Origin of the sequence: Sphingobacterium sp. N143, from assembly GCF_030325625.1 — a bacterium.
Classification (GTDB): Bacteria; Bacteroidota; Bacteroidia; order Sphingobacteriales; family Sphingobacteriaceae; genus Sphingobacterium.
In genome coordinates this window covers 57,672-173,014 of sequence record NZ_JACAIS010000004.1, presented here as the reverse complement: position 1 = coordinate 173,014, position 115,343 = coordinate 57,672, and the positions used below count along the sequence as shown (strand labels likewise).

Below are 115,343 nucleotides of genomic sequence, written 5' to 3'. Positions count from 1 at the left end.
AATCATGAAATTTAAAATTGCCTACATCGTATTGGCGCTTTCATTGGCGAATACATCGTGCAAAGATATGCTGGAAACGGATCCCACTACATCAGTACCTGAGGAAGAGATCTACAAAAATACGGATAATGTTGCTACTGTTATCAATGGAACATGGGGGTATCTAAATGATACATATTTTACCTATGCCAACCCAGGATATACAGCCATTATGCGTACAAGTGACGCGATGGGAAATGATGTTGCTGTGACAACAAAATATGGTTACCGTGATGCTTATGCTTTCACTGAGCTGACCAATAATCGCTCCAATCGGGTGAATTCTTTTTGGATCATGTTGTATAAAGTGATCGATAATGCCAATAATGTGATCACAAAGGTTGATGGTGCTGCCGGATCGGATGAAGATAAAAATGTACTGAAAGGGCGGGCAAAAGTTCTCCGTGCATTTGCTTATTTGAATTTAGCGTCTTTTTATCAGTTTAGTTATTTAAAAGACAAAAATGCAAAAGTGGCCCCGATTTATACTGAACCAAGTACATTACAGACAGAAGGGAAGCCAAAGGCAACTCAGGCGGAGGTGTATGAGCTGATATTGAAAGATCTAAAAGATAGTGAGGTGTTGTTGGTCAATGCATCCAGAATGGAGAAATATGAGATCAATATCCATGTGGTATATGGGTTGCTTGCACGGACCTATCTGCAGGTTGGTGAGTGGAGATTGGCGGCTGAATATGCGGAAAAAGCTGGGAACGAATATGAGCTGATGAGCGCGTCTGATTATCAAAATGGATTTAATGACCTTGGAAACTCGGAGTGGATATGGGGACATAAGCAAACCAATGAGCAAAATGTTGCCAGTTATACGTTTCACTATTTGGATGTGTCGTCTGCAGGCTCATATTATTATAGTTTTATGGCCGATCCATACTTTAAAAACTTATTTGATAGCAGTGATGTTCGTTATTCTTTATTTGAATGGGACAATCTTCCGGGTCGGGAAGGATTTTTACGTTATAAAAAGTTTAAGTTCAAACAGAATTTGATTGGTGATATTGTCTATATGCGGGCTTCAGAGATGATTTTGATTGAAGCTGAAGGCTATGCGCGTGCTGGTGACAGGGAAAAGGCCATAACGGCACTCAATAAATTGCGTACCGCCAGAAAAGCAAAGTTATTTGTGGGCGCTGATACGAATAAGTTAATTGATGAGATTCTGATAGAAAGACGCAAAGAGCTGTGGGGGGAAGGGTTCGCCTTGTCTGATATTATACGTACTCAGGGAAAAGTTGCCAGAAAATCTTTTGTAGATGACAATGGAAAGCCTATTCAGGTACAAATCACTGGGGCGGATGGAAAAACGAAAGTAGTGGATGGTCAGGGACATCGTGTGGTGAAATTTCCGGATGGATCTGTTTTTACGGCAAATAGTCCATATTACTTGTTTTCCATTCCTTATGAGGAAACCGTTCGCAACCCAAATCTTTAAAATGACTATTTGTGTTGTGCTGTTCAGATAAAAGCCTGTATACTTCGGTATACAGGCTTTTTTTTGCATCCTGGTTCTTGTCGGGACACTTTTGTATACGGATAGCGGTTTTACTATTTTTTGGTTTTAGGAGAGATAAACAGTTGAGAAATATATTAAAAATACTTTTTATGAGCATTGGTGTTTTTTTAGGGGGAAACGTTATTTGACCGATAGGTTTTGGTTTATGGGGTGGAGGATTTGAATGTTGTTAAGTTTTTGCTGGTAGTTTACTAATTGAACAGGTAATGATTATTTTGCGTGGGTCGGTAGGGAGCAAGTACCTGTAGAGTTATCCACATAATGTTGGTAACTGTGTTGATAAACTGTTTGGAACTAATTTGATGTTATTAACAGCACTTATTAACATTTTGTGGATAATTTCTTCTTCTTTTTCTTTCTGCTTTTGTTGAGCCAGATCATATAGCCTGTTATGGGTAATGAAGCACAAAAAAGGCTAAAGATGAAGGCGATTACTTTCGTGATAAGCCCGCCAATAGATCCTGTATGGAGATCAAAATTCAATGTGGCAAGTTTATCTCCCAATGGTAATTGATCACCAGATTTGACATGTGTCAGATGAGCAGTCTTTGGATCAAAATATAGCCAATGGAATACTCCTGTTCGTTTTTCATACCGTCTGACTTGAATATCGATTTCTTGGTCACTTTCTTTTTTTAATCGAATGGAAAGCATCTCAGCTCTTGGATATTGTGCCATCGCATATACTAACGCATTATCCTGAACGTGGTCATAGCGTAACGGTAGTGGGGCGTTGTGGACTGCTTTAGCGGTGTTTTCAGTCTTTGAAAATGCATTAAATGCGTTAATATATATGTTTTTAAAAGTAGGAAAGGTGAATAAAAGGCCTGTAATGGCAAAGATCAGACCGACGAGCAGGCTATAAAACCCGATCACATTGTGGAGATCGTGATTTAAACGTTTCCATTTCACTTTTGTATCTAACCAGAGGCTTCTACGCAGGGTCTTACCTTTCCATTTCTTTGGCCACCACAGGATAATACCACTTAAAAGGATAAGGACAAAAAGAGTCGTGGACCAACCCACAATAGGATGTCCATATTTTTTACCTAATAAAAGATTGAGATGAAGCTGAAGCATTAATTGAAAAAACTCAGTCTTTGAATTTTCAATATGTTGTACCTTGCCCGTATATGGATTTATAAATACCCTTTTGAAATAACTGTAATAATTCCAATGCCCAAAGGCTGTTTCATCTGTTTTCAGGGCCCGAAAAATCCAGGTCCGGTTCTTTGCGGGGTAAAGGTCTATACGTGTAATTTTTTGATCTTTTCCCAGGCTGTTTTGCGCATTGGATAAAAGAGTACTTAAGGGTAATGGCGCTACTGTGACACTGGTGTCGGAGATCATGTATTTTTCTGGATATGCCCATAATTTAAGTTCATCCTGAAAAGTATATATGCAGCCTGTAGTACCTAAAATGAATACCACGATACCTGTGATAATGCCGCACCATTTATGTAACCAAAGGATGATTTTTTTCAGCATTTAGAACTTATACTTAACGTTAAATGATGCCAACATTCCCTGTCCTTTTACATATTCTTCGTTTAAGGCACGATACTGACTTACTACAGGGTAGTAATTTTTATTGAATAGATTTTCTATCCCCATACCCAATGACCATTGTTTGTTGATCTGATAATTTCCGTTAAGGTTAAAGAGATCTATTGTAGTAACCGGTCCTTCACTGTTTTTATAGGCGCCTTTGTCATTAGGGAGGAAGCGGTCACGTGAACCGGTGTGCACCCAGAATAACTGGAAGCTCAAAGGTTTAATTGGGGTATAGTAGAGATAGCCTGTTGCTTTAATGGGAGATATCCGGGAGCCATTGAGATATGACTTTGTTCCGTCTTCTTTTTTTGATTTTCCTTCTACATAAGCAAAAGTACCTCCTATGGTGATTTGAGGGCAAATGTCGGCATTTAAAGCAATTTCATAACCGTAGACATCTTCAGGCAGGCGCTGTGGCATTAAATATCCACCAATATCCACTAGTTCGACCCCCATTTTGGAAGTACTGTAATAATAAGAAGCGGACAGTTGGAAAATACTATAATTGCTTGAAAACCCTACTTCATAATTATTGGTAATGATAGGATCTGTTTTTAGGCTATCCAGGTCATTATCTGTTGCTCTACGTACAATACGGCCAAGTTCGTTGATGGCAAAACCCTGTGAGAAACTGATGAATGGGTTAAAAAGAGCGTATTTATTGTAGCGTAAGCCCGCATTGAAAGTTGCCCCTTTATAGGGTATTTTACCTCCTTTTACAGCAATGCTTCCTTCATTATTGGGCCCTGTAGCAATCGTGTTGAAATCTTTGATCTTGACAGTTGCATTTTCATATCGGACTCCTCCTTTGAAAATCAGGTTTTCCAAAAAGTCAATTTTCAGTTGAGCATATGGTGCGACATTGAGCATGTTCATATACGGAATATAAACTCTGCCATCGGTAAGGTTTTGGTCTGTAACGTCATTTAATAGATCCAGCCCATACGTGATATCCGCTGGGGATCCTATGATGTGGAATGGTGTATTGAGATTGATGCGCAGTCCTTTTTTCTCTGAATTGATCTGTGTCTGCCCAGGGCCATACCATGCAGAAGCTTTTTCAACATAGCGGTTCATTGACCGAAATGTATTATAATAAGCGGATGCTACCAAGGATGTTGAGGAGAAAAGGCTACTTTTGGTATAGGTAAGCATCGCATTGTGATTATAGGGCGTTCCTGCTGGTTGGCCAGGATCATCTCCTTTTATTCCTATGGTTGGTTTTTGGCCATATATACCGGTTTGGCTAATATATCTATTGTGCTGATTGCTCCGATAGAAATTATAGACAGCCGTTAAGTCAGAACTCTTGTCAATACTATAACCGACCTTTAAAAAAGCATTGTATTGATAGGTATTGGAAAGTGCATCTGTTTGACCTAATGGAACTCCATCGCCATCACGTTGTAGGCCAATGTAATCTGCTGAGCCACTGACTGTATAGTTCCATCTGTCTTTCTTACCATATAATGTCTGTGCAGCTCGATAGCCCATGGTTCCAGCGGAATGGATGGGGTTGAATGTTGTCCTTAAACTTGTTATCCCCTGGATAGGAGAGGATTCTTTTGATGGGGTACGTGTGATGTAATTGATAATCCCTCCAGCAGAACCATTTCCATAAATCGAAGTAGCCCCTTTAATGACCTCGACGCGTTCAATCACGCTGGGGTCAATGGTGCGTAGATCCCGTTGTCCATTCATTAAGGGGGTGGATTGGGGAATACCGTCTATTAAAACCAAGACCGAACGTCCACGCAGGGTCTGCCCAGCATTTGTGGCTTTATTGGTTGAAGTACCCAATCCAGGAATGGTGTTTCCCAAAATTGTGGATAGGTTGGTACTGATTTGACTTTGGGCTTCGATCTCTTTTGTTGTCAGAATAGACACAGAAGAGGGGACCGTTGAGATGCTCTCAGGTCTACGACCTGCTGTGACAATAATCTCATCTAATGTCTGTGTGGTATTTAACTGGAACTGGATCGGTCCCTTAAGGGTATCCAAACTGATCCTCTTTTCAACTGGGGAAAAACCCGTGTATGAAACATGAAATAGTAGGGGATTATTAGCCGGTATTTTATGGAGTTTAAATTGGCCCATTTGATCAGAATAACCTACACTTTTTCCGTTGAGCTTGATATTGGCCTGGTGTAATGGCTTATTATCTTTGTCTTTTACGATAAGCGATACTTCTTGTGCCTTGGATAATGAGCTTAAAAGTATGAGAATTCCACTGGTGAACATCGAATAGCGTGTTCTGTTTTTCATGGTAGTTTATTTAGATCAAATATAAATTGATGCAAATATAAAATATTTTATTTTTTATAGCTTATATAAATGAAGTTTTTTAATGGAAATATTTGAACTGTTATGTATCGGGTGACAAGGGCCGATGGCAGATCATAGCGAATGGTTATGACACTTGAGGTCTAATCCATGCGTATGGATACGAAGGTTGATCCGGGGGAGGTGTGGCGGGACATTTTAGCCCCTGAACAAGATAAAAAATGCTTTTTAATCCAAATCAATTGTATTGCTCAGAAATGTAAAATACTTTGGGGACTCATCTTCAAAGATATCTTTTCCTTCCATCATATAGGCACGAAGAAGATATTCTTGTGCGGCTTCTGTATTGATGGATTCGAGATAACATTGTCCCAGGCGGAGCATGATAAATGGATTTTCGTATGCATTTTCTATGATATTGTTTTTCGCATTTTCAAAATGGGAGAGTGCATTTTCGAAGTCATCCTGCAGAAAATAGGCATCCCCTATGGAGGCTTCCAGCCATAGGCTTTCTACATGCACATGCTGTGGTTTGGGGATTAAGGCCAAGGCTTCACTCCATACCCGAATGGCTTGGTCGTAGTTTTCTTCATCGCAATAGGCATTGCCTTCTTCACTAAGTTGGTCGATTCTGTCTAATGTTTGATCATCCATAACAATAAATCTTTAGCGTACCATACTAAGATAAGAATTCTATCAATAAAAAAACGGAGAAATTATTTTCTCCGTTTTTTTATCTAGGACTTTGTATTTACTCTACATCAAACCACAGTTTAGTAAGCAAGGTATTGTTGCCCTGGCGAGCGATGGCCGCCTGGTAATTGGTCCCATTCAAGGATTGCTCTGTGCCTGGGTATAAAAAGCGCAGTGGGATTTTCCCTCCTAATGCTCCTGCTTTGGCAGGTGTTAATTGTGGGTAATCTAAACGACGCCATTCCGCAAAAGCTTCTAGCCCCTGCCCATATAGGGCGATCCATTTCTGCTCACCGATGGATTTTTTGTAGACCTTTGGATCGAATTTTACTGCTGATTGGTTGAGGTAATCAACAATTAAATTATTCTCAATGTTATACTGTTCCAAAGACGCACGGATCGCCTGTTGATAGAGATTTGTAGCATTACCTGTGATAAATCCTCTACTAACCGCCTCAGACAAACCAAAAAGTACTTCAGCATAGCTTAATATGACAGCTGGAGATTTTGGCTCGCGGAAATAAATACCTGGTCTTGATGTACGGGCAAACCCCAGGTTGCTGGCATCGCTTGACGTTAGGCCATTTGGGACACCGATGTATTTTTCAGGAGTGGATGTTGTTGTGGTGTCAGCATAAATTCCAAGACGAGGATCATTCAGACCGCGTAGTTTATCCACCATTGTTTTGCTTATCCGATAGTCTTCCCTTGCTTCAAACGATGCACTGACTGGATTGCGGTAAGGGGCGTCACGATAGATAAGCTTCGCATTGTCGGTATTCGAGTTTAGATATCCACTTCCTTCTGCAGCGATCTCCTGTAAGGTAGTTTTGGCAAGGTCTGGTAGCCGGTCAGCAATGCGTAATGCCACGCGTAATCGAAGTGCATTGGCAAACCGTTTCCATTGTGCTATATTGCCACTATATAGAATATCCCCTTCTATACCTTTACCGTCAACGTTTAATAAAGTTTGAGCATTTTTGAGATCGTTTAAGAGTCCTTTATACACCGTTTCCTGTGTATCGTAATGTGGTGTTAAAAACTCATCAATATTTCCTGCTTCTGTATAGGGGATTTCACCATAGGCATCTGTCAGCAAGGAAAAGATCCAGGACTGCAATACAAGTGCAACGCCTTTATAGTTGTCATTTTCTGTGGTCGAAGATAACCTTTGAATAATTTTCAGTTGGCTGATGCTTTTAGAATACCAGGTTGACCATCCTTCGTTGAAGTCATTGTTCGTAAAAATGTAACGGTCTGGATCTGTATATTGTATCCTGGCCCAATGCTGTACAAACAATAGACTCGAAGCGAGGTTGTTGCTAACTCCCCAGTAACTATCGGCTGTCGTTTTAATTGTACTGGTCAGGAGATAGGCTGGCTGGGGCGTTTCGGCCTCATTTTGGTTTTGGTTTACTTTTGCTAACTCATCTTTACAAGATATTGTTAAGCCTAGTAATAGGAAGAGTCCTGCGATTTGTCTGAAATCTATTTTCATTCTTGAATAGTTATTTATATATGTTGATAATCCAAGCTAATCCACTTGTCAGATATAATTGTTTTGTTGATCAATTATTTGAAATCAAATACATCTATTTTATATTTGATCAGTAGTACTGACTGTCATGATTGGCAAATGAATTCAATACAATCAGTTTGTTTTAATGAATGACAGTCTCCTATGCTTAGAATTTGAAATTTAAGTTAAAGCCAAAGCTTCTTGTCGTAGGTAACTGCAGGCTTTCTAAGCCTTGGGCATTGCCTGTATTGAATGCTGTTTCAGGGTCAATATTAGGTGCATTTTTATGAATGATCCACAGGTTTCGAGCGACTAAAGCAAAGGAGGCCCCTTGAAAACCAATTTTGGTGATCCAATGATTTGGCAATTGATAACCCAATTTTACCTCACGTAATTTAATATAAGAAGCGTCAAACACATTTGCTTCGTTGACTCTATAAAGTGTTTTGTAGTATTGCTGTGCTGAAACAATTTTTGTGTTTTCGCTACCATCAGCATTTACTCCATCTACAAGTATGCCATCATCATAAGTGGTGCTGTTTACAGTGTAACTCAATCCACCATGCGCTGCATCTCTTCCCGGAAGAGTGGATGCAAGCACGCCTGTGCCTCTACCCGTAGCATTCGTGCCCGAGTAAAGTTTTCCGCCATGCTTAATGTCGATCAAGAAGCTTAAGTCGAAGTCTTTGTAGCGAAACTGATTGGTGATGCCTCCCAACCAATCCGGAGTAAATTTGCCAAAATAATGGTTAACGGGATCTGTGGCAGGGGTGCCATCGGCGTTAACAATAAGACGTCCATCTTCGTTCCGTAAGAAACCTGTACCATAGAGCGTTCCATAAGGTTTCCCGACTGCTGCCAGAACTTGTACTGAACCAGATGAACCAATGGTATAGCTTTGTAATAGACCGGCCTCATCCAATTCGACTACTTTACTTTTATTTGATGCAAAGTTGACATTGATATCCCATTGGAAATCCGGTTTTTTTAAGGCTGTCACACCTAATTGAATTTCAAGTCCTTTATTGTTAATTTTTCCGGCATTGACAAGCTGTTTTTTATAGCCTGTGGAAGGACTCACATCCACAGCCAAAATCTGGTTGATACTATTGATGTTGTATAAACTCAAATCTAAATGTACCCGATTTTTGAAAAAAGCCAATTCAGTACCCAGTTCGGTAGATGAAGTAGTTTCGGGCTTTAGGTCTGGATTTTTCTTGATGTCATTGACCGAAAGCTGCGGACTGTCTCCATAAGGAGCACTGAACAGATAAGAATCGATTAAACTAAAGGGATCTGTATCCTTGCCGACTTTTGACCATCCGCCACGCAGTTTCCAAAAGGACAACAGGTTGCTCTGGATGGAAAATGCATCTGTTAGGACTACACTTGCATTTGCAGAAGGATAAAAATAAGAAAGGTTATCCACAGGTAAGGTGGATGACCAATCATTCCGTGCCGTTAGATTCAAGAAGGCATAATTCTTATAACCCAGCTGTGCTGAGGAAAAGATACTGTAAGCTTTTAGTGGACTATATTCACCTGTTGAAATCAAGGCATCTCTGGAGTTTGCTAGCGTATATACATCCGGAACAGCCAAACGTGGTGCTTTCTGATTATTTCGCTGGCGGGATTGGCTACGTATATTTGCACCGCCTAGAATATCCAATGAAAAATCAGGGGAAAGTGGTCTGGCATAATTCAATGTAAATTCTGTGTTGTTCTCATTTACCGTATAAGCATCTTCCTCGTAAGAACCATAAGGAGTACCATTGGTACCATAGGCAATGCGTATTTTACGTCTGTCAGTATAATAATCGTTACCTGTACGGAAATTTGCAGTCAGAAATTCATTGATTTTATAATTCAGGCCAATGTTTCCAAAAATACGATCCCGCTGCTGCTGCACGGTATTTTCTTCTGCGATAAAATATGGATTACTGTAATAGCTATTATTCCAGTTGATCAGATTGCCATTCTCATCCCGGTAATTCTTGAGGCGGGAAACATCCACCTGGCGTCCAAACCAAGTAAACTGAAGCATGTAACCATTGGAACGGAATCCTCCTACACCTGGCAAATTGCCTGAATTGGTTCGTACATAATTCGCGTTTGCCGTTAAGGTTAGGTCCTCTGTAATCTTGTATCGGGTATTGACGTTAAAATTGTTCTTTTCAATTGAAGAATTTGGAACAATGCCTGTTTGATTCGAATTATTATATGAAAATCGGTAATCAATTTTATCCGTGGCATCAGCAATGGAAATACCATTATTTAAGGTTCTACCGGTTCCAAAGAAGCTCCGTACATTATTTGGGTGTGGCAAAAATGGTACTGCTTCTCCATTGGAATAAAACTGTGGAATTAACCGACCGTCCATTTTTGGACCCCAGCTTTCATCGACACCATCATTGATTCCACCGCCCTTACCGTCTACATAGCTAAATTTACCATCAGCACCCTGTCCGAAAACATCTTGATAGTCAGGTAGAACCGCAATACGTTCAATAGTGTTGTTCGAGTTGATATTGATGCCGAGTCCTTTGCGCTTCTTGCCAGATTTGGTCGTTATCAAAATCACACCGGCAGCTGCTCTTGAACCATATAAAGCTGCTGCATTTGGGCCTTTTAACACGCTAATCGATTCGATATCTTCACTGTTGATATCTGAAATCGCATTGGCATAATCACGGTTTCCACTGGTGCCTAATTGCGAATTGTCAACAGGTGTGCCATCGATAACAAATAAGGGTTGATTGTTTCCGGCAATGGATGTTTCCCCGCGAATGATAATTCGAGAAGATCCCATATTGCCTTGGCTATTGGTTACCTGGACCCCCGCTACTTTACCAGCAAGTGAATTGACTAGGTTGCTTTCTTTTGCTTCAGAAAGATCCTTGCCTTTCAATTCCTGGATAGCATATCCCAATGTTTTCTTTTCTTTGGAGATATTTAATGCGGTGACAACCACCTCATCTAATAAGGCATTTGCTGGGGAAAGCTGGATTGTTGTTAGTCCTGTTGCATTGAGCTGTACAGTTTTGGAGTCAAAACCAATATATTGGACCAGAACATGCAATGAGCCACTACTGGCGGGTAACTCAAAAGTTCCATTGGCGCCTGTCTGAACTTGCTGTTTACTGTTTGTGTTTGTTACTGTGGCACCCTGGATAGGTGTATTATTATTGTCAACTACTTTACCTTTTATAGTAGACTGAGCGTATAGCGTGCTGGAACTTAAGCAAAATGCAGCCATTACGACAAAATTTATGTTATTTTTTGTCATATTAATTGTTTAAAAATGAATGGATTGTGTTTAGGTGGTTATAGGAGATGTTTCAAATTTCAATGATAAACATCCCCTAAGAGCATTCGTTTTTCAGGTGTATATAATGCATTTAATTTCATGTGTTAAAAAATGTTAATGCAAATATATAAAATCTACCTGATAACTATACTTTGTTTTTTTGTTTTTTGTAATTTTATAGTCAGAAAGCTTTTTTTCAATCCGGAGGATCCTCTGTTTATTTATTTTCTATATCCGGCCTGGTCGAGCAGAAGCTCAGCCCCGGTTAAATGATGGTCGTTTTGGACCGGGGAGTCAAGCTTTGAAGAAGCCAGGGCCTGATATCACATTTTCAGGTCTAATCAATAGGTTGCTTAAATATATTTTCGGCTTCTTTATCATCAAATTTCAGCATCTGTTCAACAAGCTTTTTTTTCATTTCTATGACAGTCGCCTTGTATCGAAGATCATGATAAACATTCCGTAATTCTCGGGGATCCTCTTTTAGATCGAATAGTACCCATTGCTCTGTTCGATTTTAGTAGCGAATCAGTTTATATCGGTCATCTCGAACACTGAAATGTGGGCTGACCGCATGTTCTCCATTTTCGAAATAATGATAATATAGATCTTTGAGGTGTTCTTCTGTTGGATGCTTAAGGACATGTACAAAGGACTCTCCTTACATATCGGAAGGTTTTTTGATATTGGCCAATTCAAGTAGGGTAGGAGCGATATCTGCATTGACAAGTTTTGCATCTATTTGTGTTTTTGGCCCAATGAGTTGGGGATAACGCATTAACATCGGAGTACGGAAAGATTCTTCATACATCCAGCGTTTATCAAACCAGCCATGTTCCCCCATATAGAAGCCTTGATCAGAAAGATAGATCACAATAGTATTTTGTTTTAGCCCATGTTGGTCAATATAATCGAGAACCTTGCCAATATTTCGATCCATGGATTGAGCAGTATTAAGATAATCCACCATATATCGATTGTATTTCCATTCAGCCAATTGTTGTTTGTTGAATTTTTTTTGTTTTAACTGTTCATAAATGGGTCTATAATAAGCGATATACTTGTCTTTTTGGTCTTGGTTCATGCGTTTGAAATTTCCATCCTGCAACATCTCTTCCAATGTATCGAACATTTTGAGATCATAGCCCATCTGCATGTCTTTGGCAATGGACATTTCCTGTTCCTGGGCTGCTAGGCGACTTTCATAATTGTCATAAAAGGTGCTGGGCAATTCAAATTTGATACTGTCATAATGGCCAAAATCTTTTGGATCTGGCATCCATGTCCGGTGGGTGGCTTTATGTCCTATAATTAAACAGAAGGGATCTTTTCTGTCCAAACTGTCAAGCCAATTCAAGGCTTTATCTATGACAATATCAGAAACATAACCTTCTGTACGCTGGCGGCCACTTTTATTGATAAAATCGGGATTAAAATATGTTCCCTGCCCAACGAGAATGTCATAGTAATTGAAGCCTTGTAGTTGATCTCCAAGATGGATTTTTCCAACCCAGGCCGTTTTGTAGCCCACATGTTGAAGTTGTTTGACAAATAGATCCTGATTAAAATCGAATTCTGAGGTTTCATTATCTTTGAATCCATTTTTATGGCTGTATTTCCCTGTTAATAAAGTAGCTCTCGAAGGACCACAAATGGAATTGTTGACGTAAGCGTGATTAAAAATAGCTCCTTGTGAAGCGATACGGTCCATCTGAGGGGTCTTCCCATATTTAGCTCCATAGGCGCCAATGGTTTGATATGCATGATCGTCTGAAATAATAATGACAATATTTGGCCTATTTTGTCCAAATGCATGACTATACATTCCCAGGAGGGTTAATCCCAAAACAATAAGGTTAAGCTTCATAATAAAGATATGGGGCTGGTCTGTTGATCGTATTCAAGACTAAAGATAATATTTCTTTTATTATATAGGTGATAATTTTAGGTTTATCTTTTGTCTGCTATGATTAGCCGTCAGAAAAATGTTAATTTAAGAGCCGAAGGAAGAGAAAGAGTTGGATCGCACTGAGATGCTAAAAAAAACACTTGAAGCGGGGAGCCTCAAGCGTTTAACCTAACCAATTATTAACCTAAATTTTATGAAAAGTATACTTTTTAAAGTATAGTGATTTATATTCAATATTCATGCCATTATATTTAATAATTCTCAGGTGTTTTCTTTTGTGTTATTTTTGTTACTTGAATTTGCTGTTTGATTATCCAGATCATTTATACTGGACTGAAAAATAGATCGCGTATCGTTAGACATATAGCTTGAAGAGCTCAGCCCATTCCGCATCTAAACTCAAGTTAGGCAGAGGCTGATTAGCCCTATTGTACCAATACTGTGCATTCCAGAGGTCGCCCTCTTTACGATGTAGGTAAGCGTGGACATGAGCCGCCTCGGATGTATCCAGATGATCAATGAGATCATGTGCTTTTTGCCAGTCTCCTTTTGAATCATGCCACAATGATTTTTGTATGGCTGACCAGCTTTGGTCAGCCGTTTCTACTGCCTGAAATTCTGTGATTGTCATACGCTATTTAGCTGTTTCTTTGCTCCATATTTCATAAATATCATCACCTTTTGAGCTTTTTCCTTTATGATGCCAGGTTGTTTTTTCCAATTTTCCATCGAAATTGAGTTCTTGACCAATTCGATTATTATCTCGTGAAAAGAATAATATTTTTTCCGTATATCGGTTATCCCGGTAATTATAATATCCACCTCCTGTCCCGTAAAAGCCTTTAAGAGCTGGGTTGATAGCAATCCATTGAAAATAGCCATCAACTAATAGTTTTATGGTCTTCCGATCGTTTTTTGGAATTTCATGCATTTTTCCTTCCTGCTGTCTGCCTGTAATTCTCCATAGTGCATCTAAATCCTGCGGAATTGCCTTTTGTCTCAAGAAAAGACGATATGAGCCCGACAATTTTAAAAGTAAGGAATCAGTATTGCCTTTATAATCGAGTTCTATTTTTTTTCCGACTTTTGTGGAGTCAATTGTGTTGTATTCTATCAAGGTATAAGTACTGTCTCCCTGTTGTTGTAAAGGACCACCCCAAGTATACTCGAACTGTTTATTGTCAAACTTTATGAGGGAGAAATAATGATCTGTGATTAATATTAGATTTTTATTTGGACCATCTTGAGCTAAATATACTCCATCACCAATTTGATGTTGTGCCTTTAATGAGCAATGGACAACAATAAATAATAAGGATAATATAATATAGTGTTTCATATCGCAACTAATTAATGTTGACTTATAAAGATAGGAAATAAAAATATCAAAGGGATAAGAAAAATATAGTGTACCCTTAAAGCATAATACCTCCTTATATACAAGAAGAGATTGTTTTATAAAACAATCTCTTCTTGTATATAAGGAGGTAAGCTTCTTTATTTGAACTTACTTGCTAATGCAGCCAGTTTACTGGCCATATCGGTTTCGGGCTCTGGTATTCTTTTGCCCTCATTTCTTCTGTTTCTTGGGACTGATGGTTTTTCATCTGTTTTCATGGACAGTGCGATGCGGTTACGTTTTTCATCAACTTCTGTAACCGTGACGGTAACCTGTTGTTGCACTTTGACAACTTCATGTGGATCGGATATATAACGGTTTGATAGTTGGCTTAGATGGACTAAACCATCTTGATGTACGCCGATGTCAACAAAGGCACCAAAATTGGTAATATTGGTAACGATACCTGGTAGTTTCATGCCAATGCGGAGGTCTCCGATACTATTAACACCTTCTGTGAAGGAGAATGCTTCAAACTTTTCCCGAGGATCCAATCCTGGTTTTGCCAATTCATCGAGAATATCATTTAAGGTAGGCAGTCCCACTTCTTCGGAGATATAATTTTTTAAGGAAATTGATTTTCTTAGCTCGGTGTCTTTCAATAAATCTTCTACTTTTTTACCCAAGTCTTTCGCCATTTGCTCAACTAAGGGGTAGCGTTCGGGGTGTACTGCGGACGAATCCAAGGGATTTTTGGCATGTCTGATACGGAGAAAACCGGCGGCCTGCTCGAAGGCTTTATCACCAAGACGCGGCACTTTCTTCAATTCACGTCGGGAAGTAAAAGGGCCGTTTTCATTTCTATAGGTGATAATCTGTTGTGCCAATGCTGGTCCAAGACCTGAGACATATGATAGGATTTGTTTTGAGGCAGTATTAAGTTCCACACCGACCGCATTTACACAGCTGATCACAGTGTCGTCCAGCGAAGTTTGCAGCTTGTTTTGATCTACATCGTGTTGATATTGACCAACACCGATTGATTTCGGATCAATCTTAACCAATTCTGCCAATGGATCCATCAGCCTTCTGCCGATGGATACAGCACCACGTACAGTAATGTCATAGTCTGGAAATTCTTCACGTGCTGTTTCAGATGCGGAATAAATAGAGGCCCCGCTTTCATTGACCATGACTATGGTTATGGTGCTTAGGTCAAGTTTTCTTATAAAATCTTCGGTTTCACGGCCAGCGGTTCCATTACCGATGGCAATGGCCTGAATGTCATATTTCGAAACAAGGTATTTGATTGTTTTTTGTGCTTCTGCATATCCATGTGCCCCATTGTGTGGAAAAATAGCTGTATTTTCTTTTAGCTGACCTTGTTCATCCAGGACAACAGTTTTGCATCCTGTTCGGAACCCCGGGTCAATGGCGAGCAATCTTTTTTGGCCCAAAGGAGCAGCCAGTAACAATTGGCGAACGTTGTCGGCAAAAACTTTGATGGCTTCATCGTCTGCCTTTTGGCGGGTCAATACACGTATTTCAGTCTCCATGGAGGGTTTCAATAAGCGCTTATAACTATCCAATAACGCCATCTTTACTTGGGAAGCAGCCGGATTTGTAGCTTTAATGTAGATGGCTTCAAGGGCTGGTAGGATTTCCTCTTCATTGACCTCAATATCCAAATAAAGCAATTCCTCCTTCTCGCCCCGACGCATAGCCAGAACACGATGGGAAGGAGCAGCTTTTAAAGGCTCAGACCATTGATAATAATCTTTATATTTAATTGCGGCTTCTTCTTTTCCGGGGACGACCCTGGAAACAAATTCCCCTTTTTCTAAAAATATTGTTCTGGATTTGGATCTTACGGTGGCATCTTCGGCAATAATCTCGGCAATAATGTCGCGGGCGCCCGCTAATGCTTCTTCTGTATTTTTAATCCCTTTTTCTTCATCTATCAACGAATTTGCGATGGCAAGAATATCTGTTTGGTCCTGTGCTAAAATAAAATCCGCTAATGGCTGAAGGCCTTTTTCACGTGCAACACTTGCCCTTGTTTTCCGTTTAGGCTTATATGGTAGATAAATGTCTTCTAGACTGGACATTGTCTCCGCGGTCATCACGAGTTGTTCGATTTCGGGTGTCATTTTCCCTTGATCATTGATGGATTTTAGAATCGCTTCCTTACGTTTGTCCAGATCTTTCAATTGTTGGGAACGATCCCTGATACTGGTGATCTGGACCTCATCTAAACTTCCCGTCATTTCTTTTCGATATCGGGAAATAAATGGAACGGTGGCCCCTTCATCTAATAGTGCAATCGTGGTACGAACTTGTTTGTCGCTAATGGAAAGCTCGTTAGCGATAATAATCTCGTGTGGTAATAAGCTCATTGTACGTTTTATTTTTAAAAAGGAGAGCTGTTGAATAAGAAATTCAACAGCTCTATGATAATATCTAATTGAAAGTTAATGCAATAAATTAAGCTGGTTTATCCGTGTTTTCCTGAGTGGATATTTTTTTGTCTTCCGCTTGCTCATTATTGGTTTCAGCGAAGTGATCATTATATCCATAGGTAATGTGGGAAGGCTCTTCCCCATAATCTAATTGCTTATTTGGGTTATGTTCGACAACCCCAGCTGGAGTTGTAAATTCATATTTCTTTTTTGGTTGCTCTGTATCTGAATTTTCTGCAACATCTTGTGGTTTTATATCCTGTTCATATTCGGCTTGGGCCTGTTGCTCCGCGGTCTTTACTTCATTGGGAACGGCCTCTTCCTTTACATCGGTTTTAATATCTATATCTTTTTCGAAATTGTTGATTTGATCTGAAATTTCACGTTTGATACCTTCGGATGCGTCTTTGAATTCACGTATCCCTCTTCCTAAACCTCTCGCCAATTCAGGAAGCTTCTTACCTCCAAAAAGTAACAAGATTGCAAACACGATTAAGATCATCTCTTGTGTTCCAATGTTTAGAAATGTTATTACTGGATTGTACATACTCTTTTCCTCTTCTTTTAATTACTTACTGAATGCTAAGTTACATTAATATTTTAATAGTTCTTAGCCTGAAAAGTAAATTTAAGATAATTTTGAGCTATTTGAAACATAAAAATTACTTAACAAAGAGGCTTATTTAGTGGCGGAATTTTGTTTTATTTTTGCTAAAAAAATTATAATATGACGATAGGGTAGAAATATCTTTGTATTTTTGTGCCTATTTTTTTGAGAAATTGATCGTGATGGGAAAATTCAAAACATTCAAGCCGTATTATAAAAGTACGATGGTCCTAGCTGGGCCAGTAGTCATCTCCCAATTGGGACATACCTTAGTACATACTGCGGATAGTGTCATTGTGGGTCATTTTGCTGGTACAATTCCATTAGCAGCAGTATCATTGGTTAATGCCGTTTTTATGATCGTCATGGTCATAGGGTTGGGAATTGCCTACGGTATAACGCCATTGATAGCACAGGAGAATGGTCGTGATAATAAAAAGGAGTGTGCTATCTTATTGTCAAACAGTTTTTGGCTAAATATCATAGCTGGCCTATTGTTATTTTGTTTGGTCTATTTCGGCTCGATGCTAGCGATTGATCACCTGAATCAGGATCCCGCTGTTGTGAAAGAAGCAAAACCCTATTTGTTTATTTTAAGTTTGTCTATGCTCCCGTTGATGGTGTTCAGCACGTTTAAACAATTTGCCGAAGGCTTAGGGTTTACAAAACAAGCGATGAACGTAACTATTTGGGGGAATATACTGAATATTATATTGGCAATCGTTTTTGTGAAGGGTATGTTTGGAATAAATCCAATGGGTGTAAAAGGGGTGGGATATAGCACATTGATTGACCGGGTGTTAATGATGACGGTAATGATGTCTTATGTTTTACGTTCACAAAAATTTAAAGCGTATATTCAATATTTTAAGATAACGGTCATTGACTATCTTCGGTTAGTCAAGATACTACGGATCGGGGCTCCTGTGGCGATGCAGTATGTTTTTGAAATAGGTGCTTTTGCTGGAGCATCATTGTTAGCCGGAACCATTAGTGCCACGGCCCAGGCATCACATCAGGTCGCTATTCAGCTGGCGGCAATGACCTATATGATGGCCAGTGGAATCGCGGCGGCGGCAACAATCAAGGTAGGTAACAGTTATGGAAATAGAAATTTATTTCGTTTGGAACGTTTTGCGCTTACATCTTATCAGCTAGTTTTAGTTTTTATGGCCATTACTGCCGCATTGTTCGCGTTGTTCAATAATTACCTGCCTTATATCTTTACTTCTGATCATGCGGTGGTCGTTATTGCTTCTCAACTGTTGATTATTGCAGGACTTTTTCAGCTATTTGATGGCACACAGGTGGTTGGTCTAGGTGTATTGCGTGGAATGGGAGATGTTAATATCCCAACGATTATTACTTTCGTTGCTTATTGGATTATTGGTCTGCCAAGTGGTTATGTGATGGGGGTATTATTTGATTGGGGAATAAAAGGTATCTGGTATGGACTCACCTTGGGGCTGCTGACTTCTTCCTTGCTACTTTATCTGCGATTCCAATTGGTAATTAAGAAAAAGAAACTGCAGTTTGAGAAGAGTATTTTTTAAATCATTAAACATTCAAGGCTCCATATGGAGCCTTGAATGTTTAATGATTTAATTTCTGCGGAGAACCTAAATGACCCTATTGCTGTCCCAGTTTTCAAGGTAATCAGCGACCCGTTTTAAGAAAGTACCACCTAATGCGCCGTCAATAGCACGATGATCATAGGAAAGGGATAGATACATCATATGCCTTATTCCAATCATATCTCCATATTCTGTTTCAATGACAGCAGGCTTTTTTGTTATCGCACCAACAGCCAATATTGCGGCCTGTGGTTGATTTATAATAGGTGTCCCCATGATATTGCCGAAAGCCCCGATGTTGGTGAATGTAAATGTGCCATCTTGTGTGTCGTCGGGCTTAAGTTTATTGGCCCGTGACCGTTGCGCAAGGTCGTTGACTGTTTTGCTTAGGCCAACTAGGCTCAATTGGTCCGCATTTTTTATCACTGGAACAATAAGATTCCCATTCGGCAATGCCGCAGCCATACCGATATTGATATTCCTCTTTTTAATGATGTTGTAACCATCGATGGATATATTTACCAAAGGAAAATCTTTGAGTGCCTTGCTGATTGCTTCAATAAATAGTGGTGTAAAAGTGATGTTTTCACCTTCACGCTGTTTGTAGGCATCTTTTACTTTGTTGCGCCATAGCACAAGGTTGGTGACATCTGCTTCCACAAAGGAGCAGACATGGGGTGAAATTTGAACACTTTTAACCATATGGTCAGAAATTAATCGCCTCATACGGTCCATTTCTATAATTTCATCAGTGCCATATGTGGCTGGTGAAGTCACTGGAGGTTGAGGGGCTTGGGAAGTTTCATTTTCCAATGTTGTGTTTTCGACAGAAGCCATTACATCTTTTTTGGTGGTTAAATTCCGATTGGCGACATAGGAAAGAATATCTTCTTTGGTGACTCTACCTTCGGCCCCCGTACCCTGAATCTGATCGAGTTCCTCGGGAGATAGCCCCTCATGACGGGCGATGTTTTTTACCAACGGAGAATAGAAACGATTGGTACTATCGTTAAAAGTGTTATGCGCATTGTCTGTGTCTGACAAATCCACAAGTTGAGCCACACCAGGTATATCTAAATCCAATGTTTCATTTGAGGGTACACTTTGATCGAAAGAAGTTTCCTGTGATTGTGAGGAGAAGTCATTAGATTCAGCATCTCCTTCTATTTCTATAATAGCAATGACCTCGCCAACCTGGACGGTCTGATCGGCCGCATATAATTGTTCTTTTAAAATTCCCTTAACTGGGGCTGGTACTTCTGAATCAACTTTGTCCGTTGCAATTTCCAATAAAGTGTCATCTTCTTCAATCATATCGCCAGGTTGTTTCAACCATTTGGTAATTGTTGCTTCTGATACACTTTCTCCCATTTTAGGGAGTAAAAGTTTATATAGAGCCATAATTTTTAGCAATCTCGTTATAGAAAAACGAAGTTAATTAAATTGTGGTTTATTTTTATCAATTTAAAATATTATTCCATAAAAAACGATTTTATTGAAATATTATTTTATTTAAAATCATTTTCTTCTTTTAAAAGTAGTTTCCAAAGAAGGAGCAGAGCATTCATGCGGGTACGTTCGATATTTATGGTGCGATCATTATCAAACTGAAATTTCCTGGTTATATTTTCTTTTTTTCCCGCCACGGCTATCCAAACAGTTCCTACCGGTTTTTCGATAGATCCTCCACCTGGACCGGCAATTCCTGTAGTTGCGATCGCATAATCGGCCTGGTATTTTTCTTTAGCCCCTGTTACCATTTCAATAGCGGTCTGCTCACTAACAGCACCATATTGATCTAAGGTCTCTATCTTCACACCCAATAATTGTTGTTTTAATCTGTTAGAATAAGGAATGGTACCGCCGATGAATACTTTACTACTTCCTGGAACAGCAGTTAATGAAGCTGCTAAACTTCCGCCTGTGCAACTTTCAGCAGTAGTCAGCGTGATTCCTTTCTGCGCAAACAGCTTTATTAAAAAAGGTTCGATGCTTGTATCATAATCGGCAATGATGTAGCTCTTTAAACGGTGCAGCAGCTTAGTTTTAAAGAGCGCAACCTGTTGCGTGATGTCTGATTTATTTTTACTTTTTCCAGAAAGCCGTAAACGGATAAAGGCCAGTGTTGGCAGATAAGCCAATTTGATATTCGGGGGCAGTTCAGATTCGATGTCTTTGATTTCTTCTGCAAGATATGATTCGCCAATACCGCCAACTAATATAGTTTCATGGCATATAAAAGTTTCCGTCGCTTGGTTTTCTATTAAAGGAAAGACATGCTTTTCCATAATATGTTTCATCTCAAAAGGGACACCAGGCATAAAGATGAACTGTTGTTCTCCTTGATTGACCAGCATACCTGGGGCCGTACCATAAGCATTAAATAACACGGTGGAATTTGCAAGCACGTCTGCCTGCTGGCGATTTATCTCTAACATTTCTAAATGGCGGGATTCAAAAATATCAGTTACATGTTGGAGGACTTGTTCATTTCGGGTTAGGGTGGTGCCAAAGAATTTTGCAGCTGTCTTTTTCGTGACATCATCTTTGGTCGGGCCAAGTCCTCCAGTAATCAGAATGAGGTTAGCTTGTACTGATGCACGTTTCAAGGTGTCCAAGATAGCTTCTTCAGTATCTGGTATAGAGGTCATCTGAACGACATCTATTTCGAACTGACGTAATTGTTGTGCAATCCAGCTTGAATTAGTATCGATAATCTGACCTATGAGAATCTCATCCCCAATGGTTATAATCTCTGCTTTCATGGCATAAACTTACATAAAATTGTGTGTCAGCGAAACTATAAAATCTATTTTTGATAGCAAATAAATAAGAATATTGCATTATTGATCTCAAGGATATAAACATGCAAAAAGTGTGTGAGAAATAAAAAGGCAGTTATTTTAAAAATAACTGCCACCTGAACTTGCTCTTTTGGTCAATTTAAGATCTTGTAAGATTGATGCTTTTGCCCGAATGGTAACATTATAACTTCGATACCGCCCAAAAGGCATCCAGCCAAAGGACATATCCCAACAATGTAGATCCCTATAAATATTGAATGAAGTCATGACGACCTCTTTTTGTTTGAAATCATAGCCAGATTGAAAAGTAACTTTCCATTTAGGGGTGACACTGAAATCCCCATGTAAATTTAAGGTACTGGTGATCTGGTTGTCCATTCGTCGTGTACTCGAGTTAAAAAACTTGGACATATTAAAGCTAAATGACGCCGCAAGATTCCAAGGAATATTAAAATCAACAAATGCGTTTGGGTCGGAACTAATTCTGGATAGGGCCTGAGCCTGCTCTGGAGTCATTCCGCCTCCCATCTGTTTTCTCAACGAATCGATGTTATCGTTGCGTGATCGGGCAGCTTTCGGATTTAAGCTGTAGTCGAAGGATAGTCCAAAATTGGTCAAGCGGGCCAAGCTTCCATCTTTGATTGCATACCTATTGACCCGGACCCCATTTTCATTGACAGCGTAGGGGTCAAATGTACCATTGAAGTTGACGTTCATCTTTTGATCGAAAAAGGCGGTCCGACCAGAAAAAGTAATTGGCGATAATTTCAAGGAGTCGGCAACAAAATTATAATTTCCGCTAAAGGTTAAACCCTGTAAGATTGGAATTTTCTTGAAACCACCGTCCGTAGTATCTGATTTACTTTTTACTTTTGCTTCAATGTTATTATCAATCGTAAAACCTATACCTGCGGACCTCCCAGCAGATGGTGAACCATAGACCCCTTGGTTGAAGATTGAATAGACATTTTGGTTTCCATACTGATCTGTATAGTGCTGATAAAAACCATATTTAGGGTCAGAAAAGTCAGGTCTGTAGTTGAAGTTGATGGATGGTGTGACGACATGTCTAATAGCCTGAATTTTTCCAATCTTTGGATACATACCATATATCTTGGTTGAAAGACCTGTAGATACTGAATAATCATAAGCACGATTAAAGCCTTGCAATGTATCAAGGCGTTGGATATAACCTGCAGGTGTATTATCAATACGTTGTCTTGTACTTTGTAAATACCAACGTTCAGTATAATTTACGCTTGTATTGAACTGAAAATATTTAAATGCATTCAACGAGAGGCTAATGGGAATGTTATGCTGGAATCCGTTCTGGAATTTTTTGAAGCCCCCTGGTTTGAAAAGCAATGTATCGATGGTATTCACAGAATTTTGGGCCTGAAAACTATACCCTACATTGATACGTTGATACCATTTTTGTTCGCCAACACGGTCTTTGCTGTCAAAAGGGTTAAAAGAAGATACGTTTAAACTGATATTTGGTAAACTTAACTGAATGCTTCGAGATGCCATATCTTGGTTATGGGTTAAGCTGGCTGTTAGATTTACTTTACCATCAGCGAAGACTTTACCATAACTGATGGAAGATCCCATTCTATTCCGGGCCAAATTATCATAAGTATTTGCAGCACTTCCTGTTGCTGTGTTTTGGAAGAAGGAAGCTGTACCGAAATTTACGCTAGCTGAAAATGACGTCCCTGGATTGGCTTCTTGCCGTTGGGTGTGATTCCAAGTGACATTAAAATCCTTATTGGCGCCATAATTGTCAGTCCCTTCCACACCTACTTTAGTATTGGCATAACGGATATTAAAACCGCCATTATATTTGTAGTTAACAGTGTATCGCGTGTTAATAGAAGCTTCCCATGAGCCTTTTGAATATAATGAACCTCTAATTTCACTATCCCAATAATCGTTGAATGCTAAGTACCACCCAATATCACGCATCGAAAATCCTCTGGTATAATCCTCTCCGAAAGACGGAAAAAGAAATCCTGACGCTCGTTTATCTGGTTTTGGGAAAAAAGCAAAGGGAAAAGCTACAGGCATAGGCACACCCATTACCACCAAATATGCTGGACCAGAGATAATCTGATTTTTGGTTACGATCCCTTTGGTAATATGTATCCCAAAATGTGTATGAGGTTCAGGCAGGTTACATGTACTATAAAGGCCTTTGTAAATAGACATTTCATCGTAGATGTTTTTTCGGACGATATTCGCCTGAATGAATCCTCCATCGACTTCGGTCATAATACCATAGGTGTTTCCTTCCTGTTTCTCATAGTCATAATAAAGTGAATCTACTGTTTTTGGCGATTCACCATTCCCCATGATCACGATGGGGCGGCCCACATATTTGCCAGTTTTATCATAGATCCCTGATGCAAAAATCTGCTTTTTGTTTCGATCCAGTCGGATATAGTCAGCTGAAAGTTCAAAGTCCTGATATTTTACTTTGGCGCCGCGATATAAGTGGCTGATATTTTTGGCTACCTCAGATTTTTGAGAGTCGACTGCTATAATGCTGACTTCTGCCTGCAACCCACCGCTTTTTTTCTTGGTTGTATCGGACAGTGATTTGGTAGAATCAGCAGCCTTCGTTTTGCTGGTATCTTGTAGTCTTTGGGACGCTGAGGTTGGATCTTTGCTTTGAAGTCCGTTCTGTTTTAATGGAATATTGCTCTGAGCAAAACTTGAGTTGCTCAGAGCAAGAATGATAAATAGTGTTAAAATGTTGATTAACGACTTCAAAATTAAAGACAAATGTTATTTTTGTGAAATAATGTTAAACTTCGAGAGACAAAATTAGTCAAAAAACAAATAGAAAATATGTTAAATATCGTTATCTATTAAAGAAATAATATTGACTCATTTTGTTTTGTTTATAGTAGCGCAAATAATTATTCAATGAAATCAGATTTAAGAATTAGAAAATGGTGTAGCGTGATGTTAGCTACCTTGGGATTTTTTTTATTGAATTCTTTCAAACTAAACAATGGGGAACCCAACCCTCCAGACTATCAAATTAAAACCATTGTTATCGATGCTGGCCATGGCGGAAAGGATACAGGGGCACGCGGTAGGAGATCTCTGGAAAAAAATGTGGCGTTGGACGTAGCGTTGAAACTTGGTAGACAGATTCAAAAAGATATTCCTGGCGTGAAGATTATCTATACGCGAACTACAGACGAATTTGTTGAGCTTTATAAACGAATACGTTTGGCCAATGCGAATAAAGCGGATCTTTTTATTTCTATTCACTGTAATTCCAGCGGTGCAAGTGCGCATGGGACAGAAACCTTGGTCTCTGGTTCTCATCGCTTGGGACAACAAGATGCCGCTGTTCGTGAAAATGCTTCATTATTGTTGGAGTCAAATTATAAAGAAAATTATCAAGGTTTCGACCCCAAGGATCCCGAAAGTGCAATTATTTTCTCTTTGATGAAAAACAGATTCCGTGAAAAAAGTATCCGTTTAGCCCAAATGATTGAAGGAGAGTATGTAAAGGCAGGTAGATATAGTCGAGGATTCTGGGAAAAGGGATTAGCTGTATTGGCAGAAGCAGGGATGCCCGCGGTATTGACTGAAATAGGTTTTATTAGTAATAGGGAAGAAGAAAGCTATTTATTGTCGGAGAGAGGCCAACAAGAGGTTGTTAATAATCTGGTTTCAGCTATAAAAATTTATAAAAATTCTGTTGAACGCTAAACAGATTTGCTTTTGTGCTGTTTTAAACTTAAATTAATGATTGATTACAAAACAGATTATTTGTGAAAATATCAAACGAAACAAAAGTCGGCATATTAGCAACCGTTGCGATCGTTTTATTATTTATTGGATATAGCTTTCTGAAGGGAAATGATGTGTTCAGTAGTGATAATACATTCTATACAACCTATGATACCGTAGATGGTTTGACCCCATCAAAGCCCGTTTTGGTGAATGGATATCAGATTGGGCGTGTGTCTAAAATGATTTTACAACCTGATGGCAAAATTAAAACCGAATTCAAAATCAATTCACGTTATGATGTCCCAAAAAATACCATAGCACGTATTTCAAGTACAGATTTACTAGGAAGTAAGGCCATTGTTTTCGATATGGGAAATAGTACTGAAATGGCTGAGGATGGCGCTTTTTTGACTTCTGGTGTTCAGGCTAATATTATGGATAAGGTGGAGCCGATCCAAAAACGTATTGAAACCATCACTATCAAATTAGATTCTACGCTTTCAGTCGTAAATACGGTGCTTGATAAACAATTTCAGGACGATTTTAAAAACAGCATTCACAGTATTTCTACATCGTTAAAAAATGTGGAAGGTATTACAAAAGATGTGGAAGGTATTACAAAAGATGTGGAAGGATTGGTTGGAAACGAGAAAGGAAGATTGAATCGGATTATGGCAAATTTGGAATCCATCTCGTCCAATTTCGCACAGAATGGAGAAAAGATCAATACCATTATGGCGAATCTCAGTAATATCACAGATAAAGCTGCACGTTTGGATTTTGAACAAACTATTCAAAAGGTGAATGCAACGATGTCTGACTTTCAGGGTATCACAAATAAGATCAATAGTGGAAAAGGTTCAATAGGTTTACTGCTAAACGATGATGAATTGTATAACAATCTTAATAATGCTTCGAAAGAAATGGATAATTTGATGAAGGATGTAAAAGAGCAACCAGGGAAATATATCAAACTTTCCATTTTCGGAAAGAAAAGCGAAAAATAGCATATCTCGTTTGTCGCCAGTGATAGCATAAAACAAAAAAGGCCTGACAATTGTCAGGCCTTTTTTGTTTTATAATGTTTCGTTTAGCCAGGTGAAAAATTCCCTTTGCCATACTTGTGCATTCTGACCTGATAGGACCCAATGATTTTCGTCAGGGAGATAAACAAGACGGCTTTTGATCTTTTTCAATTGAGCGAGCTGAAAAGCTGCCAATCCCTGACCGATTGGAACACGGTAGTCTCGTCCTCCTTGGAAGATTAAAATTGGCGTATTCCAGTTGTTCGCTTTTTCTATAGGGTTGAACTGGGTGTACGATTTTTCGTTTTTGCTCTCCCAGTAGGGACCACCCAATTCATGGTTGGCAAAAAATAATTCTTCGGTTGTACCGTACCAGCTTTTCATATCAAAGAGTCCATTATGGGCAATAAAAGTCTTAAAGCGATTTTGATGTACTCCAGCCAATTGGTATACCGAATAACCGCCATAACTTGCTCCTATTGCTGCTCGGCGTGTTGTATCCACATAAGCTTCCTTTGAGATATCATCAATTGCTGCTAAATAGTCCCGAATCGGCTGACCGCCCCAGTCCTGCGAAATGGCTTCATTCCATTTGACTCCCCACCCGGGCATTCCTCTTCGGTTCGGAGCAATGACAATGTAGCCCTGTGACGCAATCAGTTGGAGGTTCCAACGAAAGGAATAAAATTGTGTCAGTGCCGACTGGGGGCCACCTTCACAGTAGAGTATGGTAGGGTATTTTTTTGCAGGGTCAAAGTTTGGTGGATAAATGACCCATGAAAATAAATCAGCACCATCGGAAGCTTTTGTCACTCGGCTCTCAATTTTATTGTCAGCGATTTTAGCATACTTGGTATCATTGACTTTAGTAAGAGGGGTGAGGGATTTGTTTTTCAGGTCGAAACTGTAGATTTCAGTAGCACGTGTAAACTTAGTCAATGTGACGATAAGCTTATTGTCCGTCTGACCTACGATTCCAGTAATATCAAAATCACCAGATGAGATTTGTTGGATTTTAGGAAGGCTTTTTGATTTGATATTGGTCGGCACTTCAAGCTCAAATAACTGCACTGTACCTTTAGTGGCTGCCGTAAAGTAAATTTTTCGATTGTCTTTACTCCAGTTAAAATTATTGACCGTCCCATCCCAATGAGCAGTTAAGTTGAATCGGATAGAACTGTTTTTATCAAACAAGATGATATCATTCTTATCAGATTCGTAACCGTCTGTTTTCATGCTGAGCCAGGTTAAACTTTTCCCATCAGGGGAATAGCTTGGTGCATTATCATAACCATTCATTCCTTCAGTAAGATTGGTTGTTATACCTGTTGCAACATCATAGCGGTAAATGTCGGTATTGGTGCTAACGGCATAATCTGTGCCGAATTTTTTCTTACAAACATATAGCACAGCTTTGCTGTCTGGCGACCAAATAAAGTCTTCTGTTCCACCAAAGGGAGCTTGGGGGCTATAATAAGCCTGATCTTTCAGCAAATCAACAGGTTCACCTATTTTGCCACCACTGAAACTGGCAATAAACGGATGATTGAATTTTCCATCGTTGAAAGTATCCCAATGCCGGTAATCTAAGTTGTCATAAATATAGGCGTCCGATTTTGGTAATTCAGGGTACTTATCTTTACTATGGTATTTTTTGACTAATACAGGCTGGCTGAATAGGATGTATGAACCATCAGGTGAGAACTTAACGTTCTCCAGTGTCATTTCGCCACTTGTCAATTGGATTGCCTTGCCACTTGCAAGATTTTTTTGCCATAATTGGCCTTTCAGCAAATAAATCACATCGCCATTTGGATTTATCTGAACAACGGTTTCACCACCTTTTTGATCAGTAAATGGTACTGCTTCTCCTTTCTCCAATGAAACGGTATATAGATTCTTTTCACTGGCATTATTTTCTAAATTATAATTGGAAACACCATATACCAATGTTTTGCCATCGGCAGAAAGTCCTTCGGCCGAAACACGTCCAAGATCCCAAAGCCCACTTGCTGTGATGGGCTGCTGGGTTTCCGCTACAATGGTCTTGTTTTTTTTATCTCTGCTTTCTTGCGCATTGCTGAGGTTGCATGCCATAATCGCTAATGTAAGTATTGTAAGTTTTTTCATATCTGTACTGCTGAAAAATATCCCGCAAGTTACAGATTTTGACAATAAAAGCTAAGCGAAGAAAAAAAATAGCCATCCAAATGTAAATTGGATGACTACTTGCCATGTTTTGAACTACTTTTTGATCAATATCTGAATAAGTACCCAGTAAATTTTAACATGCTGTTTACTGATCGGTATGGCTATTGTCAAATTGGTACCAGTTGATTTTTGTAGAAACGCGCATAAGGATGGCCAGGATGATGAAAATACCAATTGTTCCAGTTATAAGTGAATAATCTCTAAGTTGCATGAGTATATAAATAAACAGATAAAAAATGGCTAAAATGGAGCTGAGCAATATCGCTGATTTTCTATTTTTTGTAATGGATTTGATAAAACTTCCTATGAGTATGACTGTGGCAATTGCAGCAATTAAGTAAGCAAAGTTAAATCCAATATGCTCTGCCAGGGCCAATAGGAGTGTGTAAAAAAGAACCATTGCTGCACCTATTAGGATATATTGGATGATGTGGATTCGTTTCTTTCTGAGAACTTCGGTAAATAGCAGAGAAGTAAAGGTCAGAATGATAATTAAAATGCCATATTTTACAACTCTGGTTGTTTTCTGATAGTTGTTGACATCTGGTAGAAAATGAATTGTAATCATATCCGTATTATTTAGCTGATTATCTGTTGACGGACTAGCAGGAGCTTGAGCCGTGTTTTGTTCATCGTCTCCATCATCGTCTTTTAGATTAAAATGGTATAGGGGATGGATATCACCTGTCCATTGCTCGGGAAGTTTTCGATTAAAGGATGGAATTTCCCAGGATGCCGTAAAGTCAGATGTCCCTATATTCCGCTGAGTTGGTAAAAATGCACCATTAAAGCTTGGATTGGCCCAGATCCCTTTTGCCAAAATATTGGTCTGATCGCCAAGAGGGAGGAAGTTCAATGATTTGGAACCTTTCAAATTTAGCCTGATCTTGAAGTGATATTCATTGTGCTCAGGTGACAATGGAATGGGACAGACTAAATTTTGGTTGAACAATTTGAGGTTATTCAAGTCAGGGTCAAAGGTAAACTCGTTTCCTTCCCAGTTGAGTGTAGGGCGCTTACCTAATCCCTTAAAATCTTGAATGCCAAAAACAAGCCTGCTATTCTTCCAGTCGACCTGTTCATTTGGGATATCCAGTTTTCTGAGTTCAATTTTACCAAAGCCCCCATTTAATGCAATATCACTAGTATAAACAACGGAATTATAAATACCCCTGGAAAGGTGTTGCGGAGCAATATCTGTGGTGATATTAGCTGTTTTGGGTAAGACAAATATCCACTTTGTCTCTTGATATTCGCGGTTGACTGATTGTTGATTTTCCCCGGTCGGTTTCTGAACTGTTTTTTGGTAAGGGATGGCCAAAATAGGGCCAGAGACAACCTGGTCCCGCCCCCAGGTGAGCGCAATCTCATTGGTGACTTCTTGTTCCCGTGTCTTTCGTTCCTCAATTAAATCACGTATTAATGCTAACGGAATTAACAATATTAAAGATAGAAATAAAATGACACACAATTTTAGGACGGTAGAATTGCTTATTTTGTCAAATAGAGAATATTGTTCTCTGGCAAATGAGTTGTTGTTATTCATGATTTCAGTTATTTAAATTTATTTCGGTGTTTTTGCTGTATAACATAATTTGCAGTTCGGTGAGTTGATAATGAAGGATTTCTTTGAAATCTATATGGTGAAACTTTTGAAGGGATTTCCCTTTTTGAAAAGCTCTTTTATAATCATGGACATATTCTGGAAATAAGATGCCACCGATGATAATTATCCCAATGAGATAAAGACTGATCTTTCCATTGCCTAATAATAAATATTGCATAGCAATTTCATCCTGAATCTGTGTCCCAGTCTCGGTCAGAATATGGAAGACATCATGGTTCTCCAGTTTGGGCATCACATCAAATCCTTTGCTCTGATAAAAAAGTCCCAGTCCATGGCCAATGCTACCAACTGGATAGGATAAGAAATCCTTTTTGCTGATTTCCCAAGCCTTTTTGTGTCCTTTAAAGACTAAGGTGTATATCCGTGATGACCAATTGTAGAGATGCAACATTAATCTTAATCTAATTTCCTTCATGTTTTTGTTTAAAAGTACTTTGAATTTCAAAGTATTTATGTAAAAAAATTATTTATACTGATGCTTTATTAAATTTTCTAGTGCTATTAGGTGATTTTCAAAGGCTTTTAACCCTTTTGAGGTTCTTTTATATTTTGTGTTTGGTTTGCGGTCAACAAAACTTTTTTCCACAATAATATATTCCTCCTTTTCCAATGTTTTTAGGTTAGAAGCGAGGTTGCCATCTGTCACGTCCAATAATTCTTTGAGTGAATTGAAATCGTATTCTTTATTAGCGGCAAGGACACTCATAATCTGAAGGCGAACTCTGTTTTCGAATATTTTGTCATATAAAGAAAGATCTAATTTCACGATTCGTACTTTTTGTAAACAATAAAACCATAGACAACATGCAGCACTCCAAACCCTAGTCCCCATAATAATAATCCCTGATTGGGAGAGTATACTGCAACCAGACCCAAACAGATCTCAAAAATACCCAACCATTTGACCTCCGTAAAGGTATAGATGCTGCCTGCAGTCAAAGCCAGTCCATAAAAAATAAGGAGCATGGCGGCAATCATGTGGTAATGTCCTTGAGCAGTAAGCATCAAAGCTAATACTCCTCCCGTTACCAAGGGAATTGAAACGGCAAATAAAAGGGATTTGCTTGTAATATTCCAAATCGGCTGATTATTTTTCTTTGCTTTTTTTCGAGCCATAAGCCAGCCGGTCAATAGCGAGAGGACCAAAATAGAAATGGCTAATACAATGAATAAGAAAAGAACACTCATATTACCGACAACTTGATCCATCGATGTTGTTGTGCTGGATATAATATAGGATCCGACTCCAGTTCCTATCAGTGCATAGCATCCAATGAGTACACCTGATAGCCCGCTTATCGAAACGAATTTGGATGATTTCTCCATCAATGCCCTGATTTGTCCAAGTTCTCTAAATAAATCTTTTTGTTCCATAAAAGTACTTTGATATTCAAAGTAAATGAATAATAATGAATTATGCAAGTGTTAAAAAAAACAAAGAAAAAAAATAAAAAAAAGAGTAGAAAATACTTGCAAGATATAGGTTTGGTTTCTATCTTTGTGGCACAAAAGAAATCCTAATGCGGAAGTGGCGTAATTGGTAGCCGCACCAGACTTAGGATCTGGCGCCGCAAGGCGTGGGGGTTCGAGTCCCTTCTTCCGCACTTGATGTCCTCCCGAACTTAAAACCTCGGGAGGATTTTTTTATGAATGCGATATAGCTAAAAACAGTATGAATATTTCACACGAGAATGTAGATGCAATCAATGCGGTAATCAATGTCGCATTAGCACCTGAAGATTATAATCCTCAAGTAGACAAAGAGATTAAAGCGCAAGCTAAAAAGGCAAAATTACCAGGTTTCCGTCCAGGTCAAGTTCCGGCAGGGCACATTAGACGTACATATGGTAAATCTATTTTATTTGACGAGATCAATAAATTAGTGAATGATAAAATCACAAATTATATTGCTGAGAATAAATTAGAAGTTTTGGGCCAGCCACTTCCTTTGGAAGATGACGCACAGTACAGCTGGGATTATAAAGACAATTTCAACTTTAAATATGAAATTGGTTTGGCCCCAGCCTTTGAATTGCCTTTTACAGGTGAGACAGAATTTACTTCTTACGAGATCAAAGCAGATGAAGAAACTCTGAAGGATCGTATCAAGAACTTACGTCGTAGTTACGGAAAGATGACCAACCCGGAGGTATCTGAGGAAGGAGATGTATTGTACGCAACATTAAAGCAAGATAAAGAAGAAGGTCTGGAAAAAACAACCTCCATCCGTACAGATATTGTTGAAGATGCTAAAATCAAAAAATCATTGGTCGGTCTTAAAAAAGATGATACAGTGAAAATAGATGTTAAAAAAGCATTCAAAGTCGAAGATCTAGCACGTATCTTAGGTATTACTGAAGAAGAAGTTGCCGCGTTAGATGTAACTAAATTCGAACTTACAGTTAAAAATATCAATCGTTTAGAAGAAGCTGATCTTAATCAGGAATTTTTCGATAAATTGTTTACTGAAGGTGAAGTAACTGAAGAGGCACAATTCACTGAAAAAGTAAAAGAAGAAGTTGAAAATTTGTTTAAGCAAAACTCAGATCAAAAATTACGTAACGATATGTATACTTTTGGTATGGACAAAGTTGATGTAACTTTCCCTGAGGAATTCTTAAAGAGATGGTTAAAAGCAACAAACCCTAGCATTTCTGAAGAAGAATTGAATGAAGGTTTTGCAGATTTCTTGAACAATTTGAAATGGACGATCATTGAGAACCGTGTAGTGACTGAAAATGGTCTTGAAGTTAAATATGATGAAGTAATTAATTTGGCAAAAGAGCGTATCTATGCTCAAATTAAAATGTATAACATCAATGAGGAGCCTTCTGACGAACAATTGAACCAATTTGCAGTTCAACTGTTACAAGACAGAGAACAAGGTAACCGTTTGTTCGAAGAAGCTAAAGCTTTAAAAGTATTCGACCACTTAAAAGGTTTAGTCAAATTGAATGCTAACGAAATTGAATATAAAGAATTTGAAAAACTAGCTTAAGCAACTTTTTCAACAGCTTACAAAAGGCCCTCTCAAAACTATTGGAGGGCCTTTTTTATGTCGTCATTTGCTTCATGGTTCTTTGACAAACTCGCAGCGATTTATGAGATCGTTTATTTGGGGCTTATTGTTAGATGGATAGGGACTGCTCAGTTTTGTCGCATATTAACAATATATAATTATTTCTCTTGATAGGACAGGCTGCTGACAATAGGGGTGTTCTTTCAGGTGCCTAATTGGACTTATTCTTCTTGCCATCATCCTGAGCTTCGGGCGCTTGGATAGTCTTTTTTCCAAAGGGAAAGAGCCTTTTTAGGAATTCTGAAAAGGTATTGAATTCTTGCCGATAGAGTAATCCAAAAGCACTGATGTATTCTCCATCATTTGGGCTAAGTAGAAAATTACGTGTATTCAGACGGTTGGATGCTCTCAGCACGAGGCGCCCATCTTTTCGTAAATAGAACAATGCCTCTGCATCCGTTGAGACTCGATCGGAAAATACATTTAGGTCTGTTAATGCCTGGTTTCGTCGATCTGATATTCCTCCGGTTAAAACCAGTCGATCATTGAATAGACGAAGTGATGCTGAAGCATCATTTAAGGACTTGATATTGATATCGAAAAAATTGATATTAAGGGACTGTGCAATGATATTGTTGATCTGATTGAACGCAATTTCAGTACCTGCGGAAAGGAGTGTATTGTTTACTTCCTTGCCAAAATCACTTTGCGTGCCTGGAGTGAAACTTCGCCTAACAATGAGGCTGAGGGCCTGCTGATTGACATTGTTGGCATCTGAAAAATAGCCCTGTAATTCATCCTTAACACCGGGATTCTGCGGAAAGTTAATGTCAAAAGTGATATCAGGCTGGCCTAATTGGCCTTTTAAAATCATATCTGCCTGTGCTAATACACGTTCTGGGTTTTCCTCTCTACCAGCAGCATTATATAGTGGCGCTAAACTCGTACGTTGTTGGTATACAGCATTGATATTGATGTTTGCCTCAGCAGGATTACCTGCCCATCGTACCGTGCCACCTTCTTTTAAATCAAAGATCTTATTGATGTAATCCTGTGCTGTAAAGTTGAATTTTCCACTGTTAATAATAAAATCACCAAACATCTCAAAATCACCCAAAGAAGATATCCGCATATTAAGATTGCTATTTCCTTTACCAGATAACTCGCCCATACTGGAGAAAAGGTTTATTTCAGCATTAGGCGTGATCAGCAGGTCCATATTCATTGTCAATCCATTGAAATCCCGTTTCTTTTGGTTCTTTTTGATTTTTGTTGAGTCTTTTTCAATAAAGTAGATGAAGTCGCTATCTGATATTGTGCTTGCATTATTAAATGGAATATTGATGACAGTATTCTCTTCTGATTTAGCGCGTATGTTAATGTTCATGGCTGAGGTGAGGCCCTTGAACTGAAAATTTCCCGACGCATAGGCGGTACCATAATAGATGTTATTGTCTTTTATAGTGGTATTTAATACCATAAAGTTTTTCGCTTCAGCAGTCACATCAATATCCGGATCACTTAATTTATTGAGGTCAACTACACCATCAATAGTGGCGATATTGTTTTTGGGATCATATATTTTAAGACCAGTAAGAAATATCCTATTATTGGTTACATTGATTTCATCTGAGAGGCGGTAAGGCGTTTTTAGATAGTTAATCACCATTGAAGCATTGTCAAGTTTTCCTGAGCCACTGATTTTAGGGTTTAGGACATCACCTTCAATCTTAAGGTCAGCATTGACCTTGCCCTGTATATTGGAAACCAAACTTTTCAAAAATGGTTGGAAGACAAATACGTCCGTATTTACTAATGTCGCTTTCAGATTAAGCTTGTCACGCTCGCTTAAGTGATTGTAGGAACCTCGTAATTGAATCAATTTCTCACCTTCCTCGATTTTGCTGTCAAGCTTTACCAATTGGTTGTCAGGATCATAGTTTGCATTTAATACAAGACTACCGATTGGAATGTTGTTGTATAGAATGGGAGACGTTTTGATGTTGGCAACAATAAATGGTGATTTGAAGATCGAATTAACCTCGATGTTGCCATTAAGGTTACCAGCGAGGTGAATACCATGGGGCTTTGTTATTCCGTTTAGTGATGTGAGGTTGAAATCCTGAAATTTTAAGTTGATCTGGTCGGAAATTTCGTTGGATAATATACCATCAATATGCACCTTCTGCTCTTCATGGCTTAAGGTAAGTTTTTCGAAATACCATTTTCCCTTTGAGATCTTCAGCTGAGCATCATTATTGACGAGCCATTGTTCTTTGTTGATGAGAATATTTGAAGGATAAAAATTAATATACGCAGGTTTTGCATGTGCAAAGCGAATGACACCATTCAAGTCCAAGCTGTTGCTTGCTTCCAGTTCAGACATTTTGATGTTGAATTGTAGGCTGTCATTGACTAAGGTATTTGAGATATTGACATTTTTAATATAGGTACTATCCGTGAAATTAATTTGATCAATGGAAGTCTGCAGTTCCATGTTATTTAGATTGGCATTTTGATCGACTATTAAATGCGTAAGCCTAATGCCATTATACATAAACTCAGGAGCATAAAAATTAAAACTGGCCGTTTGCTTTTCACTGGTAAATTTCGCATTTAATGTTGCTCCACTATCTAGCGCAATATCCTTTCTGAAGAATGTGGCAATGGGTTTAAATGATTTTATATTGACGTTGAGATCAAAATCCTGACGATTAAAAGTACTTTCTTCAAATCCTATAGCTGGAGCATAACGCATTGCTAGAGCCTTGAAATAGGGGATTATCGTATTTAAGTCTATCCGTCCTTTGAGATCAATATGTCCCATATCGGACTGGAAACTTAAGGAACGGTCGGTTTCGTCGCCTTCAGCGAGGAAATTTACATTTTTGACAGCAAATTGTCCTTTGGAAGAAGTAAAGCTGACACTGTCTGATTTAAATTCACCCGTGATATTATTGATATGATCACCTATCAGGCTGGTGTGTAGTTTAGTGTCTATAAGAGTGATGGAATCCGCATGAAATAGGTTTAGTTTTTTTAAATTAGCCTGTTTAATGTCTGCATCTAGATGGTAATTTGGTTGGTCAGACCAATCAATGTCTGTTGCAAATTGTAAATTAAGATTAGGATCGTTAATTGTTCCTGAGCCAATGAACAACTGCCTGTCTGTATTGCCTTTAAGCCGGATATGCCGATAAGAATATTGTTTGAAAAAAAAGTTGGTTAGATCTCCTTCGATATTGAGTTTTAGCTGCTTGGGATCGGTACCCGTACCATCAATTTGTAGGTCAAAATCTGAAGTGCCAAAATCCTTTAGTTTCGAAATTTTCCCTAGATCAAATTTTTTGGCTTGAAATTTTCCACTATATTTAATATCCGTTCGAATATCCAGGGACGCATCTGTTTCGATATTGCCGATAGCAGTACTGAAAATTCCTTTAGCATTAAAGTTGTTGTACCTGCCCTGAAGGTTCCCTTTAAAGGACAATTTATCGAAGGTCTGTACAACGTCAGGGAGTTTAAAGTGTTTGAGATTACCCAAATCACTGATAATTTTATTCAGATCCTTATGGTCGGTCGAAAGGCTTGCATGCGGGATGATAAAGTCTGTTTTGTGAATGTCAGGTAGACCAATGATTTTTAGATCGCCCGCCAATTTGGTGTTTTTACCAATAGTCAAGTTTACTTGTGACGCATTTATTGCGGCAACTGTACCATTTAAATTTGCCTTTTTAATTCTCACGTCAAATTTGACCTGATGCATGGGAGAGGAGAAAAAAGCGATATCTTCGGAATGTATCCGGGTATCCAGAGCTCGAATTTTGACATTAACTTTATGGATGAAGTCTGAGAAATCCTCCAAACTGTTATAACTAAGCTTTAAATAATTTTTGACCGTAGATCGATTGATAGTGAGCATCAGATCGGTAAGTTCGATGTCTTTCTTGCTGATATCTGCACGGGCAAGAAGACCTTTAATCACCAATCCTTTCTTTTCTTGAAGATTGAGCCCTTTTATATCCGCTGAAATTCGGTTGGAATCGATTTTAATATTATCGATATGCGCATTTAAGGCCGAAATACTTAAATTGCCAAAATCGACGACTTTGTCGTAATGCTTTTGTGTATGATTAACATAGTTGAACGAATTATTGTTAATAATAAGTTCTTTAAGATCAAAAATGATTTTCTTCGAACTCTTTTTCTTTTCTTTCTTGGGTGGAGTAAAGTACCGAACTAAAAATGAAATGTTGCTGCTGTCTTTGAATTGTTCGTAATTACTTTCCGTATTTTCAATCTTTAATTTGTTGATAACGATTCTGTTGAGTTCAATGAATTGCGATAGATTGACGCTGGCTTCTATTTTTTCGGATCGTATTATTTTTTTTCCTTGGGGTGTATAAATTTCAAAGCCCTCAATTACAATGGATTTAAAAGGTTTGAAATGGATGCTCCTTAGATTTATTTTGGTATTCAGTTCATTCGACAGATAGTTGATCGCTTTATGTGCGACAAAGTTCTGGACAGGTTTCAATTGTAGAGATAATGCCAGTGCAAGCAGTATAATAAATACACTGCCTATGATAACTGATATTATTTTTATTATTTTTTTGATACTTTTGTATTATAATTTATTACCTCTAGCTATGGCTATTATTTTAGGGATTGAATCCTCTTGTGATGAAACTTCCGCATCTATTTGTATAAACGGTGAAATTCATTCAAATGTTATTGCTACTCAGGCAATCCACGCAAAATATGGTGGTGTTGTTCCTGAATTAGCTTCGCGTGCCCATCAACAAAATATTATTCCTACAGTGGAAGAAGCCATTCGTGAAGCAAAAATAAGCAAAAATCAGATAGATGCAGTGAGTTTTACGCGTGGACCTGGATTATTGGGGGCACTTTTAGTTGGAACTTCATTTGCGAAATCATTTGCTTTGGCCCAGGATATTCCATTAATCGATATCAATCATATGCAGGCGCATATTTTAGCACATTTTATTGAAGACCCTAAGCCGAATTTCCCTTTTCTGTGTCTTACTGTTTCGGGTGGACATACCCAGATAGTTTTGGTAAAAGATTATTTTGATATGGAATTATTAGGAGAGACTCTCGATGACGCTGCCGGCGAAGCTTTTGACAAAACAGCCAAGATCCTAAATCTTCCTTATCCGGGAGGTCCTCTGATTGATAAATTTGCACAAGAGGGGAATCCGGAGGCTTATAAATTGCCTGAACCGCAGATTCCAGGGCTTGATTTTAGTTTCTCAGGATTAAAAACTGCGATCCTTTATCTTATCCAAGATCAAGTGAAATTGAACCCCAATTTTCTGACAGAAAATATCACTGATCTATGTTCCAGTGTTCAATCGCGTATTGTTTCTATTTTATTGAACAAATTGAAAAAAGCCGCTAATCAGACGGGTGTGAAAGATATTGCGATTGCTGGAGGAGTTTCTGCAAATTCAGGTTTGAGAAAGAGCTTATTAGAAATGGGAAAGCAATACAATTGGAATGTTTTTATTCCAAAATTTGAGTATTGTACCGATAACGCTGCAATGATAGCAGTTGCTGGCTACTATAAATTTCTGAAAGGAGAGTTTGTGGGACAGGATGTTGCTCCAATGGCCAGAATGCATATTTAACGGGAGAAATAGCCCTAGATTACCGTTTCCTTTGTCTTAACAAAGCAAAAGAAACGTAATCTTTATAATGGTGAACTATATCCATATGCTTGTGCGGCTGAACTGAATTTGTCATTCTTAGGTTGATAGAAATTTAACTCATAACCCTCGGCCCCCAAAAAGATACTGATCAAGTTTATCCCCTCAGCTGAACGCAACACGGAGAGTAACTGAAAAGCTTCAATATCGAACTGGCCACCGTCATCTACCCGCCATGTACTGATATCATCATATACAGCAGGAAAGTCTAAATCGATCAATTGATCATTCTTTACATAAGAAAATACGGCTAATGCCGAGTCCTGTTGATTTTCAAAGACAGTCAGGTTAAATTCACTATGGTCTTCAAGACTTGCAACAGCTGTACTTTTGCTGATTCTTCTTTTATATCTTTTCTCAAGCTTCTCTTTTATTTCAGGTGAAGTTTCCCGTTGAATTTTTGTAAAGGGTTCAATTTTATATTGATCTATAAATGCCTGATTCACCAGCATTCCAAAATCACCAGATGTGATGTTGTCTTTAATCTTAAATAATGAACCTTCGCTATTTGCAAAGTTCTGTGCTGTTTGTCTACCATTATTTCCTTTGCTGTCAAGCTTGTTTTGTACAAATTCAAGGGGGCTGATCTGGTTTTCTACAATGACATAATTATAATTTTCGGGACTTTCCATCACCTGATCCATCGGGAGTGCAATAAGGGAATCCTTTTGTTGATTTAAAAAACCGAAATAAGGTGAGATTATTTTTTCCTTTTTTTCTTTTTTAATAACTGTTTTGGATTGTTGTTGATTATTGTTGCAACCAGAGCACAGCATTAGAAACATAGCTAAAAAGAGTGATTTCATAAGTGCGTGTAAAAATTTTATGAAATATAAGGCTTTCACGCATCATAATGAAAAGATTTAAACTTTAATGTTATGATGAACTCCAAATTAAATATCTATTGCAAAGAATGGCTGGATGTGATCTTTGTGGGACGCAACAAAATGTATGGTGCATACGAATTGCGGAACTTGTCAAATAGAGCAACCAATATCGGGTTGGTAATTGTTGTTTTATTTGCTTTACTTTTGATCGCTGGATCTTATGCCTACAATAAATATTTTAAGCAAGTCCTTCCAGTGACGACGGCAACAATTGTGGATGTAACCCTAGCCGATTTGGATGATATGCAAAAAGAGGTTGAGAAAAAAGAAGAGGTGAAAGAAGAAACCATTTTAATGCAAAAAAAAGAACCGCAGCAGCTTGCGCAAGATCTTTCGAAGTTTGATTTAGTACGGATGCCAGAACCTAGAATTACACAGGCAAATAAAGTGACAGAAGACGTCGCCACTCAGGATGAATTGAATAAACCTAACGCGATGGCAGCACGTATAACATTGAAAGCCAACGCAGCAGGGACATATATCGCAAGGGGTGAATTTGGATCTTCAAAAAAAGATGGTGAAATAACAGGGCACCGCGAAGGGAAAACTTCAGGTGGAAGCTCAGATGAAAATGTAGATCAGCCCTTTGTTCATGTAGAAATAATGCCTGTTCCAATAGGTGGGCTCCCAGCCTTTATGAAATGGGTGTCAGAAAATTATAACTTTCCACAATCAGCTTTGGAACAAGGTGTATCCGGAGTGATTGAAGTCTCGTTTGTAGTGGAGCGGGACGGATCTTTGACCGATATCGCTGTAAAACGCGATATGGAGTTTGGAACGGGGGAAGCCGCAATTAATTTGTTGAAAAAAGCAAAAAAATGGAAACCTGGGGTACAGAATGGCCGTGCTGTCCGCGTTGCTTATACATTGCCTATCCGTTTAAATGCAGTATCTCAATAGAATCTGTTCTTAACTTTATTTAACAGATGACCTTTTAAACTTTTGATGGTTGACAATACTCTTATAGATAAATAGGTTGAGAGGGTAACCTATCAAATTGAATGATTGTTGATTTAAAAATAAAGAGATGAAAAAAATGGTGTTAAGTTTGGCGTTATCCGGATTAATGTTAACAGGTTTCGCACAGGAGAAAAAAGAAGTCAGATCAGAAAAGGCCGTCACAAGTACTCCAATGCATAAGCACAGAAGTGGGAAAAGGCATGATAGTCTGAGGAATAAAAATCCGGAAGAAATAGCCAAGACCAGAACAGATCGAATGGATCAAAAGCTAAGTTTTACAGATACACAACGTAAAGAGATTTATGCTTTCCATCTAAAACAAGCACAAGATCATCAAAAAGTGATCGCTGAGCGTAAGGCATATAGAGAGAAGATGAAGCAACAGCGTATGGCAGATCATGAGAAAATGATGGGATTATTGACGCCAGAACAACAAAAAACATGGAAAGACTCTTACGCCGAAAGTAGAAATATGCACAGGAAGCATTGGAAAAAAGATAGACAAATGCGAAAAAGAGATTTTAAAAAAGAGAATACGACAGAAACAAATGTTGTTGATGTAAAGGCAACTTAAGATTGATAAAGAATAGTTTTCATATTAAGTATTGGTGAGTGTTAGTAGAAAAAGGGGGATCATTGTCCCCCTTTTTGATTAGAAGTCATGTCTTGTCAGTTCGTTACGAAACTAGTCTTTATTTTTCTGCTGTTCTTTCCATTGTTTGGAAAAGGACTTTTCAGCTAGTTTTGGTAGTTCTCGTTGGTCTCCCCATGTTTTCTTAAATAATTTTTGGAGGACAAAATTTTTAAATTTTCCGCCAAAGAAATCAATCAGTTTCCTGCGCTGGATACCATATGTAAACCATTTCCATGCTTTTTGTTCGGTCTTGGCAGACAAGCCCTGTTCCACGGAATCTTTTCTATTGACCAGTAGCATGCGTTGAATATCAATCCCAACAGGACAGACTTCAGTACATTTACCGCATAAGGTAGAGGCATAACTTAAATGCTTAAATTCTTTCATTCCGTTTAAATGCGGCGAAATTAAAGAGCCAATTGGTCCTTGGTAAGTTGTTTCATACGTGTGTCCTCCAATATTTTGATAGATTGGGCACACATTGAGACAGGCGCCACAACGAATACAGTACAAACCTTGGCGTTGTTCTTTTTGAGCCAGGAGGTTGCTTCGACCATTATCCAATAAAATCACATACATTTCTTCAGGACCATCAGATTCGTATGTCTGTTTGGGGCCAGTAATTAAGGTGTTGTATACGGTTAGGTTCTGACCTGTACCATGAGTAGACAAAAGCGGCCAAAATACTTCCAGGTCCTGTACAGCTGGTATTATTTTTTCAATCCCAACGACAGCAATATGTGTTTTTGGAAAAGTAGATGTTAGGCGTGCATTGCCTTCATTCTCCGTAATTGCAATGCTTCCAGTTTCAGCGACCAAAAAATTAGCACCCGTAATCCCCACTTCAGCTGATAAATAGCGATCCCTTAACAGTTCACGGGCCTTTAATGTTAACTGCTCAGCTGAAGCATCCAAAGGAGTGTCAAATCTTTCATGGAATAATTTTGCAATATCTTCCAGGCTTAAGTGCATGGCAGGCGTGACAAAGTGATATGGTTTTTGACCCAGAAGTTGAATAATATATTCTCCAAGGTCCGTCTCAATGGCCTCAATATTTTTGGATTCAAGAAAATGATTAAGTTCAATTTCCTCTGTTGCCATGGATTTCGACTTAACAATAGCGCGTGCTTTTTTTTGCTCAATAATCTTATGGATCGCCTCTAAGGCCTCAGCAGCGTTATTGGCCCAGATGACTTTCCCCCCACGGGCTGTAAAATTTGTTTCAAACTGTAATAGATACCTGTCCAGATTCTCCATTACCCTCCACTTGATCAAATTTGCTTTTATCTTGGCATTTTCGAGATCTGCAAACTTGCTCTTGCCCTTTTCGAAAGCAATACTGTATTTATCGATATTGTAATTAATAATATCGCGGTGTTTGGTGTCAAATGCTTTTTGCGCACTTTCCTTTAAAAACGTATTAGCCGTACTCTCTGACATCTAATCTGCTGGTTTTTCACAAAAAAAGTTGGTAAAAAATTACCAACTTTTAAATATAGTGTTAATAAATTGTTTCTCGAAAAGCGAGTTTAAAATTTATCCTTTTATAGCAATATTTAAGCTAAGCTCATCAAGCTGTTCTTGGTGAATCGTTGCTGGAGCATCAATCATAACGTCTCTTCCTGAGTTGTTTTTTGGGAAAGCAATGACGTCACGGATGCTGTCCAATCCTGCCAACAAGGATACCAGGCGGTCGAAACCGAATGCAAGGCCTCCATGCGGAGGAGCACCATATGTAAATGCTTCCATTAAGAATCCGAATTGTTTTTTTGCTTCTTCAGTACTGAATCCCAAATGTTTGAACATTAAGGACTGCAATTCCCGGTCATGGATACGAATGGATCCACCGCCTACTTCAACACCATTTAAAACAAAATCGTAGGCATTAGCTCTTACTTCACCCGGATTGCTATCCAATAGTGGGATATCTTCTGGTTTTGGAGATGTAAATGGGTGGTGCATCGCATGGTATCGGCCACTTTCTTCATCCCATTCCAGCAACGGAAAGTCGATGACCCATAATGGTGCAAATGTATCCTTGCTGCGAAGACCAAGCTGTGCTGCGACCTCCAAGCGTAATTCATTCAGCTGCTTGCGGACCTTATCTGTGGCGCCAGCCATAATTAACAATAGATCCCCAGGTTTCGCGTGGAACTTATCAGCAATGGAGGCCAGTTGCTCCGGGGTGAAAAATTTATCCACCGAAGATTTGACCGAGCCATCCTCATTCACGCGAGCATATACCAATCCTGTAGCTCCAATTTGGGGGCGCTTGATAAAGTCAGTCAGTGCATCCAGTTGTTTTCTAGTGTAATGAGCACAATTCTCCGCGTTGATACCAATGACCAGTTCGGCGGCATCAAATACCGGAAATCCCTTTTCTTTTGCAACATCATTCAGCTCAACAAATTGCATTCCGAAACGTATGTCCGGTTTGTCCGATCCGTACAGCCGCATAGCATCTGCATACGTCATGCGGGGCACAGAACCCAGGTCTATGCCTTTGATTGTTTTAAAAATATGTTTTGCGAGCCCTTCAAAAATAGTCAAAACATCCTCTTGTTCAACAAAAGACATTTCACAGTCGATTTGTGTGAACTCTGGTTGACGGTCGGCACGTAAATCTTCATCCCTGAAACACTTGACAATTTGAAAATAACGATCAAAGCCCGATACCATGAGCAATTGTTTAAACGTCTGTGGCGACTGAGGTAGCGCATAAAATTCACCCGGATTCATGCGGGATGGGACTACAAAGTCACGTGCCCCTTCGGGGGTTGATTTAATTAAATAGGGCGTTTCTACTTCCAGAAAATTTTGTGAGTCTAAATAACGGCGTATTTCCTGAGAAGTCCTGTGCCGTAATATCAGGTTTTCACGTACAGGATTTCGTCGTAAATCCAGGTACCTAAACTTCATTCTGATATCATCCCCACCATCCGTCTCGTCCTCTATGGTAAAAGGTGGCAGCTTTGCTGCATTTAATATTTCAAGATCCGAAACCTTAATTTCAATATCCCCAGTAGAGATTTTTGAATTTTTATTGGAGCGCTCGATAACTTCTCCAGTAACTTTTATGACAAATTCTCTTCCCAGCTCGCGTGCACTGGCACGTAACGACGCATCGTCATCTGCATTGAACGTTAATTGTGTGATACCATACCGGTCTCTAACATCGATGAAAGTCATACCGCCCAAATCGCGGGATTTTTGAACCCATCCACTTAGGGTAACCGTTTTCCCTAAGTCAGCTAGCGTTAATTCTCCACAAGTGTGTGTTCTGTGCATATCTTAATAAAAATTATAATTCGTACAAAATTATTGGTTTTACTCGACAATAACGAATTCTGCTGCGCTTATTTGAATCGTGTTCTCCCACTTTTAACCACATGGTTTTGGATTCGTTTTTCAGGCCTCCACTTTCTCCCATTTTTGCCACAAAAAGACTAAAATTAAATTTCTAAAGGAGAAATTTTTACAATTCGACTCTGGTTTTAATAAAAAATATGAGCGATAATCTCTGTGTTTTTCTCTAGCTTGAAATCCTTGAAAAGGTGTATTTAACTGATTGTAAATAAGGTTTTATATGTTGTTTTAAGAATAGAGCTGTGCTTTTGTTGTAGCTATTTTTCGATGTGGAAAACTTTTTTATGTTATAAAGTGGGGGAAAGTGGGAGAAAGTGTATACTTTTACATTAAAATTAGAATAGGGTAATTGACAATATGACTCAGTTGATCGGAGAATTCGAATGCAAGCTAGACGCCAAAGGAAGGATGGTGTTGCCAGCTGCGCTCAAGAGGCAGATGCCTCATGTAGAGCGTGATGGGCTTGTTGTGAATCGCGGTTTTGAGAAGCATTTGGTTTTTTATCCACGCGAAGAATGGGATTTGATGACGGCCAAATTGGCTAAACTGAATCAATTTGATCCTAAAGTACGGGCGTTTGTACGTGCTTTTACTCGTGGAGCGACAGAATTGACTTTAGATGCTGCAGGCCGTGTGTTGTTGCCTAAAAGTTTATTGGAGTTTGCAGGAATATCTACAGAGCTGGTTTTGGCATGTCAATTCAATAAGATTGAAGTTTGGTCTAAAGATGGGTATGATGATTTGATGGGTGATGGTGGAGTGGAGGATATATCATCTTTGGCGGCAGAGGTAATGGGGGATATTAATTTTGGAATATAGTAATATGGAGAATGTGTATCATGTTCCGGTGATGTTGCAAGAATGCATGGATGCTTTGGCGATTAAGCCGAATGGTGTTTATGTGGATGTAACTTTTGGCGGTGGTGGTCATTCTCGTGAAATATTAAAACGGTTAGGGCCAGATGGAAAGTTGTTTGCTTTTGACCAGGATCCGGATGCTTTGGAGAATGTGATCGATGATTCTCGTTTTACATTGATCCATCAAAATTTCAGGTTTTTGAAGAATAGTCTGCGCTTGCATGGTGTGCGTACTGTTGATGGGATTTTAGCGGATCTAGGAGTTTCGTCTCATCAATTCGATGCTGCTGACCGCGGATTCTCTATTCGGTTTGATGCAGATTTGGATATGCGAATGGATCAGGTGGGTGATCTCGATGCGAAGGCTGTGCTGGCAACCTATTCCGAAGATGATCTTCATCGCATTTTTGGAATGTATGGGGAGATTATGAATGCGAAGTCGCTTGCAAAAACTATTGTGACAGCCCGTTTGGCGCAGCCCATCAATACTGTTGCTGAGTTAAAGGAGGTGATTCAGCGGATGGTTCCGAAAGGTAAGGAGCATAAGTATCATGCTCAGGTTTTTCAGGCTCTGCGTATTGAAGTTAATCGTGAGCTTGAGGCTTTGCAGGAATTTCTATTGCAGACTGTCGAGGTGCTGAATCCTGAAGGTCGGTTGGTGGTGATGTCTTATCATTCGTTGGAGGATCGTTTGGTGAAAAACTTTATGGCTAAAGGGAAGTTCAGGGGAGAGGTTGAGAAAGATTTTTTTGGAAATGAAATTAAGCCGTTTCACGTGTTGAGTCGTAAAGCGGTTACGGCGTCTCCACAGGAGTTGGCTATAAATAATAGATCGCGCAGTGCGAAACTGCGTATTGCTGAAAGGTTGGATTTGTCTTAAAAATGGATTGAAAGGATGAGTAGGAATACAATAAGACAGAAAGAATTGAGCGAAGAGGTTCAAGAAGAACTGCAAGAAACTGTCGAAGAAAAGGCGGAAGAAACAGAAGCGTTTATTAAAACGCTTTTTACCGTTGGAGACCTTTCTTTAAATAAAATCTTGGAGTATCTGCCTTTTGGGGCTTTCGTTGCTTTTTTAATGTTGCTATATATTTCTAACCGTCATTTTGCTGAGCGAACTATTCGGAGTATCGATAAGGTGAGTAAAGAGGTGAAGGAATTGAGTTGGGATCACAAATCGCTTTCTGCAGAGTTAATGAAGATGTCAACACAGACTGAAATTGCAAAACGTGTGGATTCGTTGGGCCTAAAAGAACGTTTGGCCCCTCCGATCAAAATTGAGGTTTTAGAGGAAAAAGAAGATAAATAGGAAGAGTTATGAGTATTAGAAATACGATTCTTGTTCGCGTCTACTTTGCTTTTGGCTTAATCGTGCTACTTGCATTTTTAGTGTTTGGAAAAATGCTGAAGTTGCAGTACGTGGACGGGCAGCATTGGAAGGCATTGGCAGATAGTCTTTCTATTCAAGAGCGGGAGGTTGAGGCTGCAAGGGGTAATATCTATTCAAATGACGGAAGTCTATTGGCGACTTCTGTTCCAGAATATGAACTTCGATTTGATGCGATGGCCATTCCTGAAGAAGAGAGTGAGTATTTTAACCTCAAAGTCGATTCTCTTGCAATTCAGCTGGCTGGCTTTTTTAAGGATAAATCATCTAGGCAGTATTTGACATTATTGAAGCAGGCGCGAAGCAAAAAACAGCGTTACCTGTTGATTAAACGGAATGTGTCGCACCAGGATTTAAAGAAAATAAAGCAATTTCCTTTGTTTAAATCTGCTCGCGTTGGTAAAGACCGTTTTCCGGGTGGTCTGATTACAGATAGGCAAAATAAACGTATTCTGCCCTTTGTGAATCTTGCGGCTAGGACTATTGGTTACAAGAATGTGAAAGAAAATATCCATGTGGGTTTAGAAGGGGCCTATGGTGAGTATATTGATGGGAAAAGCGGGAAGCGATTGATGCAGCGGATTGCTGGCGGTGTTTGGATTCCTGTGAATAGAAATATTGAAGTGGCTCCAGTTGATGGTTCGGATATTATTTCTACGATTGATGTGAATATGCAGGATATGGCACAACGAGCCTTGGAAAAACAGATGATTGCGAGTAATGCTGATGAGGGCTGTGTCGTCATGATGGAGGTTAAAACCGGAGAGGTGCGGGCGGTAGCTAATTTTATGCGTGATAAAGAGGGGGTGTACCGTGAAAAATTCAATCTAGCGATAGCTCAGAGTGCTGATCCGGGCTCAACGTTTAAGTTGGCATCTTATTTAGCCTTGATAGATGATAAGAAAATTGATTCTAGTACAACGATTAATATTGGAAATGGAACTTGGCCGATCTATAGGCATACGATCAGAGATTCACATGCTCCAAAAAAATCTGTAATTACGGCAAAGAGAGCTTTTGAAGAGTCTTCAAACGTTGGTGTAACAAAGTTCGTGTATCAAGCTTATAAAGATAATCCAGATCAGTTTACATCGAAACTTCGTTCGTTTGGTTTCGGTAGAACCCTGGATTTGCAGATTCCTGGAGAGGGGGTGCCTTTGGTGAAGAGTTCGAAAAGTAAGACTTGGAGCGGATTGTCTTTGGTGCAGATGGCGTATGGTTACGAAATGAAGATTACACCGTTACAGACATTGACTTTCTATAACGCTGTTGCCAATAATGGTAAATTGATTGCACCATTATTTGTTAAAGAAATTCGGCACTTAGGTAATACGATCCAAACATTTCAGGCGAAGGTGCTCAATGAAAAAATAGCCTCAGATCATGCTTTGGCTGAAGTGAGAGGGATGATGGAAGGAGTGATGACGGAGGGTACAGGTAGAACTGTTGCTAGTCCATTGTATACTTCGGGAGGTAAAACTGGAACTGCACAAATGGCTGATGGTTCTAGAGGGTATGGGGCAAGAAGGTATCAGTCATCGTTCGCGGGTTATTTTCCAGCTGAAGATCCAAAATATTCCATTATTGTTGTCATTCGAAACCCGAGGAATGGTTATTATGGAGCTTCTATTGCGGGGCCAGTGTTTAAAGAACTTGCTGATATGGTCTATGCGAATGATATGGAGATGCAAGGGAAAAAAACGTTTAGGGCTGTGAATGTTGGTGGAAGAATGCCGTTGACTTTACAAGGGTCAAGAGAAGCTAGTAAAAAAGTATATGAAAAGTTGGGAATCAATGCTGTCAATTGGGATATGATCGCACGCGGTGAAGTGGATACCTCGACTAGAGGGGTGCCTTTTGCGGAGTTAAAATATAAAGAGGGAATTGTTCCAAATGTAGTAGGTATGGGGCTGATGGATGCGTTGTATGTAATGGAGAATGCAGGGTTTAAAACACATGTGACAGGAAAAGGGCGGGTAGTTGTACAGTCCTTGGCTGTTGGTCAGAAGCTGCCATTTGGAACGGCGATAAATTTAGAACTTAAGTAATGATGGATTTAAAAACAGTATTGCATGCCATCCCTGTACAGCAGGTTGTGGGGAACCTCGAAGAGGTTGATGTGCACTCTTTGTGCTTTGATTCCAGAAAAGTGGAGCTGGGGAGTCTGTTTATCGCGATTCGAGGAGTGCAGACAGATGGACATCTATTTATAGATAAGGCGATTACTTCTGGAGCTAGAGCAGTTATTGTAGAAGAGTTACCTACGGAAACGCTTGATTCTGTTGTGTATATTTTAGTAGCTGATTCGGCATATGCACTTGGTGTGGCTTCGGCAAATTTCTACGGAAATCCATCTGAACACCTTAAGTTGATCGGAGTGACGGGAACGAATGGAAAAACGACTGTGGCAACACTGTTGTTTCAGTTGTTTATGGAGCTTGGTTACCATGTCGGTCTGTTGTCCACAGTTCAGAATCAGATCGGAACAAAAGTTATTCCTGCAACACATACGACTCCTGATCCGATTCAGCTGAACCAACTGCTGCGTGATATGGTTGATGATGGTTGTGACTATGCCTTTATGGAGGTAAGCTCACATGCTGTAGTTCAAGAGCGTATTGCGGGATTGATGTTTGCTGGGGCAGTATTTACGAATATAACGCATGATCACCTTGACTTTCATCAGACTTTTGATAACTACATCAAGGCAAAAAAGAAATTTTTTGATGATCTCGATGCCCATGCTTTTGCGCTGACCAATGTAGATGATAGAAATGGTCAAGTGATGTTACAGAATACGGTTGCGCATAAGAAGAGCTATGGACTACGTTCGGGGGCAGATTTTAAAGCTAAAGTGATTGAAAGCCATTTTGACGGTATGTTGATGAGTATCGACGGTCAGGAAGTATGGGTGAAGTTGATTGGTGATTTCAATGCATACAATCTGTTAGCAGTATATGCTACGGCAATATTACTGGAGCAGGAGACCGTTAAAGTGCTTACTGCTTTGAGCACTTTGAAAGGAGCTGAGGGAAGATTTGAAACGATAAAATCCACTTCAGGTGTTTTTGGTATAGTGGATTATGCGCATACACCCGATGCTGTGGAAAACGTGTTAAAGACGATCAGTTTGTTGCGCCGCCCAGAACAAAAAATTATTACCGTTTTGGGCTGTGGTGGGGATCGCGATAAAACAAAGAGACCAGAGATGGCCCAAGCTGCATTGCGGTATAGCGACAGATTTCTGATCACCTCTGATAATCCTAGAACCGAAGATCCATATGAGATTATCAAAGAAATAGAGGCCGGAGTAGGGGCAGATCAGAAAGTAAAGACGCTTTCCATCGCGGATCGCAAAGAGGCTATTCGCGTAGCATATCAATTGGCAAATCCTGGTGATATTATCTTGGTCGCCGGAAAAGGACATGAAAAATATCAAGATGTGAAAGGTGTGAAGTACCATTTTGATGATAAAGAGATTTTAGAGAATACATTTAACGAAAAATAGAAAAATATGTTGTACCATCTATTTACGTGGCTTAGTGAATACATGCATATACCTGGGGGGGGATTGTTTCAGTATATTTCCTTTCGGACGTCTATGGCTGTAATCGCATCATTGATCATTACCACGGTTTTTGGGGGGAAATTGATTCAATTCCTGCATAATAAGCAAGTGGGAGAAACAATTCGTGATTTAGGGCTAGAAGGTGAGAAAAAGAAAGCTGGTACACCAACAATGGGGGGGATAATCATAATCGCCGGAATCTTGATACCTACGTTATTATTTGCCAAGCTCACCAATATTTATGTGATTATTATGATTGTAACCACTCTCTGGATGGGAGCAATTGGGTTCTTGGATGATTACATTAAAGTTTTTAGACATAATAAAGAAGGTTTAGCTGGTAAATTTAAAGTTGTGGGACAGGTCGGCTTGGGAGCAATCATTGCCTGTACCATGTATTTTCATCCAGATATTGTTGTTCGTAAAGGTGTGGATAAACCTACTTCGACCAAACCTGTTGAAGTGGTTATCAACGAAGGTACGGGTGAGAGAACCTATGCGGAGAATGTAAAATCCTCCAAAACGAATATTCCATTCTATAAAAACAACGAGTTTGACTATGCGAAGGTTTTTAAAATGTTTGGATTGCAGAGTGATTATCTGACTTTTGTGGTCTTTTTGATCGTTGTCATCTTTATTGTAACAGCGGTTTCCAACGGAGCAAATATTACAGATGGTATTGATGGTCTGGCTACAAGTACCTCAGCTATTATCGGGGTTACTTTGGCCATATTGGCTTATGTGTCCGGTAACGTCATTTTTTCGGATTACCTCAATATAATGTATATCCCGAACTCGGGTGAGCTTGTGATCTTTGCTGGAGCATTTGTGGGCGCATGTGTAGGATTTTTATGGTATAATACCTATCCAGCTCAGGTTTTTATGGGGGATACAGGAAGTTTGGCAATAGGGGGCATTATTGCAGCTTTTGCTATTCTGATCCGTAAAGAGTTGCTGATTCCAATTTTATGTGGCGTATTCCTTTTGGAGAATCTTTCTGTCATACTTCAGGTATCCTATTTCAAATACACAAAAAAGAAGTACGGCGAAGGACGACGGATTTTCTTGATGTCACCATTGCATCATCACTTCCAAAAGAAGGGGTATCACGAGGCAAAAATTGTGACTCGATTTGTGATTATAGGAATAATCCTAGCGATCCTAACTATTGTAACATTGAAAATTAGATAAAGATGCCAAATATTTCGACAACATATTATCCGCAATCAGGTAGCTTGGTCATTTTAGGGGCAGGGGAGAGTGGTGTTGGGACTGCAATCTTGGGAAAGGAAAAGGGGTATGATGTATTTGTGTCAGACAAGGGGCTTATAGCGGATCATTATAAGGAACAACTGACGGCTGAAAATATTGCCTTCGAAGAGGGAACTCATGATGAGCAGCGGATATTGAATGCAACACTTGTGGTGAAAAGCCCGGGGATCCCTGAAACAGTTCCGTTGATTGTCGCTCTGAAAAAGAAAGGTATTCCTGTGATTGCTGAGATTGAGTTTGCAGCTCAGCATACTGATGCCAAATTGATCTGTATCACGGGATCAAACGGAAAATCCACAACCACGATGTTGACCTATGAAATGTTAAAACATGCTGGTCTTCATGTTGGATTAGCCGGGAATATAGGCAAAAGTTTTGCCCTTCAAGTTGCAAGGGAAAACTTTGATTATTATGTTTTGGAAATATCCAGTTTTATGTTGGATGATATGTATCATTTCAGGGCAGATGTAGCTGTTATCCTGAACATTACTCCAGATCATTTGGATCGATATGACCATCGGATGGAGAATTACGTGGATTCAAAATTCCGGATGATTCAAAATCAAACAGAACAAGACTATTTTATATACTGTTTGGATGATCCTGAGACAGTGAAAGGATTGGAAAGACATCAAAGTAAAGGGACTTATTTGCCTTTTACACAGGAAAAGCAGGTCGAATTAGGAGCATATTTGACTGCAGATAAAACGATTATTATTAATACACCAAATAACGATACATTCACTATGAGAACAGAGGAATTGTCATTGCATGGAAAGCATAATGTTTATAATAGCATGGCTTCAGGATTGATTGCAAAAGTACAGGAATTGAGAAATCAAGCGATGAAAGAAAGTATGGGCTCATATGTGAATATTCCACATCGTCTGGAGCAGGTGGCCTGTATCGGTGGAGTCAACTATATCAATGATTCAAAAGCGACCAATGTTAATTCGGTCTGGTATGCGCTGGAAAGTTTTTCAACACCTATTGTGTTGTTGTTAGGGGGCGTGGATAAAGGAAATGATTATAGTATGTTAGTTGATTTGGTGAAAGATAAAGTACGTGCAATTGTTTGTCTGGGAAAAGATACTGCAGCAATTCACAGTGCTTTCGAGCAAGATGTGGAGATCATAGTCAATAGTACTTCGATGCAGGACGCTGTTGTACTATCCTCACATTTGGCAAAAAAAGGAGATACAGTACTGTTGTCACCGGCTTGTGCAAGCTTCGATTGGTTCAAAAACTATGAAGATCGGGGTGATAAGTTCAAAGCCGCGGTCATGGAATTATAAAATGGTGTAACCATAAAAGGAAAAAAGGATATGTTACAGAACATAATGTCTAAACTTAAGGGAGATCGATGGATATGGATCATCGTGATCATTCTATCCGGCTGGTCACTTTTGGCAGTGTACAGCTCGGTTGGAACCTTGGCCTATAAGGAAGGTAAGGGCACAGAAATGTATCTGTTGAAACATTTTTCGATTATTGCGATCGGATTTGTCCTGATGTATCTTTCCCATAAATTGGACTACCGTTATTATGCCGGGATATCCAAGATACTGATGGGGATTACCATTCCTTTATTGTTGTTTACTTTGGTATTTGGAAGTAGTGTCAATGAAGCAAGTCGTTGGTTGACTATTCCTGGGACTGGCTTGACTTTTCAGACCTCCGATTTGGCCAAATTGTCACTGATTGTTTTTCTTGCCCGGATGCTATCCCGAAAGCAAGAAGAAATTAAAGATGTCAAGAAAGCCTTTTTGCCCATTATGGGGTCAGTATGTGGTGTTTTCGTACTCATCGCATGGGCGAATATGTCTACAGCGATTATGTTGTTTGGTGTCAGCGTTTTATTGTTGCTGATCGGGCGGATAAGCTTTAAACAAATCGCGATAGTTTCAGCTGGGGTTGTTTTATTGGGGATTATTGTCGTCTCAATTGGCCCAAGACGGGCCACCTATTATAGCCGGGTAAAGACATTCTTAGGAGTAGAAAAGAAAGAAGATGTATCAGCTCCGGTATCATTTCAGGATGACAAAAATTATCAGGCAAATAATGCAAAGATTGCAATTGCTACAGGTGGGTTATTTGGTAAAGGTCCAGGTAATAGTGTGCAGCGCAATGTGTTGCCACATCCATATTCCGATTTTATCTATGCGATCATTATTGAAGAATATGGGGCAGTGGGTGGAGTGATCTTGTTATTTCTCTATCTGGCGCTGATGTACCGCTGTATACGCATTGTGACGATGAGTCCGAAAGCATTTGGAACGTTTCTGGCCGCGGGCCTTGGCTTTAGCCTAACGATCCAGGCCTTGGCGAATATGGCTGTTGCTGTGGGGCTGGGGCCGGTGACCGGGGTGCCGTTGCCATTGGTCAGTATGGGGGGGACATCCATTTTATTTACGAGCGTAGCGCTGGGTATTATCTTAAGCGTGAGCAGAAATATTGAAGAATTAAAAGGAAAACAACAGTTGGACGAACAGCCAAAGCCTAAAAAGGTGATTGTTGGTTCTATTCCAGCTTAGAAAATAGAAAAAGCATGGCAATTCGGGTAATCATAAGTGGAGGTGGAACCGGAGGACATATCTTTCCGGCGATTTCAATTGCAAATGCATTGAAGGCAATGGACCCTGCCAATGAAATTCTCTTTGTGGGTGCCAATGGGCGGATGGAAATGGATAAAGTGCCAGCGGCAGGTTATAAGATCATTGGACTTGATATTCAGGGTATCAACAGAAAGCAAGTTTGGAAAAATATCCTGCTCCCATTTAAGTTGATGAAAAGTCTGAATAAAGCGAAAAAAGTGATCCGGGATTTCAGGCCAGATGTTGCCGTAGGTGTTGGTGGCTTTGCTTCTGGACCATTGCTGATGATGGCAAATAAATTGGGGGTAACTACGCTGGTGCAGGAACAGAATTCATATGCTGGTGTGACCAATAAAAAGGTAGGTGCCAAAGCTGCGAAAGTATGTGTTGCGTATGAGGGAATGGATCAGTTTTTTCCGGCAGATAAAATACTGCTTACCGGAAATCCGATACGACGCGAATCTGTTGACATTGCGGATAAAAGGACAGAAGCGTTGCAGTTTTTTGGGCTAGACACACATAAGAGAACAATTTTAATCCTGGGAGGAAGCTTGGGTGCCCGGACATTGAATGAAAGTGTGATGGCTTATATCAAGGTGTTGTGTAAGGAAGATGTGCAGGTGATATGGCAGTGCGGTAGCTTTTACGTAGATAAGTTACGTGTTGAATTGGAAGATAAACTGCCGGATAATGTAAAAATGATGGCATTTCTTCAGCGGATGGATTATGCTTATGCTGCCGCTGATCTGATTATCAGTCGTGCGGGAGCCGGCACTATCTCTGAATTGTGTGTGGTGGGAAAACCTGTTGTTTTAGTCCCTTCGCCCAATGTTGCGGAAGACCATCAGACAAAGAATGCAATGGCTTTGGTCAATAAGAAGGCAGCCCTATTAATTAAAGATGTGGACGCTGCACAGGACTTGATCCCAGCGGCTTTGGAACTATTGAAAGATCAGGAACAGGTGCTGCAGCTAAGTGAGAATATTAAGAAACTCGCTAAGCTGGATGCAGATGTTCAGATTGCAGAGCAAGTATATAAATTGGCAAATAAAAATAGATGATGAGTATGAATCTGGATGCAATAAAGCAAGTTTACTTGATTGGAATAGGTGGGATCGGGATGAGTGGTCTTGCCCGTTATTTTAAGCATTTAGGCTGTGAGGTAAATGGATATGACCGTACAGAGACTGAACTGACCAAAACACTGGTTCGGGAGGGAATTTCAGTATCCTATCAGGATGATGTGCATACGATTGACCCTGTTTTTCATGCACCATCAAAAGATACTTTAGTCATATTTACGCCGGCAATTCCTAAAGATTCGAAGATCAAAGCATTTTTTGAATCACAGGGGCATGTTCTATATAAGAGATCCCAGGTATTGGGAATTATCAGTGAAAGCAGATTTACAATTGCAGTTGCAGGTACCCATGGCAAGACGACAACTTCAACGATGGTTGCACATCTATTGAAAGATTCAGGTTATGATTGTTCCGCATTTTTAGGCGGGATCAGTTCAAACTATGATACGAATGTGCTATATGGCACGAATAATACGGTGGTTGTTGAAGCGGATGAGTTTGATAGGTCATTTTTAACGCTTCACCCCAATATTGCTATAGTCACATCCTCCGATGCAGATCATTTGGATATCTATGGTGATAAAAGTCATCTGCTCGAATCCTTCCAGTTGTTTTTGGATAAAGTAGTTGACGGAGGTACCCGTATTATACGGAAGGGGCTAGAATTCAAGGGGCAGATCAGTTATTCGGGTCATGATATGGCGGATGCCTATGCATCTAATGTCCATGTTCGCGATGGTGAATTCTTTTTTGACTATCAGGATGCTTCAGGAAAGATTGAGGATATCCATTTGGGAATCCCGGGAATTCATAATGTTGAAAATGCGGTGGCAGCGATTACTGTGGCACGTCTATTGGGAATTTCAGACGGGGCTATCAGGAAAGCGTTGACGACATTTAAAGGAGTGAAAAGGAGGTTTGAATATATTGTTCGCCGACCGGAAGTTGTGTACATCGACGATTATGCCCATCATCCGGAAGAATTGCGTGCCTTTTTGACATCAATGCGGAAGTTATATCCAAACAAAGAATTAAATGTGGTCTTTCAACCGCATTTATTTACACGCACAAGAGATTTTGTCGATGGCTTTGCAGAGGTGCTATCCATGGCTGATCACCTCTTGTTGATGGAGATTTATCCAGCTCGTGAACTTCCAATTGAAGGTGTAAATTCAAGCTGGCTCCTGGATAAAGTTACCGCCGGAAAAAAACAGCTTGTCACAGCTGAACAGGTACTGGACTTTGCTAGAAATGAAAAGCCCGGACTGATCGTTACTGTGGGAGCCGGAGATATAGATAGATTGGTTAAACCGTTACAAGCCATTTTTGAGCATGCTTAAAAAATTACGTGACATACAATGGAATCGTGTTCTTTACTTTACACTGTTTTTTATCGGTGTCATTGTGGTCGTCGTGATGATGAGTCTTGTAGGTAAACGTGATGAACAACAGCTCTGTAAAGAAGTGAAAATTGTGATCGAAGGTACAGAGGCGTTCATTGACCAGGCGGATATTTCTAAGCTTGTCCAACAGAACTTTGGCAGCTTTGTGGGAAAAAAAGTCAATGGAATTCCTTTTCAAGGTATTGAGAAGAGTTTAAAGAAATTGCCCTATGTATCCAATGCCAGTATACATGCTGACATGGATGGTACCGTGACGATTAATATCGATCAGCGCGAGGCTGTTATGCGGGTGATCAACAAAAATGGACGTGAGTTTTATGTTGATCCCAAGGGCCTGAAGATTCCGACAACATTAAAATATATTCCCCATATTATGGTGGCGACAGGTAATATCGCCGAGGGATATAATGAAGCACTGGATACCATTTCCACAGCCTTGGTAAAAGATTTGGTGAAAGTGGTTGAATTTATAAGAAAGGATGAATTGTGGAGCAGCCAGGTTGTGCAGATCTATGTCAATGCCGATAAAGATATAGAACTTGTACCTCGTGTCGGGACTCAGCAATTGATCGTTGGTTCGGCGGATTCGCTGGAACAAAAATTTGAATTATTGAAAGCCTTTTATACGCAGATCATGCCGAAGGTTGGGATCAATGCCTACGGTGTCGTCAATGTAAAATATGGAGGTCAGATTATCTGTGAAAAGCGTGGAACTTGGAGCTTTTCAGATGATCAAACAAAAAAAATAGCAAATAATACATTATAGTAATACAGCAACAATACAGGAAATTATGAACTCAAAGGCAGCAGAAATTGAAAGAGAAAACCCAATTATCGTGGGACTCGATATTGGTACTACCAAAATTTGTGTTACGGTTGGGAGACGTAGCTCAGGAAACAAGATCGAATTATTAGGCGTAGGCAAGGCGGATTCAGCAGGTGTGAGTAGAGGGGTCGTTGCCAATATCCAAAAAACTGTGGGTAGTATTTTGGAGGCAGTTGAAATAGCTGAAGCGCAATCTAATGTCGATATCAAAGTGGTTAATGTGGGGATTGCCGGTCAACACATCAAGAGTATCCAGCACCGTGGTATATTTACAAAAACAGATGGTGATGATGAAATCATTCGACGCGATATCGAACGATTGATCTCGGATATGTATAAACTGGTGCTGCCTCCAGGAGAAGAAATTATACATGTTTTACCGCAAGAGTTTACTGTAGACAACGAGCCTGGTATCCGTGAACCCATTGGTATGGCCGGACGTCGTATCGAAGCAAATTTCCATATCATTTCCGGACGGGTAACTGATATCAAAAATATTAAGAAATGTATTGACAATTCCAATCTGGAAGTTGCTGAATTGATCCTTGAGCCGTTGGCGTCTTCCGAAGCTGTATTGGATGAAGATGAGAAAAATGCTGGTGTTGTATTAGTTGATATTGGTGGAGGAACAACAGATGTGGCAATTTTCCATGAGGGAATAATTCGTCATACGGCGGTTATTCCGTTGGGTGGTAATATTGTGACAGAAGATATTCGTCAAGGCTGTTCTGTTTTACGTTCCCAAGCTGAGCTGTTAAAAACACGTTTCGGATCAGCGTTGGCTGATGAAAATAAAGAGAATGAAGTGATCTGCGTACCGGGATTGAAAGGTCGTGAACCCAAAGAGATTTCAGTAAAAAACCTGGCTTATATTATTCAAGCGAGAATGGAAGAAATTATCGAGCATGTATACTATGAGATCAAATCTTCTGGTTATGAAAATAAACTTATCGGTGGCATCGTTATCACTGGTGGTGGAGCGCAGTTGAAACATTTGGTGCAACTGGTAGAGTATATTACCGGAATAGATTGTCGGGTAGGTTTTCCTAATGAATATCTTTCCAAAAATGAAGTCTTACCAAAGCCTTTGTTTGAGGAATTGAAAAGTCCGTTGTATGCAACAAGTATCGGACTCTTGATCAAAGGTATTCAATCACACGAAGAAGATGAGGAGAATCGTAGAGAAATGCATGCTCCTACCAAGAAAGCGCAAGCTACAGTGACGACGAAAGAAGTCTCTGAACAACAACAAAAAGAGCAGGGGCTGTTGTCCTGGTTCAAACGGTTTATCAAGGATGGAAATGAGATTGATGACGCAAGTTTTTTAGATAAAAAGTAAGTTTTCCACAATGATTGAAGTTTTCCACAATTTCACAAATGTGGAAAACTTTTGTTGAAATTATAGTATTATTACATTACGTATAGTGGCTTCGGTTCATTTTGTTATCGTGTTCATTATAAGTTAAATAGGGATAAGTTATGTCAATACAGTTTGAAATGTTAAAGGAACAATCTTCAATAATCAAAGTTATTGGGGTTGGTGGTGGTGGCGGCAATGCCGTAAACCATATGTATAAACAAGGGATTAGCGGAGTAGATTTTATCGTGTGCAATACCGATGCGCAGGCATTGGAATTGAGCCCGATTCCTAATAAAGTTCAATTAGGGATAAGTCTGACTGAAGGTATGGGAGCAGGAGCAGATCCTGATGTAGGAGAAAATTCGGCAATCGAAAGTATTGAAGATATCAAACGTATGTTGGGTACCAATACAAAGATGTTGTTTATTACAGCTGGAATGGGTGGTGGTACCGGTACTGGGGCAAGTCCTGTATTGGCTAAAGCCGCTAAAGAGCTGGGTATCCTTACTGTAGCAATTGTCACAACCCCATTTACATTTGAAGGTAAGCGACGTCGTTCACAAGCAGAAGAGGGGCTTTCCGAACTGCGTAAATATGTGGATTCATATCTTGTGATCTCAAATGATCGTTTACGTGAAATCTTTGGCAATTTAACGATGACAGCTGCCTTTGCGAAAGCGGATGATATATTGACCACAGCTGCAAAAGGTATTGCTGAGATTATCACTATTCCTGGTTATGTCAACGTCGATTTTAAAGATGTGCGCACCGTTATGAATGATAGTGGAGTTGCCATCATGGGGAATGCAGTGGCAGAAGGTGAAGACCGTGCGCTGCGTGCCGTAGAGGGAGCTTTGGCGTCACCTTTATTGAAAGATAATGAAATTGAAGGAGCACGTTATATTCTATTGAATATTACTTCTGGTACAAAAGAGGTAACGATGGATGAAGTTGCTATCATCACAGATTATATTCAGGAAAAAGCCGGTTTATCAGCCGATTTGATCTGGGGTAATTGTATCGATGAAAACTTCGAAGATGAATTGTCGGTGACCATTATTGCTACCGGTTTTCAAACATCAGAAGAACGTGATAAAGAACGTGAAAATACAAAGGTATCTATGCCCTTGACACCCGAACCGGTAAATTCTTTTATTAAGCCTGTTTCTCAGGTAGCTCCAAAAGAAAATCCAGTTGCGAATAGTTTTGTAACTCCGGTTCAACGTGTGGATTCACCAGCCCCTTCGACAAATAATTCGACACCCAATAATAATCTGCAGTCAGATTTATTTACTTCACCAAAAAATAGTGTACAGCAGCAAGCTGTGGTGGAAGAACCACAGGTTATCCGTCATGATTTAGGTTTTGAGGGTGGTTATGAAGAAGAAGAAGCATTTGGTGATAGTGACTTTCAATTGAAAACCTCACCTTCTGTTTTTCAGTTTCAAATGCCAACAGTTTTTGATTCTTACACAGCTCCATCAGCGTCTGAAAGTGATGAAAAACCAACCTTCTCTTCCAGTACAACGAATGAACAGGTTGAGGTGCCTCAGGTTGAAGAAGAGCAGGTGTCATTCGAGGATCAATTGGTACGAACCAAAGAACGCATATTACGTCTTAAAGAGCTGAGCATGAAATTGAAATCGTCGAATGGTCTTCACGAATTGGAAAATGAGCCAGCTTATAAGCGAAAACAAATGTCATTGGAAGACACACCGCATTCTTCACAGTCACAAGTATCCCGCTTTACACTGTCTTTTGAAGATGGCAACACAGAGATTCGTCCGAATAACTCTTTTCTGCATGACAATGTAGATTAGCGGATGCTCTCCGATATAAAATCATAAAAGCCATCCAATCGGATGGCTTTTTTATTATCTTTAGCTATCTATACGATACAATGATATAAGCTATGACTACAAAATTAAATAACCCTGTTTGGGTGATGAGCTCTGCATTCGATAAATTGTCATTACCAGAGTTGATTCAAACGACAAAAAGAATTGGTGCCGGAGGAATAGATCTTTGTGTTTTTCGAAAAGATGGTACCCGTGAAGATCACACAGCGACACATTTGGACTATGAAAACTTTACCCCTGTAAAGGCCAGGGAAATCCTTGAATTGTTTAATCAGGCAGAACTGAAACTTTCCCTTGGTGCTTTCGAAAATATGATCGGTGGAGACCCCGATCAAAGATTGAAAAATCAAAATCATCTGTTAAAACTGATCCGAATTGCACATTTGCTTGGTGGGGATGCAAATAATGTGAAAGTGGGTACTTTTGTAGGTTACAACCATGAATTGGGGAATCAATTGGATGGATTCCAGAAAAATCTGGACGAATACCAGCGTGTGTTTGCTCCAATAATTAATTATGCAGAAAGCTTGGGTGTCACCGTACTCTATGAGAATTGCCCCATGGAAGGCTGGCGTTCATCCCGTTATAGCTCCACCTATAACAATCTGCCAGCCGTACTCGCAGCACGTAAATTAATGTATGCTATGATACCAAGCAAGGCACACGGTGAAATATACGATCCTTCCCATGATGTGTGGCAAAATACCAATCCGATTGAGGTAATTAAAAATACCGATATTACTCGATTGCAGCGGATACATGTTAAAACAACCCGTAATCTTCAGACAGCAGCACGTATTGACTGGGGGGGGATGTACCCAATGCAACATGTCAATACAGAGTTGGCAAAGAAAGCTAATATTAGTATTCCTGAGCACGATTGGGATAGACATCACTATGAAGCAATGTTGCCTGGGTTTGGGGGGTCCGATAGCATGGACTGGCGTGGATTTGTGGATATACTACAAGAGCGTGATTTCAATGGCCCGTTTGAAATTGAGAATGAAGCCAAAAACTCCAAAGACACGGGAGATTTCTCCGCAACGGTACAAGGATTTACAACATGTCTTAACTTTTTGGCCCCCATGTTATGGGATCTTGAGGCTGAGGTTGGTTATTCCTATAAAAAGTCTGAGCCATTAAAAGATTTGAATATCCATGATATTCCGGTCGTTACAATGGATGAACTGACCTAAATAAAAAAAACACTCCAACAATGGTTTAATTGTTGGAGTGTATTCTGAAAAGTTCAATGAGTTCCGGAATATTAGAAACGTTTAATTTCTCAAATATTCTGCTTTTGTATGTGCTTACCGTAGATGGGCTCAATTCCAATAAGCCGGATACCTCAATAATACCAAGACCTTTTATCAGTTGTTTCGCCACATCCACTTCCCGATTTGACAAGCGCGCCAGAGGATTTAATTTGGTGAGCTCGGATTTGCTCTGTGTCAATTTCTGGACGTACAGGTCCTGTACACTGCTCGACATATATTTACCTCTCTGCTGGATCGCTAATATAGCATTGCTTAATTCAGCCATTGCAGTAGTCTTATTTAAATAGCCTACAGCCCCGGCTTCAATGTAGCGCAGTGCATACAACGATTCGTCATAAGAAGAAAAAATTAATATTTTAATTGTAGGTTGAAGTTGAAGAATCTCTTCGACCACCCGAATATTATTCCCTCCCGGCATATTGATGTCCAATAACAACAAGTCGAAATTTTCGGCTTTTAGTTTTTCGAGAACCTCATCAAAGTTTTCTGCCTGAAATATTTCTGCTTTTCTAAGAGTTTCTTTGATAATAACGGAGGCTCCTAATCTGACAATGCCATGGTCGTCTGCAATAAGAATCTTTTTCATAGATACTTTCTTCTTCTGGGCTTAATGATCGTATGAAATTTAAAGTACTATCAATATACAATATATCTTGATATTTTACCCTTGTTACGCGCAAATATAACAAATTAAGTTAATAAAAACTTATGTGTATTGCTTTGAACTCTATTTTTCTTCAATAGGACTTAAATTAGAAAATATAGGACAATATATTATCAGGTATAAAAAATTGGTATATTTTAATTAGATTTATGTGACAATTAGTAGTTTTGGTAAAATTTAAAAGATTTAAAAAATTTAAAGATGGGATTTTTAAAAGAGTTTAAAGAATTCGCAATGCGCGGTAGCGTCGTTGATCTGGCCGTCGGTGTTGTTATCGGTGGGGCATTTGGTAAAATTGTGACATCATTGGTGGACGATATTATTATGCCTCCGATCGGGTATTTAACAGGTGGCGTCGATTTTACATCGAAGAAAATTATTCTAAAAGCTGCTGATGAAGCCGCCAAACAGGCCGAAGTTTCTATTAATTATGGAAATTTTATCAATGTGATCATTCAGTTTTTGATTGTGGCATTTTGTATTTTTTGCGTTGTTAAGGCTTTGAATTCTTTAAAACGTAAAGAAGAGGCTGCTCCTGCTGAACCTGCAGCACCAACCAAAGAAGAATCTTTATTGACCGAAATTAGAGACATTCTGAGAAATAAATAGTCCAGATTTATGGAATAAGATAAAAAACAGCGTAGGTATACTGCGTTGTTTTTTTATTTTTGGGCAATCTAAATGCACTTGTTTTTTTGCCTATTGCTGAATGGATTACAAGTGGCTTTTTACTTTAAGCCTAAATGTTCATAATATTGTTTGTTTTTATCTAAAATAAACTTTACTTTTGCATTCCTCTTGGGGAGTTTTGTATTAATTGAAGTAAGAACAAATTAGCATAATAGCGTCATGAAAAGAACATTTCAGCCATCGCAAAGAAAAAGAAGAAACAAGCACGGTTTTAGAGAGCGCATGAGCTCTGCAAACGGTAGAAGAGTATTAGCTTCACGTAGAGCTAAAGGTAGAAAACGTCTTACAGTGTCTGACGAATACCGTCACAAAGGTTAATCTTTGACAAGGATCGGTGGCCACTTATAAGAGCTTTTTCTAATAAGAGTAAGTCATCGTATGAAAAATACATTTACAAAAGAAGAACGGTTGTGTGCCAAAAAGCGTATTGATACACTTTTTAAGAGCGGTTCTTCTTTTGTTTTGTACCCCTTTAGAGTTGTTTTTGTCTTCGAGAAAAGCAATGAGACTGAGCATTTCTCCCCCTGTCAGTCTATTATATCCGTATCCAAACGCAGGTTTAAAAAAGCCGTTGACCGCAATTCAGTTAAGCGAATGATGCGTGAAAGTTATCGTTTGCAAAAATCAAATACTTTGATTCCTTTTTTGTTGAAACATAATGTAACTTTGTACCTGGCGATTCAATATGTGGGTAAACAGATCTTGACATATGATGTGTTCCATGCCGCAATGAATAAAATGCTGAAAAAATTGCAGGATGAATGTGTTGAAGCTTATTTGGAAAAGAGGAATTAAACCATTGTTTAGTTTTATTTTCTTGGCTATTATTCGTTTTTACCAGATTTTTATATCACCCATTCTAGGTGCAAGTTGTAGGTATACACCTACTTGCTCTCAATACGGTAAGGAAGCTATTCTGAAATATGGTCCTTTTAAAGGCGGATGGATGGCTTTAAAGCGAATTGCACGTTGTAACCCATGGGGAGGTCATGGGCATGATCCTGTACCTTGATTCCGATGTAAATGATGAACAGTTTAATTTTACAAATTGATACTTCAACGACAGTATGTTCGGTTGCTTTGAGCGAAAATGGCCGTACATTGTCTGTTATAGACCTAGACGAAGCTAATGTACACGCTTCTAAATTGACCGTTTTGATAGAACAGATCCTGAAAGACACAGGACGCTCCATCAAAGAACTTGCTGCTGTGGCGGTCAGTATGGGGCCAGGTTCATATACTGGGCTGCGTATTGGCGTGTCGACAGCAAAAGGGCTTTGCTATGGCTTGGATATTCCTTTGATTGCCATCAATACATTGGAGTCATTATTCTGGGGTTATAGCACACAACATGGATTAAAAGAAGATGAAGCCTATATTCCCATGCTGGACGCGCGCAGGATGGAAGTATACTCGGCGGTATACAATCATAGGAGTGAACTGCTAAGTCCCACTGCAGCAGAGATTATAGATGTTCACCATTATGATGCGTTACTTACCACCTGTGAACGTATTTTTCTTTTTGGTTCCGGGGCAGACAAATTTGATGAATTGTTCAAATCAAAAGACCGTATACAGGTTGTGACGGGATTTAAAGGTTCGGCGTCTTTCTTATCCACCTTAGCTTTTGCAAAATTCAACAAGAATGAATTTGAAGATATAGCCTATTTTGAACCATTTTATCTGAAAGACTTTGTGGTAACAGCAGCAAAGAAAAAGGTAGTGCTATAACCAGCCCTTTCTTTTGAACCAAAGGTAAATAGCTAAGGATATGGCGACCATAATCCCGATCGCGATAGGGTAGCCATAGTACCATTCCAGTTCAGGCATATTCTCAAAATTCATCCCATAGATCCCTGCCACAAAAGTAATAGGCATGAAGAACACCGAAAAAATAGTCAGAATACGCATAATCTCGTTGGTATGATTGGAGGATATATTGAAAAATACATTCAGTAATTGTGAAATATTCTCAGATAAGTTTTCATATAATGTTGATGTGCGTAATTGGAGGTCCTTTAAATCACGTGTATATACATCCTTTTTGGATGATGAATGAAAGTGCTCGATGACTTCTTTATAAAGAAAAATAACTTTCCTGGCGACGTCTATCTGTCGTTTAATGAAGTACAGGTTTTTCAATACAGGCTGCTGCTTCATACGTTTCAGAAAAATCAATTCTTCATAGGTATCTATCCGGGCCGAAAGTTGTTCCAGTGTTTTGCTGAACGTGAATACCGCCGCTGTGGTGATGAACACCGCCAATTTACGGCTATTTTTTGTTTTGATGGATGTGAACTCAATATTTTTAAGCTTTTCCAGAAACTCGATACGGTGTTTATGTACAGTGATGACAAAATCATTTCCGTAAAATATGGTTAAACGATCGGTCACTTCCCCGATACTGTCAGAATTCTCTCTGAAATTATCGGACATCACCCGGAGAATGATAAAAGTATAGTTTTCAAACTCCTCGATCTTGGGGAGATGTTCAGGTTCTTTGGAGTCCTTGATGGAGGCCTCATTTAAATTGTATTTTTCTTTGATGAATGCAAAATCCTCTGCGGTGGGTTCAAAGATGTCAATCCACTCGTAGCTTGCGATTTCTTTTTCAACAATGGTTTTGATCATACATGATGTTTTAACAAGGACAAGATAGAAACAATTTTGTTTGTTGCCAATACCAGATAAATGTATTTGTTAGATAGGCGCAAGGATAACTGGGGTATGCTGGATGAGATTGAATAAAAAAGGTCCATCAAGACAATTGATGGACCTTTTAAACAGGATAATTGTTTTTATTTTTTTTGCTTATACTCCTCATTTAATTGTTTGATCACTTCATTGGTGATTTCTAATGAGGGGTCTGCATATAATACCGTAGGATTTGATTTCGAATACGTTAATACGAGTTTGTAACCATTTTCTGAGGCATGTTTTTTCAAGAATTCAGTGATCTTGTTATAGACATTGTTGAATTCATCAGATTCATCTTTAGCAAGGGAAGAAGAAGCGGTTTGATCTAAACGGGCCAATTCATCTTGTTTGCGTGCCAATTTCTGTTCCGTAGCCTGTCTGTCATCAGCAGACATCGTTGCCGCATTTTTTTGGTAATCGGCCACCTCCCGTTGAAAAGCAGTACTTTTGGATTGAAGGTCAGCCTGTGCTTTCTTGACCTTGCTTTCAAGTTTTGCTTTGATGTCCTTAAAATATTGATATTTTTCCGAAAGGGAATCTGAATTTAAGTAGACAATGTCCTTGCTGCTGCCTTGGCTGTCTTTGCTCACTGAGCTAGCATCATTTTTAGCAGGTTCATTTTGTGTTTTCGCACCCTGGTTGCAGGATACAATAGTTCCAGCCAGCAGAAGACCAAAGGAAACTTTAGATACAATTGAAAATATTGTGCTCATTTTTTTGTTATTTGCAAATTTTTACTGAAACAAACCTAACATAAAAAAATCGAAATTCTAATTTTTAGCAATAAAAATTAAAATTTTTAGCCGTTTGATGGTGTCAGATTATCCGTTTAATACTTCACGATAGACTTGATAAATCGGGCAAAATTTCGTATTTTTGAATATTACATTTAAGAGTTTTTCAATGAGCGAAGAAAAGAAAAATGCATCCACTTACTCGGCCGATAATATTCAGGTATTAGAGGGTTTAGAGGCGGTCCGTAAGCGTCCATCCATGTATATTGGTGATACCGGTGTAAAAGGATTACATCACTTGGTATATGAGGTTGTAGATAATTCAATAGATGAAGCTGTAGCAGGGTATTGTACAGATATCTTTGTTACTATCCATAAAGATAATTCGATTTCGGTACGGGACAACGGTCGTGGTATCCCGACAGGAATCAACAAAAAAGAGAATAAATCGGCGTTGGAGCTTGTAATGACAGTGCTACATGCCGGCGGTAAGTTTGATAAAGACACCTATAAAGTTTCCGGTGGTCTGCATGGTGTGGGGGTCTCCTGTGTAAATGCTTTATCTACATTATTGAAAGCCGAGGTACACCGTGAAGGCAAGATCTTCCAACAGGAATACCAGATTGGTAAACCGTTATATGATGTGAAAGAAGTAGGGGTATCGGACAAGACCGGTACAATTGTAACATTTCATCCGGATCCAACGATCTTTACACAGACTATAGTCTATAATTATGATACGTTAGCCAACCGGCTTCGTGAACTTGCATTTTTAAATAAAGGTGTGAGTCTGACCTTAGAAGATGAGCGTGAAACAAATGAGGATGGTTCCGAAAAGAAGGAAACGTTCTATTCAGAAGGTGGTCTGAAAGAGTTTGTCAAATTTTTGGATGGTACCCGTCAGGCTTTGATTCCCGAACCGATTTATGTAGAAGGCATTAAACAAGGAATTCCGGTGGAATTAGCTTTGCAGTATAATGATACCTATTCGGAGAATGTCCATTCCTATGTGAATAATATCAACACCATCGAAGGTGGTTCGCATGTAGCTGGTTTCCGTAGAGGGTTGACCCGTACGTTGAAAGCATATGCGGATAAATCAGGATTGCTCAAAAACCTAAAGGTAGAAATCACAGGTGATGACTTTCGGGAAGGATTGACTGCTGTCATCTCAGTGAAAGTTGCGGAACCTCAATTTGAGGGGCAGACAAAAACTAAATTGGGTAACTCTGAAGTCATGGGTGCCGTGGATGTGGCTGTTGGAGAGATTTTAGGTGTTTATCTGGAAGAAAATCCACGTGAAGCGAAAGCAATCGTTCAGAAAGTGGTGATTGCTGCTCAAGCCCGCGCTGCTGCTCGTAAAGCCCGTGACCTTGTTCAACGTAAAACCGTCATGGGAGGCTCAGGCCTTCCTGGAAAACTGGCAGATTGCCAAGATAATGACCCTACAAAATGTGAAATCTATTTTGTCGAGGGAGATTCAGCGGGCGGTACGGCAAAATCCGGACGTGATCGCAAACACCAAGCAATCATGCCTTTACGAGGTAAGATTTTGAACGTTGAAAAAGCAATGGAACATAAGATCTATGAAAATGAAGAGATCAAAAATATGTTTACTGCATTAGGTGTGAGTGTGGGTACCGCAGAAGATGCCAAAGCATTGAACCTGGAGAAATTGCGTTATCACCGTATTATCATCATGACCGATGCGGATGTGGATGGTTCTCACATTACTACATTGATTCTGACATTCTATTTCAGATATATGAAAGAATTGATCGAGCGAGGTTATGTTTATATCGCGACACCTCCTTTATACCTTGTGAAGAAAGGTAAAGAGCACGAGTATGCATGGAATGAAGACCAACGTATCAATGCTATTCAACGTCTGAAAGGGACAGGTAAAGAAGATAGTGTGCACGTACAGCGCTATAAAGGTCTTGGGGAGATGAATGCCGAGCAGTTATGGGATACCACGATGAATCCTGAAACCCGGACCCTGAGACAGGTAACGATTGAAAACGCCGCAGAATGTGACCGCATATTCTCCATGCTGATGGGAGATGAAGTCGCTCCTCGTCGTGAATTTATTGAACGAAATGCACGCTATGCAAAAATTGATATTTAATCGAATAATAAAATAGAATAAAAAAAGCCTGATGATCTGTTCATCAGGCTTTTTTTATTCTATTTTATTTTATAAATTCATATGAAAGAAGCTCTTCTGCCAAGATAATGAGCTACTTTGCCCAACAGTTAGCCGATTATTAATTCAGACCTATTATGAAATATTGCAGCAAGATCTTGCTCTTTATGGGTTATCTTATCGGAATGACTTGTATGGCGCAGACAAATGAAAAAATCAACTTGGAAGCTTTGTTCGAAAGCTTATCTGAAGAACTCCCCGAAGACATCGATTTAAGTGAACTGAGTGAAAAATGGTACCACTATCTAAAACATCCGATTGACCTGAACAAGACGGATGGAACAGAAATAGCCGAATTGCAATTTATTGATCCTTTGCTGCTACAGCGTTTGATTGAGCACCGGGAGGTCTCAGGCAATTTTATACATGTACTGGAATTACAGTCCATTGATGGTTTCACTGAACGCATCGTTAACCTATTGTTGCCTTTTGTCAGCATAGGGGAAGAATCGTCGTTAAAAGGACTGAAGTTTGCCGGGCTAGAGCAAGAGCTGATGGTGCGTTATGGACGTGTCCTGGAAAAAGCAAAAGGATACCAAATAATAGATACAGGAAGGTCAAGGTATTTGGGTGATGCCAACAGGTTCGCGGTGCGTTATCGGGCAAATCTAAAAGACAAAACCCGCCTGGCAATTAATATGGAAAAAGATGCCGGCGAACCTTTTTTCGACCGAAAGCAAAAACTGGGATTTGATTTTTATGGGATGAGCTTATCTATAAAAAGATTGGGAAAGTTAAGAAATGTTGTCATTGGGGATTATGCATTGCAATTTGGGCAGGGACTCAGTTTATGGAACGGTTTGGGCTTTGGCAAGGGTGGACTTGTACAAAATGCAGCAAGGCAAGGGGTGGGGGTAAAACAATATACATCGTTGAATGAAACCAACTTTATGCGTGGACTAGCAGGAACGCTGCACATACAACGGCTTGAAATTACGCCCTATTTTTCATATCGGTCCATCGATGGAAATGTAAATAAACTCATAGAGCCTCCAGTCATAATGACCATTGCAAATTCAGGACTGCATCGGACGCCCACCGAGCAGCGCTATCGGAATGCAGCTCATCAGATGACTTATGGGGTGAATCTGCTGTGGCGTCGTAATCGTTTGAAAATAGGAGTCAATATAAATCAATCACGGTTGAATGTTCAAAAATTAAAAGGAACGAATCGACGGCAACAGTATGATTTTGAGGGTGATGAATTGAAGAATATCAGCGTGTATACCAATTATACGGTACGAAATGCACACTTGTTTGGAGAATATGCGAGCAGTATGGACGGTGGAACAGCTTTATTGCTTGGATCGATTATAAGTCTGCACCCTCGGTTATCATCTGCTATCTTATTTCGCGATTACAAAAAGGATTTCCATACTTTCTATGGTCAGGGATTCGGTGAATCAAATAATACAACCAATGAGCAGGGGATATATGCAGGGCTTACCTATCAATTGGCAAGAAAGTTAGTCTGGTCAAACTATGTTGACCTATTTCGCTTTCCTTGGCTCAAGTATCAGGCAGACACGCCATCCGCCGGTGCTGATTTTTTTAGTCAGCTCAGCTACATCTGGTATAAGAAAGGACAGCTCTCATTACGTTATCGGCACCGATTAAAACAGGTCAACTACCAAGGGCTAGGAGCTACCGAAACAGGTCTTGTGAATACCGGAAAACAACAGGTAAGGACAGAGTTCCAATATCTGCTAAATTATAACTGGACCATCCGGTCCCGTGCCGAATTTAACATGGTCCAAAAAGAATATGAAGAAAATAGTTTTGGGTACATGTTCTATCAGGATGTCTTCTGGAAGCTTAAAACAGGGAAAATTCAATTAAATGCACGTATAGCCTATTTTCAGGCTGACACGTATGACAATAGGATCTACGCATATGAAAATGATGTTTTATATGCGTCTGGTTTTGGGATGTACCATACGAAAGGCTGGCGGACTTACATGAATGTGCGTTATAGAATAAGTAATGGTCTGGATATATGGGCAAAGTACGGGGTGTATTATTACCCAGGGCGGACGATGATCGGTTCAGGACTTGATGAGATCAATGGCAATCGGAAATCCGAAATCAAGATACAGTTAAGATGGCAACTATGATGAAATTGAACCTATATCAACAACTTGAACGAATTCCCCTCCTGAAAATTACATCTGTATATATTCTTAGTCTCCTGCTGGCTCCAGCATTCGAATTTTCATCAGTGGTATTTCAGTATCTGCCTGCTCTATTGTGGGGAACGGTCGTCATAGTAAGCTGCTGTTTTTGGTTTCGGGGATCTCGGTATAAGACCTGTTACACCATTGGCTATTATCTATTGATCCTTTTATTTGGAATCTGGCAATTTTGGCGTCAGGATCCACGTTTTGTTTCCGGCCATTTTTCCCATTTCAAATTGGAGAGCTATGTGCTTGATATCATCGAAGAGCCGCAGAAAAAAAATGATATTAGCCGTTTTTCAGCAGTGGTAAAAGGAGGTTATGTTGACGGCAATTTTATCGCAGTGCATGGAAGGATAATGGTTTCTCTCAAATCTGGAACTGAGCATATCCCGAGATTTGGTGATAGAATATGGCTGCGGGGACGTGCCACAGCTCTAAAGCCCCCGTTTAACCCCATGGAATTTAATTATAAAGAGTATTTAGGGCGAGAACATATTTACCATCAAATTTTTATACCCTCCAGCCAGTATACAATTATCAAGCGCTATTCCGGTAAATTTTATGACCTTATGGGGATGGCAATGCAATCGCGACATTATTTTTTAACCAAACTGGGGAAATATCTTCAAAATGAGGAATATTTCGCCATTGCGGCAGCTATCTTGTATGGTTACCGCAGCGATATTAGTGCAGAAAACCTGCGGGCATTTACGAATACAGGTACCATACACGTACTGAGTGTTTCGGGAATGCATGTAGCGATACTTTTTGGTTTTTTATCGCTCATTTTTCAGCGTCTCGTCTACCATCCTAAACTGATCAGATTCTCCCATGCGCCCGTCTTTGTGCTGATCTGGGCTTACGCATTTATTGCAGGACTTGATCCGCCAATAGCCCGTGCCGCAATAATGGTAAGCTTTGTACTCTGTGCCCAACATGCTGACCGGAAAAGCTCAATATTAAACAGCCTGGTCGCGGCTGCATTTTTTATCTTGCTCATCACACCCAGAGCACTTGGAGATGTGGGATTCCAGCTTTCTTTTCTTGCTGTACTGGGCATGGTCTTGTTTGTCCCAATTTTCGAGCGGCTCTTCCTGGCAAAAAATCGGTTGCTACGATTTCTGAGAGACACAGTGGCGATAGCGATGGCTGCACAGGTTTTGACAACACCCTTGACTCTCTATTATTTTGGTCAGTTTCCTACCTACTTTTTATTTGCCAACTTGTGTGTGGATTTACCATCAACACTGGTCATGTATCTAGGCTTTATCATGACTGTGAGCCCTATCGGCTGGCTTAATCAGATTTTAGGTATTTGCCTTGAGCATCTCATCGGCTTGATGTTGTATTGCCTGAAGTTTATTGATCACCTGGCTGTTTCGACAATAAAGGCCACCATCGTTGATGTGGGCGTACTGCTGCTGTCTTATCTGGCCATTCTTACTTTTTTATATGCGTATCGGTGGGGAGACAAAAAGTTCAGTTACCTGGGATTTTTTTGCCTGATCGGTATATTGCTCATTGATATACAGCAACAGATAATAAACAACCGTACCGAACGATTTCGTGTTTATAATACAAAAAATGAACTGACCATCGGTTATTTTAAGCGTGGGCAGGGAATTATCTATAGTACTTTTGATTCTTTACACCAACCAGCATTGCAATATGCCTGTGGCCGGGAAATCCAGATGCTGGCCAATGAAAACAATATTGATTTTATTCCACTTAGCCATGAGGAGCGGTATAGAAATTACCTGTTGGAGCTTCCAATTGGTAAAATAGCGATAGTGGAGCATAATCAAGAGCGACTTCCAAGAGCTGATTTAGCAATTGTGCGAAGAAATGCCATACAGCACTTGCCAAATATTGTTAGACAGCTATCTCCAAAACTAATTATCCTTGATGCTTCAAATTCATTGAAGAAATCCTTAGAGGGGAAAGCCATTCTTGACAGTCTGCGCGTAAAGAGTTATATCATGAAAGATAATTTTGCGTATGTTTGGGATAAGGAAAATTTATGACGTTAGATAGCAGATCAATCTTAAGACAATATTGGGGATTTGAGTCATTTCGACCTTTGCAGGAAGAGATCATTGATTCCGTTATTGCTGGTAAAGATACACTGGCCTTGCTGCCTACCGGCGGTGGCAAATCCATTTGCTTTCAAGTGCCCGCACTGATGAAAGACGGTATTTGCATTGTCGTAACTCCCCTTATTGCATTAATGAAAGACCAGGTTGATCATTTAAAAAAAAATGGCATCCAGGCAGTGGCAATCTATGCCGGAATGAAAAAAAGAGAGGTGGACATCACCTTGGACAATTGCGTGTACGGGCAGATTAAGTTTCTGTATTTATCGCCCGAACGACTCTACAATGATATGGTTAGGGAGCGGATCCGCTTTATGAACGTCAATCTGTTTGCCATCGACGAGGCACATTGTATTTCACAATGGGGCTACGACTTCAGACCCCCATATTTAGAATTAGCCAGACTAAAGGAATTGCATCCCAAGGTGCCATTTTTGGCACTTACTGCAACAGCGACCGAACGTGTTATTGAGGATATTCAGGAAAAATTAAATTTTGCCCAGAAAAATGTATTTGTCAAGAGTTTTCTTCGGGATAACCTTGCCTATATGGCGATAGAAGAAGAAGATAAGATGGGAAGAATGGTTCGTATTATTCATAAGCTGGGTGGTTCAGGTATTGTTTACGTCCGCAATAGGAGAGAGACGCAGGAAGTAGCCCGTATTCTGATCAATAACGGAATTGCTGCTGATTATTATCATGCGGGCCTGACTGGTCCGGAGCGGGATCAAAAGCAAGGCGCATGGATGAACAATACCATTCGCGTGATTGTGGCTACCAATGCTTTTGGGATGGGGATCGATAAAGCTGATGTCCGCTTTGTGATCCATCTGGATCTGCCCGACTCATTGGAAGCCTATTATCAAGAAGCTGGTCGGGCAGGTAGGGACGGCAAAAAAGCATACCCCGTAATCCTCTATCAAAAAAATGATGAGAAAAAACTTCTTGAAACCTTGCAGGCCAGTTTTCCAGATATCCCCTTTATTCAGCAGACTTATCACTATCTGTGCAATCATTTTCAGATTCCATATGGCGCAGGCGAAGGGTTGACAGTAGATTTCGACGTGGTCACATTTGCCAAAAAGTATCAGCTCCCGTTAGTTCCTGTTATGAATGCCCTAAAATTTTTGGAGCATGATGGCTGGCTGTCATTATCCGAAGCGGTGACAATACCATCTCGTTTTAAGTTTGAAATAGATAGCACGGAGCTGTATAAGGTACAGGTGCAATATGCGAAATACGATAAGCTGATCAAGGCCATCCTGCGGAGTTATGGCGGCGTATTTGAGAACTATATCCAGATCAATGAATATGAGTTCGCAAATAAATTAGGCTTGCCGTATGCGCAGATTGTAGCATTATTAAAATCCCTTGAAGGGCTGGAAATCGCTAGCTATCTACCTTCCACAGATGCACCACAATTGACATTTTTGCAGAACCGCGTAGATTACAAGCATTTACATATCGATCATATTTTTATCCGTGACCGGCATCAGGTAAAAGAAGCTGAAGTCAAAGGGATGATCCATTATATTGAAAAAGCGAACTGTCGTAGTCAGTCTTTATTACTCTATTTTGGAGAAAAGAATGCTGGATTCTGTCAGGTCTGTGATTTATGTCTGATCCGCAATCACAAGGATAATCAACGGACAAAAATTAAAGAGGAAATCAAAGCGAAATTGCTGTCTGGCCCCATGAATCTTCATGATCTAGTGGAGAGCCTGACTATCGGAACGGAGAAAAAGAGAATAGAGATTATCCGTGACCTGTTGGATGCTGAAAAAATCCGTCTTGAAGAAAACCGCTATTCCTGGAATACCTTATTCTGATTATTTTTCAATAGGAAGATTAAGTTCTTCCCGGCCCCATTCGGACCATGAGCCATCATATACACGGATATTTTCATAACCACTAAGATAGCAGGCAAAGGCAAGGATGGAAGCGGTTACACCTGATCCACAGGAAAAAACATATTCATCTCCAGTGGATTTGAAATGATCAAACTGCTGTTTCAATTCATCAACAGGTTTATAGACGATTCCGTCCAAGAGTTCCTCAAAAGGTAAGTTTTTAGAATGTGGGATATGGCCCCCATTAAGGCCCTTTCTTGGCTCAGGGACCAGACCACTAAAACGGCCCTTGCTTCGTGCATCAAAGATATTTACTTTAGGGTTTCGATAATGTGTAAGGATATATTCTTTATCGGCATAACGGTCCTGTTGGAATTGGGCCTTGGCATTGCCAATTTTGTGATTCGTTTTATAGGTATCTACGACCTGATAATTGTTTTTTTTCCATGCAGGCACCCCGCCATTTAAGATAAAGACCTGATTGAAGCCCATTACCTTGAACACCCACCACGCTCTTGGGCTCGAATAAACCCCCCATCGATCGTACAGAACAACGACACTGTCTTGATCAATGCCTAGTGCTTGAATCTCATGTTCAAATACCTGTTGTGATACCAAGGTATGGGGCAGTTTGGATGTATGATCTGAAAACTTTCCCTCAATGTCAAAAAATAAAGAGTTGGGAAGTAACTCCAGTTTGGTTTCCTGTAGGGATTGACCGACTTTGTCAATGCTGCAATCAAGAAGGATCACATCGGCTACTTGCAATGTCTCCTGAAGCTCGGAAGGGCTAATTAGGGCTGATTTGAATGACATAACAATTGTTCTTATTATGGATACAAAATTACGAAGCATCCCTATAAAAACAAAGAGGCTGTCCCAAAGGACAGCCTCTTTTTATGGATTGAAAGCGCTAATTACTTAGCATTTTTATCATTTTCCATTTGCTCTTTCAATTGAGCTAACACGTCTAGATCGCCTAAAGTAGATTTTTCAACAGAATCTTTTACTTTTTTCACAGCTGAAGACTCAGCTTTAGCGTCTTTTTTACGGTTGTTAGACTCTTCTTTGCGAGCTTCTTCTTTCTCTTCTTCCCAGATACGAGAGTGAGAAATTACCAAACGTTTGTTCTCTTTGTTGAACTCGATGATTTTGAATGAAGTAACCTCATCAACTTTCAATGAAGAACCGTCTTCTTTAACAGAGTGTTTAGAAGGACAGAAACCTTCAACACCGTATTGTAAAGCAACGATATCACCTTTGTCACCAACTTTGATCACCGTACCTTCGTGGATAGAACCTTCAGTGAAGATTGTTTCGAAAGTATCCCATGGATTTTCTTCCAATTGTTTGTGACCTAAAGATAACTTACGGTTTTCTTCATCTAATTCCAATACAACAACGTCTAATGTTTCACCAACTTTAGTGAATTCGTTAGGGTGGTTGATTTTTTTAGACCAGGATAAATCCGAGATGTGGATCAAACCATCGATACCTTCTTCTAGTTCAACAAACACACCGAAGTTAGTCATGTTTTTAACAACAGCTGATTGTTTAGAACCTACTGGGTAACGCTCAGTGATGTTTTTCCAAGGATCTGGAGTCAATTGTTTGATACCTAAGCTCATTTTACGCTCGTCACGATCTAAAGTTAAGATCTGCGCTTCGATCTCATCACCAACTTTTAAGAACTCTTGTGGAGAACGTAAGTTTTGTGACCAAGACATTTCAGAAACGTGGATCAAACCTTCAACACCTGGGATGATTTCTAAGAAAGCACCGTAATCAGCAACTGTTACGATTTTACCTTTCACTTTAGAACCAACTTCTAATGCTGTATCTAAAGATTCCCAAGGGTGCTCAGATAATTGTTTCAAACCTAAAGCAATACGTTTTTTCTCATCATCAAAATCTAATACAACAACGTTGATTGTTTGATCAAGCGATAAAACTTCTTTTGGATGCTCGATACGGCCCCAAGAAATATCAGTGATATGCAACAAACCGTCAACACCACCTAAGTCGATGAATACACCGAAGTCAGTGATATTTTTAACAGTTCCTTCTAATACTTGACCTTTTTCTAATTTAGCAACGATCTCAGATTTTTGGTTTTCTAAGTCGTTTTCAATTAATACTTTGTGTGATACTACAACGTTTTTGAATTCATGGTTGATTTTAACCACTTTGAATTCCATGGTTTTACCAACGTATACATCGTAGTCACGGATAGGTTTGATATCGATTTGAGATCCAGGTAAGAATGCTTCAACACCTTTGATGTCAACGATAAGACCACCTTTAGTACGGCTCTTAACGAAACCTGTAATGATCGCATCATTTTCCAATGCCTCATTGATAGCTTCCCAAGATTTTTGAGTTTTAGCACGTTTACGAGAAAGTACTAATTGACCGTTAGCATCTTCTTGAGATTCTACGAATACGTCAACTTTGTCACCAATTTTTAATTCTGGTAAGTCACGGAATTCGGATAAAGAAACTAAACCGTCAGATTTGAAACCAACATTCAAGACAACGTCTTTGTTGTTGATAGAAACTACAGTACCTTCGATAATTTCACCTTGATTAACTTGGTTGAAAGTATCTGCGTATTGTGCTTCAAGTTTAGCGCGTTCAGCATCGCTATAATTTCCGAAACCTTTGTCGTTTGCATCCCAGTCAAATTCACCTTCTGGTGTGATCCAAGTGTTTGATTTGATTTCGTCGATTAAGTTTGAATCAGCTTCTGATTCAATTTTTTCAGTGTCTTTCACTACTTTAGTGTCAGCACCTTGTAGCTCTGCGTTTTTCGCTGCTAATTCTTTTTCTGCTTCTTGTTTTTTTGCCATTAATTAATTTTCTCCTTTTTCCTACGTTGTAGGAGTTGCAAAGGTACAAAAAAACTTTTAATGCAAAATTTTATTTTTCTTATTTTATTGAAGGACTTTCAGTTATCCCGGCTCTTGCCATCCCTTTTTTATTGAAAACTCCTGAGTATATCCCACGGAGCCATTTCGGCTGTTTGCTAACATCCGCATTACCTGGCCAGCAAATGCGGATAATCGAAGGATTACCTACTCATTGTCCTTCTTGAAGGAATTGAAAATACGGGGCTTGGCGATAACAATGGTTTGTTTCGATAATGCGATTGCCGCATTGAGCTCATAACCTAAAAGCAGTATAAGCGTGTTTAAATAAATCCAGATCATAATCACGATCAAAGTTCCTATGGACCCGTAGAGTTTATTGTAAGCACCAAAATGATTAATATAAAATGTGAATATAGAGAAGGTCAAAATAGCTAAAATTGTCGCCATTGACGCACCTGGGCTAAATAGTTTCCATTTATTTGAGGTTGATGGACCAAATTTGTAGATACAGCTTACCGTGAAAAAATAGATCGCAAAAATAATGATCCAACGTGCTAACTTCAATAATGTCGCCCACATACCCGATTTTATGCCTGTTGTTTCTTTTAAGTAATCGATGGTAATGCCTGCTATCGTAAAGATGGTCATCCCTACGGTAAGGGCAAAGATGATCAGGCAGGCCAGGGCCAGGGCAACCAGCCGTTTTCTTATCCAGGGTCTTTTTTCGGTCATTAACGAGGCCTTATTGAAGGCATTCATCAATGATGCCATACCATTTGTGGCAAAATATGCCGCAAACAGAAAACCAAAAGAAAGTAAGCCGCCATTTTGATTTTTGATAATATCTTCAAGTGTTGTTTCAACCACAAGGAATGCATTTTTCGGAATGACAACAGCCAGAAAGTCCAATAACTGTTCCTGAAAATTGTTGATCGGAATGTAAGGTATCAAGGTGAATAAAAAGATAATACCTGGAAATATCGCCAATAAGAAGCTATACGACAAGGATGAAGCTTTACTTACAATAGAGTCTCTGGAAAGTTCCTGAAAAAAAAATACCGCAACAGTATAAAGAGGGAGTGATCCAAATCCAGGTAATACGATCCGTTTGCTCCATTCGATTAATCTAAAATAAGGTTCAAAATTTAATAGCCATTGGTGGATTTTCCCCATATCAATTAAAATATTTACTCATCTTGTCCAAGAAGACCTGAGGCGGCATACAAGGTCTGTTCTTTTCCATGTGCACAAAAACCAATGTGGTTTCCCCCTGATTGAGCAACTCGCCACTTTCGTTGAACAGCTCGTATTCAAAAACGATGCGTACCGCAGGTTTCTTGCGGATGGTTACCCGGATCGTGATCAGATCGTCGTATTTTCCTGGTTTGAAATACCTGATCTTCATCTCTGTCACAGGAAGCATAACACCCATTTCTTCCAGTTCTTTATACGATATTCCCGTGCTTCGTAGCATTTCAGTTCGCGCTATTTCATAAAATGCCGCATAGTTTCCATAATAGACATAGCCCATTTGGTCTGTTTCAGCGTAGCGAACACGAATCTGATGGTCAAATACAAACATTATTTCTTGATATTTCTAGCATCCAAAGCTTGTTGGAATTTACGCGCATTGATTAAATGTTCTGTTTCGGTTTTAGCGAAATTATGGTAACCCGAAAAATCATCTTTTGCGCACATGTAAATATAATCGTGCTGTTTGAAGTTCAGGACAGCATCAATAGCTGCGATGCTCGGAATCGATATCGGGCCTGGAGGTAATCCTCTATAAATGTAAGTGTTGTAGGGGTTGTCAGTTCTTAAATGTTTATTCAATACCCTTCTGATCGTAAAATCATTGTTTGCAAAGATCACGGTAGGATCCGCCTGTAGCAACATACCTTTTTTTAGACGATTTAGATATAATCCTGCAATCATAGGCATCTCATCCTGATGTAAGGCTTCGCCTTTGACGATGGAAGCCAGCGAGCTGACCTGTTGTTGGGTCAAGTTGAGGGCCTTAGCTTTAGCGATACGATCCGGATTCCAAAATTTATTCCATTCATCGTCAAAACGGGCAATTATTTTTTCAGGACTTGTATTCCAGTAGATTTCATAGGTATTCGGAATAAAAATAGAAATCAGATTCTCTTTCGTAAAACCAAATTTCTGTGCGGTTGCTTCGTCATTTAAGACCGCCATAAACTGTGCGGAGTCAGCTTCAAAATTCTTCCCTAACAGGGCCGCCATATTTTCTTTTAAGCGTACGTTGGCAAACCTGAATTTAACCGGCTCCTGATAGCCGCCCCTTAAATTACCGATCAATCGTCGGTTATTCATTCCCGGAGTCAATAAATAGCGGCCCGGTTTGACACTTTGCTCATATTTTTGATATTGGGCAGCCCGTTCAAATGAAGCGATATCATCCAAAAGATTGGAATCCCGAATAGATTGAAGGACATCTTCATACTTTGCTCCTTCGTGTATGTAAAGGTATTTTACTTCCCCCGATACGTTGGAAGCAAAAAAAGCCTTATAAAATATCCATGCAAAATAACCTCCAATGATCAAGATGATCAGTACAACAATTTTTAACCAGCTTGGTATTCTTCTTTTCTTTTCCATGATATCTTATGCATTAGAAGCCTAGACTATTGCTTTTATTTTCCTTCTTCTGTACCGTTGCAGGAGTCGTGTTTGTCGACTTTGCTGCTGGAGTGTTCGTTTTCGCAGGAGCAACGGATTTTGTCACAGGTGGGTTGCTTTGCGTCTGTGGGACCTGTTGTTTAGGGGCAGTTGAGGTACCCGTTGTACCGGTGGTTGGTGCTGGGGCCGTCAGCGACAGGGTAACATCAATTTTAGCTCCCAGGCTTGTCAGTCCTTTTTCTATTCCCGGCGATTGAACACTGATGACAGCAGTGGCTGTATCAATAACATTGGGGTCATAGGTCACGGTGCCCAAGCCAAGACCAGCACCAATTAAGGCAAATTTTGCTTCATTCAATGGGAGCCCGATCAAATTTGGAATTTCAACCTCGTTCGCCCCAAGCCCATTCCCCAGGACAAGATCAATACGGGAACCTTTCGGGATCATACGTCCATTCCGGATAGATTGTCCCGCAAATTGGGCATCTAAAACAATATCACGAGCAATATCGGCGACATAAGATGTATCACCTATTCTAAGGTTATGGTTTCGTAAAATAGCCGTGGCCTCAATAAGCGTCTTCTCTTTGATCAATGGGAAGGCGACCTCTGGTGCCACCTGTGTGATGATTGTTAAATAGATTGTTCGGCCAGATTTAACATGAAACCCCTGTTCAGGATCCTGTTCGATCACTAATCCCGGTTTGGCATCCATCTGATATACTGAATCAATTTGATATTCCAGTCCCGCATTTTCGAGTTCTTGGATGGCTGCATTGATATGAAGTCCCTTTATTTTCGGAACAGCAATGGACTCATCATGTTTTGTATATATTTTCAGACCGACATATACGGCAAGAAATACACAAACTATCGCAATCAAAGCGGCAATAAGATTTTTTCTGAATGTGGGTGTCTGAAGATATTGAATGACTTTGGACATTTCTGTGTTTGATAAAAATTAATTCTGCATAGAACCGCAATATTGAAGCCAATTTCGCAGAATGATTAAATAAAATTATTCCTCACAAAATTATTCGTTTTTCCGTGTATAGCAAATTATATTTGCTATTCGAATCGCTAAAATTTATGAAAGCAAAAATAGCATTAATAACTGGAGGTTACACAGGAGAGGCCGAAGTTTCTTTTAAAAGTGCAGCCTTTGTCAATTCTCAGCTTGATCACAGCAAGTATGACGTGTATTTGATTACTGTAACAAAGGAAGCCTGGTATTATGAAGATGAAGCCGGTCAGCGATATCCTATCCTAAGAGAAAATTTCACCCTGCCCTTAGCAGCCCAAGTAATCACATTTGATCTGGCATTTATCATGGTACACGGTGTACCCGGAGAAGATGGCCGCCTGCAGAGCTACTTCGATTTGTTGGGGATACCCTATACTTCATGCGATGCCCTGACTTCAGCGCTCACGATGAATAAAGGCTATACCAAGGCAATTTTAGCAGATATTCCAGAATTATACCTGGCCAAATCCGTGCTTTTATTTGAATCGCAGCGGTCTGAAGCCATTGATATCGTACAAAGCAAACTTTCCCTTCCATATTTTGTGAAACCCAATGCTGGAGGTAGCAGTATCGGGATGACCAAGGTCAAGGAATCCATACAGCTGCAAGAAGCTATTGACAAAGCTTTTGATGCTGAAAATACAGGAAAACAAGTCATCGTGGAGGAGTTTGTGACCGGAAGAGAATTCTCGGAAGGGATTTTTCGAAATGCAAAAGGCGATCTCATTGTCTTGCCGGCAACAGAGGTGCGCACCACACGGGAGTTCTTTGATTTCGAAGCCAAATATATTCCGGGCTTAACCGAAGAAATCACCCCTGCCGACCTCACTATTGAACAGCAAGAACGTGCGGCCCGAATCCTGAAAGAAATCTATGTTCGCCTGAACTGCAAAGGTATGGTACGCGTAGACTTTTTCCTGGAAAATAATACCGATAAATTCTACTTTATTGAGATCAATACCATTCCGGGGCAGACCCCCCAAAGTTTTATCCCCCAACAGGTAAGAGCCCTGGGCATGAAAGAAGGCGACTTTTATGCTGAGCTGATTGAGTGTGCTTTAACCTGATGAGCACTACGATCAGCAAAGGAAAGAACATAAATAAATTTAAAAAGGCTTGCAAAAATGTTGCAAGCCTTTTTAAATTTATTTGTTGAAATCAAATTTTGATAGATCAGGTTTGAGCTTTTTTGTCCTTTTTAATTCCTCCTGATAGATCAATTGTCCCATATTCTTTAAAAAAGGATAAGTGACAGTCTCATATTCATAAATACCATCATTGTAGATGCCATTTTCATTAGATTGAACCACGACGGCGAGAAGAAATTCTACACCATGTTCAAAATCAACGATATAAGCATTGTCAATATTGTAACCATATGAATCTCCATATTTATTGAATATCCGGATATTGGGATTTAAAGCCGCCTTTTTATCTCTTCCATAGAAAAGCAACTTGCTATAAGTTGGCCAGAATTCCGTGGTATCATATTTTGGGAAATCAGACTCAAAAGGATAACGGGACATATAATCATAAAGCAAGGAATAATCATCGACATGGAGGTTAAACCGATCCTTCGGCTTGAAAGCTTCAGGAAAGAGCAGTTTTTTGAGGATCAGCTGCTGGTCTTCCAGTGCGTATGCATTTAAGCCTTCGAAGCTCCAGGGTTCATTTACGATCTCCTCATTATCGTTCATATACCCCTTCCCTTGGACTGTGTTTTCCAGTTGGATAGGATACTCTTTGGAGTCGAATTGTGCTTTTTGGCTGTAAATAATACGATCTCCCACATAGAAGGTAATGGGATTGGTATGTTTGGCCCATATGCCTTTGTCACCTATGGCAAGTCTATTGACAATTCTACTGTGTTTAACACCATATTTTTTGAGTTTGGCATTAAGCTCCGCCCGTCCAATAAATTCAAATAACCTATTTTGGGCATCATTGTCACTGGTCAGCAAAATTTTCTTGACATATTGAGCTATGGAAGGAAGTCCATTTGCTGCAGAGGTGTCTATGGATACCTTGGTCTGCTTTTCAAAGGCAGAATCAATGCGTAATGGTGTATCCCTTGTCAGCCCAGCAATCTGTAGATCATTGATTTTTTCCAGTGCCAAAATCGCTGTCGGAAGCTTTACCGTGCTGGCAGGATAAAAATACCAATTTGGATTAAGTCGGTAACCGAAAGATTTAAAATGAGGAATATTGTCTTTATCCCGGTCGATTTGCGTATAAAGAATCTGAATTTCATGCTTGGTCGGGTGATTTAATACCTGCTGGAATAAATCAGGACGGCTTTGCAATAATTTTTCCAGATATACCGTATCTACTGTTTGTGCAAGGACTTTTGACATGGACGCAATGAAAACAAAAACCAAATATTTCAACATTGCTGTTATTGTTGGCGATGATAGACTTCGAAAGTATAGTCAAAAGCATGCCTCTCATCAGATTGATGAGGATCAGCAGCGGTTAACTTCCATTCTTCAGGAGATAGCTCAGGGAAGAAAGCATCACCTTTGATTGTGGTGTGCACACGTGTGAGCAATACTTTATTGGCCAATGGCAATGCTTGCTGGTATATATTCGCTCCCCCAATAATAAATATTTCATGCTCATCGCGGCAATATAATAGCGCTTCTTGAATACTATTGGCTACATCAACCTCTTCAGCCTGAAAATCAGCATTACGGGTGATGACAATATTTCTCCGGTCAGGCAGCGCTTTGCCAATAGCGTCATATGTTTTTCTGCCCATGAGCACAGAATGTGCCAGGGTATTTTTCTTGAAATATTTAAAATCATTGGGCAAATGCCAGGGCATTTGATTATTGATGCCAATGGCATTGTTTTCTGCGGCTGCTACAATTAATGTGATTGTTGGATTACTCATTTTATTCATGTGTTCGTCATCATCCTTATCCTTATGACTCCGTTTACCGTTTTTTTACACGGCGACGGGAGCCTTGATATGTGGATGTGACTCATAATTCAATAATTCAAAGTCCTCAAATTTAAAATCAAAGATATTTTTGATATCAGGATTTATTTTCATGAGCGGGAGTGGCTTTGGGGCGCGGCTCAATTGTAATTCGGTTTGCTCGAAATGGTTGCTATAGATGTGTGCATCGCCCAGTGTATGGACAAATTCTGCAGCCTCCATATCACATACCTGTGCAACCATCATTGTCAATAGCGCATAAGAAGCAATATTGAATGGGACACCTAAAAATATGTCTGCACTACGTTGATAGAGCTGACAAGAAAGCTGCGGTTTTAAAATTCCCTTTTCAGGCTGGGCGGGTGCTACATAGAACTGAAAAAAAGCGTGGCATGGTGGCAAAGCCATCTGTTCGATTTCAGCGACATTCCAGGCCGATACAATGATACGACGGGAATCTGGCGAATTTTTCAATTGATTGATGACCTGTGTTATTTGGTCAATATGCCGGCCATCAGGAGTAGGCCAGGAGCGCCACTGTGAACCGTACACGGGGCCGAGGTTACCCTCTTCATCAGCCCACTCATCCCAGATACTTACCCCATTCTCTTTTAAATAGTGGATATTGGTCTCTCCTTTGAGAAACCAGATCAATTCATGAATGATCGACCGGAGATGTAATTTTTTGGTCGTTACCAAAGGAAATCCTTCTTGCAGATTGAAACGCATCTGATATCCAAAGACACTTTTGGTACCTGTCCCAGTACGGTCCGTCTTTACAACACCAGTCGTATATACATGTCTGAGTAAATCTAAATATTGTTTCATATGTAATTGTTGTTGATAAGCCTTTATTTCCACTGCATTTTATACGCTCGGTCTGTTACTTCTTAATGCATATGCTCTTCCGCAATAGGATGTGTTATCCTGCTGCATTATCGCGTACGCTTGCTTTCTGCTGTATTGAAATCTGCCGATAACGCCAAATAGCAATCTTTAAAGGTTGTCATGTTTGTTTTTGTCTGAATAATCAAAACTAAGGAAAATCCCTATAATGAGAAAGTCAAAACTTAAAATGATAAGAAGGGTTACTGAAAAAAAATGTAATTTTGCAAAATATTATGGAGAATAAAAAAGTAGCTTTCTATACACTAGGGTGTAAGCTGAATTATTCAGAGACATCATCCATTGGACGATTATTTAAAGATGCGGGTTACGATACGACAGCATTCAATAGCCGGGCCGACGTCTATGTGATCAATACATGCTCTGTAACAGATAACGCAGACAAGAAGTGTAGAAAGGTCGTCAAGGAAGCCCTAAAGCACTCTCCAAATGCCTATATAACGATTGTTGGCTGCTATGCACAATTAAAACCAAAGGAAATTTCAGAGATTCCCGGGGTAGATATGGTGTTGGGGGCTGCTGAAAAATTTAACATCATCGAGCATATCAATGATTTGACAAAGCAGGAGAAGGCGATTGTTTACAATGGTCCAATTGATGAAACCAATCAATTTGTCTCTGCTTATTCCATTGGAGACCGTACACGTACATTTTTAAAAGTCCAGGATGGCTGTGATTACTCCTGTACATTCTGTACAATCCCATTGGCACGTGGGGGAAGCCGCTCCGGAAAGATCGAAGATATTGTACGGCAGGCTGAAGAAATTGCAGCTTCAGGGGTGAAAGAAATAGTGTTGACAGGGGTGAATATCGGCGATTTCGGTCTTCGGGATGGAAAACGCGAAGATCGTTTTTTGGACCTGGTGAAAGCGCTTGATGAGGTCGATGGAATTGACCGAATCCGCATCTCCTCCATCGAGCCCAATCTTCTCTCCAATGATATCATAGAATTTGTGGCCCAGTCCAAACGGTTTGTCCCACACTTTCATATGCCATTGCAGTCTGGAAGCAATAAGATCCTGGGACTGATGCGCAGGAGGTATAAACGCGAGCTGTATACCGAGCGGGTACAATTTATAAAAGCACTGATGCCCAACTGCTGTATAGGTGTTGATGTGATTGTCGGTTTTCCGGGGGAGACACGTGAAGACTTTATTGATACGTACAACTTTTTGAATGATATGGATATTTCCTATCTGCATGTCTTTACGTATTCCGAACGAGAAAATACCATTGCCGCTCAGATGGAAGGCGCAGTACCAGGGGCACAGCGCAGTGACCGCAGTAAGATGCTCCATATCCTTTCGGAAAAGAAAAGACGTGCTTTTTATGAGTCGCAGGTAGGGGCAATAGGAGAAGTCCTTTTTGAAGCAGATGAAAAAGATGGCTATATGCATGGTTTTTCAAAAAACTATGTTAAGGTAAGAACCTTGTATGATCCATTGCTGGTCAATGAAGTGGTTCCGGTTAAATTTATGGAAGTAACGGATACCTGTGAGGTTGAGGTCGAGGAAATTCCAGAGACATTGGCACACTAATCTTGAACAGATAAGAAGTATTAAAAAGGGGCGATCTTCAACAAAAGATCGCCCCTTTTTAATAGCAATTTGACGATAGGCTATTGCCCCTTGCTCTTGGCAGCATTCAACCAGATCACCGTACCCAAAATGAAGAAAACACCCAGCCATTGTACCGGTGATACAGATTCATGCAAAATAAAATAGGACATGCAGGTCGCTACTGGTAGTTCAGCTGAACTTAAGATTCCCCCCAGCGAAAATCCTGTTTTAGGTAAGCCATAAGCAAATAATAACGGTGGAATTACTGTTCCAAACAAGGAAAGGATCAATCCGAAATGTAAGAAATTGTGATCAAACTGACCATTGAATAAGTAAGTGGGCGGGAAGAGCGTAAAAACCAAAATACAGGAACCTGTTACCATAATTGCACTTTTTTGGATCGGGTGATAGTCATTTCCAACACGTCCGTTGACAATCATGAAAACCGAATAGGCAGTCGCCGCCAGGAGACCGAACAATATCCCTGTCGGTTGGAGATCGCTGAGGCCTTTTTCAATCAGCCCCGTTGCTAGTAAGGTTGCCGCCAGTACAATACCAATGCCGATCAAATTATTTTTTGATGGCCTGGTTTTGAAGAAAACAAATTCAATCAGTACTCCGATCCAGATATATTGCATCAGTAGAACAATAGCCAATGAGGCCGGCACAAGCTGTACACATTTATAATATAATATGCTGACAAGTCCTGTAGATGTACCACTGACCAAGATCTTGATCCACGAAGATTTTTTAGATAAAGGTTGCAAGGGCCTGGCTGAAAATAACTTCATCAGGATAAAGATGATCCATAATAGCAACATGCCAAATAATACCTGAATCCCTGTCACCTCTCCTAAAGTAAGCCCTTCACCATATGCTTTTTTTACAAATGTTGACAAGATCCCAAAACTACTAGCACCTAAAAAGACAGCTAATGCACCTTTTAATTTTTCCATTCACATCTAAATTAGCCGCCAAAGTTACGATTTCTGAACAATTCTTTTCCTTATTCCGTGTTGTAGTTGAAGGAATAAAGGTTTTATGACATTTCCTTATGAAATGAATGGCCAAGGCTAAGGTGCAGGTGGCAATGGCGGAACAGCTCTCCATCCGAATGCCTAAACTAAATTGGGTAGATTGTCTTTATATGAAACGCAATATATTGCATATCAACAGCAATTTAGCTAAGTTTGTTCTAGAAAAGCGTAATGAACATGATGATTGCTAGATCCTATTATATTCTCTTTTTGGGGGCATTGCTATTCTTAAGCAGTTGTTCGACGAAGAAAAAAGTACTGACAGCTAATTCGCGATCGTCAGGATCGGTCTTAACTGATGCGAGCTCGGCAAGGGGAAAGACTTTTGCCGGATCGCGACTTGATAATTACGCATCACTTTTAAATGTAAGTACAAAAAAATTAAACCCGCAGTTGTATTCATTTATTGATGACTGGATGGGAATACCGCATCGAATGGGAGGACAGACTAAGGCTGGAGTAGATTGTTCAGGTTTTGTAAACCTGCTATATATTGCGGTCTACAATGGAAATCTTCCCCGGACTTCCAGAGATATGGAAAATATGGTGAAACGAAAGAAACCCGAAAAGCTTGAAGAGGGGGATCTGGTGTTTTTCTCTTTCGGCAGAAGAGGAGTGGATCACGTTGGGGTATACCTCCACAACAATAAATTTGTGCATGTATCGACCCGTAAAGGAGTCATCATTTCCGATCTGTCCGACAGCTGGTATGCCCGAACTTTTGTGGATGCAGGCTCTCCCAAAATTTAAGAAGCCTTATTCGTGTAGGTTTTATGTCATATCTTGACTTAAACTTTTATACCCTATATAAATCCTTATTTTTGTCAAAATTTTATAGAAATGACAATTAAGAGTAAAAAGATTTTTTTGGGCCTTTGTATTATTGTTCCATTTTTGATGTATTGCGTATATTATTACAGTAATATGATTAAAAATGCACCATTCCGATTTGCAGATTTTGAATCCATTGAATTCAAATATGGCGAACCAAATCATATGGTCAATGAATACAATTCCAAAACACGTATCTATAAATATTTGAACAAAAAAGATTCATTGATCACGGATACCGTAAAATTTACGAAAGATGATTTGCTGTACCTGCACCGTAAAGCAATGGAACTGGGCTTCTGGAACCTTGATACGGATATGACCGGTCCGGAATGGCAGAAAGATTCTGTTAACTCCAAAGTTCCTCGTTTCTATTTGGAATATCATTATAAAGACAAGTCAAAACATGTAACCTTAGATGCCGACTTTGCCGGTAACCCGCGTATGCATGATGCTGCCAAATCAATGATCGATGAAGTAAACCGCATGCTGGCGACTGCACAGGCAAGATAGTCTATCCATAATTATTTAAGCTTTTTCCTTACTGATTGAACAGAAATACCCTGTTAAAAGGATGGAGGTAGCGTTGGACAATGGGAAGGGAAATGATAGGGGAACGATCAATCCCATTTTCAATATTAATAGGGAGCTAATAGGGACTTCATACGGACCTGATAGGGACCTCATTCGGATGAAACCGTATAAATCCCCTTCTATCTCCTTATTAAATAACCCTTAGATACGTTTTTACTTACCACTTGAAACGACCTTGAACCCCAGTTATGTTTACGAATTCTTGATGTTCACTTTATATTCCTTTAATGTGAATAGGGTACTTTAGCACCAAAACCAAAATTCGATATGAAAACATTTTTGGCATTGGCCATATCCTGGGCTTTGGCTCAGTCAGTGCAAGCACAAGAGCTTGCAAAGGGAAAAGTTTACCATGATGTAAATAAGAATGGGAAATTAGATAAAAAAGAAAAGGGTATTGCTGCCGTTTCGGTCAGTAATGGACGTGAAGTTGTCGTGACAGATAAAGATGGTAACTACCAATTACCTATTGGCAAGGATAATATCATTTTTGTTGTTAAACCTGCAGGATATGCGGTACCATTGGATGAAAATAATCATCCAAAATTTTATTATATACACAAGGCCATTGGCAGCCCAGCATCAAAGTATCCGGGTATATCTGCGACAGGGGATATTCCCGCAGCAATAGATTTCGCTTTGTACCAGCAGGATGAAAATCCTTCTTTTTCTGCTTTTGTATTTGGTGATCCACAGGCCTATACTGAAGAAGAACTCCGCTTTTTTAAAGAAGGGGTTATCAACGAAATTTCGGATAAATCCATCGCAAAATTTGGTATCAGTCTGGGGGATTTAGTTGGTGACGACCTTTCTCTTCAACCGAAATATAAGTCAGTGGTTTCGACGATGGGGTTACCCTGGTATAATGTCATGGGAAATCACGACATGAATTATGATGCCACGGTCGATAGCCTTTCAGATGAATCTTTTGAAAGGACTTTTGGACCAAATAATTATGCCTTCAATTATGGAAACACCCACTTTATTGTACTGGATGACATTATCTATCCGAATCCACGCACAGGAAAGGGATATTTAGGGGGATTTAGAAAAGACCAATTGGATTTTGTCGAAAATGACCTAAAACAGGTAGATAAAAACAAACTGATAGTGCTTGCATTTCATATTCCTTTGTATCACGAAGATTCTGATGTTTTCAGGAATGAAGACAGACAACGTCTGTTTGATATCCTGGCACCATTTCAACATACCCTGTCATTGTCAGCGCATACCCATTTTCAACGCCAGTACTTTTACGGACAGGCTGATGGTTGGAAGCAGGGGAAAGCGCACCATGAGTATAATGTAGGAACAACATCAGGCGATTGGTATTCGGGTGAATTGAATGAAAAAGGTATTCCCGTGTCCACCATGCGCGATGGAACCCCCAAAGGATATGCGGTACTGAAAATAGATGGTAATCAATATAGCTTTGATTATAAGGTCGTGGGCAAACCGGAAACTTATCAAATTGAGCTTTATGGAGCTTCGGTGGTGCCACAAAAGTATACCAAAAGATACCCGATCTATGCCAATTTTTTTATTGGCAAGGAAGGTGATAAGGTAAGCTACAGAATCAACCAAGGAGAATGGAAAAACATGAGATATGTCAATGAACATGATCCTGCGTTTTTAACGTCTTTAGCAAAGTATGATACCGCTAATGAGTTGATGGCTACACGTCGCCCTTCGAATCCGGAGAAATCAAGTCATCTGTGGATGATGAACCTGCCGAAACTCAAAGTGGGGAAACATCAGATCGAGATCAGAGCAGTAGATATGTTCAATAGAGAACATGTGGCTACTAAAGACATCGTGGTGGAATAACCGACGATAATAAGGAGGTAGAGAATCGAATTGTTTTAAGTTTAAAGTTAACTTAAGATGGATTTAACATAACGATTCTATATTTGTATAGAGTAATTTTTGATTCATAAAGAGTTAGGGTTAATGTGTAGACCTGTTGCGAAACACGTCTGAAAATTTAGTTTGTTTTTAAAGTGAAAAGGTAATCTCCCCGGATTACCTTTCACTGTTTTTGGATCTATGGAATGCGCTGTCTTCGTGATCCATTAGCCCTCAAGTTTAAACTAATTAGTTCAGCACGGTCATTTCTTGTTGTGCTATAAAATGCTTGAAATCATCTGAAGCAGGATTTTCAAATATTTCGAGATTGAAATATTTTATTGCAGCAAACAGATGGTCAAATATATCCGAAACAATCCCTTCGTAATATTCCCAGCGGATGTCATTCACAAAGAAGTAAAGTTCCATCGGGACACCATGTTCGGTTGAGGCAAGCTGACGTACCATGAGCGGCATGGATTTATGAACATGGGGACTCTGCCGCAAATACGTGAGTGCATAGGCCCTGAACATGCCCAGGTTGGTCATTTTCCTGCCATTGATCGGATTGGAAGGATCAATCTGATGAATGGCATTATATTCGTCAATGATCTTTGCACGGTCTTCGATATAAGGCCGTAGGATCTGTATATTTTTTAGTTTTTCAATTTCCTCATTATTCAGGAAGCGTATGGTGGCTATTTTGATGTTTATCGCCCTTTTCAGACGTCGTCCTCCCGACTGTTGCATGCCGCGATAATTCTTAAATGAATCCGAGAGCAGGGTGTGCGTCGGAATTGTTGTGATGGTCCGGTCAAAGTTCTGGACTTTGACATTGTTGAGATTGATTTCCCGCACCACGCCATCAGCTCCATATTTGGCCATTTCAATCCAGTCCCCAACACGAATAGAATCGTTTGCCGAGACCTGTATGCTTGCGACAAAACCTAAGATAGTATCTTTAAAAACCAACATTAGAATTGCCGAGGCGGCCCCCAATGACAATAAGAAGGACCAGGCCGAACTTCCTGTTAAGATGGAAAAACAGATTGTTCCACCAATAAACAGCATGACGATTTGACATACCTGTAAATAGCTTTCTAAGGGTTTGTCCGCAAAAGACTTCTTTGTCCGCAAGATATCGCGCACGCTTTTCAGCAGCGAATGGACAATTAATAAACTTACAATGGTGGTGGCTATTGCCAGTAGTTTATGAATAGGATCCTTCCAGCCTGGAAAGCCCATGAAAATAATAGGTATGATGTATTGGGCTACCAAAATGGGCACGAAATGGGCGATCAATTTTAAAGTTTTATTCCGAATCAGTAAATCATCAAAACGGTTTGAACTTCGTCGGATGGCTTTGATCGTCAACAACAGCAATATTTTCTTACTAAAATAATCGATCATGACCAAGAACAGGATGACCAATATGAACAGGATGATGGAATTGATAAAATGGTTAATCTGCTTATCTAATCCAAATTGCTCGATCCACTGAAATGTCCAATGATAAATTTGGGATTGGGAATCCTTCAACAATTCCGTTGTGGTGTTTTTCATGGTGCAAATATACAAAAAGCCGCAATTTGCGGCTTTTTGTTATTTTGTATTTAGGGGTTCACGCTCGTGCTTATGCCTGAAGAATAGGGCAAAAAGTATGGCGATGACCAGTGTATAGATAGCAAAGGCCAGCCATATGTTATGCCAGTCTTTGAGCATCAGGCTATTGCTTAACATACCATCAGGTAATATGGATATGCTTTTTTCTTGTAAGAATTGTAAAAAATGCGTGTTCTTAATATCGGTATCTAAATATTGGGCCAGATCCTGAACCTTTTGGAAGCTTTTAGTAAAGTAGTGGTCAATCACCCAGCCAGATACAAAGCTTCCGAAAACGGCTCCGATGCCGTTGGTCATCATCATAAACAGGCCCTGTGCCGAACTGCGGATGCTTGAAGTCGTAGAAGTCTCCACAAATAGGGATCCGGAAATATTGAAAAAATCAAAGGCCATTCCATAGACGATACAAGAGAGTATAACCATCCAAAGGCCACCTGCAGGATCTCCAAAGGCAAATAATCCAAAACGCAGCACCCAGGCAAGCATGGAGATCAGCATCACCTTCTTGATCCCAAATCTTTTCAGAAAAAATGGAATCGCAAGAATAAAGAGTGTTTCTGAGATCTGCGAAATGGACATAATGATCGTTGAGTATTTCACCACAAACGATTCTGCAAATTTAGGGTAGAACTTAAACTCGTCCAAGAAAACATCGCCATAGGCATTGGTCAACTGCAATGCTGCACCTAAGAACATGGAAAATATAAAAAACAGTGCCATTTTGTAGTTTCCAAATAGTTTGAATGCTTCAAGTCCCAATAATTGGGGCCAGGATGCATTCTCCTGCTGCAGCTTTTTAGGAGGGCATTTGGGTAAGGTAAAAGCATACAGGCTTAAGGCCAATGCTGCGGTTCCGGCAATATAAAATTGATAAGCAGTAGCCTTGTTGCCGGTCAGGTTTGTGATCCACATGGCCACGATAAAACCTATGGTACCAAAAACACGGATAGGGGGAAACGCTTTGACCAGATCATAATTGTTTTCATTCAACGCCGTGTAAGCAATGGAGTTGGACAAAGCCAGTGTGGGCATATAAAAACACATGGCTGCCAGCATGGCATAAAAAAAGGTGTTTGGATCGTTTACCTGTGGTAAATAAAATAAAACACCTGCATAGCATAAATGAAGAATAAAATAGAGCCTCTCAGCATTTATCCAACGGTCGGCAATTATCCCCATTAAAGTTGGCATAAACAGGGAGGCTATTCCCATGGTCGCAAAAATAGCACCGAATTGTGTGCCATCCCATTGCTTCGTGCCAAACCAGTAATTTGCTATTGTAATCAACCAAGCTCCCCAGACAAAGAACTGAAAGAAGCTCATGATGGTCAATCTTAATTTAATAGACATAAAAACGATATTATATTTAGAGTTTTTGTTTCGTTTTGATGAAAGAAGCTATTTTCTTTTGGAAATTTCGTCCCTAATCAGCGCTGCTTGTTCATAGTTCTCTTCGGTCAAAGCTTGGGTGAGCGCTTGTTCCAATTGTTCGTCTGTCAACGAAGAAAAAGGGTTGTTCGGGGATTTGGATGGAGTCTTTTCTTCGACCTCAACCACATTGGGATCTTGCACCTTGTTGGCTTTATCCAGGTTTTCCAAAAATGCAAATTCGTGCCCTTCAATAATAATTCCGGCAGAGGACATAATAAATTCGTAGGCATAAATCGGCGCCTCAAACCGAACCGCTAAAGCAACGGCATCGGAAGTCCGTGCATCAATCTCAACCATCTTGTTGCCATCAGAACAAATAATCTTGGCATAAAAAATACCTTCAATCAGGTTGTAGATCAACACCTCAATCAACTTAATGCCAAAAGATTCCGCAAAGGACTGAAATAGGTCATGGGTAAGGGGACGGCTTGGAATCATTTTTTCTATCCGAATGGCGATGGCTTGGGCTTCATGGCTACCGATAATGATGGGCAGCCTTCTGTTGCCCTCCACTTCTCCCAATACCAGTGCATAAGCTCCAGATTGTGTTTGACTATAGGATAAACCAACGATATCTAATCTGATTTTCTTCATTTTAATTCCAAAGCGGTCTACAAACTTAGATAAATTTGCTTTGATATGCAATTATAATTACGCTCCACGGCAAACAAATTTATTCAAACAAAAACTCCTCATCCATTTTTATGAATGAGGAGAGAAGTATACGGTTAACTGATTAAAGACCTTTGTAAGCCTTCAGTGCTTGTGTCAATTTGGGAACGATGTCAAATGCATCACCGACGATTCCATAATCTGCGACCTTGAAGAATGGTGCTTCCGGATCTTTGTTAATGACAACAATGGTTTTTGAGGAGCTTACGCCTGCCAAATGCTGTATGGCACCGGATATACCCACCGCGATATAGAGATTTGGGCTCACCACGATACCTGTCTGACCGACGTGTTCAGCATGAGGGCGCCAGCCAGCATCGGAGACCGGTTTGGAACAGGCGGTAGCTGCTCCAAGCACATCGGCCAGTTCTTCGATCATTCCCCAATTTTCAGGCCCTTTTAAACCACGGCCCGCAGATACGACAATTTCTGCCTCAGGCAGTGAAACCTTATCTGTGGCGCGTACAATTTCTTTGACAATTGTCGATAGATCCGTAGGAGCAATCGTGGCAGTAAATGCTTCCACCGTAGCCTGACCACCAATTTCTTTTACTTCGTATGCATTTGGAGCCAGTGCAATTACTTTATTGCTTGATGTGAGCTCCAAGGTAGCAAATGCTTTATTGGAGAATGCCGTTTTTTTGACGCTCAGCTTTTCTCCTTCAATTGTCGGTACCGTCAAAGCACCATCTGCCAGGCCTGCCCGAAGCTTCGTGGCAATTCGAGGCGCGAGCCCCTTTCCCGAGAAAGAGTTGGAGAGCACTACCAATGATGCTCCGGCATGTTGCGCTGCTTCAGCAATAATGCTGGCATAAGCCTGATTCACGAAAGTCGAAAGCTGTTCGTTATTTACATCAAGCACTTTCGTGGCACCATAGTTACCTAATTTGGCAAGTTCATCTGCTGCAACCTGACCAATGGAAATGGCTGTCAGGTCGGTGTGTATATGATCGGCGATGGCTTTGGCATAAGAGACCACTTCAAAAGCAGATTTTTTGAATTTTCCATCGGTATTTTCTACATAAACTAATATAGACATCGTGTTTTCGGAGTTTAATGATTAAATGACTTTTGCTTCATCGTGAAGGAGAGATACCAACTTGTCCACTTCTGCGGGATCCACAAGTGTTACGGTGCCACGTGGGGCTGGGGTCTCATATTTTACAATTTGGGATAGCGTATCCACTGCAGTAGGTTCGAGAACTTCCAGCGGTTTGCTCCGTGCCCCCATAATCCCGCGCATATTGGGTATTTTGGGTTCGGCAACACCTTCAGCAGTACCAATAACGATGGGTAGCTTAGCTGTCAATACTTCCTTCCCACCTTCAATTTCACGTTCAATGGTGACACTATCGGTAGCAACATCAACCTTTTTGGCAATGGATACTGAAGGAATTTCTAACAATTCAGCCAGGATTGCCCCCACTTGTGCTCCATTATAATCGATCGACTCTCGCCCTGTTAAAATTAAATCAAATGCGTTTTCTTTTGCATAATTCGCTATCTGCTGAGCGACAAACCAGGCATCACGCGGAATGGCGTTGACACGTACGGCATTGTCTGCACCTATCGCTAATGCTTTCCGAATGGTTGCATCTGTCGATGCATCGCCTACATTGATGACAGTTACAGTCCCTTTTCCTCCTTCTGCCAATTCAACTGCCTTGGATAAGGCAATCTCATCATATGGGTTTATAATGAACTGTACACCGGCCGTATTAAAGGCCGTGTTGTCATTTGTAAAAGTGATCTTGGATGTAGTGTCTGGGACATTACTTATACAAACTAATATTTTCATATACGATTGGTTTTACTCAAACTTACCATATTTTCCCTCAAATAAAAAGACCATGTTGCCTTAAAATTTCGTTAAAACACTTCGGTGTGTTTTTGAATTATTTTTATTTCTACTGCTCATTTTGGGGTTGGTGTTGATTTTATTTTAAAATTATAGAGGTTTTGTTGGATTGTTGGTAATATTTTTCAGATTGTTCGGGTGGTTTGATAATCCGCTATTTTAGTCAGTAAAATGTCATTTTATATGCTAGCATAGTATTTTTAATTCCTGATAGGGGGACGTTGATTGGAATGGAGGCTACCGGTTATTTGATCAGGCAGTGCTACTAGGATGATTGTTGAAATAGCACCTGATACTATGTGTAGTCAATCACCCAAAGCTTTGTCATGCCAGATGAATAGTATTGGATATCACTTCAAATTTAGCTAAGTTTGAAACAAAAAAGATATGTCTACACGATTGGATCAACTTAACGAATTTTTGAAGGAGAACCCGGCAGATCCTTTTCTGAAATATGCTATTGCAGCGGAGTACCTTAAGCAAGATAATGAGCAAGAGGCAATGAGCCGATTTGAAAGTCTCATACAGACCAATCCCGAATATGTGGGGACATATTACCATTTGGGGAAACTATATGAAAAACTAGACAAACAGGAACTGGCGTTACTGACCTATAAAAAAGGAATGGAAGCCGCACGTAAAAGCCGTAATTTCCATGCTTTGGGGGAGTTACAGGGGGCATTGTCCCTGTTGGGAGATGATGATGAGGATGATTTTTAAGCTTTTCTAAATTTTTGGTATTTAATTTGTTATGAAAATTATGGGTGTAACTATTAGATGCTGATTTTTTTGAATTTGGAATGCGATGAAAAGGTTTATTTGGACAGTGGGGTTGTTGGTCATGATTGGAATAGTGGGTTGTGATAACCCCAAACAAAGTGTAGCGGCCTATAAAGATAATATACAGGAATTAAAAGGAAGAGACAAAGCGGAAATTGTCATCGGGGAATACAAGGGTGTGATGCCTTGTGCCGATTGTGATGGCATAGAAACATTGATATCACTGCATCCAGATAATACCTATAAATATTCATCCAAATATCTCAATAAAAGTGACGATGTCTTTGTGCGTGAAGGTAAGTGGAAGTTGGATGGAAACATTGTTACACTCGATGGGGTGGACTATAAATTCAAGTTAGGGAATCAGATCCTGAGTCAGTTGGATCTGTCGGGTAATGATATTACGGGCGATATATCCAGATATTACGTGCTTACAAAGAATTAATTGATTAAACAGCATACGAAAAAGGTCGACGGGAATTCCTGTCGACCTTTTTATTTATTTACTTTTTGTACAAAGTTCTTTCAGGGTAGCCACCACAAAGTCAACTTCTTCTTTTGTATTCTGTTTGCAGAACGAGAACCGTACCGAGGGGCGATCTGAGCTCGATCTGATAGCACTTAATACATGTGAGCCAATATCTGTTCCCGAACTGCATGCACTCCCTCCAGAGCATGATATACCAGCGATATCCAGGTTGAATAAGAGCATGTCCGCCAGGTCGCTGCAAGGGAAGGACACGTTCAGTACAGTATATAAGGACTGATCAGGCTCGATGACACCATTAAAATCAATGTCAGGAATTGCTTTTCGCAATTCATCAATCATATATGATTTAAGTTCTTGGATATATTCATGGTGTTCTTCCATGTGTGCATAAGCAAGCTCCAAGGCCTTCGCCAGTCCGGCAATGCCGTAGACATTTTCCGTGCCACCACGCATATTGCGTTCCTGAGCTCCACCATAGATTAAAGGTTTGATCTTATTATTGGCATTGATATATAAAAAACCAACACCTTTTGGGCCGTGAAACTTATGAGCAGCACCAGTGATAAAATCTATTTTGAGTTTGCCAAGGTCATGCGGGTAATGGCCCATGGTCTGTACAGTATCCGAATGGAATATCGCCTGATGTTGCTGGCACAGTTCAGCTATACGCTGAATATCATTGAGGTTGCCAATTTCATTATTGGCATGCATAATGGATACAAAAGTGCGCGGGTTGTTGCTTAAAAGTTCTTCGAGCTGATCCAGATTTAAATTTCCTTTTTCATCAACTTCCAGGAGGTCGAGATGAATTGTGCCTGCCTTTTCAAGCTCCTCCAATGTATGGAGAACAGCATGATGTTCTATGGGAGAAGTGATCGCATGGGTAATTCCAAAATCTGTGATTGAACGGACAATGGCCATGTTGTCAGCCTCCGTTCCGCCCGAAGTGAAGAAAATTTCTGCTGGTGATACATGGAGTAGGTTGGCGATAGTTTTTCGTGCTTTCTCTACGATTGTTTTTACTTGTCTTCCGTGACTATGGATAGAAGATGGATTCCCAAAATTATTTTCCATCACATCCATCATTACTTTTATGACTTCAGGATCTAAAGCTGTAGTCGCTGCATTGTCAAAATATACTTGCATGGTACAAAATTACGAATATCAAAAGTAAATCATATGTATTAAATGACTTATTTTCATCTGTAAATAATTATCTTTTCCTTCTGGTCGCCAGACATGCTGGTGGAGGTTGGTTGTCTCCAGGATGTTTTGCGATACTGTTCATATGTGGGCTATTTATTGCTCGACCTGCTGCTTCCGCCTTTTTGCTATGATGATTAAAAGACCGCCAAAAGCGAAGGTCAGACCCAGATATGCGGCGATATCACCAACCTTGGTATAGACCGTGATTTCTTCATTGAGATTGATTTCCTGGTTGAGCGCCGCGGGTTCCCACCATTTTGTCTGCTGGACGATATCACCACGTTGGTTGATAAAACCCGAAAGTCCCGTATTTGCCGAACGGGCAACCCAGCGCCGGTTTTCAATAGCCCTTAATTTGGCATATTGAAGATGTTGGTCTTTCCCCGAGGTATTGCCCCACCAGCCATCATTGGTAATGATCGCAATAAACTGAGCTCCCTTTTTTATATAGCTGGATACATAATTGCCCCAGATGGATTCATAGCAGATCACAGGAGCCACTCCAATGCCACTTTGCGCATAGAATACGGAAGGTTCTGCCTGCTTTCCGTATCCTCCGGTAGTTCCGCCAAAGGCCTTAAACAGCGGTTTTAAAAAATCCATTACCGTACCAAATGGCATTTGCTCCACACCAGGGACCAGCTTGGACTTATGATAAAATTGCAGTTTAGACGAATAGTCGATGAGGGTTGCGGCGTTGAAATTGTCTTGATATACATGGGGGGAAATTTCACGTGCCGTAGGTGTTTTAGCATCGTTATACAATTGATAGCTTTCTATCCCGGAGAGGACATTGCCGTTCTTGTATTGATCCAGAAACTTTAAGATCTGATTGTAGGTATAAGTATCCCTGAAATGTTCTTCATCAAAATAGCCGTTTTGGGACAGGGCTGTCTCGGGCCAGATGAAAAATTCGGTATTGGGTTTAGCGACTGAACTTGAGAGTGCAAATAGTGTGCTGAGCTGCTCTTCTGGGCTCAGCTGAAACTTAATATATGGATTTACATTGGGTTGGACCACCACGACCTGGGCAGGATTTTGATGCTCTTCATAGCTGAAATACCGAAGCAATGAATACAGGCTGGGTACAAGCAAAAGGAGGGCAATACTGACAGGAACGAGGATCTTGTTTTTTAATGTGTATAATCCCTTTCTGTGGAGATAGAGTATAAACAATAGGATATTGATCAACCAGATCCATACGGTACCTCCGTATACTCCGGTGATATCATACCATTGAATCAGCTGATGAAAGTTGGCAAAACCATTTCCCAGCGTCATCCATGGAAAGGCCAGGTCCCATGATTCATGAAGAAACTCATAACTTATCCAAAAACCCATCAGTCCAAAAAGAGACAGCAAAACACTGCTTTTTTGGCGTAGCTGGTAATAGAGCCTGAATGCTGCTGCCATTAATACCGCTCCGAGACAGAAGGGGATCAGGCTGATCAGGGTAGCAGCAAGGGGAGGCATGACTGCTGAGATGGAATTGTATACCCAATAAATGGAGGCGGTATTCCAGATGACTGCCGTGAGAGCTGCCGTGAGAAAGACTTTCAGACCTTTCTTTTTGATCGTTTTGCTAAGGATAATATTTTCCAGTGCAATTAACAGGGGAATAAACCCAATAAAGAGCAATATGCTGGAATAAGGAATAGGGGGCCAGCCCAACCATAATAAAAAGGCACTCAAAAGTGCCAATAAGTAATTATTCTTCACAATAAATTCTCTCCCCTGCTTTTATAAATTCGATAAAACTTCTTTTTTCTTGCTTTCGTATTCTTCTTGGGTGATCAGCTGCCTGTCAAAAAGCGTTTTTAGTTTTTTAAGTTTCAAAGTAATTTCATCATCAGCTTCCTCCTCGATGGGTGGCTGGGGAGGAGTGGTTACAGCAGATACTGGTGGGGGTACTGGAACCGCAGCCGCGGGAGGTGTGATGGGTGTTGAAACCTGGGGTGATACCGGAGCCTGTGCCGGACTACTTTCGGATTTTTCCACAATTACTTCTTTGGGAGCAGTTGAAATATTGACTACTGTTCCTTTATCTGCTGCTAATTCTTTCTTATCGTTTTCAAGTGCAGCCTTGATATATTGATATAGTTTTCTAGCCTGTACCTTGGGAATATAATCTATGCTCAAATTTTCACCCGTAAAAGGAATGACAGTGACTTTGGAACCAAAGATCTCTTCTTTGAATGCAATATCCTTGATATCTTTCCAGCTGAAAATTTCGAAATCGGTCGCTAAGCCTAACTTGGTGAATTCGCACATAAAAATGCGCTTGTTGCTGATGGTGATACTGTCCGGCAAAATGGTCACTGCAGGTTTTTTCTGCATGGCAATATAATCTATTTTTTCTCCTGGAGTAAGCATGTCCTGGACTTTGACAATCAATCTTTCAATGATTTTTATATCCTGCCCGTCTTGTGCAAATTGTTCCATGTTCATATCAACTACGTTTTAAGTAAATAAAGATTGTTAAAAGTTATTCCAATCCACCTACACAAAATACAAATTCTCCTTTGATTGGATTGTTTTCAAAGTGTAATTTTAAATCTGTCAATGTTCCCCTTACATTTTCCTCATAGAGTTTGCTCAGTTCTCTTGAAATGGATGCCTGTCTTTCCGGACCAAAAACCGTGATAAATTCATCAATGGTTTTAAGGATACGGTGTGGTGATTCGTAGAAGATCATCGTCCTTTTTTCTTCTGCCAACACTTTTAGGCGTGTTTGTCGCCCCTTTTTGACGGGTAGAAAGCCTTCGAAGCAGAACCGGTCATTTGGAAGACCTGAATTGACCAGGGCCGGGACAAAAGCAGTGGCACCAGGAAGACATTGAACATCCAATCCTTCTTTAAGCGCCGCTCTTACCAGTAAAAATCCGGGATCGGAGATGGCGGGAGTTCCTGCATCTGAGATCAATGCAATGTTTTGTCCTTCCTTCAAAAATCTGATGATCTCCGTGACAGCCTTATGTTCATTATGCTGATGATGAGCGAATACTTTCTTTTCAATGCCAAAATGTTTTAAAAGCGGAGCACTTGTCCTGGTGTCTTCCGCCAGGATGATGTCTACTTCTTTTAGGACATTGACCGCACGAAAGGTCATATCCTCCAGATTGCCAATAGGTGTTGGAACTAAATATAACATGGTCAAAGTTAAGTTTTTTTTACTATATAATATGTGCTAAAACATTCTGTTCATTTTAAAGTTATTTTCTATAAAAAAAGAATAAATTATGCAGTACATCGAGCAAATTCAAACCCATCTGGGGGCAGAGTCCAGTTATTTACTGGAGTTTGAGCAACCAGCTGTTTCCAAAGCGATGCTCCATCTCCCCGGAGCATCTTTCATAGATACTATTTATGGCCCATCTGATCGCAGTCCACAGGTATTACGCAGCCTGGGGCAATTGTTTGGGACTGGACGGCTGGCCAATACCGGTTATCTTTCGATCTTACCTGTGGATCAGGGGATAGAGCACAGTGCCGGAGCTTCTTTTGCTCCCAATCCACATTATTTTGATCCTGAAAATATTGTAAAATTAGCTTTGGAAGGCAACTGTAATGCCGTGGCGTCAACATTTGGCGTATTGGGAGCTGTATCCCGTCGATATGCACATAAAATCCCTTTTCTGGTTAAGATAAATCATAATGAGCTGCTGACTTACCCCAACCGTGCCGATCAGATTCTGTATGGTACGATCCGTGAAGCCTGGAATATGGGGGCAGTTGCAGTAGGGGCAACGATTTATTTCGGATCTGAAGAGTCTGACCGACAGATTGTTGAGGTCGCGAAGGTATTTGAAGAGGCACATTCGCTTGGGATGGCGACGGTCTTGTGGTGTTATTTGCGCAATACGGCATTTAAAACAGGGGATAAGGATTATCATTTGTCAGCAGATTTGACCGGACAGGCCAACCACCTTGGTGTGACCATAAAGGCAGATATTATCAAGCAGAAACTTCCTGAGCTGAATGGTGGCTTCAAAGCGCTTAATATGGGGAAAAGCAGCTACGGCAAGTTGGACGAGCGGATGTATTCTCAATTGGCTTCCGATCATCCGATCGATCTATGTCGTTATCAGGTGCTCAATTGTTTTGCTGGCCGGGCTGGCTTGATCAATTCAGGCGGAGCATCAGGAAAAAATGATATCCAGGAGGCGGTAAAGACCGCTGTGATCAATAAAAGAGCGGGCGGAACAGGCCTGATATCAGGCCGAAAGGCTTTTCAAAAACCAATGAAAGAAGGTGTTGAATTATTGCACGCAATCCAGGATGTTTATTTGTGTCCAGAAGTGAGCATTGCCTAATTAAGATGTACGGACCCGTTCATGCCAAAAGCTGGCCGGATCATGCGCTTGGCTGATGGATAGAAGAATGCAAAAGTCTATGGCGGTCGCTGTAAGGTCGATAATGTGCTTGTATATAAAGGCAAATTTATCTAAGTTTGTTCACTATTTTAAATAACACATTTTTTATTATGTTGCAATTGAATTATATCCGTGAAAACAGGGATACGGTTATCGAAAGATTAGCTGTCAAGCATTTCAAGGAAACTGGATTGGTCGACGAAATTATCCATTTGGATGAGGATCGCCGCAAGATTCAGGCGGAATCGGACGCACTTTCGGGAGAAGCTAATGCGGCTGCAAAACAGATTGGAGATCTGATGCGCCAAGGGAAAAGAGAAGAAGCTGATGCCGTTAAATCCAAATCGTCGGGATATAAGGAGCAAGTCAGACAACTATTGGATAAATTGAGTGTTATTGAAGCCGAGTTGAACGAGAAAATTGTGCAGCTGCCCAATTTACCGCATCAATCCGTTCCAGCTGGTGTAAGTGCTGATGACAATGAAGTTGTATTGACCGATGGTGAAATTCCGGCTTTGTCTGAAGATGCATTGCCGCATTGGGATTTGCTGAGCAAATATGATATTGTAGATCTCGAACTGGGTGTGAAGGTTGCAGGAGCAGGTTTCCCTATTTACAAGGGAAAAGGAGCTAAATTGCAACGCGCATTGATCAACTTCTTTTTGGATCAGGCCGCTGAGCAAGGATATGAGGAGGTGCAGGTACCAATCTTGGTCAATGAGGATTCTGCATTTGCTACCGGCCAATTGCCGGACAAAGAGGGGCAAATGTATTTTGTGGGCAATGATAATTTATATCTGATACCTACAGCTGAGGTTCCAGTGACCAATATTTACCGGGATGTGATTGTCAAAGAGGCACAGTTCCCGATTAAACATTGTGCTTATACCCCTTGTTTCCGCCGTGAAGCAGGCTCATATGGCGCACATGTGCGTGGGTTAAACCGGCTGCATCAATTTGATAAGGTGGAAACCGTACAGATTGTTCACCCTGACAAGTCCTATGAAGTGCTCGAGGAAATGAGTCAGTATGTGCAGGGGCTATTGCAGAAATTAAAACTCCCTTATCGTGTATTGCGCTTATGCGGTGGCGATATGAGCTTTACTTCTGCATTGACTTACGATATGGAAGTGTATAGCTCTGCCCAAAAACGCTGGTTGGAAGTATCTTCAGTATCTAATTTTGAAACATACCAGGCAAACCGCCTGAAAGTACGTTTCAAGAATGCTGAGGGTAAAATGCAATTGGCACATACCTTGAACGGTTCTGCATTGGCCTTACCACGTATCGTGGCGGCAATCTTAGAAAACAATCAGACCGAAAAAGGGATTAAGATTCCTGCGGTTTTGGTGCCATATACTAAATTCGAGTATATCGACTGAATTAAATAGAGGTTGCTATTCATTCTGTTTCATTCGAAAGAGGCTCTACCAGAGAAGGTAAAGCCTCTTTTTTTATGTCAATTCGATCTTAAAAATCTTTAGAATCATTATAAATTACTCTTTTTTTGCATAAAAAAATGTATGACCTTTTATGTTAACAATTTCTTATGGCCTTGTTAATGTTTTGTTAAATATAATTGAATCAGTATAAAATTCTGTTTTTGTATTTCTTGATGAGTTTTTATTCTAAAATGATTCCCGTATTTGAATTTGTAATGTTGTGCTGACTTTGTTGCGGTTTTTTTTGTGATAAGGAGTTTATGTTAAAAAACTTGTAAAAGCAACTTTGGCTTTCTATATTTGAAACCGCTAATAAAAATCGCACTAACTATTATTAACTGTAAATGCTGAAAAGAGCAATTTTACAGCTGAATATTTTTCAAAGGACTGACCCTGCATCTACCTAGGGGTTGCTTTTCCAATAATATTTTCAACTGTTACTGACATGGATACATCATGCTGTTTTAGCTTGTTGTTGTTCATTGTCTAAACAATGAGTGTTTAGACAGGAGTATCAAGGATATAGGATATCAACATATATTAGGATTAGAAAAATAATAAAATTAACTAACTAAAACATGAAACAAACATTACTAAGTTTTCTTGTTGGCGGTATGATTTTGACTTCGGTTGCATTCGCCCAAGAAAAGAAGATTAGTGGTCGTGTTACTTCTGCTGATGGTAAAGCAATACCTGGGGTTACAGTAGTTGTGCAGGGTACTAATCAAGCGACTCAGACAGATACCAATGGTAATTATTCATTGAATGTACCAGCGGGAAAAGTTGTCGTATTCCGTTCAGTTGGTTTTGATGATAAAACCATCATCGTTAATAACAACAGTACTGTATTTAATGTATCCTTGGAAAATCATGACAATGCATTGGAAGAGGTTGTTGTGACGGCAAATGCTATCAAAAGAGAGAAACGCTCTTTGGGTTACTCAGCACCTACGATCAAAGCTGATGAATTGACTGAAGGCCGCAACTCCAGTGCCATTAACTCTTTAGCAGGTAAAGTAGCTGGGGTAAATATTACTTCGACATCCAATTCTCCTGGTAGCTCATCCCGTGTCGTATTACGTGGGGGATCATCTATTTCAGGTAATAACCAAGCGTTGATTGTTGTGGATGGAACACCTATCGATAACTCAAGTGTTATCGGTGGAGCATCATCTTTAGCAAGTGTCGATTTTGGTAACCGTGGTAATGATATCAATCCGGATGACATTGCTTCAGTAACAGTGTTGAAAGGCCCTGCTGCTGCTGCGCTATATGGTTCAAGAGCCTCTAATGGTGCCTTAATCATTACAACAAAAAGTGGTAAAAAAGGCGCTAAAAATGAAATTACTTTTAGTTCCACTAATACCCTATCTTCCATTTTGAAATTACCAGAATTTCAAAATGAATATGGACAAGGGGCTTCAGGATATACTGACGATGGGAAGCTGATCTTTGTTAATGACCCGAAAGAAAACTGGTCTTGGGGGGCACCCTTTACAGGTGAGATGCAAGAATGGGGACAAGCAATTAATGGTGTCCGTCAGAAAAAAGCTTATTCAGCGGTAAAAGATAATGTCAGAGATTTCTTTGACTTGGGAATCGCTTCCGATAATAACCTAAGCTTCTCCGGCGGATCTGAGAAATCGACATTTTATCTTGGTTTGAATGCCCTGAATTCAAATGGCGTCTATCCGGGCAGAAAAGACACACATAATAAATATGGTGTTCGATTCAATGGAACGACTGAGTTTTCTAACAAATTTAGTGCTGGTGTTTCCGTGAATTATAGCCGGATCAACAGCAATAATGTAGGTGGTGGCCAAGGCGGCGGTTCTGTGTATAACAATTTGCTCCAGACACCACGTGATATTGATGTTGCCGGATTAAAAGATTTGTCCAATCCATATAATGGTTATGGTTACACAGATGCCAATGGTATAGAGCACAATGATGTTTATGGCTACTACGGCGCGTATACCATGAACCCTTACTGGGTATTGGCTAATTATAACAATTACAATGATGTGAACCGTATTACCGGTAACTTCAATGTGAACTATAAACCATTGGAATGGTTGACTTTCCAAGAACGTATAGGTCTGGATAATTATTCAGATCGTAGACGTTCAGAATCTCCAAAATACAGCTATTTACCTGCTGATAATACTACTGGAAATTATTCGGAAGGCAATATACAGACTGATCCAGGACAATATCGGATTGATCAATACAATGTCAATGAGATCGTACATGATTTCATGGCCACTGCAACACACAAATTTAATGACGACTGGGATGCTTCTTTCATGTTGGGTAACAATATCCGCCAACGTAAGACATCTAACAATAGTACCGCAACGAATTCAAGCGGAGGACTTGTTGTGCCCGGATGGTACAATTTAGCAAACTCCAATGGTCCATTGGATCTGATCGAAGACTCATGGAGCAATAGACGTCTGGTTGGTATTTATGGAGATTTGAATGTTTCGTATAAAAATATTGCTTATTTGCAAGCCACAGCACGTAACGACTGGTCATCCACTTTGCCTAAAAAGAATAATTCATTCTTTTATCCAAGTGTAAGTGGTTCATTTGTCCTATCCGAGTTGTTCCAGCCAGAATTAAAAAGTAAATTCAATTATGCTAAATTAAGAGCAAACTGGGCAAAAGTAGGTTCTGATACGGATCCATATCAATTATTGACAACATTCTCTAGAGGCGAGGTTAATGGTGGATTTGGAACTACGACTTTCCCGTTTGGTAATGTTTCAGCATTGATGTCCAGCAGTACCATCGGAAACATGGAACTGAAACCTGAGATTACAACCTCATTTGAAGTAGGTGCTGAATTAGGTTTTTTAAACAATCGTTTATATGCAGATTTTACCTATTATAACAATAATTCAAAGAACCAAATTTTAAGTATTCCTATCCCAGCTTCTACAGGATACGGATTTAGTTTGGTCAATGCAGGTAAAGTCCAAAACCATGGTGTGGAATTGACTTTGAGAGGTACGCCAGTAAAAACGGAGAACTTAACGTGGGAACTATTCGGAACCTTTACAAAAAATAATAGTAAAGTTGTTGAATTGATGCCAGGTGTAGAACAAGTTTCCGTTGGTGGATTCTCGGGAATGAATATTGTAGCTGCAGTAGGTCGTCCATATGGTGAATTTTATGCTGTAACGAATGCTACAGATGCTGAAGGTCGTACGATAGTTGACCAAAAATCAGGCTTGCCAGTTGTTTCTTCTCAGCCAGAATACCTGGGCACTTATAATCCAGATTTTCAAGCTTCATTGGGAACAAACTTAAGCTACAAAAATTGGTCAATGAGCGCTTTGTTCGATACCAAACAAGGTGGTGTATTCTATTCAAGAACGAAAGATATCATGGGATTTGTTGGTACATCGGCTGAAACAGGGGGTGAGCGTTTTGGACAGATATTCCCTAATTCTGTGTATTTAGATGCAGATGGTAATTCGGTTGTAAATACAACAGCGACCTATGACAAAGTTGATTATTATCCTACGATGGAGTCTGGTGTCAATGTGGTTGATGCGACTTACATCAAATTGAGAAACTTGACACTCACCTATAAATTCACAAAAAATCAATTGAAAAATACACCGTTTGGAGCTGCTTCAATCGGGTTATTTGGAAATAATTTATTTATCTGGACACCTAGTGAAAATAAATATGCAGATCCAGAGGTGAATTCAGCAGGTGCGGGTAATGCACAAGGTTTTGATTTTACAGCTCAACCTTCGTTAAGGAATTACGGTATCAATGTTAAAGTCTCATTTTAAAAGCAAGTAAAGTATGAAAACTATAAATATTAAAAATGCTAAGAAGCTTTTACTTTTAGCTTTAATTGGCACAGTTGGTCTGACAGGATGTAATAAATTCTTGGATGTCAACGAAAACCCTAATAATCCAGAGACTGCTACCCCTGGTTTGTTATTACCAACGGTAGAGGCTGCCATTAGCCAAGTAGTTGGTAACTCGTTTCAAGTATATGGTAACATATGGGGGCAATATTGGACACAAAATCCGACGTCTTCACAATACCGTACTTTAGATCAATACAGAATTACAAACAGTGCTATGGACAGACCTTGGTCTATCCTCTATAGAAATGCTTTGAATAATGCTGAGTTGATCATCAATTCAAATGTTGCAGCCAATGATAATTACAAAGGTATTGCTTATATATTAAAAGCTTATGCATTTCAAGTAGCAACAGATGCTTATGGAGATATTCCTCTTTCAGAGGGCTTAAAGGCTGATGGGAATTTGAATCCAAAATATGAGGCACAACAAGTCGTATATGACTCTATATTCAGCAATATAGATAAAGGATTGGCTTTAATAGCAACAGAACAAGCAATTCCGGTATCGAGTCAAGATATGATTTTCAGCGGCGATCTAAACAAATGGAAAGCTTTTGCGAATACATTGAAACTAAGAGCATATTTGCGTATTTCAAATGTTGATGCAAGCAAGGCTGCAGCTGGTATTAAAGCGCTGTATGCAAACAAAGCGACTTTTTTGGAAGATGATGCAACGATTACCTATACAACTACTGGAGGTAATGAAAATCCGTTTTACAATGAAATGGTTGGTTTAGGAAAAACACAAAATGTAGTAGCCAGCGCAACCGCAGTGAAAGCATTTGTGAGAAATAATGATCCAAGAAGATTTGCCTTTTATGATAAAGTAACAGGCCAAGATACCATTGCTCATATCAATCAAGGAACTTATGCTACAAATACAAATAAACTTGTATCATCGCCATCTCCTTTAGTAGGTGGTCGTGCGGTAGATCCTACTTCTGCAGTGGCTCCTGTAAAATTAATCTCTGCTACTGAAAGTCTGTTTTTACAAGCAGAAGCTGTCGTGAGAGGTTGGGGATCGGGAGATGCAAAAGCCCTTTATGAAGCAGGTATTACATCAAGTTTTACCACTACAGGTAACGCTACTGCTGCTGCAAACTATATCGCTACTGCTCCAGATGCAGTATTTACTGGTAGTGTAGAGGCAAAAATAAAATCAATTATTACACAAAAGTATTTTGCGATGTGTGGCTTCCAAGGGTTTGAATCTTGGACTGAATGGAGAAGAACGGGGTATCCAACGTTTTTTACAACATCAGCCGCTTCAACTTTAGGTGAAGGAAGAATGCCTTTACGTATGCCATATGCAAATAGTGAGGCAACTACAAATGTAAATTATCCGGGGAATGTAGTGATCTATACGCCAGTATGGTGGGATGTCAAATAATCTATTGGATGATATAAATTAAAAGCGGCAACTTCGAAAGGAGTTGCCGCTTTTTTTTACCAACGGCATCCATAGGCTAAGTATCATGATCGGTGTTCTGATTATGGTTATAACAATTTATCTCAGTAATAATCAATTTGCCAAATGTTTTCCCTCCATATTAAAAGCGAAAGCACAGCTAATTGTTTTGCAGATGGAAGATATGGAGTAATTCATTTTATACATATTGGTTTTATGTCTTTTTGAACGATCATATTAAGTAACGATCATATTAAGTTAGGTTATAGGGGCGGATTCCCATAATAGGATTTTAATTTAAACAAGATTGTTACCGTTTTTTTTATGGTATTTTTAAAAATAATAACCTGTGATACAGCTTGTTGTGATTTATTATAAATTAATTGTTATTACAAAGTTATGCATGCATTGTAAATGTTGAAAAAAGTTATAATTTTGTATTTAACATTTTTTAACATGCTGAAAGGCCTTGTTATAGAAGATGTTACTAACTAAGAAAACGTAGCGCAATTATTGGAAAGTATAGCTTGACTAACCAAAGTCTTTTCGAGAGAAACTTAATTAAACATAAACATATGAAACACAAATTACTCAGTTTATTCGTGGGTAGTATGATCCTAACTTCTGTTGCATTCGCACAAGAAAGAAAAGTAAGTGGTCGTGTAACAGGTGCTGATGGTAAGCCATTAGCGGGTGTGACTATCTTAGTGCAGGGATCGAATACTGCTACTCAAACAGATGCGAATGGTAATTATTCGTTATCTGTTCCAACAGGAAAAGTGATTGTATTCCGTTCGATTGGTTTTGCAGATAAAACCTTGATCGTTAAAGAAGGACAGTCAGCGTTTAATGTTACCCTTGACGATTCTAATCGTGAGTTGGATGAAGTAATTGTTACTGCTCTGGGCGTAAAGAGAGAGAAGAGAGAGCTGGGATATTCAGCAGAACAGGTATCTTCAAAATCAATAAATCAGGCAAGTGCTGTCAATTTGGCTAACGGTTTACAAGGTAAAGTTGCTGGATTAAATGTGACGACCACAAGTTCCGGTGTGAACGAGGATGTGAAAATCAATCTAAGAGGTATCCGTTCATTGACTGGTAAAAATGATCCTTTACTCGTATTGGATGGTATACAGATGGATATTAAATATCTTTCGTCTCTAAACCCAAATGACGTTGAGAATGTCTCTGTACTTAAGGGGGGAGCTGCTGCAGCGATTTACGGTCCTGATGCCAGAAATGGTGTTATTATGGTGACTACTAAGAAAAATGCGGATACTCCAAGTGTTAATGTAAGCCATTCAACACAATGGCAAAAAATTTCCTTTTTTCCAAAATTGCAAAAACAATTTGGACAAGGTTACGATGGTATTGTTGATCCAATAGAAAACTGGAGCTGGGGACCAGCATTTGATGGTTCAACAATTGATATTGGTCCAAAGCTTCCAGATGGAAGCCAACAAACGACGACTTATAGCGGTACCGACGAACGTGAAAAATTTTATAATACCGGCGTTACGAATCAAACCGGTGTTTCGTTAGCTGCCAAGGATTTTTTCATGAGTATTGAGGATGCTGTAGTCAAAGGTATTGTACCAGATGATAAAAATAGGAGAACAGGTATTCGCTTAAATTCGCAAAGAGAATTTGGAATTTTCAGGGCAGGGGTGAATTTTAACTATACACAACAAAATTACAACTTGTATAATCAGGTAGCTCAAGCTGATTTTTTTGCAGCTCAAAATACTGGAGGTAATTCAGGATTATTCAGCCAACTGATCAATACACCTGCAGATATTATCCTATCAAAGTATAAAGATTATAAAAACGATAAGTTTGCTCAATATGAAAATTGGTTTACGAATTATGGATTAAACCCTTATTTTTCAATTGGTAACTGGCGTAAAGATGGTAAAAAACAAGATCTCATTAGTAACCTGGAATTAGGTCTAAAACCAACAGATTGGTTAAACTTTACCTATCGTGCGTCAATAACTTCACGTAATATTGCGGAAAGAAATAGAACAGTAGGGGTAAATCCATCTGAATGGGCAATTAATAGAGGTAAAGATCCAATTTCTGCAGCAATTGAGGAATATAACTACAATCAAACGATATTAACCTCAGATTTATTTGCAGATATCAACACCAAGATCGACGATGATTTTACATTTAAAGGGATATTAGGTACCTATGTTCGTCAGAATGATTGGAGAACGACACAGGTCGGTGCAGATAATCTGGTTGTTTCTGAATTATATAACCTGAGCAATAGAATTGGTATCCTGTCAGGATCTTCAAATGGTTATCGAACTCGTCTTTTTTCTGTGTATGGTAGTGCCGGATTAAATTATAAAAACTGGGCAAACATTGAAGTGACTGGACGTTGGGACAAATCTTCCACCTTGGCCATGGGGAATAATTCTTATTTCTATCCAGGTGTAAACGCAGCTGTTATTTTAACCGACGCCATGCCAGAATTGAAATCAGATGCTTTCAATTATTTGAAAATTAGAGGGGGCTGGACCAAGACCGCAAATTCTGACATAGATCCATATTTCTTGGCAGCTACCTTTTCACAACCGGCAACCAGTGGATTCCCTTTTGGTTCTGTTCCAGGACTGACGGCAAATAATACAACATATGATCCGAACTTGAAGCCAGAGCGTATCACTACGACCGAGGCTGGTTTTGAAGCTGGATTATGGAATAATCGTTTGACCTTAGAAGCAACTTATTTCTACAATAAGAATACGGATCAGATCATTAGCGTAAATATTTCGGAAGCATCAGGATATTCGAGAAGTTATCGAAATGCTGCATCCTTTAATAGTTATGGGGTTGACTTCGGCTTCAATATAACACCAATAATCAAATTCAATAATGGCGGTGTTAACCTTAAGGGAAGTTTCTTGTGGAATGACTCTAAAGTGACGAGTATTGACGAAAGCCTTGGTCTAAATGAACTTTCAATCGGTGGCTATGTGGCTGCAGGAAACTACGCGATTAAGGGACTTCCTGCTTACCAAATGCGTGGAACGGACTATAAGCGAGATGATCAGGGACGTGTTATTGTAGATGCTGAAACTGGTAGACCATCAGTATCTCCTGATAACGTGAATTTTGGTCGTACTTTACCAAAATGGATTGTAAATTTAACCCCATCAGTTAACTGGAAAAACTTTAACCTGTCAGCGATGTTTGAACATAAAGGTGGGCATGTGGCTTCATTCTTTGGACTTGGATCTGATATGGCATGGACAGGGGTTTCGGAGGCTACAGCATACAATGATAGACAACCATTTATTTTGCCAAACTCTGTAATCGCTGATCCAAATAATCCAGGTAAATATATTGAGAATACAACTGCTAAGATAGGTGAGCATGAAGAAATGTATAATTATTATACGGCTGAATTCCAGGATGCTGCGTCTAATTTTATTGTGAGTGCAAGTCAATGGAGATTACGTGAGCTTTCATTAACTTATAATGTACCAGCAGAATGGTTGGCGGCCCGTCAAAAAGTAATCAAAGGACTATCTGTAGCATTGGTTGGGCGTAATTTAGCTTTGTGGTTGCCTAAAGAAAATAAATTTATGGATCCCGATTTCAATAGTATGGCCTCGGATTATCCAAATGCATATGGTAATGTTAATGCAAATGCTAATCCACCGGTGAGGAACTATGGATTCACGATTAATGCTAAGTTTTAACGATAAAGAAATTTAAAAATGAAAAATAAAGTTATAATAGCGCTATTTTCGGCAGCCTTAGCAATGACAGGATGTAAAGATAGCTTCTTCGATATTAACGAAAACCCAAATAACCCAACTGAACCTACAGTTAAAGCTAGTTACTTGCTTCCAATGGTACTTAAGCAAACTGCGACAAGAATGGGAACACAATATAGTTGGGCTGCTTCTTGGTCCGGATACTGGGGCCGTGGTAGTGATTTTGGACCAAGCATACCTTTGGAAAATTACGATATCACACCATCTTATCAACAAGCACAATGGGCAAATAGTAGCACCTCTTGGTATGATGTATTGACTGATGCCGATTTTATGGAAAAGAAAGGTCGGGAAACGAACGAATTGTTCTATGTAGGAGCCGCCAAAGTAATGAAATCCATTGGATTTATGTACTTAGTGGATATGTACAACAATGTTCCTTATTCGGATGCATTGAGAGGCGATGCTTCTGTTGCCCCAAAGTATGATAAAGGTGCGGACATTTATAAGGATTTATTGGTTCAGCTTGATTCTGCCCGTCTTATCTTTAAACAAGGATTAGCAATGACTGATGAGATCAAAAATGCGGATGTATTATTCGGCGGCGATTTAACGAGATGGCGTGAATTAGCAAATACGCAAGCATTGAAATTATTGATCCACCAATCTGAAGTCAATAAAACACCAACAGCCGAGCTTGCCAAAATTACAGCTGATGGTAGTGGTTTTATTAAAGCTGATGAATCAGCAAATCTGACCA

General features: G+C 39.8%; 87 protein-coding genes, 1 tRNA gene and 1 pseudogene (1 of these 89 only partly in view). 45 read left to right on the top strand and 44 right to left on the bottom strand.

What is annotated here, in order from left to right; all coding sequences use genetic code 11:
- Positions 1-4 precede the first annotated feature (4 nt).
- Positions 5-1,489: a RagB/SusD family nutrient uptake outer membrane protein gene (locus HX021_RS09695; RefSeq protein ID WP_286590023.1), complete on the top strand. Its 1,485-nt coding sequence runs from the start codon at positions 5-7 to the stop codon at positions 1,487-1,489.
- Between the two features lie 402 nt (positions 1,490-1,891).
- Here HX021_RS09695 and HX021_RS09690 read toward each other — a convergent pair whose 3' ends face one another.
- The 10 genes and pseudogenes from HX021_RS09690 to HX021_RS09640 all read right to left on the bottom strand — a co-directional run bounded on the left by HX021_RS09690 (position 1,892) and on the right by HX021_RS09640 (position 17,180).
- On the bottom strand, positions 1,892-3,058 hold the full coding sequence (locus HX021_RS09690; RefSeq protein WP_286590021.1) for a PepSY-associated TM helix domain-containing protein: 1,167 nt from the start codon (positions 3,056-3,058) through the stop codon (positions 1,892-1,894).
- A complete protein-coding gene (locus tag HX021_RS09685) occupies positions 3,059-5,389 on the bottom strand; it encodes a TonB-dependent receptor (protein ID WP_286590020.1) in 2,331 nt (776 codons plus the stop codon).
- 246 nt (positions 5,390-5,635) lie between these two features.
- Complete coding sequence (locus HX021_RS09680; RefSeq protein WP_286590019.1) at positions 5,636-6,061, bottom strand: tetratricopeptide repeat protein; 426 nt, start codon at positions 6,059-6,061, stop codon at positions 5,636-5,638.
- Between the two features lie 97 nt (positions 6,062-6,158).
- A complete protein-coding gene (locus HX021_RS09675) occupies positions 6,159-7,598 on the bottom strand; it encodes a SusD/RagB family nutrient-binding outer membrane lipoprotein (protein ID WP_286590018.1) in 1,440 nt (479 codons plus the stop codon).
- Positions 7,599-7,785: 187 nt separating this feature from the next.
- The gene (locus HX021_RS09670) at positions 7,786-10,905 is read right to left on the bottom strand and encodes a SusC/RagA family TonB-linked outer membrane protein (protein ID WP_286590016.1); all 3,120 of its coding nucleotides are present in this window, start codon (positions 10,903-10,905) and stop codon (positions 7,786-7,788) included.
- A gap of 358 nt (positions 10,906-11,263) precedes the next feature.
- Positions 11,264-12,751: pseudogene (locus HX021_RS09660) on the bottom strand (sulfatase family protein).
- A gap of 439 nt (positions 12,752-13,190) precedes the next feature.
- A complete protein-coding gene (locus HX021_RS09655; protein ID WP_286590012.1) occupies positions 13,191-13,466 on the bottom strand; it encodes a hypothetical protein in 276 nt (91 codons plus the stop codon).
- A gap of 3 nt (positions 13,467-13,469) precedes the next feature.
- Positions 13,470-14,174 (bottom strand): hypothetical protein, encoded by a 705-nt coding sequence (locus tag HX021_RS09650; protein WP_286590010.1) that lies wholly within the window; start codon positions 14,172-14,174, stop codon positions 13,470-13,472.
- A 158-nt stretch (positions 14,175-14,332) separates the two neighbouring features.
- Positions 14,333-16,570, bottom strand: a complete 2,238-nt coding sequence (locus HX021_RS09645; protein WP_286590008.1) for a Tex family protein — start codon at positions 16,568-16,570, stop codon at positions 14,333-14,335.
- 88 nt (positions 16,571-16,658) lie between these two features.
- Positions 16,659-17,180 (bottom strand): Sec-independent protein translocase subunit TatA/TatB, encoded by a 522-nt coding sequence (locus tag HX021_RS09640; RefSeq protein ID WP_286590006.1) that lies wholly within the window; start codon positions 17,178-17,180, stop codon positions 16,659-16,661.
- Positions 17,181-17,422: 242 nt separating this feature from the next.
- On the opposite strand from HX021_RS09640, the gene HX021_RS09635 reads away from it, so the two are divergent.
- Positions 17,423-18,793, top strand: a complete 1,371-nt coding sequence (locus tag HX021_RS09635) for an MATE family efflux transporter (RefSeq protein ID WP_286590004.1) — start codon at positions 17,423-17,425, stop codon at positions 18,791-18,793.
- A gap of 66 nt (positions 18,794-18,859) precedes the next feature.
- Here the strand turns inward: HX021_RS09635 and HX021_RS09630 are convergent, their stop codons facing one another.
- From HX021_RS09630 to HX021_RS09620, 3 genes are all read right to left on the bottom strand, one after another.
- A complete protein-coding gene (locus tag HX021_RS09630; RefSeq protein ID WP_286590002.1) occupies positions 18,860-20,215 on the bottom strand; it encodes a dihydrolipoamide acetyltransferase family protein in 1,356 nt (451 codons plus the stop codon).
- Positions 20,216-20,322: 107 nt separating this feature from the next.
- Entirely contained in the window at positions 20,323-21,579 is a 1,257-nt protein-coding gene (locus HX021_RS09625) for a competence/damage-inducible protein A (protein ID WP_286590000.1), read from the bottom strand.
- 138 nt (positions 21,580-21,717) lie between these two features.
- On the bottom strand, positions 21,718-24,390 hold the full coding sequence (locus tag HX021_RS09620; RefSeq protein WP_286589998.1) for a putative LPS assembly protein LptD: 2,673 nt from the start codon (positions 24,388-24,390) through the stop codon (positions 21,718-21,720).
- Between the two features lie 156 nt (positions 24,391-24,546).
- Here HX021_RS09620 and HX021_RS09615 point away from each other — a divergent pair, with 156 nt between their 5' ends.
- Both HX021_RS09615 and HX021_RS09610 read left to right on the top strand, forming a co-directional pair.
- Positions 24,547-25,347 (top strand): N-acetylmuramoyl-L-alanine amidase family protein, encoded by an 801-nt coding sequence (locus HX021_RS09615; protein WP_286589997.1) that lies wholly within the window; start codon positions 24,547-24,549, stop codon positions 25,345-25,347.
- Between the two features lie 62 nt (positions 25,348-25,409).
- Positions 25,410-26,378, top strand: a complete 969-nt coding sequence (locus tag HX021_RS09610) for an MlaD family protein (protein ID WP_286589996.1) — start codon at positions 25,410-25,412, stop codon at positions 26,376-26,378.
- A gap of 69 nt (positions 26,379-26,447) precedes the next feature.
- On the opposite strand, the gene HX021_RS09605 is transcribed toward HX021_RS09610, so the two are convergent.
- The 5 genes from HX021_RS09605 to HX021_RS09585 form a co-directional block, all read right to left on the bottom strand.
- Positions 26,448-28,526: a S9 family peptidase gene (locus HX021_RS09605; RefSeq protein WP_286589994.1), complete on the bottom strand. Its 2,079-nt coding sequence runs from the start codon at positions 28,524-28,526 to the stop codon at positions 26,448-26,450.
- Positions 28,527-28,692: 166 nt separating this feature from the next.
- On the bottom strand, positions 28,693-30,153 hold the full coding sequence (creD, locus tag HX021_RS09600; RefSeq protein ID WP_286589992.1) for a cell envelope integrity protein CreD: 1,461 nt from the start codon (positions 30,151-30,153) through the stop codon (positions 28,693-28,695).
- Positions 30,154-30,157: 4 nt separating this feature from the next.
- Entirely contained in the window at positions 30,158-30,649 is a 492-nt protein-coding gene (locus HX021_RS09595) for a hypothetical protein (protein ID WP_286589991.1), read from the bottom strand.
- A 48-nt stretch (positions 30,650-30,697) separates the two neighbouring features.
- Positions 30,698-31,000: a winged helix-turn-helix domain-containing protein gene (locus tag HX021_RS09590; RefSeq protein WP_286589988.1), complete on the bottom strand. Its 303-nt coding sequence runs from the start codon at positions 30,998-31,000 to the stop codon at positions 30,698-30,700.
- Entirely contained in the window at positions 30,997-31,608 is a 612-nt protein-coding gene (locus tag HX021_RS09585; protein ID WP_286589986.1) for a hypothetical protein, read from the bottom strand. The genes HX021_RS09590 and HX021_RS09585 overlap by 4 nt, the downstream gene beginning before the upstream one ends.
- Positions 31,609-31,756: 148 nt before the next feature.
- Here HX021_RS09585 and HX021_RS09580 point away from each other — a divergent pair.
- Positions 31,757-31,838 (top strand) — tRNA-Leu (locus HX021_RS09580).
- A 68-nt stretch (positions 31,839-31,906) separates the two neighbouring features.
- A complete protein-coding gene (locus tag HX021_RS09575; protein WP_286589985.1) occupies positions 31,907-33,232 on the top strand; it encodes a trigger factor in 1,326 nt (441 codons plus the stop codon).
- A 232-nt stretch (positions 33,233-33,464) separates the two neighbouring features.
- On the opposite strand, the gene HX021_RS09570 is transcribed toward HX021_RS09575, so the two are convergent.
- A complete protein-coding gene (locus tag HX021_RS09570) occupies positions 33,465-37,790 on the bottom strand; it encodes a translocation/assembly module TamB domain-containing protein (protein ID WP_286589983.1) in 4,326 nt (1,441 codons plus the stop codon).
- A 112-nt stretch (positions 37,791-37,902) separates the two neighbouring features.
- On the opposite strand from HX021_RS09570, the gene tsaD reads away from it, so the two are divergent.
- Complete coding sequence (tsaD, locus tag HX021_RS09565) at positions 37,903-38,904, top strand: tRNA (adenosine(37)-N6)-threonylcarbamoyltransferase complex transferase subunit TsaD (RefSeq protein ID WP_286590365.1); 1,002 nt, start codon at positions 37,903-37,905, stop codon at positions 38,902-38,904.
- A gap of 62 nt (positions 38,905-38,966) precedes the next feature.
- Here the strand turns inward: tsaD and HX021_RS09560 are convergent, their stop codons facing one another.
- Positions 38,967-39,788 carry a hypothetical protein gene (locus HX021_RS09560; protein WP_286589982.1) on the bottom strand — a complete coding sequence of 274 codons (822 nt, stop codon included), beginning with the start codon at positions 39,786-39,788 and terminating at the stop codon, positions 38,967-38,969.
- Positions 39,789-39,860: 72 nt separating this feature from the next.
- Here HX021_RS09560 and HX021_RS09555 point away from each other — a divergent pair, with 72 nt between their 5' ends.
- Positions 39,861-40,769: an energy transducer TonB gene (locus HX021_RS09555; RefSeq protein ID WP_286589979.1), complete on the top strand. Its 909-nt coding sequence runs from the start codon at positions 39,861-39,863 to the stop codon at positions 40,767-40,769.
- Between the two features lie 127 nt (positions 40,770-40,896).
- Positions 40,897-41,403 carry a DUF4890 domain-containing protein gene (locus tag HX021_RS09550; protein ID WP_286589977.1) on the top strand — a complete coding sequence of 169 codons (507 nt, stop codon included), beginning with the start codon at positions 40,897-40,899 and terminating at the stop codon, positions 41,401-41,403.
- 111 nt (positions 41,404-41,514) lie between these two features.
- Here HX021_RS09550 and HX021_RS09545 read toward each other — a convergent pair whose 3' ends face one another.
- Positions 41,515-42,903: a LutB/LldF family L-lactate oxidation iron-sulfur protein gene (locus tag HX021_RS09545; RefSeq protein ID WP_286589976.1), complete on the bottom strand. Its 1,389-nt coding sequence runs from the start codon at positions 42,901-42,903 to the stop codon at positions 41,515-41,517.
- Between the two features lie 96 nt (positions 42,904-42,999).
- Positions 43,000-44,751, bottom strand: a complete 1,752-nt coding sequence (aspS, locus tag HX021_RS09540; RefSeq protein ID WP_286589975.1) for an aspartate--tRNA ligase — start codon at positions 44,749-44,751, stop codon at positions 43,000-43,002.
- A gap of 435 nt (positions 44,752-45,186) precedes the next feature.
- On the opposite strand from aspS, the gene mraZ reads away from it, so the two are divergent.
- From mraZ to HX021_RS09470, 14 genes are all read left to right on the top strand, one after another.
- On the top strand, positions 45,187-45,648 hold the full coding sequence (gene mraZ / locus HX021_RS09535) for a division/cell wall cluster transcriptional repressor MraZ (RefSeq protein WP_286589974.1): 462 nt from the start codon (positions 45,187-45,189) through the stop codon (positions 45,646-45,648).
- A gap of 4 nt (positions 45,649-45,652) precedes the next feature.
- On the top strand, positions 45,653-46,567 hold the full coding sequence (rsmH, locus tag HX021_RS09530) for a 16S rRNA (cytosine(1402)-N(4))-methyltransferase RsmH (RefSeq protein ID WP_286590364.1): 915 nt from the start codon (positions 45,653-45,655) through the stop codon (positions 46,565-46,567).
- Between the two features lie 15 nt (positions 46,568-46,582).
- On the top strand, positions 46,583-46,996 hold the full coding sequence (locus HX021_RS09525) for an FtsL-like putative cell division protein (protein WP_286589973.1): 414 nt from the start codon (positions 46,583-46,585) through the stop codon (positions 46,994-46,996).
- Between the two features lie 8 nt (positions 46,997-47,004).
- Positions 47,005-49,122 carry a PASTA domain-containing penicillin-binding protein gene (locus tag HX021_RS09520; RefSeq protein ID WP_286589972.1) on the top strand — a complete coding sequence of 706 codons (2,118 nt, stop codon included), beginning with the start codon at positions 47,005-47,007 and terminating at the stop codon, positions 49,120-49,122.
- Positions 49,122-50,582, top strand: coding sequence for a UDP-N-acetylmuramoyl-L-alanyl-D-glutamate--2,6-diaminopimelate ligase (locus HX021_RS09515; protein WP_286589971.1), 1,461 nt, complete (start codon positions 49,122-49,124; stop codon positions 50,580-50,582). Before HX021_RS09520 ends, HX021_RS09515 begins: the two co-directional genes overlap by 1 nt.
- A gap of 6 nt (positions 50,583-50,588) precedes the next feature.
- Positions 50,589-51,833 carry a phospho-N-acetylmuramoyl-pentapeptide-transferase gene (gene mraY, locus HX021_RS09510; protein ID WP_286589970.1) on the top strand — a complete coding sequence of 415 codons (1,245 nt, stop codon included), beginning with the start codon at positions 50,589-50,591 and terminating at the stop codon, positions 51,831-51,833.
- A 2-nt stretch (positions 51,834-51,835) separates the two neighbouring features.
- Complete coding sequence (murD, locus tag HX021_RS09505) at positions 51,836-53,209, top strand: UDP-N-acetylmuramoyl-L-alanine--D-glutamate ligase (protein WP_286589969.1); 1,374 nt, start codon at positions 51,836-51,838, stop codon at positions 53,207-53,209.
- Positions 53,210-53,239: 30 nt separating this feature from the next.
- Positions 53,240-54,448 (top strand): FtsW/RodA/SpoVE family cell cycle protein, encoded by a 1,209-nt coding sequence (locus HX021_RS09500; RefSeq protein WP_286589968.1) that lies wholly within the window; start codon positions 53,240-53,242, stop codon positions 54,446-54,448.
- 14 nt (positions 54,449-54,462) lie between these two features.
- The gene (gene murG, locus HX021_RS09495) at positions 54,463-55,569 is read left to right on the top strand and encodes an undecaprenyldiphospho-muramoylpentapeptide beta-N-acetylglucosaminyltransferase (protein WP_286589967.1); all 1,107 of its coding nucleotides are present in this window, start codon (positions 54,463-54,465) and stop codon (positions 55,567-55,569) included.
- A 5-nt stretch (positions 55,570-55,574) separates the two neighbouring features.
- Entirely contained in the window at positions 55,575-56,930 is a 1,356-nt protein-coding gene (gene murC / locus HX021_RS09490) for a UDP-N-acetylmuramate--L-alanine ligase (RefSeq protein ID WP_286590363.1), read from the top strand.
- A complete protein-coding gene (locus HX021_RS09485) occupies positions 56,923-57,759 on the top strand; it encodes a cell division protein FtsQ/DivIB (RefSeq protein ID WP_286589966.1) in 837 nt (278 codons plus the stop codon). The genes murC and HX021_RS09485 overlap by 8 nt, the downstream gene beginning before the upstream one ends.
- A 25-nt stretch (positions 57,760-57,784) precedes the next feature.
- Positions 57,785-59,158 carry a cell division protein FtsA gene (gene ftsA, locus HX021_RS09480; protein ID WP_286589965.1) on the top strand — a complete coding sequence of 458 codons (1,374 nt, stop codon included), beginning with the start codon at positions 57,785-57,787 and terminating at the stop codon, positions 59,156-59,158.
- Positions 59,159-59,298: 140 nt separating this feature from the next.
- A complete protein-coding gene (gene ftsZ, locus HX021_RS09475; protein WP_286589963.1) occupies positions 59,299-60,999 on the top strand; it encodes a cell division protein FtsZ in 1,701 nt (566 codons plus the stop codon).
- A 92-nt stretch (positions 61,000-61,091) separates the two neighbouring features.
- Positions 61,092-62,234, top strand: a complete 1,143-nt coding sequence (locus HX021_RS09470) for a sugar phosphate isomerase/epimerase family protein (protein ID WP_286589961.1) — start codon at positions 61,092-61,094, stop codon at positions 62,232-62,234.
- A gap of 25 nt (positions 62,235-62,259) precedes the next feature.
- On the opposite strand, the gene HX021_RS09465 is transcribed toward HX021_RS09470, so the two are convergent.
- A complete protein-coding gene (locus HX021_RS09465) occupies positions 62,260-62,901 on the bottom strand; it encodes a response regulator transcription factor (RefSeq protein ID WP_286589960.1) in 642 nt (213 codons plus the stop codon).
- A gap of 279 nt (positions 62,902-63,180) precedes the next feature.
- On the opposite strand from HX021_RS09465, the gene mscL reads away from it, so the two are divergent.
- The 5 genes from mscL to tsaB all read left to right on the top strand — a co-directional run bounded on the left by mscL (position 63,181) and on the right by tsaB (position 65,400).
- Positions 63,181-63,588, top strand: a complete 408-nt coding sequence (gene mscL / locus HX021_RS09460) for a large-conductance mechanosensitive channel protein MscL (protein WP_286589959.1) — start codon at positions 63,181-63,183, stop codon at positions 63,586-63,588.
- A gap of 240 nt (positions 63,589-63,828) precedes the next feature.
- Positions 63,829-63,987, top strand: a complete 159-nt coding sequence (gene rpmH / locus HX021_RS09455) for a 50S ribosomal protein L34 (RefSeq protein WP_075991291.1) — start codon at positions 63,829-63,831, stop codon at positions 63,985-63,987.
- 60 nt (positions 63,988-64,047) lie between these two features.
- Positions 64,048-64,464 carry a ribonuclease P protein component gene (locus tag HX021_RS09450; RefSeq protein WP_286589958.1) on the top strand — a complete coding sequence of 139 codons (417 nt, stop codon included), beginning with the start codon at positions 64,048-64,050 and terminating at the stop codon, positions 64,462-64,464.
- Positions 64,427-64,681 (top strand): membrane protein insertion efficiency factor YidD, encoded by a 255-nt coding sequence (gene yidD, locus HX021_RS09445; RefSeq protein ID WP_286589957.1) that lies wholly within the window; start codon positions 64,427-64,429, stop codon positions 64,679-64,681. Before HX021_RS09450 ends, yidD begins: the two co-directional genes overlap by 38 nt.
- An 11-nt stretch (positions 64,682-64,692) precedes the next feature.
- Positions 64,693-65,400, top strand: coding sequence for a tRNA (adenosine(37)-N6)-threonylcarbamoyltransferase complex dimerization subunit type 1 TsaB (gene tsaB, locus HX021_RS09440; protein ID WP_286589956.1), 708 nt, complete (start codon positions 64,693-64,695; stop codon positions 65,398-65,400).
- Here the strand turns inward: tsaB and HX021_RS09435 are convergent.
- Together HX021_RS09435 and HX021_RS09430 are read right to left on the bottom strand one after the other, a co-directional pair.
- Positions 65,395-66,300, bottom strand: coding sequence for a CorA family divalent cation transporter (locus tag HX021_RS09435; RefSeq protein WP_286589955.1), 906 nt, complete (start codon positions 66,298-66,300; stop codon positions 65,395-65,397). The two genes, tsaB and HX021_RS09435, sit on opposite strands and share 6 nt — an antisense overlap.
- Before the next feature lie 167 nt (positions 66,301-66,467).
- Complete coding sequence (locus HX021_RS09430) at positions 66,468-67,079, bottom strand: OmpH/Skp family outer membrane protein (RefSeq protein WP_286589954.1); 612 nt, start codon at positions 67,077-67,079, stop codon at positions 66,468-66,470.
- A 190-nt stretch (positions 67,080-67,269) separates the two neighbouring features.
- Between HX021_RS09430 and gyrB the strand changes: the two genes are divergently transcribed.
- The 4 genes from gyrB (at position 67,270) to HX021_RS09410 (ending at position 75,405) form a co-directional block, all read left to right on the top strand.
- Positions 67,270-69,228, top strand: coding sequence for a DNA topoisomerase (ATP-hydrolyzing) subunit B (gyrB, locus tag HX021_RS09425; protein WP_286589953.1), 1,959 nt, complete (start codon positions 67,270-67,272; stop codon positions 69,226-69,228).
- A 155-nt stretch (positions 69,229-69,383) separates the two neighbouring features.
- The gene (locus tag HX021_RS09420) at positions 69,384-71,420 is read left to right on the top strand and encodes a ComEA family DNA-binding protein (protein WP_286589952.1); all 2,037 of its coding nucleotides are present in this window, start codon (positions 69,384-69,386) and stop codon (positions 71,418-71,420) included.
- Complete coding sequence (locus HX021_RS09415; RefSeq protein ID WP_286589951.1) at positions 71,417-73,507, top strand: ComEC/Rec2 family competence protein; 2,091 nt, start codon at positions 71,417-71,419, stop codon at positions 73,505-73,507. Before HX021_RS09420 ends, HX021_RS09415 begins: the two co-directional genes overlap by 4 nt.
- On the top strand, positions 73,504-75,405 hold the full coding sequence (locus HX021_RS09410) for a RecQ family ATP-dependent DNA helicase (RefSeq protein WP_286589949.1): 1,902 nt from the start codon (positions 73,504-73,506) through the stop codon (positions 75,403-75,405). The genes HX021_RS09415 and HX021_RS09410 overlap by 4 nt, the downstream gene beginning before the upstream one ends.
- Here the strand turns inward: HX021_RS09410 and HX021_RS09405 are convergent, their stop codons facing one another.
- The 6 genes from HX021_RS09405 to HX021_RS09380 all read right to left on the bottom strand — a co-directional run bounded on the left by HX021_RS09405 (position 75,406) and on the right by HX021_RS09380 (position 81,882).
- Positions 75,406-76,242, bottom strand: a complete 837-nt coding sequence (locus HX021_RS09405; protein ID WP_286589948.1) for a sulfurtransferase — start codon at positions 76,240-76,242, stop codon at positions 75,406-75,408. It lies immediately after the preceding gene.
- Positions 76,243-76,343: 101 nt separating this feature from the next.
- On the bottom strand, positions 76,344-78,275 hold the full coding sequence (gene rpsA, locus HX021_RS09400) for a 30S ribosomal protein S1 (protein ID WP_286589947.1): 1,932 nt from the start codon (positions 78,273-78,275) through the stop codon (positions 76,344-76,346).
- Positions 78,276-78,500: 225 nt separating this feature from the next.
- Positions 78,501-79,469, bottom strand: coding sequence for a YihY/virulence factor BrkB family protein (locus HX021_RS09395; RefSeq protein ID WP_286589946.1), 969 nt, complete (start codon positions 79,467-79,469; stop codon positions 78,501-78,503).
- A gap of 1 nt (position 79,470) precedes the next feature.
- Positions 79,471-79,878, bottom strand: coding sequence for an acyl-CoA thioesterase (locus HX021_RS09390; protein ID WP_286589945.1), 408 nt, complete (start codon positions 79,876-79,878; stop codon positions 79,471-79,473).
- A complete protein-coding gene (mltG, locus tag HX021_RS09385) occupies positions 79,878-80,918 on the bottom strand; it encodes an endolytic transglycosylase MltG (protein ID WP_286589944.1) in 1,041 nt (346 codons plus the stop codon). Before mltG ends, HX021_RS09390 begins: the two co-directional genes overlap by 1 nt.
- 13 nt (positions 80,919-80,931) lie before the next feature.
- Positions 80,932-81,882, bottom strand: coding sequence for a PASTA domain-containing protein (locus HX021_RS09380; RefSeq protein WP_286589943.1), 951 nt, complete (start codon positions 81,880-81,882; stop codon positions 80,932-80,934).
- 146 nt (positions 81,883-82,028) lie between these two features.
- Between HX021_RS09380 and HX021_RS09375 the strand changes: the two genes are divergently transcribed.
- On the top strand, positions 82,029-83,030 hold the full coding sequence (locus tag HX021_RS09375; protein ID WP_286589942.1) for a D-alanine--D-alanine ligase family protein: 1,002 nt from the start codon (positions 82,029-82,031) through the stop codon (positions 83,028-83,030).
- Between the two features lie 78 nt (positions 83,031-83,108).
- On the opposite strand, the gene HX021_RS09370 is transcribed toward HX021_RS09375, so the two are convergent.
- From HX021_RS09370 to HX021_RS09360, 3 genes are read right to left on the bottom strand one after another with little or no spacing between them, the layout of a single operon-like run.
- Positions 83,109-84,317, bottom strand: a complete 1,209-nt coding sequence (locus HX021_RS09370) for a serine hydrolase (protein ID WP_286589941.1) — start codon at positions 84,315-84,317, stop codon at positions 83,109-83,111.
- Between the two features lie 41 nt (positions 84,318-84,358).
- A complete protein-coding gene (locus HX021_RS09365; RefSeq protein WP_286589940.1) occupies positions 84,359-84,856 on the bottom strand; it encodes a dihydrofolate reductase in 498 nt (165 codons plus the stop codon).
- Positions 84,857-84,910: 54 nt separating this feature from the next.
- On the bottom strand, positions 84,911-85,732 hold the full coding sequence (locus HX021_RS09360) for a thymidylate synthase (protein ID WP_286589939.1): 822 nt from the start codon (positions 85,730-85,732) through the stop codon (positions 84,911-84,913).
- A gap of 293 nt (positions 85,733-86,025) precedes the next feature.
- Here HX021_RS09360 and mtaB point away from each other — a divergent pair, with 293 nt between their 5' ends.
- Complete coding sequence (gene mtaB, locus HX021_RS09355; protein ID WP_286589938.1) at positions 86,026-87,348, top strand: tRNA (N(6)-L-threonylcarbamoyladenosine(37)-C(2))-methylthiotransferase MtaB; 1,323 nt, start codon at positions 86,026-86,028, stop codon at positions 87,346-87,348.
- A gap of 80 nt (positions 87,349-87,428) precedes the next feature.
- Here mtaB and HX021_RS09350 read toward each other — a convergent pair whose 3' ends face one another.
- The gene (locus HX021_RS09350; protein WP_286589936.1) at positions 87,429-88,325 is read right to left on the bottom strand and encodes an EamA family transporter; all 897 of its coding nucleotides are present in this window, start codon (positions 88,323-88,325) and stop codon (positions 87,429-87,431) included.
- A gap of 258 nt (positions 88,326-88,583) precedes the next feature.
- Here HX021_RS09350 and HX021_RS09345 point away from each other — a divergent pair, with 258 nt between their 5' ends.
- The 3 genes from HX021_RS09345 to HX021_RS09335 all read left to right on the top strand — a co-directional run bounded on the left by HX021_RS09345 (position 88,584) and on the right by HX021_RS09335 (position 91,658).
- Positions 88,584-89,156: a C40 family peptidase gene (locus HX021_RS09345; RefSeq protein ID WP_286589934.1), complete on the top strand. Its 573-nt coding sequence runs from the start codon at positions 88,584-88,586 to the stop codon at positions 89,154-89,156.
- Positions 89,157-89,330: 174 nt separating this feature from the next.
- Positions 89,331-89,750 (top strand): hypothetical protein, encoded by a 420-nt coding sequence (locus tag HX021_RS09340; RefSeq protein WP_286589933.1) that lies wholly within the window; start codon positions 89,331-89,333, stop codon positions 89,748-89,750.
- A gap of 348 nt (positions 89,751-90,098) precedes the next feature.
- Positions 90,099-91,658 carry a calcineurin-like phosphoesterase C-terminal domain-containing protein gene (locus HX021_RS09335; protein WP_286589932.1) on the top strand — a complete coding sequence of 520 codons (1,560 nt, stop codon included), beginning with the start codon at positions 90,099-90,101 and terminating at the stop codon, positions 91,656-91,658.
- A gap of 267 nt (positions 91,659-91,925) precedes the next feature.
- Here the strand turns inward: HX021_RS09335 and HX021_RS09330 are convergent, their stop codons facing one another.
- From HX021_RS09330 to HX021_RS09310, 5 genes are all read right to left on the bottom strand, one after another.
- On the bottom strand, positions 91,926-93,239 hold the full coding sequence (locus HX021_RS09330; protein ID WP_286589930.1) for a mechanosensitive ion channel family protein: 1,314 nt from the start codon (positions 93,237-93,239) through the stop codon (positions 91,926-91,928).
- A 39-nt stretch (positions 93,240-93,278) separates the two neighbouring features.
- Positions 93,279-94,649 (bottom strand): nucleoside permease, encoded by a 1,371-nt coding sequence (locus HX021_RS09325; RefSeq protein ID WP_286589929.1) that lies wholly within the window; start codon positions 94,647-94,649, stop codon positions 93,279-93,281.
- A gap of 48 nt (positions 94,650-94,697) precedes the next feature.
- Positions 94,698-95,324, bottom strand: coding sequence for a bifunctional nuclease family protein (locus HX021_RS09320; protein ID WP_286589928.1), 627 nt, complete (start codon positions 95,322-95,324; stop codon positions 94,698-94,700).
- Between the two features lie 142 nt (positions 95,325-95,466).
- The gene (locus HX021_RS09315) at positions 95,467-96,441 is read right to left on the bottom strand and encodes an electron transfer flavoprotein subunit alpha/FixB family protein (protein WP_286589927.1); all 975 of its coding nucleotides are present in this window, start codon (positions 96,439-96,441) and stop codon (positions 95,467-95,469) included.
- 21 nt (positions 96,442-96,462) lie between these two features.
- A complete protein-coding gene (locus tag HX021_RS09310) occupies positions 96,463-97,200 on the bottom strand; it encodes an electron transfer flavoprotein subunit beta/FixA family protein (RefSeq protein ID WP_286589926.1) in 738 nt (245 codons plus the stop codon).
- A gap of 447 nt (positions 97,201-97,647) precedes the next feature.
- Here HX021_RS09310 and HX021_RS09305 point away from each other — a divergent pair, with 447 nt between their 5' ends.
- The gene (locus HX021_RS09305) at positions 97,648-97,980 is read left to right on the top strand and encodes a tetratricopeptide repeat protein (RefSeq protein WP_286589925.1); all 333 of its coding nucleotides are present in this window, start codon (positions 97,648-97,650) and stop codon (positions 97,978-97,980) included.
- Between the two features lie 85 nt (positions 97,981-98,065).
- Positions 98,066-98,485, top strand: a complete 420-nt coding sequence (locus HX021_RS09300; protein ID WP_286589924.1) for a copper resistance protein NlpE — start codon at positions 98,066-98,068, stop codon at positions 98,483-98,485.
- Between the two features lie 54 nt (positions 98,486-98,539).
- Here HX021_RS09300 and HX021_RS09295 read toward each other — a convergent pair whose 3' ends face one another.
- The 4 genes from HX021_RS09295 to rsmI all read right to left on the bottom strand — a co-directional run bounded on the left by HX021_RS09295 (position 98,540) and on the right by rsmI (position 102,887).
- A complete protein-coding gene (locus tag HX021_RS09295; RefSeq protein ID WP_286589922.1) occupies positions 98,540-99,676 on the bottom strand; it encodes a cysteine desulfurase family protein in 1,137 nt (378 codons plus the stop codon).
- Positions 99,677-99,829: 153 nt separating this feature from the next.
- A complete protein-coding gene (gene lnt / locus HX021_RS09290; RefSeq protein WP_286589920.1) occupies positions 99,830-101,455 on the bottom strand; it encodes an apolipoprotein N-acyltransferase in 1,626 nt (541 codons plus the stop codon).
- Between the two features lie 21 nt (positions 101,456-101,476).
- Positions 101,477-102,184 (bottom strand): PH domain-containing protein, encoded by a 708-nt coding sequence (locus tag HX021_RS09285; RefSeq protein WP_286589919.1) that lies wholly within the window; start codon positions 102,182-102,184, stop codon positions 101,477-101,479.
- A gap of 37 nt (positions 102,185-102,221) precedes the next feature.
- Positions 102,222-102,887 carry a 16S rRNA (cytidine(1402)-2'-O)-methyltransferase gene (gene rsmI, locus HX021_RS09280; RefSeq protein ID WP_286589918.1) on the bottom strand — a complete coding sequence of 222 codons (666 nt, stop codon included), beginning with the start codon at positions 102,885-102,887 and terminating at the stop codon, positions 102,222-102,224.
- A gap of 88 nt (positions 102,888-102,975) precedes the next feature.
- On the opposite strand from rsmI, the gene HX021_RS09275 reads away from it, so the two are divergent.
- The 6 genes from HX021_RS09275 to HX021_RS09250 form a co-directional block, all read left to right on the top strand.
- The gene (locus HX021_RS09275) at positions 102,976-104,049 is read left to right on the top strand and encodes a class I fructose-bisphosphate aldolase (protein WP_286589917.1); all 1,074 of its coding nucleotides are present in this window, start codon (positions 102,976-102,978) and stop codon (positions 104,047-104,049) included.
- Between the two features lie 170 nt (positions 104,050-104,219).
- Entirely contained in the window at positions 104,220-105,491 is a 1,272-nt protein-coding gene (gene serS, locus HX021_RS09270; RefSeq protein WP_286589916.1) for a serine--tRNA ligase, read from the top strand.
- 638 nt (positions 105,492-106,129) lie between these two features.
- Positions 106,130-109,360, top strand: a complete 3,231-nt coding sequence (locus tag HX021_RS09265; RefSeq protein ID WP_286589915.1) for a SusC/RagA family TonB-linked outer membrane protein — start codon at positions 106,130-106,132, stop codon at positions 109,358-109,360.
- 13 nt (positions 109,361-109,373) lie between these two features.
- Positions 109,374-110,834 (top strand): SusD/RagB family nutrient-binding outer membrane lipoprotein, encoded by a 1,461-nt coding sequence (locus HX021_RS09260; RefSeq protein WP_286589914.1) that lies wholly within the window; start codon positions 109,374-109,376, stop codon positions 110,832-110,834.
- A gap of 593 nt (positions 110,835-111,427) precedes the next feature.
- Complete coding sequence (locus HX021_RS09255; RefSeq protein WP_286589913.1) at positions 111,428-114,565, top strand: SusC/RagA family TonB-linked outer membrane protein; 3,138 nt, start codon at positions 111,428-111,430, stop codon at positions 114,563-114,565.
- Positions 114,566-114,583: 18 nt separating this feature from the next.
- Positions 114,584-115,343: the 5' portion of a SusD/RagB family nutrient-binding outer membrane lipoprotein gene (locus HX021_RS09250; RefSeq protein WP_286589912.1), read on the top strand. 743 nt of this gene lie beyond the right edge of the window; only the first 760 of its 1,503 coding nucleotides appear in the window; its start codon is at positions 114,584-114,586; the stop codon falls past the right edge of the window.

Excerpts from the sequence above, each read along its gene's own strand:
- HX021_RS09695 (WP_286590023.1), top strand. The coding sequence starts at position 5 with ATGAAATTTAAAATTGCCTACATCGTATTGGCGCTTTCATTGGCGAAT.
- HX021_RS09690 (WP_286590021.1), bottom strand. The coding sequence starts at position 3,058 with ATGCTGAAAAAAATCATCCTTTGGTTACATAAATGGTGCGGCATTATC.
- HX021_RS09685 (WP_286590020.1), bottom strand. The coding sequence starts at position 5,389 with ATGAAAAACAGAACACGCTATTCGATGTTCACCAGTGGAATTCTCATA.
- HX021_RS09680 (WP_286590019.1), bottom strand. The coding sequence starts at position 6,061 with ATGGATGATCAAACATTAGACAGAATCGACCAACTTAGTGAAGAAGGC.
- HX021_RS09675 (WP_286590018.1), bottom strand. The coding sequence starts at position 7,598 with ATGAAAATAGATTTCAGACAAATCGCAGGACTCTTCCTATTACTAGGC.
- HX021_RS09670 (WP_286590016.1), bottom strand. The coding sequence starts at position 10,905 with ATGACAAAAAATAACATAAATTTTGTCGTAATGGCTGCATTTTGCTTA.
- HX021_RS09655 (WP_286590012.1), bottom strand. The coding sequence starts at position 13,466 with ATGACAATCACAGAATTTCAGGCAGTAGAAACGGCTGACCAAAGCTGG.
- HX021_RS09650 (WP_286590010.1), bottom strand. The coding sequence starts at position 14,174 with ATGAAACACTATATTATATTATCCTTATTATTTATTGTTGTCCATTGC.
- HX021_RS09645 (WP_286590008.1), bottom strand. The coding sequence starts at position 16,570 with ATGAGCTTATTACCACACGAGATTATTATCGCTAACGAGCTTTCCATT.
- HX021_RS09640 (WP_286590006.1), bottom strand. The coding sequence starts at position 17,180 with ATGTACAATCCAGTAATAACATTTCTAAACATTGGAACACAAGAGATG.
- HX021_RS09635 (WP_286590004.1), top strand. The coding sequence starts at position 17,423 with ATGGGAAAATTCAAAACATTCAAGCCGTATTATAAAAGTACGATGGTC.
- HX021_RS09630 (WP_286590002.1), bottom strand. The coding sequence starts at position 20,215 with ATGGCTCTATATAAACTTTTACTCCCTAAAATGGGAGAAAGTGTATCA.
- HX021_RS09625 (WP_286590000.1), bottom strand. The coding sequence starts at position 21,579 with ATGAAAGCAGAGATTATAACCATTGGGGATGAGATTCTCATAGGTCAG.
- HX021_RS09615 (WP_286589997.1), top strand. The coding sequence starts at position 24,547 with ATGAAATCAGATTTAAGAATTAGAAAATGGTGTAGCGTGATGTTAGCT.
- HX021_RS09605 (WP_286589994.1), bottom strand. The coding sequence starts at position 28,526 with ATGAAAAAACTTACAATACTTACATTAGCGATTATGGCATGCAACCTC.
- creD (WP_286589992.1), bottom strand. The coding sequence starts at position 30,153 with ATGAATAACAACAACTCATTTGCCAGAGAACAATATTCTCTATTTGAC.
- HX021_RS09595 (WP_286589991.1), bottom strand. The coding sequence starts at position 30,649 with ATGAAGGAAATTAGATTAAGATTAATGTTGCATCTCTACAATTGGTCA.
- HX021_RS09585 (WP_286589986.1), bottom strand. The coding sequence starts at position 31,608 with ATGGAACAAAAAGATTTATTTAGAGAACTTGGACAAATCAGGGCATTG.
- HX021_RS09575 (WP_286589985.1), top strand. The coding sequence starts at position 31,907 with ATGAATATTTCACACGAGAATGTAGATGCAATCAATGCGGTAATCAAT.
- tsaD (WP_286590365.1), top strand. The coding sequence starts at position 37,903 with ATGGCTATTATTTTAGGGATTGAATCCTCTTGTGATGAAACTTCCGCA.
- HX021_RS09560 (WP_286589982.1), bottom strand. The coding sequence starts at position 39,788 with ATGAAATCACTCTTTTTAGCTATGTTTCTAATGCTGTGCTCTGGTTGC.
- HX021_RS09555 (WP_286589979.1), top strand. The coding sequence starts at position 39,861 with ATGATGAACTCCAAATTAAATATCTATTGCAAAGAATGGCTGGATGTG.
- HX021_RS09550 (WP_286589977.1), top strand. The coding sequence starts at position 40,897 with ATGAAAAAAATGGTGTTAAGTTTGGCGTTATCCGGATTAATGTTAACA.
- HX021_RS09545 (WP_286589976.1), bottom strand. The coding sequence starts at position 42,903 with ATGTCAGAGAGTACGGCTAATACGTTTTTAAAGGAAAGTGCGCAAAAA.
- aspS (WP_286589975.1), bottom strand. The coding sequence starts at position 44,751 with ATGCACAGAACACACACTTGTGGAGAATTAACGCTAGCTGACTTAGGG.
- mraZ (WP_286589974.1), top strand. The coding sequence starts at position 45,187 with ATGACTCAGTTGATCGGAGAATTCGAATGCAAGCTAGACGCCAAAGGA.
- rsmH (WP_286590364.1), top strand. The coding sequence starts at position 45,653 with ATGGAGAATGTGTATCATGTTCCGGTGATGTTGCAAGAATGCATGGAT.
- HX021_RS09525 (WP_286589973.1), top strand. The coding sequence starts at position 46,583 with ATGAGTAGGAATACAATAAGACAGAAAGAATTGAGCGAAGAGGTTCAA.
- HX021_RS09520 (WP_286589972.1), top strand. The coding sequence starts at position 47,005 with ATGAGTATTAGAAATACGATTCTTGTTCGCGTCTACTTTGCTTTTGGC.
- HX021_RS09515 (WP_286589971.1), top strand. The coding sequence starts at position 49,122 with ATGATGGATTTAAAAACAGTATTGCATGCCATCCCTGTACAGCAGGTT.
- mraY (WP_286589970.1), top strand. The coding sequence starts at position 50,589 with ATGTTGTACCATCTATTTACGTGGCTTAGTGAATACATGCATATACCT.
- murD (WP_286589969.1), top strand. The coding sequence starts at position 51,836 with ATGCCAAATATTTCGACAACATATTATCCGCAATCAGGTAGCTTGGTC.
- HX021_RS09500 (WP_286589968.1), top strand. The coding sequence starts at position 53,240 with ATGTTACAGAACATAATGTCTAAACTTAAGGGAGATCGATGGATATGG.
- murG (WP_286589967.1), top strand. The coding sequence starts at position 54,463 with ATGGCAATTCGGGTAATCATAAGTGGAGGTGGAACCGGAGGACATATC.
- murC (WP_286590363.1), top strand. The coding sequence starts at position 55,575 with ATGAATCTGGATGCAATAAAGCAAGTTTACTTGATTGGAATAGGTGGG.
- HX021_RS09485 (WP_286589966.1), top strand. The coding sequence starts at position 56,923 with ATGCTTAAAAAATTACGTGACATACAATGGAATCGTGTTCTTTACTTT.
- ftsA (WP_286589965.1), top strand. The coding sequence starts at position 57,785 with ATGAACTCAAAGGCAGCAGAAATTGAAAGAGAAAACCCAATTATCGTG.
- ftsZ (WP_286589963.1), top strand. The coding sequence starts at position 59,299 with ATGTCAATACAGTTTGAAATGTTAAAGGAACAATCTTCAATAATCAAA.
- HX021_RS09470 (WP_286589961.1), top strand. The coding sequence starts at position 61,092 with ATGACTACAAAATTAAATAACCCTGTTTGGGTGATGAGCTCTGCATTC.
- HX021_RS09465 (WP_286589960.1), bottom strand. The coding sequence starts at position 62,901 with ATGAAAAAGATTCTTATTGCAGACGACCATGGCATTGTCAGATTAGGA.
- mscL (WP_286589959.1), top strand. The coding sequence starts at position 63,181 with ATGGGATTTTTAAAAGAGTTTAAAGAATTCGCAATGCGCGGTAGCGTC.
- rpmH (WP_075991291.1), top strand. The coding sequence starts at position 63,829 with ATGAAAAGAACATTTCAGCCATCGCAAAGAAAAAGAAGAAACAAGCAC.
- HX021_RS09450 (WP_286589958.1), top strand. The coding sequence starts at position 64,048 with ATGAAAAATACATTTACAAAAGAAGAACGGTTGTGTGCCAAAAAGCGT.
- yidD (WP_286589957.1), top strand. The coding sequence starts at position 64,427 with ATGAATGTGTTGAAGCTTATTTGGAAAAGAGGAATTAAACCATTGTTT.
- tsaB (WP_286589956.1), top strand. The coding sequence starts at position 64,693 with ATGATGAACAGTTTAATTTTACAAATTGATACTTCAACGACAGTATGT.
- HX021_RS09435 (WP_286589955.1), bottom strand. The coding sequence starts at position 66,300 with ATGATCAAAACCATTGTTGAAAAAGAAATCGCAAGCTACGAGTGGATT.
- HX021_RS09430 (WP_286589954.1), bottom strand. The coding sequence starts at position 67,079 with ATGAGCACAATATTTTCAATTGTATCTAAAGTTTCCTTTGGTCTTCTG.
- gyrB (WP_286589953.1), top strand. The coding sequence starts at position 67,270 with ATGAGCGAAGAAAAGAAAAATGCATCCACTTACTCGGCCGATAATATT.
- HX021_RS09420 (WP_286589952.1), top strand. The coding sequence starts at position 69,384 with ATGAAATATTGCAGCAAGATCTTGCTCTTTATGGGTTATCTTATCGGA.
- HX021_RS09415 (WP_286589951.1), top strand. The coding sequence starts at position 71,417 with ATGATGAAATTGAACCTATATCAACAACTTGAACGAATTCCCCTCCTG.
- HX021_RS09410 (WP_286589949.1), top strand. The coding sequence starts at position 73,504 with ATGACGTTAGATAGCAGATCAATCTTAAGACAATATTGGGGATTTGAG.
- HX021_RS09405 (WP_286589948.1), bottom strand. The coding sequence starts at position 76,242 with ATGTCATTCAAATCAGCCCTAATTAGCCCTTCCGAGCTTCAGGAGACA.
- rpsA (WP_286589947.1), bottom strand. The coding sequence starts at position 78,275 with ATGGCAAAAAAACAAGAAGCAGAAAAAGAATTAGCAGCGAAAAACGCA.
- HX021_RS09395 (WP_286589946.1), bottom strand. The coding sequence starts at position 79,469 with ATGGGGAAAATCCACCAATGGCTATTAAATTTTGAACCTTATTTTAGA.
- HX021_RS09390 (WP_286589945.1), bottom strand. The coding sequence starts at position 79,878 with ATGTTTGTATTTGACCATCAGATTCGTGTTCGCTACGCTGAAACAGAC.
- mltG (WP_286589944.1), bottom strand. The coding sequence starts at position 80,918 with ATGGAAAAGAAAAGAAGAATACCAAGCTGGTTAAAAATTGTTGTACTG.
- HX021_RS09380 (WP_286589943.1), bottom strand. The coding sequence starts at position 81,882 with ATGTCCAAAGTCATTCAATATCTTCAGACACCCACATTCAGAAAAAAT.
- HX021_RS09375 (WP_286589942.1), top strand. The coding sequence starts at position 82,029 with ATGAAAGCAAAAATAGCATTAATAACTGGAGGTTACACAGGAGAGGCC.
- HX021_RS09370 (WP_286589941.1), bottom strand. The coding sequence starts at position 84,317 with ATGTCAAAAGTCCTTGCACAAACAGTAGATACGGTATATCTGGAAAAA.
- HX021_RS09365 (WP_286589940.1), bottom strand. The coding sequence starts at position 84,856 with ATGAGTAATCCAACAATCACATTAATTGTAGCAGCCGCAGAAAACAAT.
- HX021_RS09360 (WP_286589939.1), bottom strand. The coding sequence starts at position 85,732 with ATGAAACAATATTTAGATTTACTCAGACATGTATATACGACTGGTGTT.
- mtaB (WP_286589938.1), top strand. The coding sequence starts at position 86,026 with ATGGAGAATAAAAAAGTAGCTTTCTATACACTAGGGTGTAAGCTGAAT.
- HX021_RS09350 (WP_286589936.1), bottom strand. The coding sequence starts at position 88,325 with ATGGAAAAATTAAAAGGTGCATTAGCTGTCTTTTTAGGTGCTAGTAGT.
- HX021_RS09345 (WP_286589934.1), top strand. The coding sequence starts at position 88,584 with ATGATGATTGCTAGATCCTATTATATTCTCTTTTTGGGGGCATTGCTA.
- HX021_RS09340 (WP_286589933.1), top strand. The coding sequence starts at position 89,331 with ATGATTAAAAATGCACCATTCCGATTTGCAGATTTTGAATCCATTGAA.
- HX021_RS09335 (WP_286589932.1), top strand. The coding sequence starts at position 90,099 with ATGAAAACATTTTTGGCATTGGCCATATCCTGGGCTTTGGCTCAGTCA.
- HX021_RS09330 (WP_286589930.1), bottom strand. The coding sequence starts at position 93,239 with ATGAAAAACACCACAACGGAATTGTTGAAGGATTCCCAATCCCAAATT.
- HX021_RS09325 (WP_286589929.1), bottom strand. The coding sequence starts at position 94,649 with ATGTCTATTAAATTAAGATTGACCATCATGAGCTTCTTTCAGTTCTTT.
- HX021_RS09320 (WP_286589928.1), bottom strand. The coding sequence starts at position 95,324 with ATGAAGAAAATCAGATTAGATATCGTTGGTTTATCCTATAGTCAAACA.
- HX021_RS09315 (WP_286589927.1), bottom strand. The coding sequence starts at position 96,441 with ATGTCTATATTAGTTTATGTAGAAAATACCGATGGAAAATTCAAAAAA.
- HX021_RS09310 (WP_286589926.1), bottom strand. The coding sequence starts at position 97,200 with ATGAAAATATTAGTTTGTATAAGTAATGTCCCAGACACTACATCCAAG.
- HX021_RS09305 (WP_286589925.1), top strand. The coding sequence starts at position 97,648 with ATGTCTACACGATTGGATCAACTTAACGAATTTTTGAAGGAGAACCCG.
- HX021_RS09300 (WP_286589924.1), top strand. The coding sequence starts at position 98,066 with ATGAAAAGGTTTATTTGGACAGTGGGGTTGTTGGTCATGATTGGAATA.
- HX021_RS09295 (WP_286589922.1), bottom strand. The coding sequence starts at position 99,676 with ATGCAAGTATATTTTGACAATGCAGCGACTACAGCTTTAGATCCTGAA.
- HX021_RS09285 (WP_286589919.1), bottom strand. The coding sequence starts at position 102,184 with ATGAACATGGAACAATTTGCACAAGACGGGCAGGATATAAAAATCATT.
- rsmI (WP_286589918.1), bottom strand. The coding sequence starts at position 102,887 with ATGTTATATTTAGTTCCAACACCTATTGGCAATCTGGAGGATATGACC.
- HX021_RS09275 (WP_286589917.1), top strand. The coding sequence starts at position 102,976 with ATGCAGTACATCGAGCAAATTCAAACCCATCTGGGGGCAGAGTCCAGT.
- serS (WP_286589916.1), top strand. The coding sequence starts at position 104,220 with ATGTTGCAATTGAATTATATCCGTGAAAACAGGGATACGGTTATCGAA.
- HX021_RS09265 (WP_286589915.1), top strand. The coding sequence starts at position 106,130 with ATGAAACAAACATTACTAAGTTTTCTTGTTGGCGGTATGATTTTGACT.
- HX021_RS09260 (WP_286589914.1), top strand. The coding sequence starts at position 109,374 with ATGAAAACTATAAATATTAAAAATGCTAAGAAGCTTTTACTTTTAGCT.
- HX021_RS09255 (WP_286589913.1), top strand. The coding sequence starts at position 111,428 with ATGAAACACAAATTACTCAGTTTATTCGTGGGTAGTATGATCCTAACT.